Origin of the sequence: Flavobacterium sp. WC2421 (genome assembly GCF_040822115.1) — a bacterium.
Classification (GTDB): domain Bacteria; phylum Bacteroidota; class Bacteroidia; order Flavobacteriales; family Flavobacteriaceae; genus Flavobacterium.
Window position 1 is genome coordinate 1,211,099 of record NZ_CP162004.1, and the last position, 115,343, is coordinate 1,326,441.

Sequence of the window (115,343 nt, forward strand, 5' to 3'; positions counted from 1 at the left end):
CCAGGAACCATTTTCTCATTTGAACCCAAATCAGGAAAATCAGCGGTGTATGCCAAGCCAAAAGTAGATTTCAACAGCGACGATTACGAGTCAAAACAAGTATTTTATTCGTCGAAAGATGGAACCCAAATCCCCATGATTATCACTTACAAAAAAGGATTAAAACAAAACGGACAAAACCCAACCATGCTTTACGGTTACGGAGGATTCAATGTGAGTTTAACGCCTAGTTTTAGTATTGCCAATGCCGTTTGGATGGAAAACGGAGGTGTTTTTGCTGTTCCTAACTTGCGTGGAGGAGGAGAATACGGTAAAAAATGGCACGATGCCGGAACCAAAATGCATAAACAAAACGTCTTTGATGACTTCATCGCTGCAGCTGAATATCTAATTGACCAACAGTACACCTCTCCAAACTTTCTTGCCGTTCGTGGTGGGTCAAATGGAGGTTTGCTAGTAGGAGCCACCATGACCCAGCGTCCTGATTTGATGAAAGTCGCTTTGCCGGCCGTGGGCGTTATGGACATGTTGCGCTACCATACCTTTACGGCAGGAGCGGGCTGGGCTTACGATTACGGAACCGCGCAGGACAGCAAAGAAATGTTCGAATACATCAAAGGGTACTCACCAGTGCACAACGTAAAAGCAGGCACACACTATCCCGCGACGATGGTCACTACGGGCGATCATGATGACCGAGTGGTGCCAGCACACAGCTTTAAGTTTGCTGCCGAGTTGCAAGAAAAACAAGCGGGAAGCAACCCAACCTTAATTCGCATTGATGTCAAAGCGGGTCACGGCGCAGGAAAATCGGTGGCGGCAACCATTCAGGAAAACGTCGATATCCAAGCCTTTACCTTATACAACATGGGCATCACCCAATTGCAAAAAGAAGACAACTAAGATTTGCATTTCATTTATTTTTAGGAGCTTTTTCCTGCTGTCCGCTGTATTCCCGATAAATAAAAACTACGGCTTGAAAAAAGCCTTGTTTTTCTAAATCGGGAGATGCCGCTCCCATCAGGGCTAGGGACAAAGAGGAATTAACAACTTTATTTTCATAAAACGCTATTCGAAAGAGTAGCGTTTTTTTGTTACTAGTCATCAAGTTCTCTTTGTCATCTCGAAGCAAGAGAGATCACATAAAGAAAATAGAAAAGGATAATAAGATTGATTCTTTCCTTGCAATGGCGAGAAACGGAGTCGCTTTACGTTTTGACAAAAATAACTCTGACAAACTACAACCACCAAATCCCTGCCCGTTATTTAATTACTTGAACTACAATAGATAACAGTCTGTAAATAGGGCTTGTTTTAAACTTTTTTAGTATCTTTAATATCCTAATAATGAAAGTTTAGTTGCTATAATAAGGCAAATAACACACTGTATTTAAAAGACTTTTTACCACGATATTTAAAAGCCTCACTTATTTTTATTTTAAAAATGAAGCTATGAGAGTTGCTGTTACCCGAAAAAATGTAAAATTCACCCCAGATTCCAGTAGAGTGGTGGCTCGCTATTTTATGAATGGCGAGCAGCGAACCCGCGATATGGTAAGTCATATCATGGTGTTAGACGAAAAACAAGTCATTCATACACTGGAACACACACTGCGTGAGTTTGCTAGACGACACCGTAATATTTCACGTATATTCTTCAAGCATTGTGAAAACATTCGTGGCATCATTGAAGAAATGCAAATCAACTATGACGGCATTTCTGAGGAACGAAAAATGCTCATTGGTTCGTACTGCACTATGGAATACGCCATCGAATCGGCTGCTTTTTTCAATCCTTCCATGATGGAGGATTTCGATCAGTCTTTTCTGGGAAAACAGGAAAAGCGGGTTATTATTTCTTTTAGGGCCACAGGTGAAGGCCATATTTCTTCGGTCGTTTTTAGGAGAGGAATTCTCGATAAAAACAACGACCTCCAAATGATGAAGATAGGTGCTAATATCGATAAGGCCGAGATTGTACACAAATCCTTGTTTGACAAAAATAGATTTGTCAAGAAATTAGCCGAGATGAATACGCCCGATAAATACACGGCCATGATATTGCAAGACATGCCCGAGAAATTTGGATATGAAATCATAAAAAACGCCATCAATAAGGTACTAGATGATCCATCTATAAGCCAAGATCAGCGCAGCGCATTGGAAGAAATCATCTGGTTGGCAGATTCTTTTTATGACATACAATTCAAGCACGACTCTGATATCACGGAACGGGTTATATTTCCCATTTCAGACTCTGAAAGCCGGGGTATTGAAGATGCCCGTTTTGTACGATTCTTTGACGATGGCACATCCCACAAGATTTTTGGAACCTATACAGCCTACAATGGCCACGTGATTATGCCAAAACTCATTTCAACCGAAGACTTTTATTCCTTTCATATCATGCCTTTGTATGGAGAAGGGGCAAAAAATAAAAATCTGGCGATGTTCCCTAGAAAAATAAAAGGCAAGTACGCCATGCTTTCTAGAATCGATGGGGTCAATAATTACCTCATGTATTCAGACAGACCTACGGAATGGAATAATCCTTTGCTCATCCAGCAACCCCGATATCCTTGGGAATTCACACAAATAGGAAACTGTGGTTCTCCCATCTGGACCGCCGAAGGTTGGCTAATAATCACTCACGGAGTAGGCGCCATGAGACGCTATTGTCTGGGCGCTTCCTTGTTTGATCTTGACGATCCTTCAAAGGAAATTGGCCGACTGGCCGAGCCCTTACTTGCCCCACTAGAAGACGAGCGAGAAGGTTATGTGCCAAATGTGGTTTATTCCTGCGGTTCCATTATCCATAACAACAACCTCATATTGCCTTATGCCGTATCTGACTATTCCTCCACTTATGGAGTGGTTGACATGGTAGAATTACTCGATGCCCTAAAAAAGAGTAAATAATAAAACCAAGAAACCCCTTTTTTGTTTGGAACTATTTAGTGCCTTCCATCACAAGCCTTCACAAAAACAAAAATTAATCCGTAAACAACAATTCAGCAAGTTTTTCATCATGAGCATAGATGTCGTCATAAAAATGTACCAGCCCTTCCCGATCCACCCAAGCGGTAAAATAGCCTATGTAAACAGGGATTTTGGTCTTGAGGTTGTAGGTTTTTTCGACCCCTCGATTCATGGCTTCGTCAATTTTTTCTATAGGCCAGTTGGTATCTCCTTCGAGTACCATAATCGCCAAATCACGAGGTCGTGCCACACGAATGCATCCGTGACTAAAAGCCCTTGTGTCTTGTTCAAACAAACTTTTGGACGGCGTATCGTGCATATAAATAATATGTGAATTAGGGAATACAAACTTCACCTTCCCCAAGGCGTTTTGCTCTCCGGGTCGCTGCCTTACGCGGTTGCCAACCCATTCCATATCGTTTTTAGCGAGATAGTTGGAATTCTTGGCAATAGCGGGTAAAATCTCTTTTCTTAAAATACTAGGTGGCACGTTCCAATACGGACTAAAAATAATTTGACTCATCTGTCCACTAAAAACCGCGGTTTTATTCATGGACTTTCCCACCACTACTTTGGAGAGCAATGCAAGCTTGCCGTCCTTGAAAAAAGTAAGGGTAAAAGCAGGAATATTCACGATAATGTAGCGGTTGTTTTGAGTTAAGCTAGGGGAAATCCATCGGCAGCGCTCCATATTAATCATAATGGTTTTAATGCGTTCACTCACGGTAACATTCATTTCTTTGATGTGTTTGGGCAGTAGGACAGAGTCAGTGGTAAAAACATTGCGTTCTTTGTATTTCAAAATACCAGTTAGGAGCTCATTGTCAAACACGTTTTTTTGAGAATCTGTTTTTAAATCCCCACTTATAAAAAGCCGTTTCCTAATTTGGAGCACCACAGCCGAGGTGTCGCCTAGTTGCAATGATTTCATTTTTTTGGGAATTTCAATGGGATTCCATCCTCCTTTTTTTTCAATGTTTCGGTAGTTTTGGAGCGCTTCTTTTAATAAATAATATTGCCCTAAAACCCCTTTGTTTGGTTTGTTGATCAGTGCAGGATCTTGTAATAATGAATCCAAGCGGTTCACATAGGATTGTTTTTTTCGAGGCAAGTACCAACCCAGTTCCGTACTTTTCTGGATGTCCAATCCTTTGAATACATTGTCAGCATAAAAAAAATATAGTGTGGACAGTAAGAGCTCTACCTCTAAGTTTGATTTGTTCATTTTCTCTTCATCCTGAAAAATGTCGCGCAACTCTTGTTGATACGGAACCTTTATGCGCACCCCTTCTTGATCCAAGTTGTTGATTTTGTTATACAATAAATCAGCAAACTCGTTGATGCCTTTGCTGTCGTACCATAAATAGTGAAACTGGTGTTTACTATAGAGTTCCATCACCTCTGGCTTGAGGAAATTGAATTTGGAATATTTTTTAAAAAAAGGAGCAATCAGCGTACTATCAAATGGGGTAAGTGGAAAAGCAGGGATTCTTTGGTATTTGACAGCTAGGTTTAGTAACAACACTTTTTTAGTGGTGGCCTTTGACTCATTGGTCATACCCAACAAAAAAAAGAACCCAGCAAAAAAAAAGAATGAAATAGGGAAGCGTTTCATGTTGTTACTATTTGATAATCAGTTATAAAGATACAAAAAAGGGAGATGAATATAGGGTTCTGATTCCTTATTAACAGTAGGTGTTTTAGTCTAAATTAGAGTCAAATAGCAGTTCGGCTAGTTGATTGTCTTTGAAATAAATATCAAAATAAAAATTAATTTCTCCCGCTTCGTTTACCCAAGCAGTAAAATAGCCAATATGAATGGGAATTGGTTTTTTTAGAACACAGGTGGTTTCAACTCCACTATTCATGGCTTCATTTATTTTTTCTAACGGCCAGTCCGGATAATCTGCCAAAATCAAATAGGCTAATTCTTTGGCTTTTTGCATATTAATGCAACCGTGACTGAATCGAGGAAAATCATAATTAAAATTGAGTTTGTAAGGAGTGTCATGTAGATAGATGCTATAGGTATTAGGAAAAACAAACTTGACGACTCCCAATGCATTGTCAGGTCCTGGTCTTTGTCTGAGACTTTTTTTGTTCCATTCAAAATGGTGCCTGGTCATATAAGTTGAATCTTTTTCCATAGCAGGTTTTATCTCGTTGTCGAGAATGCTTTGGGGAACATTCCAATAGGGACTAAAAACCACACGGCTTATACTAGAACTGAAAAGTACCGTTTCCATTAGGTTGAAGCCCACGAAGACTTTAGAAACTAAAATATTTTGACCGTTTTTTTTATAGATTAAAGTAAACGACGGAATGTTTATAATAATAAATTCGTCCGCTTTTGCTAATTTGGGAGGAATCCATCGACAGCGTTCCATATTAACCATAATGGTTTTTATGTAGTGTTCGATGGGGAGGTTCATGCGGTTGAGGTGTTGGGAACCTATGGGATAATCGGGTTTGTAACCATTTCTTTTTTTGAAATTCAGTATTCCTGCCATCAGTTCGGCATCATAGATATTGCTTTTAGAATCGGTATTCAAATCTCCCATAACAAGCAATCGATGCCTGATTTGAGCAATAGTTTTTGAACTGTCGCCCGGCTGGAATTCTTTAACTCCAGATTCGGTTTCAATGGGTGTCCATTCGCTATTTTTTTCAATTTGGCGGTACTGCTTCAAGGCATCTCGCAGTTTGTAATATTGCCCAAAAAGTTGTTTTTCATTTTTATCTAACAATTGCGGACGGGTTAATAACGAATCCAGTAGCGTTTTATAGGAAACATTTTTTTGGGGTAAAAACCAGCCCGTTTCATGAATTTTTTGGCTGTCGATACCATGAAATACTTTTTTAGCATAATAGATATATAGTGTGGACAGTAGCAGCTCTTTTTCGGTCTTTGTAATTTCAATTGCTGATTCCGTATTAAAAATAGAATGAATTTTATCTTTGTAAGCCAAGTTGAACTTCAATCCCTCATTCTCAAGTTGGTTGACTTTCGAATATAATACATTCGCAAATTCAATAAGCTGCTTATCATCATACCAAATGGATTTGTAGTTTCGGTTTTTGTACAAAAGAATCACATCTGATCGGTATTTTTTTAAATTGGAATAGGTATTAAAAAAACGGTTGAGAGTAATCAAGTCAATAGTAACGAGGGAATTGTTGGTAGTAATTTCCTTAGAGTTAGAAATGCAATACAAAGCTTTGTCCGTGACATTTTTTGTTGTATCACGGTGAATTGCGGCATCAGCATAGTCCGATAATAAAACGATAAGGAACCAAAAAAAAGGTCTCATGGCAAAAACGTTTCTTAAAGTTAAGAAAAGTATTGGGAATTTGAAAGTGTATTAGGATGGAATTAACGGTAGGATTGTTTTTTGGTTTTTTATTCGAAAATCTTGCTTTCTTTTCATAATGTTTTATTAATTGCTTCGTTTTTTGAGGGAATTAACCTTAGTTTTGAAAGACAATCTTAAAATATTTAATACTATGAAAATACAGATTAACACAGACAAAAATGTAGAAGGACACGATAGACAAGAAGCTTATTTTTCTACTGAATTAGCAAAATCACTATCTCGTTTTGATGATAAAATTACACGTATAGAAGTTCATTTTACGGATGAAAATGGAGAAAAAGTGGGAACTCATGATAAAAAATGTCTTATAGAAGCACGTCCTGCAGGAATGCAACCTTTAGTAGTTTCAGATTATGCTGATGTTACTGAGAAAGCATTTCATGGTGCTCTAGACAAAATGAAAAAGATCCTAACTACTGCTTTTGAAAAACAAAAGGCACACTAAAAAAAATTAAGGGTTAAAATATATATTCAAAAAAAATGACACTTCCTTTTCAATAAGGAGTGTCATTTTTTTTTTTTTTTTTTTGACTCTAAAAAAGTAAAGGTTTTATTTTACAAATAACAAAGAAGCTAAGGCTTCGTCTCTTTTATACACATCGTCATAAAAGTGAACCGTATTGTCCTCATCTACCCAAGCGGTAAAATAACCAATGTAAACAGGAATTTTATTTTTTAGTGTGTACCAAGATTCTACTCCGCTGTTCATTGCCTCTTCAATTTTTGCAGCATCCCATTTTGTATCGTTTCTAAGAATCGTTTCGGCTAGTAAATTAGGGTTTTGTATGCGAATACATCCATGGCTAAAGGCTCTATCCTCACGATTAAACAAACTTTTTGAAGGCGTATCATGCAGGTAGATGTCATTAGAATTAGGGAATAAAAACTTGATGAGTCCCAATGAGTTTTTTGGACCTGGTTTTTGTCGGACACTATTGTTGTGCCATTCCATATTGTGTTCTGTAAGGTAGTTTTCGTTTTTCTCAATCCCAGGAAGGATTTCTTTATCAAGAATACTTTTGGGAACATTCCAGTACGGACTAAAGACGATGTATTTCATAGGTGCACTAAAAATGACCGTTTTATTCAGTGCTTTCCCTACAACAGCCTTTAATCGTAGCGCCGGTTTTCCATCAATAAAATAACTTAGTTGATAGGAAGGAATATTGATGGCAATAAATTCTTTGGCTTTAAAGATGTCATTCGAAATCCAACGGCAACGCTCCATATTGATAGTAAGGGTCTTTATGCGTTCTGCTACAGAAATATTCAGTTCTTTAATGTGTTTTTGTAAAATAATGGTGCTGGCAAAAGTGCCCATTCTTTTTTTATATTTTAAGACGGCTTTAGATAATTCTTTATCGTAAACAGCACTTTTAGAATCAGTTGTGATATCGCCAGAAATAAATAGACGCTGCCTTATTTGGGCGATGACTTTGGCGCTGTCGCCTACTTTATAAGAAGTAACGGTAGAATCTATTGAAATCGTTTTCCAGCCTCCCTTTTTTTCCATTTCGCGGTATTTTTTTAATACCTTTTTTAATAGAAAATATTGGGCAATTAGCCCTTTTTCATTCTTGTTGATTAATCCAGGATTGGTTAATAGGGAATCTAAATAATTGACATACGATTGTTTTTTTCGAGGTAGATGCCATTCCATTTCTGTAGATTTTGTGGCGTCGAGTCCATGGTAAACAGTGTTGGTGTAATAGAAATACAAGGCGGAGTTTAATAACTCGGTTTCTAAATTTGGCTTTTTCGAGTTCGTGGGATTGACGTAAATTAAATCTACTTCTTCTTTATATGGAACTGAATTTTCAATTCCTTCCTCTTCGAGAGTGTTGATTTTATTATGCAACAGATTACCAAATTCATTGACGCCACTTTTGTCATACCAAATATAATGGTACTGGTGTTTGCGATATAGTTGTAGTACTTCGGCTTGGTAGTCTTTCAGTTTAGGGTGTTTCTCAAAAAAAGTTTGTACTAATGTGCTGTCAAAAGGAGAGGCAAGGTCATCCGTAATAATAGCAATGGATTTGTATTCTTTTTTCTTGCAGGATAGGATTGTAAGGAAAAGAATAGAAACCATAAGGGCAAATGAAAAGAATAACTTTCTCATACTTGGGGACTTTCTTGATAATAGGATGCCGTAAAAATAAGTAAAATTGTATTCATTTGAAGTTGCTATTAGCGCATTAAGGACTAATATCCAAAAATTATATAAGAATGGTCACTTATGTCAGTTTTGATTAATAGCTATTATTTTTTCCACAGTTAAATTAGATATTCCTATTTTTGATAAAAATCAAATTTGTTATGAAAAATACAATGGTACTATTTTTAAGTTTTTTATTGTTTGCGTCTTTTACAACAAACAGTCCAAGTCAAAATAAAGAGAAAGACAAAATTAATTGGATGCTGAATTCATGGCATAAAGCTGCTGCTGATGCAAAATATGACTCTTATTTTAGTATGATGACTGCTGACGCCATTTTTATTGGCACAGATGCTACCGAGAATTGGAATAAAGCTGATTTTAAAGTGTGGGCAAAACCTTTTTTTGATTCAAGGAAGACGTGGAATTTTACGATGTTGGAACGCCATATTTATTTTGATGAAACGGGTAAAACAGCTTGGTTTGATGAATTACTGAATACACAAATGAGAATTTGCCGCGGTTCAGGTGTTTTAGTCAAAATAGGAACGGAATGGAAAATAAAACAGTATGTTTTGTCTATGACTATTCCAAATGATGATGTTGATGCTGTAATTAAAATAAAAGCACCTATTGAAGATGGATTAATTAAAAAGATATTGGAAAAAGGAAGTAAATAGACTCTTTTAAATTGGATGTGAATTTAATTTAAACATAATTCTCAAAAAAGGGCTCAAATTACGGTCGTAAAATCAAGTACTCGTATTGAACGGTACTATAAATTATTAATTTGACTTAAATCAATTCTTGCTCCCCTCTTTAGCTCCGTTTTTTTAATAAAATTCAATTTTTTTTTACCTTTGCCCCCTATTTTGAAAGGGTAAATTAAATTAAAATGAAAATTGAGAAACGCTGGGTTATTTCGTTTATAATTATAAGTATTGTTTGTATTTCTGGAGTTTTATGGCCAGCAGTAACCGAAAAGAATCCTGTTCTATTGCAATTTGGAACTATGGATCAAATTGTTCCAGCTGATGTTGCTTGGATGTTAACGTCCTGTTGTTTGGTTTTAATCATGACTCCTGGATTGTCTTTTTTTTATGGAGGAATGGTAGGAAAGAAGAATGTAATATCGACCATGTTGCAAAGTTTTATTTGTTTGGGAGTTGTTACGTTGTTATGGGTTGTTGTGGGATTTAGCTTGGCTTTTGGTGAACCTATGGGAATACATATAGGGACTGGTTTTTATAGTTTTGTAGGGAATCCTACTACTTTTGCCTTTATGGATTATGTGGGTATTTTACCTCATAAAGAAATAGCTACTACGGTCCCTTTTATGTTGTATGCTTTGTTTCAAATGAAGTTTGCAGTAATTGCACCTGCAATTATTACAGGTTCGTTTGCGGAGCGGGTTCGTTTTATCTCGTATCTACTTTTCATATGTTTGTTTACGCTGTTTATTTATGCTCCATTGTGTCATGCGGTTTGGTATCCTACTGGAATTTTGGGTTCGTTTTTTGGAGTTAAAGATTTTGCGGGAGGAACGGTTGTACATATGAGTGCAGGGTTTGCTGCACTAGCAGGAGTAATTGTTTTAGGTAAAAGAAACAATAGCAATCATGTACCTACCAATATTCCTTTTGTATTATTAGGAACGGGAATGCTGTGGTTTGGTTGGATTGGTTTTAATGCAGGTTCTTCCTTAGAAGCCAATGGAGTTGCAGCAATGGCTTTTGCAACGACTACCACAGCCTCTGCAGCAGCCATGCTAACTTGGATTTTCTTTGATCGAATTAATGGTAGAAAAGTTTCGGCATTGGGTGCTTGCATTGGTGCGGTCGTTGGTTTGGTTTCCATTACGCCAGCAGCTGGTTATGTATCAGTTCCAGAGAGTATGTTTTTTGGATTTATTGCAGCGATAGTTTCTAATTTTGTGGTGCATGCTAAATTTCTAAATAGAATTGATGATACCTTAGATGTATTTGCTTGTCATGGTGTTGGGGGAATTATGGGAATGATTCTTACTGCTATTTTTGCTCATGGTGAAGAGGCTAGTTTACTTCATGGCGGTTGGGGTGTTTTTGGGCATCACATGGTGGCTTTAGTACTGGTGTCAATTTTTACTTTTTTTGGTGCGTATATTTTATTCAAAATTACCAATAGAATTATTCCGATGCGTGTTTCTGAGGAATCAGAAATTATAGGTTTGGATTTATCGCAACATGACGAAACCTTGTTTCCAATTGAATGCACTGAATAACTGATTAATTTTTTGCAAATAGTAGTCTAAGAAGTCAAAAACGTATCGAAGAGTTTTATTAAGAAATCCGAGTTAGTCAAATTAAAAAATTTGCTATCATGTCCTTCGGTCTTATATATTTCCTTAATTTTGCGCAAATATTCAAAAAATCGTGGGAAGCAAAAATAAGTTAAAGAGATTCAAGGAAAACGAAACATTTACAAATGTTTTTCAACCAACAAGGGAAGAGGTAGTAGGAGATTTGTTTCCTTTAAAGGGGAACTGGAATACTGAATTCTTCAAGAATGACAATCCTTTAGTGCTGGAATTAGGTTGTGGTAAAGGAGAATATTCCGTTGGACTAGCAGAAAGATATCCAAATAAAAATTTCGTTGGAATTGATATTAAAGGAGCTCGTTTTTGGCGTGGTGCTAAAACGGCTGTAGAAACTGGGTTGCATAATGTGGCGTTCATTCGTACACAAATAGAACTAATCAATCATATTTTTGCCGAAAATGAAGTAGATGAAATTTGGATTACTTTTCCAGATCCACAAATAAAATACAAGAGAACAAAACACCGTATGACGAATTCGGAGTTTTTGCAATTGTATAAAAAAATACTTAAAAAAGACGGTGTTGTCAACTTGAAAACGGATAGTGAATTTATGCATGGATACACACTCGGTTTGCTACATGGAGAAGGGCACGAAGTATTGTATGCCAATCATAATGTGTATGTAAATGAGGGAAGTCCAGAGGAAGTTACTGCTTTTCAGACCTTTTACGAAAAACAATATTTGGAAGTTAACAAAGCAATTACGTATATTCGATTTAAAATTAAAGAATAATAATACGTTTTTTGCCGGAATAGGTAACCCATTTTGAATGTTTGACAACCAATAAATGAATTTTATTTTACCCTTATTTTTAGGATTTATTACAGCAGTTATAGGGATTATTCCGCCTGGATTAATCAATATGACGGCTGCCAAAGTGAATCTAAAAGAGGGAAGAAGAAATGCCTATTGGTTTGTTCTTGGGGCTATAATTATCATTTTTTTTCAAGCCTATCTAGCGATTCTATTTGCTACTATTATAAATATACGCCCAGATATTGTCATTTTGTTCCGAGAAATTGGGTTTGGTATATTTGGCGCTTTAACGGTTTATTTTTTATGGATAGCCAAAAAACCAAAAATCAAGAAAGCTAAAATTGACAAGAAAAGTAAAAAGAAACGTTTCTTTTTAGGGATGTTATTATCTGCTTTGAACTTTTTTCCCATTCCTTATTACGTTTTTATCAGTATTACATTGGCATCTTACGGTCTTTTTACCTTTGATACGCTTACTATTTTTACCTTTGTCAGTGGTGTAGTTTTGGGCTCTGCTTTTGTTTTTTACTGTTATATTCGTTTCTTTCAAAACATTGAAAATAAGGCGGATTATCTGTTAAAAAATATGAACACGATCATTGGTAGTATTACTGGTGTTATTTCTATCATTACCTTGTTTAATATTATACGATTTTATTTAGAAAAATAAAGAAAGAACCTAAAAGTACCTTTCTTATTACCCCATAAAGTCATGTCAAACGATAATTTTTTTGAACGTGTTTATGCTGTTGCTAGACTTATTCCTTATGGGAGAGTAACCTCTTATGGTGCTATCGCAAAAGCATTGGGCACAGCTCGTTCAGCAAGAATGGTGGGATGGGCCATGAATGCGTCGCACAATATAGAGGATGTACCTGCGCATAGAGTGGTGAATAGAAAAGGATTGCTTACCGGGAAATTCCATTTTGACGGTACTAATCTCATGCAGCAGTTGTTAGAAAGCGAAGGGATTCAAGTAATCGACAATCAAATCATCGAGTTCGAAAAACATTTTTGGGAGCCCGAGGTCCTAAAATAGTTAGGATTGTTTCATTTTTCTTTCGAGAAATGGTGTTTTTTAAATCCATAACTACAGTTAATCTGCGCATCAATAAATGCAATACAAAAACCTTTAGAATAAGAACTTAATCTGTTATCTTTGTAATCTGAAATCAGTTTAAATAAAGATAATATTCGGGTGCTAAAACGCCTTTGGAAAACAATAAACTAAAAATGAAATTAGACAGGAAAGATATTCTGAAAGCTTTAGAAACAATTACTATAGCTGGAGAAGGAAAAAACATGGTGGAAAGTGGAGCAATAGCAAATGTAATCACTTTTGGCGATGAGGTAGTAGTGGATTTAGTTTTACATACACCTGCAATGCATATAAAAAAACGTGCTGAAGACGACATCAAAAAAGCAATTCTTGAATTGGTATCTGCTGAAGCAAAAATAAAAATCAACAGTAAAGTAGAGGTTCCAGACAAACCTGAGATAAAAGGAAAAATGATTCCTGGAATAAAAAATATTATTGGAGTAGCTTCTGGTAAAGGGGGAGTAGGAAAATCTACTGTTACGGCAAATTTGGCTGTTTCTTTGGCCAAAATGGGGTTCTCTGTTGGTATCCTTGATGCTGATATTTACGGACCGTCTATGCCAATCATGTTTGATGTAGAAAACGAAAAACCAATTTCGGTTACCATTGACGGGAAATCAAAAATGAAACCAGTAGAAAGTTACGAAGTAAAAATACTTTCTATAGGATTTTTTACGGCACCAAGTCAAGCAGTAATCTGGAGAGGTCCTATGGCTTCAAAAGCATTAAACCAAATGATCTTTGATGCTGATTGGGGAGAATTGGATTTCATGTTAATCGATTTACCTCCAGGAACAGGAGATGTACACCTTTCTATTGTGCAATCATTGCCTATTACAGGAGTGGTGATCGTAAGTACACCACAAGCTGTAGCTTTGGCTGATGCTAAAAAAGGAGTTTCCATGTTCATGTCTGAAGCAATAAATGTCCCAGTATTGGGTATCGTGGAGAACATGGCGTATTTCACACCTGAAGAACTTCCTGAAAATAAATACTATATCTTTGGTAAAGAAGGAGCTAAAAACCTTGCTGCCGATTTAGAAGTGCCTTTCCTTGGAGAAGTGCCTATCGTACAATCGATTCGCGAAGCGGGTGATTACGGTCGTCCTGCTGCCATGCAAACAGGATCGTTAATTGAGTCTGTTTTTCAAGAAATAACACGTAATGTAGTTCAAGAAGTAGTGAGTAGAAATGAAAATTTACCAGCTACTGAAGCAGTTAAAATTACGACTATGGCAGGTTGTTCTGCAGTAAAAAAATAAAAAATTAGACTATTTGAAATGATTTCTAATCTTTCAATCTTTAAATAAAGAAAATGACAACAGAAGAATTAACAATAGAAGTTCAAAAAGCACTCGAAGAAATTAGACCTTTTTTGAATTCAGATGGTGGCGACATAACATTGATTTCCATAGAGGAAGACAAACATGTCAAAGTTAGACTGGAAGGAGCTTGCACCAGCTGTAGTGTAAACCAAATGACGCTTAGAGCAGGAGTGGAAACGACCATCAAGAAGTTTGCGCCCCAAATTGAAACTGTTGTCAATATCCTATAATTTTGTTGGGCATGTCCCTTTTCATAAAAAAGGCTAATCCACTTTGTGTTGATAGGCCTTTTTTATGAAAACGGTCGGGCTATACGCACTACTTTGGTAGCTTGCTTCTATCCCTCATGCAAACCCTATAACACACAACTAACTAACTAACTTATAACTCATAATTTGTTTATGGATGTATTAATAAAAATCAAAGATAGAGAAGGAGTAGTGCATGACCTGCAAGCTCCTACTGATATGGCCATGAATATCATGGAACTGTGTAAAGCATACGAACTTCCAGTAGAAGGAACTTGTGGCGGAATGGCCATGTGTGCCTCATGTCAATGTTATGTTCTTAATGACGTTGCCTTGCCAGAAATGGGAGATGATGAAGAAGCGATGTTATCTGAAGCGTTCTATGTAAAACCAAACAGCCGTTTGGGTTGTCAAATCCCAATCACTGAAAGTCTTGAAGGTTTAGAACTGGAGTTGGCTCCAGAAAGTTAATATAAAGTCCCGATAGCATCGGGACTTTTTTATTTTTTAATGGCAGTAATTGCTTTAGGTAAAATACGTTCTACAAATTTAGAATAAGCGAGCTGAGATGGATGTAGTCCGTCTTGTGCTACAAGATTGGGATCGGTTAATCCTTCTCGAGTGATGTCAGTAATGTTGATGAACTCAATCCCATTGTCGATGCAATACTTTTTTGCAAAAGCATTGTAGGCGTCGATTTCAGTTGAAATCCGACCTTGATTGCCTGTTTGTTGACCAAACGGAGTGTAAGCATAATCCGGTATAGAAACCACGATCACCTTTCCTTTGTCACCTTTTGCGAAAGCAATAGCTTTAGTTACTAATTCGGGAAACTCCTTTTCATACAAAGCAAAAGACCTGTTTTGATATTGATTGTTTACGCCAATTAATAGTGTAACTAAATCATACGTTGAAGGAGGATTCTGAGAATCAATTGCCGAAAGTAAATTGGAAGTAGTCCAGCCCGTTTGTGCGATAATCGTTAATGGGTAAGTATTAGTTGGATTTGTATTGCCCAAGCTTTTCTTGAGTTGTTCTGGAAATCGACAACTTTCACATACGCTTTGCCCTATTGTGTAACTGTCGCCAAGGGCTAAATAGCTATAGGATTTTCCTTCTGTTTGTGAGGAAGGGGTTGCTATTGGTGTTGTTTCTGTGATAACAGCTTCGGTGCTGCAACTTGCTGCGAAAAGAAGGGGTAGAAACAGAACTAGTATTAGAATTTTGTTTTTCATTAGTTTGAAAATTGGGATTAAATCAATTCTAATACTAGTTACGTTGTTCTGCTTTTATTGGTTTTAAATTTTAAGCCATTTCTACTTTCATCGTAATTGTTTCTTCTATGGCATCCCATAGACCGATTCTCTTTTCTAAAGCCAGTATTGATACTTCTTCTACATCGGCCCATTTTTGAGGATCGTCACCACAAAGTTCGGTAATCATTTTCATCGCCATTGGTCCGTGCTCATCGGCGTCTAATTCGATATGTCTTTCAAAATAATAAATCAATTTGCTTAGATCAGTGTCTGGGAAATTAGTTTGAAAGTTTTTTAAGATTACGGTAAACATATTTGGAATCAAATCTTCTCTACCAAAAGTAAAAGCGGCAGCAATTTCATGTGGTTTTCCTTCTTCAATAACACGAAATGTAAAGTCGAGAAATGCTTTGATATTAGGATGTAAGTTGCTTGTTTTTATCGCGACAAAAATGTTTTGTAAGGAATTTAACTCAGTTAAAAAATTGTCAATTTCCATTGTATTGGCGCCACAATCTTTCATGGCTTCTATGTACATTTCGTAATGACTTTGTCTGCGACCATCTAACGTCAAATCAGATTCTTCGGCAAGTACAATTTCATTAATTAAATATCTTGTTTCAGGATTTGGTGTGGCAAACCAAGGCGTAGTAGTACAGGTTAACTTGGATTGTAATGCTTTTAATAAGGACATAAAATCCCAAACAGCAAAGACATGGTTTTCTAAGAAACAATGTAAGTCAGTAATTGTTTTTACTTTCTCGTATAACGGGTGTTGTAATAATATTTTTTTTTGAGGTGTAATTGTGTCCTCGATATGCTGAATATTCATAAAATTTATTTTGGGTGTAAATATAAAAAAGCTTCTTGTTTCCAAGAAGCTTTTGCTATCAATTTTATAAATACTTTAATAGTTTTTCACATTATTTAAATGCTGGAATTCCAGTAATATCCATTCCTGTTATCAATAAATGAATGTCATGTGTTCCTTCGTAAGTAATTACTGATTCTAAGTTCATCATGTGTCGCATGATGGAATATTCTCCAGTAATTCCCATTCCGCCAAGAATTTGTCTAGCTTCACGAGCTATGTGAATAGCCATGTCTACATTGTTTCTTTTAGCCATTGAGATTTGAGCTGTAGTTGCTCTTCCTTCATTTCTTAAAACACCCAATCTCCAAGTCAATAATTGCGCTTTTGTGATTTCAGTAATCATCTCGGCCAATTTTTTTTGTTGCAATTGAGTTCCAGCAATTGGTTTGTCAAATTGTATTCTTTCTTTGGCATAACGCAAAGCCGTATCATAACAATCCATTGCAGCACCAATAGCACCCCAGGCAATACCATAGCGAGCAGAATCTAAACAACCAAGTGGGGCTCCCAATCCAGATTTGTTGGGTAATAAATTAGCTTTAGGAACTTTTACATTATCAAATATTAATTCACCAGTAGCTGATGCACGTAGTGACCATTTGTTATGTGTTTCAGGAGTAGTAAATCCTTCCATTCCGCGTTCAACTATTAATCCATGTATTCTTCCTTCTTCACTTTTTGCCCAAACAATGGCAATGTCTGCAAAAGGGGCATTAGAAATCCACATTTTGGCACCATTTAATAAATAATGGTCTCCCATATCTTTAAAGTTGGTGATCATGCTTCCGGGGTCAGATCCATAATTAGGTTCTGTCAATCCAAAACACCCAATGAATTCACCAGTAGCTAATTTTGGAAGGTATTTCATTCTTTGTTCTTCGTTTCCGTATTTCCAAATAGGGTACATAACTAAAGAGGATTGAACTGATGAAGTAGAGCGTACTCCTGAATCACCTCGTTCTATTTCTTGCATGATTAATCCGTATGATATTTGGTCTAAACCTGCTCCACCATATTCCACAGGGATGTAAGGGCCAAAACCACCAATTTCACCTAAACCTTTTACGATTTGTTTTGGAAATTCCGCTCTTTGCGCATATTCTTCAATAATAGGAGAAACTTCTTTTTTTACCCATGCACGTGCAGAATCACGGACTAGTTTATGTTCTTCTGTCAATAAATCGTCTAATAAGTAATAATCTGGCGCTTGAAATAAATCTGGTTTCATAGGTAGCTTTTATTTGTTTAGTAATTAAATAGCGTTTGGGTACCTTTTGTAATTCTTTTTTAGAATGGATCAAATGGTAATTTTAAAAAACAAATTTACGCAAAGAAATATAACAAAACCATTATAAATTGTTATATTTTTATATTTGAATAAAAAAACTATCCTATATAACATTTTATAGTATTGGAATGGTAAGAATTTGAAAAAACAACAAGTTAAAAGCATTTTATGAATAAGAAAAACTAACTTTTGTAATGGAGAAAAACGAGGTTTTGAATCACATCTTCAAATAAAACTCCTTTGTTAATTCAATGTATTCAGGTGTATATATATGTCTGGCTGTTTCAATGATTAATTCATCGATAGGAAAATCAGAAATTTCGTTTCGTGTAAAAGCCATCAAACTGCGTTTAACTTCTGTAGTAGGTGTTCCTTTGACACGGGTGATTTTCATAGGATACAATTCGCTTTCTTTGGCTAAAGCCAAAAAATGAGCTTCTTCTTTAAAAGGAATGATGATAGATAAAATTCCGTTTTCAGAAAGTAATAAGTCGGCTGCTTCTATTAAATCTTCAAAAGGCATCGCATCTTGAAAGCGTGCTTTATCTCTTTGGTCAGTTTCGGTTTTATAATCTTCACTATAAAAGGGAGGATTGGAAACGATTAAATCATATTCGTCTTCCGGTTCTTCTATGAATTCATCTAAGCCAGCATGAAAACAGAATAAGCGATCGCTCCAAGGGGAGTTTTCAAAATTATCAACCGATTGTTCATAGGCTTCTTCGTCAATTTCCAAAGCGTCAATCTGTTCTGCTTGACTTCTTTGTGCCAGCATTAAGGCAATTACACCTGTTCCTGTTCCAATGTCTAAAATGCTAAAGGGATTGTTTTCAATTGAAGTCCAGGCGCCCAGTAAAACTCCATCGGTGCCAATTTTCATGGCGCAACGGTCTTGTTCAAGAGAGAATTGTTTGAATTGGAATGTAGACATAAAGAGTTTAGTTTTTTTTGATTAAACGATTAAACAACTAACCGATTGAATCTGTCTATAAATACATTTCGATCAAACCTTCAGGAAGGTCCATGATGACTTTTTTATTCTCACGATCAATTTTTACAAGAAAATGATCAATCATAGGAATGAGAATTTCTACATCACCTTTGAGAACTTCAAATAAAGGTTGAGCAGTAGTATCGTTTATGGATTGGATGTCTCCAACATAGCCTAAGCGTTTGTCTTCCACTTCAAAACCAATTACTTCATGGAAATAGAATTTATTACCGGTAAGTTTTGGCAACATTTTCAAAGGAAGGTATAGGTCATTTCCTAATAAGGCTTCCGCTTCTTCTTCTGTATTTACATCTTCAAAACGAATTCTAAGAAAATCGTTTTTGTGTAGTGAGCTATTTTCAATAAAAAAAGGAACCAAGTGTTTGTTGCATTCAACAAACACTGATTCCAAGTTTTCGTATAACTCAGGTTCATCCGTGTCTAAATAGGCAAGAACTTCCCCTTTGAAACTAAATTTTTTAGCGATTTTACCTAAGTAGAAACAATCTTCTTTACGCATCGTCGCTTATAAAATTATGCTTGAGTTTCTTCGTTGTTTTCTTCAGCAGCAGGAGCTTCTTCTTCAGTTGAAGCTTCAACTTCTTCAGCAACTGGATTTGCAGCAGCAATTGCGTCAGCTTCTGCTTGTGCAGCTGCAGCTAAACGTTTTGCATTTACATCTTGTTCTGCTTTGAAAGCTTTTGCTTTAACATCAGCTTGTGCTTTAGTTAAACCATCTTTCTTAGCATCAACAGTTCCGTTTTTTGCTTCTAACCAAGTAGCTAATTTTGCATCAGCTTGTTCTTGAGTTAAGGCACCTTTACGAATACCACCATCAAGGTGATGTTTCAATAAAGCTCCTTTGTAAGAAAGAATTGCTTTAGCAGTATCAGTTGGTTGTGCACCATTGTGCAACCATTTCACTGCGCTATCAAGGTTTAAGTCGATAGTTGCTGGGTTTGTGTTTGGATTGTAAGTACCGATTTTCTCTAAGTATTTACCATCTCTTTTTGAGCGTGCATCTGCAGCTACAACCCAGTAAAAAGGTTTTCCTTTTTTACCGTGTCTTTGTAATCTAATTTTTACTGACATAATCTTGTATGATTAAATTTTGAGGTACTCGACCTCTGTTAATTAAGGGTGCAAAGATATTAAATTTATTTGAAATAACTAATAGGTTGTTATTATTATGAAAGAGAATGCTTTAGGTCTTTTTTAATGGTTTTTTTGGCTCCTAATTCTGTTTTTTAATGTATAATGTTATACTTTTGTTTGTTTAAAGACGCATTTTATGAAAAAACATTTTCTGTTTATTATCGTGCTATTTTCCGTTATATCTTGTCAAGAAGATATAAGGTTTAATAATCCTTCTTTTCAAGGAGTAAAAGACAACGTTTTTTGGCGTGCTATCCAAACGAAAGCATCGTTAGGCGCTAATGGGTCTTTGATTATTGAAGCTTACTCTGGAAATGAAGTTGTTACTTTTAAAACAACATCTAAGTTGCCTCAAACTTACCTTTTAGGAACTAGTTCTTCTAAAACGGCTACTTATGTCTTAACAGATAGTAATGGGTCTATTACGTTTGCCACTGGTTCTGGAATTGGTGACGGTCAAATTAAGATTACCGAATATGATGCTGTAAGTAATACCGTTTCGGGGACTTTTAAATTCAATGCGGAAAATATATACAATAATCCGTTGGCTGGACCAGTTTTAAATTTCCAACAAGGAGTTTTTTATAAGATACCTATAACTACAACAGTCCAGTAGGAGTAGTGGGAGGTTAATTTTAACATACACTTTAGGGTTTAGTTTTAGTAGTTTGTTTCTTTTTTAAATCAAAATAAAAACATAAATAAGCTAATTTATAGTTGTTTAGAAAAAAATTAGACTACATTTGTTGCAATTATTATAAATAAGTACATATGAATATTTTTGTTGGAAGCCTTCCATTCAGTATTGAGGAAGCAGATTTAAGAGAGTCTTTCGAGGCTTACGGAGCAGTTGATTCAGTTAAAATCATTACTGATAAATTTACTGGAAGAAGTAAAGGATTTGGTTTTGTTGAAATGACAAATGATGATGAAGCTCAAAAAGCGATTGACGAATTGAACGGAGCTACTGTTCAAGGACGTGCTATTGTGGTTAACAAATCTGAGCCAAAACCAGAAGGAGAAAGAAGAAGTTTTAATAACAACCGTGGTGGAGGTGACTCTCGTGGTGGTTATGGTGGAAACAGCCGTGGTGGAGATAACCGTGGTGGTGGAAACAGAGGAGGATATTAATATTCTTTTTAACAACTATAAAAAAAGGGGACAATTTACATTGTCCCCTTTTTTGTTTGATATATTCCTTTTAGAGATGCACTACAGTGTATCTCTAAAAGGAATTATTATTTTTATAGATTAGCGACTAACCAATCTCCAACATCACTTGTTTTATATGCTGTAGCTCCTTTTGGTGCTAAATCTTCGGTAACGATTCCTTGTTCCAATGATTTATTAACTACAGCTCTAATCGCTTCCGCTTCTTCTTTTAAACCAAAAGCATCTTCAAACATCATTGCTGCCGATAATATGGTTGCTAATGGATTTGCTATATTTAATCCAGTAGCTTGCGGGTAAGACCCGTGAATTGGTTCGTATAGCGAAGTATGTTCTCCTACTGATGCAGATGGCATTAATCCCATAGATCCTGAAATTACAGATGCTTCATCAGTTAAAATATCTCCAAATAAATTCTCAGTAATCAATACGTCATACGAATTTGGCCATTGTACCAAACGCATTGCAACAGCATCAACAAATTCATAGCTAACAGTTACTTCAGGATAATCTTTTTCCATAGCTTGCACTGTTTCTCTCCATAAACGAGAAGTCTCTAGAACATTAGCTTTGTCAACGCAACACAATTTTTTTGTGCGTGTCATTGCTAATTCAAAACCTTTTTTTGCCAAACGTTGTACTTCTGCTCTTGTGTAAACACAGTTATCAAAAGCGGTTTCTCCACCGTCTCTTCTTCCTTTTTCTCCAAAGTAGATTCCTCCGGTTAATTCTCTTAAGAAAACCAAATCAGTTCCTTCAATACGTTCTCTTTTTAAAGGAGAATTGTCAATTAGAGAAGGGAAAGTGAAAGTAGGGCGAACATTAGCAAATAAACCTAGTTTTTTACGCATCAACAATAATCCTTGTTCTGGTCTAACTGGTGCAGAAGGATCATTATCGTATTTTGGGTGACCAATAGCTCCAAATAAAACGGCATCAGCAGCCATACATATTTCATGTGTTTCATCTGGATAAGGAACTCCAACAGCATCAATTGCACAGGCTCCAGTAAGAGCTGGTGTCCAAGTGATTTCATGGTTGAATTTTTTTGCAATGGCATCCGAAACTTTTACAGCTTCATTGATTACTTCAGGTCCAATTCCGTCTCCTGCCAAAAGTGCGATAGTATATTTCATTATGATATTTTTTTATTACTGATTCTTTCTTTTTTTTTTGTAAAAATAGTGCTTTAGTTGGTAACTACGTTAAGCATTTTTTGAGTTGCTATAATTGCAGCAACAGTTTGATCGGAGTCTAGTCCTCTCGTTTTAAACTCTTTTCCATTGTTGGTCCAAGTGATAATGGTTTCACACAAAGCATCTGAGCTACTACCAGGAGGGATACGTACTGCATAATCAATCAGCTTTGGTAAAACCAATTTTTTGCTAGTATATATTTTCGCTAATGCATTCATAAAAGCGTCAAACTGTCCGTCACCTTGTGCATGTTCTTCGATTATTTCGCCATCAATTTTCAAGCACAATGTAGTTGAGGGGCGCATACCTTTGGCGTGTGACAGTAAATAAGATTCTACCGAAATTTTTTCTTCATAGGAATGACTGTCCAGTACATCCGAAATGATATAAGGCAAATCTTCTTTGGTTACCGTTTCTTTTTTATCACCTAGTTCAATGATTCGTTGTGTAACTAGTTTTAAATCTTCTTGGTTTAATTTCAGTCCTAATTCTTGAAGGTTTTTTTCAATATTGGCTTTTCCAGAAGTTTTTCCTAGCGCATATTGCCTTTTTCTCCCGAAACGTTCAGGAAGTAAATCATTAAAATAGAGATTGTTTTTATTGTCTCCATCGGCATGGATGCCCGCGGTTTGTGTAAAAACATTATCTCCTACAATAGGTTTGTTAGCAGGAATTCGATATCCAGTGAAGGTCTCTACTAATTTACTCACAGAGTATAAAGAAGATTCTTTTACGCCAATTTCTATTTGAGGTAAAAAGTCATTAATAACTGCAACGGTACTTTCAAGCGGTGCATTTCCAGCACGTTCTCCCATTCCGTTTACCGTTACGTGTAGCCCTTGAATTCCAGCTTTTACCGCTTCCATAACATTGGCAATACTTAAATCATAATCGTTATGAGCGTGAAAATCAAAATGGGTATTTGGGTATCTTGCTATGATTTTTGAAATAAATTCAAAAGTTTCTGAAGGAATTAAAACTCCTAAAGTATCGGGTAATAAGACTCTTTTGATAGGTTGTTTAGTCAAAAAGTCTAAATATTGAAATACATATTCGGGTGAATTACGCATTCCATTACTCCAGTCTTCTAAATAAACATTTGTTTCAATATTATTTGCTGAGGCTAAAGTTATTGCTGTTGCAATTTCGGAAAAATGTTGTTCGGGAGTTTTTTTTAATTGATGTGTCAAATGATTCAATGAGCCTTTGGTCAATAAATTTTGAACTTTGGCTCCTGCTTTTTTCATCCATTCAATTGATAATCCGCCGTCTACAAAAGTCAAAACTTCTATGCGGTCCGTATACCCTTTTTCTTTGGACCAAGCCATAATGCCTTTTACGCCTTGAAATTCTCCTTCGCTTACTCGAGCAGAAGCAATTTCTATTCGATCAATATTTAATTCTTCCAGTAATAATTGGGCAATGGTTAGTTTTTCTGCGGCAGAAAAAGATACTCCTGAGGTTTGTTCACCATCGCGGAGTGTCGTATCCATTATTTCAATTTTTCTTTTTTCCATATTCCTGTTCTAAATTCCTTTTAAAGGAAAATTATTGTTGTGGTGATTGGTTTTTTCCTCTCACCTCATTTAATTTCATTGTCATCGAAATCGCTTCTGTTTCTATCCAATTATTATATTCTTCAATGGCTTTCAATCGCAAATTATTGTCTAAATAACCTTCTTCTACCATTTGTGTTGAGCCTGCCACTTTTGACCAAATACTTATTTTCGATTTAAAATTGGAATCTTCTTTATTGTAAAACTCATCTGAGTTAATTTTTTCAATCGAATGAAAACCCACTTCTTTAAATAAATTAGGTAAATCTTCTGCAATTCTGTTATTCATTCCAGCATCTGCTCTCCATTTTAAGAACGTATTGTAAAATGTTTGCATACTTTCTGGTGGGGATGGATTCCATATCATATTTATGTGGTCATAATCAAGAATCGAAATTTGTCCGTTTGACTTTAATAATGATTTCATTTTTATCAAAGCTTCTTTTGGATTGCTCAACCATTGTAATGTTCTGGCTGAAACAATTAAATCAAATTTTTCATTTGGATGGAAATCAAATAAATCAACATGAATAAGTTCTAGATTTACGCTATTACCATACGATTTTTTGCCACTTAAAATAAAATTTTCTGTATTGTCGATTCCTGTTATTTTTCCTTTTGGTCCTATAATATTGGCAATATCCTTCGAAATTGTACCTGTCCCGCAACCTACATCTAAAACCTTCATCCCAGGTTTCAAAATTTGAATCAAGTGCCTGTAATCTTTTTTTAGACTTCTATTATCAAATATTTTATTAGCTTCTTCGTCTCTTTGTATGTGTTTGTTAGCTTTCATTTATAATTGAATTATTTAAATTTATTTTTTGTCGAATAATTTTAAACAATTATACTGATTTGCTTAATTTAGAAAGACCCGACAGCTTTTAAAAATCTGTCAGGTCTAAATATACTGAACTCGATTTTTTAGTATGGCAGTTTATCTGCAAAACCTACTATTTCTGGTTTGATATTTTGTAAATAATCAATATCATCAAAACCATTGATCATATTGTTCTTTTTGTATCCATTAATATCAAAAGATTCTTTTTCTCCAGTAGCTTTCAAAGTAATCGTTTGCTCCTGCAAGTTGATTTCTAATTCTGTTTTTGGATCCGCTTCAATTGCTTTGAAGATTGCATCAGCAAATTGAGGGCTCACTTGAACAGGTAAAACACCAATATTCAAACAGTTTCCTTTGAAGATATCTGCAAAGAACGAAGAAACTACTGCGCGAAATCCATAATCGTAAACCGCCCAAGCAGCGTGCTCACGTGATGAACCTGAACCAAAGTTTTTCCCTCCTACCAAGATTTTTCCTGAGTAAGTTGAGTCGTTCAAAACGAAATCTGCTTTTGGAGTATCGTCTCCGTTGTATCTCCAGTCTCTGAAGAGATTGTCTCCAAAGGCTTCACGTTTAGTAGCTTTCAAGAAACGAGCAGGGATGATTTGATCTGTATCTACGTTTTCTATAGGTAGTGGCACTGCACTACTGGTAAGGATGTTAAATTTATCGTATGCCATTTTTTGTAATTTTAGATTTTAGAATTCATATTTTAGATTCTCTTTTGAAAGACTAAATTGATATTCCAAAATGTTTTTTATTAATCATGTAAATCATTTTTCGATTGAAGATTTTAGGTCGTAATTCAGTAAAAGCTATTCGTTAGCGAAATCTAAAATCTAAAATCTGCATTCTGAAATTTTTAAAACAAATCTCTAGGATCTGTTAATTTTCCAGTAACTGCCGCTGCTGCTGCCATGATTGGTGAAGCTAACAGAGTTCTTGAACCTGGACCTTGACGCCCTTCGAAGTTTCTGTTTGAAGTACTTACCGCGTATTTTCCTGCGGGTACTTTGTCATCATTCATTGCTAAACAAGCAGAACATCCTGGTTGACGCAGTACAAAACCAGCTTCAGTAAGAATGTCTAATAATCCTTCTTCTTTGATTTGTGCTTCGACAACGTGAGATCCTGGAACCAACCAAGCTGTTACGTTATCTGCTTTTTTACGTCCTTTTACAATTTCTGTAAAAGCTCTAAAATCTTCAATACGACCATTTGTACAACTACCTAAGAAAACAAAGTCAATAGGTTTTCCTATCATTACATCATCCTCTTCAAAGCCCATGTAGGCTAATGATTTTTTATAGGTTTCAGCTCCACCTTGAACTTGACTAGCATTTGGGATACTTTTAGAAATACCAATTCCCATACCTGGATTAGTTCCATAAGTAATCATTGGTTCGATATCTGCTGCGTCGATGTTTAATTCGGCGTCAAAAATAGCATCCGCATCTGTTTTTAATGTTTTCCAGTATTCAACTGCTTTTGTCCAAGCTTCTCCTTTTGGCGCATATAATCTACCTTCAAGGAAATCGAATGTTTTTTGGTCTGGAGCAATCATACCACCACGAGCACCCATTTCGATACTTAAATTACAAACTGTCATACGACCTTCCATAGACATGTCTTCGAAAACGTTTCCGGCATATTCAGCAAAATAACCTGTTCCTCCAGAAGTTGTCAATTGAGAAATGATATAAAGTGCTACGTCTTTTGGACCTACACCTTTACTCAAAGTTCCGTTTACGTTGATACGCATTTTCTTTGGTTTTGGCTGCATAATACATTGAGTAGCCATAACCATTTCTACCTCAGAAGTTCCGATTCCAAAAGCAATCGCTCCAAAAGCTCCATGAGTAGAAGTGTGTGAATCTCCACAAACAATGGTAGCACCAGGTAAAGTAATTCCGTTTTCAGGACCAACTACGTGAACGATTCCGTTTTTTTGATGACCTAGTCCCCAGTGTGAAATTCCATATTCAGCAGCGTTATCCTCTAATGCTTTCAACTGATTTGCTGATAAAGCATCTTCAACTGGTAAATGTTGGTTTATTGTTGGTGTATTGTGATCGGCAGTAGCAAAAGTGCGCTCTGGATATAAAACTTTAATTCCTCTTTCTTTTAAACCTAAAAAAGCAACAGGACTAGTCACTTCATGAATGAAATGACGGTCAATAAAAAACACGTCTGGTCCATCCTCAATTTTACGCACCACGTGCGAATCCCATACTTTGTCAAATAATGTAGTACTCATTTTTAATATTTTTTAAGTGTATTTCTTTAGTTCCAATCAAGTTAACTTTCTAAAATTGTAAACATGGAGAGCAAATTTAATAAAACAATTAAAGTTGTCAATTTCGATTCTTCATTATATACGATACCCAAACTGTTTTTACGGTTGCTTACCACTTCCTTTTATCTATTTGGTGTTTTGTAAACTGTTTTTATTTTTATTTTAATTTTCTTTCGCAGATGGTTTAAAAAAGAGGTAACGGGATTTTAAAGTTTTGATGATTTAATGCCTAAAACACTAAAAGCAAACTTTTTTATGATTAAAAAACTAATATTTAGGTATTTTTGTATCGAATAATCAATGATTGTTTGTTTTTTATTTTTGGAGTAGACCTCTTTTTATTTGATTTTTAGTAGAATTAAAATTGCTTTTTCGACTGGATTGTATTTGTTTTTTTTAAGTAAATACTACGACATCCAAAAAAATGGCAGTGCAATTTTTTGTGACTTTGCCCTTCCTTTTTTGAGTTTAGCAGTATTGAAATTGAATTTAATTTACGAATTGTGAAGAGCAATAAGATTTTTATAGTAGCGTTCTTTTGTTGATAACTTGCGTTAGTTTTTACTTAAAAAAACAACTAAATTTGACATTCATTTTTTGTAATTCACACAAATTGCAATCACCTCATTTACAGCTATGTATTTAATATTCGATACGGAGACCACAGGATTACCAAAGCGTTGGGATGCCCCTATAACCGATACAAACAACTGGCCTCGATGTATACAAATCGCTTGGCAGCTGCATGACGATATGGGAAAACTCATCGAGCATCAAGATTATTTGGTCAAGCCCGAAGGTTTTAATATTCCGTATGATGCAGAACGAATTCATGGAATTTCTACCGAATTGGCTCAGGAAAACGGGATTTCTTTAGCTGAAGTTTTAGAGAAGTTCAATGAAGCGTTAGGTAAAGCTAAATTTATTGTAGGTCAGAACTTAGGTTTTGACGTCAACATTATGGGTTGTGAGTTCCATCGTTTAGGAGTTGAAAGTCCAATGGCTTCCATGCCTGTCCTTGATACTTGTACGGAAGTGACTGCAAAATTACTGGAACTCCCAGGAGGTCGTGGGGGACGTTTCAAGTTGCCAACGCTAACCGAATTACATCAGTATTTATTCAATAGGCCTTTCTCTGAAGCGCACAACGCTACTGCCGATGTAGAGGCAACTACCCGATGTTTCTTTGAATTGATTAGAAGAGAAAGTTTTACTAAGGAAAAACTAGATGTTCCAGCTGGTTATTTTCAGGATTTTCAATCAAAGAATCCAAGGGAAATTCAGCTTATTGGGTTAAAACATATTAATTTAAAAGAAGCTTCAGATAAAATTCGCCAACAGTTTGGTGAAAAAGAAGTAGCTACTCTTTCTAAACAAGAACTTACTGAGAATAAAAAAGTACTTGTAGATACTGACTTTGTACATTTGCACAATCACACCCAGTTTTCGGTTTTACAATCAACTATTAGTATTGCCCAACTAGTTAAAGCGGCTGCGCAACAAAAAATGCCAGCTGTCGCGATGACGGATCATGCGAATTTAATGGGAGCTTTTCACTTTGTTAGAGATGTTTTAAATCATAATAAAGCAGCTGAAGCTAAGAATGCAACTTTAATTGCTGATGGTGAAGAACCAACTGAGGTTCCTATGAAACCAATTGTGGGTTGCGAGTTTTTTGTATGTGAAGATCACAAAGATAAGTCTCGAAAAGACAATGGATACCAAATAGTACTTTTGGCGAAGACAAAAAAAGGGTATCATAACTTGGCTAAAATGTCTTCAATCGCGTATACTGAAGGTTTTTATTATGTTCCCAGAATTGATAAAAAAGTCATTCAGCAGTACAAAGAAGATGTCATAGTCTTGTCGGGAAATTTGTATGGAGAGATACCAAATAAAGTTTTAAATCTTGGTGAAAACCAAGCTGAAGAAGCCTTATTGTGGTGGAAAGAAGAATTCAAAGATGATTTCTATATTGAGGTAATGCGTCACAATCAAGAAGATGAAAATAGGGTGAATACCACTTTAATTTCTTTGGCCAGAAAACATGATGTGAAAATTGTAGCGACAAATAATACCTTTTATATTGATAAGGCCAATGCTAATGCGCACGATATTTTACTTTGTGTGCGAGATGGTGAAAAACAAACTACACCTATAGGTCGTGGTCGGGGTTATCGTTTTGGGTTACCCAACCAAGAATACTATTTCAAGACCGGTGAGGAGATGAAAAAACTCTTTACCGACTTGCCAGAATCGATTTCGAATCTAACTGAAATTGTTGATAAAATCGAAATTTACAATCTGGCACGGGAAGTTTTGCTGCCTAAGTTTGAAATCCCAGTAGAATTTAATGTTCCTGAAGATGCAGTAGATGGTGGAGTTCGAGGGGAAAATGCGTATTTAAGACATCTTACTTACGAAGGAGCTAATAGACGATACCCAGAAATCACGGAAGAGGTAAGGGAGCGTTTGGATTTTGAATTATTAACTATTTCAAATTCAGGTTATCCAGGTTATTTCTTGATTGTACAAGATTTAATTGCCGAAGCGAGAAGAATGGGGGTTTCTGTAGGTCCTGGACGTGGATCTGCAGCGGGATCAGTGGTGGCGTATTGTTTAAAAATCACCAATATTGACCCTTTAAAATACAACCTGCTTTTTGAGCGTTTCTTGAATCCCGATCGTGTGTCATTACCCGATATTGATATCGATTTTGATGATGAAGGACGTAGCAGTGTGATGGATTATGTGATTCGAAAATACGGGTCAAAACAGGTAGCGCAAATTATTACTTACGGAAAAATGGCAACCAAATCAGCGATACGTGATACGGCTCGTGTATTGGATTTGCCTTTGTTTGAAGCGGATAAAATTGCAAAACTAATTCCTGGGATGATGCCATCCAAATGGAATTTAGCACGATTCCTGAATGAGGATGAGGCGCTTATTAAAAAAGCGGTTCGCCCTGAAGAATATGATAAAATAAAAGAACTAATTGAGCTGGCTGGGGAAGATGGATTAGGTGGTGAGACGATTCAGCAAGCCAAAGTGTTAGAAGGAAATCTTAGAAATACAGGGATTCACGCCTGTGGTGTAATTATTACGCCTAGTGATATTACCGATTTTGTGCCTGTAGCTACGGCCAAAGATTCCGATTTATATGTAACCCAATTTGACAACTCCGTTGTTGAAACTGCTGGTTTGTTAAAGATGGACTTCTTGGGTTTGAAAACCCTGACCTTAATAAAAGACACGGTTAAACTAGTTAAATATAGAAGTAATATCGATTTGAATCCGGACGAGTTTCCAATTGATGATTTGAAAACGTACGAGCTTTTTCAACGTGGAGAAACGGTAGGGATATTTCAATATGAGAGTCCTGGAATGCAGAAATACATGAAGGAATTGAAACCGACAGTTTTCCCCGATTTGATTGCCATGAATGCACTCTATCGTCCTGGACCAATTGCTTATATTCCAAGTTTTGTTAAAAGGAAAAATGGAGAAGAAGAGATTATTTATGATCTTGATGCTTGTGAGGAACTGTTGAAAGATACTTACGGGATTACAGTTTACCAAGAGCAGGTAATGCTTTTGTCTCAAAAATTAGCCGACTTCTCCAAGGGTGATGCTGACGTTTTACGTAAAGCAATGGGAAAAAAGCAAAAGGATGTATTGGATAAAATGAAGCCTAAATTTATTAATCAGGCTGCAGCCAAAGGGCATGCCGAAGATAAATTAGAAAAAATATGGAAAGACTGGGAAGCCTTTGCGGAATATGCCTTTAATAAATCACACTCCACTTGTTATGCATGGATTGCGTATCAAACGGCCTATTTAAAAGCGAATTATCCGGCTGAATACATGGCAGCAGTACTCTCGAATAACATGAGTGATATCAAGCAAGTTTCGTTTTTTATGGAGGAATGTAAACGTATGGGCTTAGAAGTTTTAGGTCCAGATGTCAATGAATCGTACTATAAATTTACTGTAAATGACAATTATGCAGTTCGTTTTGGGATGGGAGCCATAAAAGGAGTGGGACAAGGAGCCGTGAATACTATTGTTGAAAATAGAAAAGACGGTCGATATAAATCGGTGTTTGATTTAACCAAACGTATTGATTTGCGTGCTGCCAATAAAAAGGCCTTAGAAAATCTGATACTGGCAGGCGGTTTTGACTCTTTTGAAGGGACTTTACGCTCTCAATATTTTCATGATGATGGCGATGGAATTACTTTTTATGAAAAAGCCATTCGTTATGGTGCCAAGTTTCAAGAGAACGAAAACTCCTCACAGGTAAGTTTGTTTGGCGAAAGCAGTGATGTTCAAATTGATGAGCCTATTGTGCCGCCTTGTGAAGATTGGAGCACTATGGAAAAACTGGCTAAAGAAAAAGAAGTAGTTGGAATTTATATTTCGGGACATCCATTGGATGATTATAAATTTGAGATGAAATATTTTTGCAATGCTAAGTTAGAAGCGCTTAAAAACTTAGAACTTCATGTAGGTAAAAATTTGACCTTTGGAGGAATTATAAATAATGTGCAACATCGAGTTGCCAAAAACGGGAAAGGCTGGGGGATATTCAATTTGGAAGGATATGACGAAAGTTACGAGTTCAAGATTTTTGGAGAAGAATATTTAAAATTCAGGCATTTCTTCATTCAAAATAATTTTACTTATATGAAAGTGTTAGTAAAAGAAGGCTGGGTAAATCAAGATACGGGTAAAAGGAGTGAGCCAAGAATTCAATTTATGTTGGTTCAATATTTACAAGATGTATTGGATACGTTTGCTAAAAAATTGGTTGTTTTATTGAATATCACCGATTTACAAGCAGAGTTTATCCATAAATTAAGTCATCTTTTTCAGGAAAATAAGGGAGACGGTCAAGTTTCTTTTGAAATTATGGAATTGGAAAAGATTAAAAAAATTGTAGAAACTGTTGCTGAACTGCCAGAAGGAGAAGATTTTGTAGAAGAAAACGAAGATGTTGAGGTGTCAGATGAAGTAGGAAATAAGGCGATTAGCGTTACTGAAGTGGAAGAAATTAAAGTTGTGACTAAGTTGACCATGCCTAGTAGAAGGCTTAAAATTAAGATTTCAAATGAATTGTTATTTGAATTAGAAAAATTACAAATTAATTTCAAGTTGAATTAGTAACTTAATAAATAAGGATTTTTTTTAACGGTTAAATTTTTGGTTTTTTAATGTTTTAATATGTTAAATCGTACTCAAATAGGGATTAATTTATCTAATAACTTGGGGTATTTGTATTAATAGTTTATGTTTTAAAATGACTTTAATTTACTACAAATTTAATTTAAATTTGTAGTAAATTAAATATAGAAAACATGAAAAAGAACCTATTTTTATTAGGATTTATAGCTTTTACAATGTCTGTTTTTGGTCAAACTGAAAAGAAGGAAAGTTGGTATTTTAAATTAGGAGGATCGTATTTTGTACAAGCCGCTGCGACTGAGTTTCCAAGTGTTAACGGTAGAGAACCATTAAAACAAGTGTATGAAAATGGAGTGCTCGTTTCGAAAGAAAGTATAACAGGATCGTTTGGAGAAGGATTTAGAACTGGTTTGTCAATTGGATACCGTTTTACGGATCGTTTAGGTGCTGAAATGGGGGTTAATTATTATGCGAGCAATAGTAAAACTATGGTGGAGACCATTTCTCAGGATGTAACGGTTTTGCAAGCTAAAGGTCAGGTAAAAGCACTAGATTTAGCTCCTGCATTAGTATTGTATTTAGGTAAAGTAAAAGGATTTGAACCGTATACAAAAGTGGGGGTAATTGTGCCAGTTAATGGTAAACTAGATATTAAAACCAATGCAATATCTAATGGAGCTGTGATTTATCGTGAAGATGTAATTAAGCCAAATCCGACCGTAGGGTTCCTTGCTGCATTGGGGACTTCCTATAAAATTTCCGGAAAACTAGCCGCTTTTGGAGAAATTGAATACCGTAATTTTACAGTTCATGGTAAAGATAAGGAAGTAACAGCCTATACTTATAATGGTACGGACCGTTTGACTTTGTCAGAGGGGCATCCGCTATATGTAACTACTGCTGAGCGATATACTAATTATTCGGATCATTTAGATCGTAACTCAAACAATCAAGAGACTAACGCATCTGGTTTTGATAGTTCGAAGCCAACAGATGATTTAAGTTCTTATATTAGTATTAGTGGTGTTGGTTTAACTTTAGGGTTAAGATATAGTCTATAAGCAGTGAGTTGATTTTATAAAAAGGAGTGGTAGGTTATCTCTTTTTTAGCCCTGATGGTAGCGGCATCCTTTTATGGACTGTTTTGACGAGGGACGAGGCAATCAGGTCATAAAAGATATAGCGGACAGCAGGAATAGCTTCATAAAAACAAGAAAACAATTCATTTGCAGGTTTTTTAAGATTAAAGATTTCACAATAAATCTAAGATTTAGGAGGTATAACGAATTACAATGCTTTTATAATCAAAACTAATTTACGAATAGTGTTTGGTTTGTTTTTAATTTCTAAATTTGTACTCTAGTTTTGAAATCGATTAAAACTTTAAACTTTAAATAAAGATAATATGGCTTTAGCAATAACAGACGCTACTTTTGAAGAAGTAGTTTTGAAATCAGACAAACCAGTGATGGTGGATTTTTGGGCAGCATGGTGCGGACCTTGTAGAATGGTTGGACCAATCATTGACGAATTGAGTACTGAATACGACGGGAAAGTGGTAATTGGGAAAGTTGATGTTGACGCAAACCAAGAATTTGCTGCAAAATACGGAGTGAGAAACATCCCAACAGTTTTGGTTTTTCATAACGGAGAAGTAGTAGGAAAGCAAGTAGGAGTAGCTCCTAAGCAAACTTACGCAGATAGTTTGGACGCTTTGTTGTAATCGGTAGATTATGATTTATTATAGAATTTTTAAATAAATTCAGATTAAAGGTTTGGCGCAAGTCAAGCCTTTTTTTTGTATCCGATAAATATGTTTTGAGCCTCTGTGGTTCTATTTATTGTGCGTTTGCGTTTTGTAATCTTTTAATTTTTAATTCATTCAATCTTTTAATAACTTTGGAATATGAAGATCGAATCGCAAATAGAGAAAATTTCCAGTTTTCAACATCTAGAATTGTTGGCAAACCAAGTGGTCGAAGGATTTATATCGGGCATGCATAAAAGTCCGTTTCATGGTTTTTCGGCTGAATTTGCAGAACACAAGGTGTATAATGTGGGCGAGAGCACCAAACACATTGACTGGAAGTTGTTTGCCAAAACGGATCGATTGTATACAAAACGGTTTGAAGAAGAAACTAATTTGCGTTGTCATATTATTATTGATAACTCTTCGTCCATGCATTATCCCAAATTAAAAGCAGATCAAAATTTCTACGAAAATAAGGTGGGCTTTTCTGTTTTGGCCTCAGCGGTCTTAATGAATCTTTTAAAGAAGCAAAGAGACGCGGTGGGCTTGAGTGTGTTTTCGGATAGTTATGAGTACTATGCTCCCGAAAAAGGGAGTGATCGTCACCATAGAATGATTTTGAATACATTGGAGAATTTGTTGGTTACCCCTACAATTAAAAAAAGTACGGATACGGTTACTTTTTTACATCAAATAGCGGAGAAAATGCATCGCCGTTCGATGATTATTCTATTTACGGATATGTTTCAAATGGGTGAGGAAGAAGTGTTGTTAAATGCTTTGCAACATTTGAAGCATAATAAACACAAAGTAGTCTTGTTTCATGTGGTGGATAATAAAACCGAATTGAATTTTGACTTTGACAATGGACCAAGAAAGTTTATTGATGTAGAGACTGGGGAAGAAATTTCGGTTTTTGCCGATAATGTGAAGCAGGAATATGAAAAACAGATGCAATCGTACTTTAAAAAACTAGCGTTAACTTGTGCTCAAAATAGAATTAAATACGTTCCTGTAAGTGTAAGTGACGATTTTGAAAAAATACTAATGACATACTTGGCTGAGAAACAAAACTTTGGATAATACTTCGAAAAAAAAGCTATTTTTTAAGTAAAAACGTTTGTGTAACTCGAAATCTATTGTATCTTTGCCACCGCAATACGCAGCTGGTCTGGTAGTTCAGTTGGTTAGAATACCTGCCTGTCACGCAGGGGGTCGCGGGTTCGAGTCCCGTCCAGACCGCATATTGGGGAGAGCCTTTCTTAACGGAAAGGCTTTTTTGCCCCTAAAAGGTTTTTAAGATTAGTTGTGTTGTTTGGTCGAGTTGGTAGCAACGAGACCGGGTTTAGTAGTTAGACCAATGAAAAGCTTTCCCGTTTCTCGGGATGGCTTTTTTGATTTAAGGGCATTTTTAATTAACAGCTATTGGATAGGAATCCAATTTAAAGCTTGTTTTTGAAGTAATTTTACTTTTATTTGGTTTTAAAACAATAGTAATCAGAAGGTTGTGTTTTTTCTTTATTATTTTATTTAAAAAAGGCATAAACTATTGTATTATTCGAGTTCTATTGTATCTTTGCAACCGCAATAATGAGTGGGTCTGGTAGTTCAGTTGGTTAGAATACCTGCCTGTCACGCAGGGGGTCGCGGGTTCGAGTCCCGTCCAGACCGCATATTGGGGAGAGCCTTTCTTAACGGAAAGGCTTTTTTGCCCCTAAAAGGTTTTTAAGATTAGTTGTGTTGTTTGGTCGAGTTGGTAGCAACGAGACCGGGTTTAGTAGTTAGACCAATGAAAAGCTTTCCCGTTTCTCGGGATGGCTTTTTTGATTTTAAACTGTTTTGGAAATTAAAACAAGGCCGATTTGTATTGCCAAACAATCGAAATAAACAATCCCAAATAAAGGATTGCAACTAAAAACTGCATAAAACTAGAAACCAGAAAACCTATCAATGATCCTGTCGCAGCTTTTAGTGCGCGCGTATGGTTTTTTGAATCATATAGTAATTCGCCAAGGAAGGCTCCAAGAAAAGCACCTATTATAAACCCAAAAGGGATTGGAATAAGGAGTCCGATAAATAAGCCAATATTTGTTCCCCAAATTCCATAAGAACTTCCCCCGAATTTTTTAGCGCCTTTGGCAGGAATGAAATAATCTAAAACAGAAAGAAGGAGTGTAATTAGTAATGTAATTCCCAAAACCCAGTAATTTACGGGAATAGTATTTGTAAAATAAAGTAATAATAAGCCAAACCAACTTACACTTAATCCAGGAATTACAGGCATAAAACTGCCAAAAACACCTATAATCATGCAAATAAAACCAATGATTAAAAGTAGTATGTCCATAATTTAATTTTTTAGTAATTTTGCATTAATATAATAGCTTTTAATTTAGAAACGAATATGAGAAAAATTAAATTAATAATAGGGTTAATGTTGTTTTTCAATATTTTTTCAGGAACGCTTTATGCTCAAACGAAAGCCATTAATACCGAAGATAGCTTGTTGAAAGATTCTATTTATATTGCGAATAAAAAGAAAGTTTCTAATTTTTCATTGAAACAATTTGATCAACTTTTTTTTGAATTTTCTAGTAAAAAAGGAATGCCTGATTTCATATTAACAAAGAAAGAGTTTTATAATTATACCATTCAAATTGGAGCATTCTCCGATAGATTGGCAGTTTTATATCCAGCGGAAAAAGAAGCTGCTGAGGCAAGTAAAAGGAAATGGTTCGCCGAAAGCTATCAAGATTATTTGCTTTCGAAAGCATCACATAAATAATAATTGTATTTTTATAAAATATTAGCCCAATTCAAAACCAAAACATTGAAGCACTATTACTTTTTTTTAGTATTCTTACTTTTTTCTTCCTGCCAATATTTCGAAAAGCAAGTGCCTTCGGAAAAAGAATTGTTGCAAAAAGAGTTGAAAGCCATCAATTGGAAAGAAGTCGATGAATTTCCTTCTTTTGTTGATTGTGATAAATTGGAGAATAAGGAGCGCAGACAACAGTGTTTCTTTACCTTTTTAACTCAACTAATACAGGAAAAATTAAGCAGTGATACCCTTTCAATCTTGTATCCTGAATTAGACACTATCGAAGTAAAAGTCACGATATTTCCAAATGCAAAAATGAAATTTGAGCCACTATTTCCTAAAGATTCAGTTGCTTATGACACCATAAAAATTGATAGTATATTGCATGTTAGACTCGTTGATTTTCCTAAAGTGAATCCAGCTATAAAACGAGGAATACCTGTGACAACACAATTTATTCTTCCAGTAATTCTTAAAGTAGAATAAATAATGCCTTTTACCTTATCACATCCAGCTATTATTTTACCGTTTTTAAAAAACAAAAAATTGTCAGCTACCGCTTTGATAGTAGGTTCTATGTCACCTGATTTTGAGTATTTCTTCCGAATGAGAATGCAAAGCGAGATCAGTCATACTTTGCTTGGTATATTTCTAATTGATTTTCCCTTGGGCTTTATAGTGATGTTTACTTTTCATGAAATTATAAAAAGACCATTTATAGAGAATACTCCAGTTTTTTTTCAAAAAAGAATGCAAGAATTAAAAGAATCAAATTGGGTTAATTATTTTAAAAATAATATTTTCACCGTTTTAATTTGTTTCTTTTTAGGAGCTGTATCTCATATTTTATGGGATTCTATGACACATTGGGATGGCTTTATGGTTCAAAATTTTTCTTTTTTTAATATAGAAATTTACGGGGTCCCTGTATATAAGATTGCACAGCATGTTAGCTCAATAATTGGTTTGATATGGATTGCATATTATATTTATAATTTGCCCGAAGAAAATAAAGATATCAAAAGAATTAACTTGAGTTACTGGTCGATAGCTGTACTTTTTGCTATGGTTTTGATTGCGATGCGATTTTATTTTGGGACAGAATTGGAAAAAATCGGGAATGCCGTTGTGAGTATTATTTCTCCAATGGTGATTGCCATTACTTTGACAGGTTTAATTTTTAGAAATAAAAAAACTATTTAGAAAATGGTCGTCCTTTCCATTCGTATTTTCCAAATAGAGAATATAAGGCCACATTAACACTAAAAAAAGGATAGAATAAACTACTCAGTAGAAGATAAGATGTTTTTTTTGAATTTAAAAAGTGATTGGATTGCAAGATTAAAATGGCATCGACAATAATTTTAAATGCAAGCAAATTTAAAAAAAGAAGACTACTGCTAAAGTGTAAAAGCCCATATCCAAGAGTCCAAATGCAAGCTAAATTACCAGTAAATACAATTATACCTAGTGTTTTTCCAAAAACACTTTGATACGAACTTGTCTTTGAAGCCCAACGCACTCTTTGATAAAATAAGGATTTCCAATCGTCCAAAGGTTTTGTAACTACAATATTATTTTTTGATTTTAGATAATGCACTTGCTTTGGGAATGCAACAATCGCTTTTTGCAATAAAAAGACATCATCACCGCTGGCAATTTTATCATTTCCTTCAAAACCATTTAATTTTTGAAAAAGGGATTTGGTGTAGGCCAAGTTAGCGCCATTGCACATGAACCCTTTTTTTATTCCAAAACTTCCTATTGTGGCGCCTTGTAAACTGGCGATGTCTAGTTGTTGAAACTGATGTAAAAAAGTGTTTTGACAATCGTAAGTCACAGCACCAGCAATCATAGTAACCTTATGCGTTTGAATGTAATTATCGAGAATTAATAACCAGTTTTTATCAACTACACAATCAGCATCAGTGGTAATAATCCAATCCGTTGTTACGGTATTCATTGCCGTTACGATAGCATCTTTTTTTGGCGATTTTGAAATTCTGATGTTGTTTAGTACCGAAACCTGAAAGGTGAAAGTTGGAACCAGAAATTTTTCTTTAGAATCATCATCTACCAGAATTACTTTGAATAAGTTTGTTGGATAATTGAGTTTGGATAAGCTAGCCAGAAGAAGGGGTAAGTTATCGGTTTCATCTCGAAACGGAACAATAATAGTGAATTCCGTCTTTGGTTCTAAGCCAATAGCATCATACTTTTTTATTTTTGTAAAGCCATAAATTAAAGCACCAATGGTTATGAAATAAATGGATAATATGATGATTAAAATAAGCATTATGCAATTTTTTGGGATTTAAAACTCAGTACATAGTAACTACCTATGAATACTGGCAAAACTACATTTAGAAACCACATCAGTGTAGATACAAATATGACAATCCATTCATTTACACCTAATATTCCAAAGAAAAAGATGGCGACACTCCCTTTTACTGCAAAGTCCAAAAACTGAAAAGTAGGTAGCGAGGAAGCTAAGAAATAAACACTAGTTACGGCAGCCATCAAAGTCAAGTAAGGTAAGTCGACATCAAAAGCCAAGAATAGAAAATAATATTGATGCGAAAAAACGAGGTAACGGGAAAAGCCTAATACTATGTTTTTCTGGTGAATTCGTTTTGGTATTTCATTGATTTTATGAATCAGTTTTTCGATAGAATAGCCTTTAATCGCAATTTTTTTCACTGAAAATAACACTATAAATGTTAGTAAAAATGCTCCAAAAATAATGGCAACCGTTTTTGTAGTAATCACATTGTATTTAGCATTAAAATACAACAAGCCAAAGATTCCTATGATTACTGTCAATACCATTTGGATACCATTGCAAATCAGGTTAAGGAATACTACTTGCTTCGTATCTTGTTTTTCATAGTACAATGCTTTTCCTGCATATTCACCTACACCATTTGGCGTAAAAATTCCCGCTGTTAACGCGGCCAAAACTTGTTTAGTAGCTTCAGATAGGGAAATAGGTTTAATATAGGAAGCCAGGTTTTGCCATTTTAAAATCTCAAAATAGCGATTCAAAACACTCAAAAGTAATATAAAACCAATTCCAAGTACAGATTGGTTCTTTTTGAATTTAACTATAAACTGAACCCAGTCTAGTTTGTCATTATTGGCGAGTTGATTGTAAATGAAATAAAATGCGCCACCCACAATCAAAACTTTGATTAGAAGTACGAGGAATTGCTTAGTTTTGTGAGGAATTGAAATCATGAGTGCAAAGAAACAAAACTTTAAACTTTGAACTTTAAACTTTAAACAAATCTTTTGGCAAACGAACGCATCATATTAGGAATTGATCCAGGAACCACCATAATGGGGTTTGGTTTAATACGTGTTATCAATAAAAAAATGGAATTTGTACAATTGAACGAATTGCAATTGTCTAAATACGATAACCATTATCAGAAGCTAAAAATCATTTTTGAGCGCACTATTGAATTAATCGATACACATCACCCTGATGAAATTGCCATTGAAGCGCCTTTTTTTGGTAAAAATGTGCAGTCAATGTTAAAGCTAGGTCGTGCGCAAGGAGTGGCGATGGCCGCGGGATTGTCAAGAGATATTCCTATTACCGAATACGAACCTAAGAAAATAAAAATGGCTATTACCGGAAACGGAAACGCCAGTAAAGAGCAAGTGGCCAAAATGCTACAGCAATTATTAGGCTTGAAAGAATTACCCAAGAATCTAGATTCAACCGATGGATTAGCTGCAGCCGTTTGTCATTTTTTTAATTCTGGAAAAGTAGTTGGAGAAAAGAGTTATACGGGTTGGGATGCTTTTGTAAAACAAAATGAAGAACGAGTTAAAAAATAGTGTTCAGTGTTCAGTTTTCAAAACTGCGACTGATCACTGACCACCATTATATGTCAGGAATCTACATACACATACCCTTCTGTAAGCAAGCCTGTCATTACTGCGACTTCCATTTTTCGACTTCCATGAAGAAAAAAGAGGAAATGGTTTTGACTTTGGCCAAAGAAATTCGCTTACGCAAAAGTGAATCAAGTAACGAGAATGTGGAGACTATTTATTTTGGAGGTGGTACGCCAAGTGTTTTGAGTTCGGATGAAATTGATTTTTTGATTGCGGCAGTTTATGAAAATTATGCAGTAATAGAAGATCCTGAAATCACATTGGAAGCCAATCCAGATGATTTATCAAGCGAACGAATTTTGGAACTTTCGAAAAGTAAAATCAATAGGTTGAGCATTGGAATTCAGTCTTTTTTTGAAGATGATTTACAAATGATGAACCGCGCGCACAATTCGGTGGAAGCCCGAAAATGTTTGACAGAAGCCACGCAATGTTTTGATAATATTTCGATTGATCTCATCTATGGAGTTCCGGGAATGAGTAATGAAAAATGGCAGCAAAATATTGAAACGGCCTTGTCTTTTGGTATTCCTCATATTTCTAGTTACGCTTTGACGGTAGAGCCCAAAACAGCTTTGAAAAAGTTAATTCAAACTGGAAAAATAGCAGAGCCAAATGACGAAGTCGCTCAAGAACATTTTATGATTCTGGTGGAAACACTTCAAGCAAATGGTTTTATTCATTATGAACTATCCAATTTTGGTAAAGAAGATTACTTTTCAAAGAATAATTCGGCTTACTGGCTAGGTAAAAAGTACATTGGTATAGGACCTTCAGCTCACAGTTATGATGGGATTTCTCGTAGTTGGAATATTGCAAATAATCCTTTGTATATAAAGTCAATTGATTTGGATCAATTGCCAAATGAGATTGAAATTTTATCCCTTTCTGATCGATATAATGAGTATATTATGACAGGATTGCGAACGATTTGGGGCGTTTCTTTAGACAGAATTGAATCAGAATTTGGACCAACTTATTTGGATTATTTAAAGAAACAAGGACAAAAATATTTGGATGATGATTTGCTTTCGGTAGAAAATAATATTTTGAAACCTACTAAGAAAGGAAAGTTTCTTACAGATGGAATTGCAAGTGATTTGTTTTACTTAAATTTGGAGTAAATGAATTAACCGCAAGGTTCGCAAAGGTATACGCAAGGTTCACAAAGTTTTCTTATATGACTGAAAATGAATTATCAAAAATTGTCTTTGACTGCGCTCTCAAAGTGCATAAAACGCTTGGCCCTGGATTACTAGAAAGTGCTTATGAAGAATGCTTGTATTATGAACTCAAGAAAACGGGTTTAAACGTAGTAAAGCAAAAAGCATTGCCTTTGGTTTACGAGGATGTTCAATTAGATATTGGATATAGACTTGATATTATTATTGAGGAAAAATTGATTTTGGAAATAAAATCAGTTGATGCTTTAAATGATATTCATTTTGCTCAATTACTGACTTATCTTAAATTGACCAATTGCAAACTAGGTTTATTGATTAATTTTAATGTTGTTTTGATAAAGGACGGCATAAAACGAATTGCAAATAATCTTTAAGTAAACCTTTGCGAACCTTGCGTATACCTTTGCGCTCTTTGCGGTAAAAACAAAACTATGAAAACTACCATTCAACACAACAATACAACATTTCAAGTCGATTTGTCAAAACCCATTGATATTTCGATTCCACTAACTAATACTGATGAAAATCCAATTGCGTGGTATATTAGTAAACCCGTAATGGAACCCGTGAAATTTGATGAATGGATAGGGAAAGTTGCATCAGGAATGTCTTCAACTAATTTCAATAACATTCAATTCAATCCGCATGGTCACGGTACGCATACGGAATGCTTGGGTCATATTACCCATGATTTTTATAGTGTAAACCAATCTTTGAAAAAATTCTTTTATATAGCAGAATTGATTTCAGTAGAGCCGGAATTGATTAATGGCGATTTGGTAGTCACTAAAAATCAGATTGAAAATGCCTTAAATGGGAAAACACCTGAAGCTGTTGTAATTAGAACTTTACCTAATAACGTAAACAAACTTTCCAAAAAATACTCCCATACGAATCCGCCCTATTTGGCTGAAGATGCGGCAGGTTTCATTTGCGAAAGCGGCATTCAACATTTATTGATTGATTTACCAAGTGTAGATAAAGAAAAAGATGAGGGGAAACTTTTGGCTCACAAAGCCTTTTGGAATGTAACGGATGTTAAAAATTTGAATGCAGATGCAAGATTGGATTGCACAATAACCGAAATGATTTTTGTTGCTGATGAAGTGCAGGATGGAAGTTATTTGTTGAACTTACAAATTGCCTCTTTTGAAAATGATGCCAGTCCCAGTAAACCCGTTTTGTATAAAATATGATAACCATTTCTACAGTAAAAAGTAAATTAGATGTTCCTTTCATTCAGCACTTTTTGAAAGACATTTATTGGGCCGCCGGACGTACAATCGAAGAAGTTCAAACAACGATTGACCATTCGTTTTGTTTTGGTATTTATTTAAATGACCAGCAAATTGGTTTTGCCAGGGTAATTACGGATTATGTTGTTTTTGCTTATGTGATGGATGTTTTTATCACTGAGGAACATCGTGGCAAAGGGTATTCTTCTCTTTTAATCGAAGAGATGATGAAAGAACCAAAACTGCAAGAGGTAAAGATTTGGCGTTTGGCCACATCTGACGCCCATTTTTTATATAAAAAATTTGGATTCAATGCATTAGCATATCCAGAAAAGATGATGGAAAAAACAATCAAATGAAAACAATACTCAAACTAGAAGAATTAGGCTTATTCGTTTTTGGAATCTTTCTTTTCAGCCAACTGGATTATGCTTGGTGGTGGTTTTTGGTTCTGATTTTGGTTCCTGATTTCTCTATGATTGGTTATGCTTTTGGTAATAAATCTGGAGCTGTGGCCTATGATTTATTTCATCATAGAGGTATTGCTGTACTTGTTTATTTAATTGGAATTTACAGTTCGAATCAAGTTGTTCAGCTTATTGGGATTATTTTATTTGCCCATTCTTCCATGGATAGAATGTTTGGATATGGGTTAAAATATGATACTGGATTTAAATTTACACATTTAGGTGAAATAGGTAAAAAATAGAATTATGAATTTAGAAAGTTATTATCAATATTGCTTGTCTAAAAAAGGTGTGACGGACCATTTTCCTTTTGATGAAGACACTTTAGTTTTTAAAGTTGGGGGGAAAGTATTTGCTTTAAGCTCTTTAAAAAAGTGGGAAATTGGCGAGCCGTCTGTCAATTTAAAATGTAATCCGGATTATGCACAGGAATTACGTGCGCAGTACGAAGCTATTGAGCCAGGGTTTCATATGAATAAGAAACATTGGAATACCATTGCTATAAATCAAGAAGTTCCAGATACGCTTGTTAAAGAGTTAATAGATCACTCGTATGATTTGGTTTTTAAGAGTTTGACTAAGAAAATTCAAGAAGAGATTTAAAAAAGAGTAAAACCATTCGTCGACACTTTATTACGATTGAACTATAGTATTTTTTTAATTAACGAAAATTAAATTCATTGTTTTTATAATTATAGTACTTTTAAAGTCCACGAATTATATATAAAACAAATGAACAGATCCCTAAATATTTTATTAATTGAAGATGACGCAATTGAAGTAATGAAATTCAATAGAGTTTTAAGTACGATGGATTTAAAACATAAAATAATTGAAGCAAATAACGGTGAAGAAGCACTAACCATTTTAAAGGTTAAAGAGATCATACCAGATATCATTATATTAGATTTGAATATGCCTAAAATTAATGGGATTGAATTTTTAGAGATTTTAAAAGGAGATGATCATTTAAAATATATTCCATCTGTAATTTTAACAACTTCTAATAATCGGAAGGATGTTATGGAATGTTATCGAATAGGAATTGCAGGTTATCTATTGAAACCTCTTAAGTATGATGATTATGTGGATCGAATAAAAAAATTAATCGAGTATTGGAGTTGTAATGAATTAATATCTCAGTAAAATATGTACGGAATTGTAAATAAAGCAATTGAAGAGTTGGTTGTTGCTAATTTTGGAGAAGATAAATGGGATGCTATTAAAATTCGTAGCGGTATAGATATTGATTATTTTATAAGTAGCGAACCTTATGATGACGACATTACTTTTAAGTTAGCTCAAGCCGTTTCTGAAGAAATGGGAATGACATTAAGTGCCGTTTTAATTGCATTTGGTGAATGGTGGGTTATAAAAACGACTAAAGAAAAATATGGTGGTTTAATGGAAGCCGGCGGAGATGATTTAAGAGAGTTTTTAATAAATTTACCACTCTTCCATAATCGGGTCATGCTTATTTACCCTAAATTGACACCTCCGGAATTTAAAGTAAGCGATATTACTAAAAACAGTATTAATTTACATTATTTGTCAAAAAGAGAAGGGCTTCAAGATTTTGTTAGAGGTTTAATTCAAGGATTAGGGATAATGTATAATACGCCAGTTACTATTAATTTAATCCAAAGTCGTGACGAAGGTAGCCCACATGAAATTTTTAATGTAATTTGGTAAAAAAAGGATGGAAAAGGTAGAATTTAATTTTGATGAAGATAGTTTCAATAAACTATTCCCTTTTTATATTCTAATTAGTTCAGATTTAAAAATAAAAGGGTTTGGTAAAAGTTTAGCAAAGACTTTACCATTGATTAGACTGAATGATGATTTTGCGACCTCTTTTAGAGTTAAAAGACCCCAGATTGACACTCCTACTTTTGAAAACTTAGTAGCTATTTTTAATCAATTAGTAGTAATAGAAGCAACGGCTGAATCTATTGATTTGAGAGGCCAATTTCAGGAACATAACGGAGCTATCTTATTTGTTGGATCTCCGTGGTTTGTTTCTATGAATCAAGTGAGGGAAAGAAAATTAACACTACACGATTTTGCTTTCCATGATCCTTTATTGGATTTATTACATGTGCTAAAGACGCAAGAAATTACTACCCAAGAATTAAAAGAATTATTAATTAAAATTAATAATCAAAAAAAAGCATTAAAAAGCGATCAAGAGGAGTTAAATCGACTATCACTTGTGGCAAGTGCTAATGAGAATGGAGTTGTTTTTACTAAACCTAATGGTGAAATTTTTTGGTGTAATGAATCCTATTTAAAATTGACTGGTTTTTCAAGAGAGGAAGTAATTGGGAAAACACCTATTCAACTTGGTAAATGTGATGAAACTAGTGAAGAAGAGTTACTTAAAATGGTAGTTCCGTTCATAAATGGGGATCTGTTTAATGTTGAACACCTTCATCGCCGAAAAAACGGTGATAACTTTTGGGTTAAAACTAAGGGGCAACCTATATTAGACTCCGATGGAAAAGTATTAGAATACTTTGCCATGATTGAAGATATAACCGAAAAAAAGAATGCTGATTTTAAATTAATTGAATCAGAGGATCGACTTTCATTTTTAATACGGAATCTACAAACGGGTATTATTTTAGAAGATGAAAACAGAAAGCTTTTATTGACGAATAAAAAATTTTGCTCCATGTTTGATTTTGAAGAAGATCCAGATGTTTTAATAGGGATGGACTGTTCAAATTCAGTAGAAGATTCTAAACGATTTTTCAAAAACCCAGATTTGTATACGGAGCGACTTAGAAATGTTTTTAAAAGTAAAAAATCTACTTTTAATGAAGTGTTGGAACTTGTTGATGGTCGGTTTTTTGAGCGAAGCTATATTCCTATTTTTAGAGATGGTATTTATAAAGGAAACCTTAGGGCGTACGTAGATATTACTTTAAAAAAGAAACACGAAGAGATATTACGAAACGAAAAAGAGAAATACAGTAACATTATTGCCAACATGAACTTAGGTTTGATTGAAGTTGATCAAGATGAAAGGATTGTTTTAGCCAATAATAGTTTTTGCGATTTTAGTGGATATAGCTTAAAAGAGTTAATTGGTAAAGAAGCATCAAGTTTACTTTTTACAAATGAAAGTAAGGAATTAATTAAGGCTAAAAATGCATTAAGGATTAAAGGGGTTACGGATTCTTATGAAATACAGGTAAAGAATAAAAGTGGAGAACTAAGACATTGGTTAGTCAGTGGTGCACCAAATTATGATATAAAGGGCAAAGCGACAGGGTCTATAGGGATTCATTTAGATATAACGGAACAGAAAGAACAGGAAGAAAAGCTTTATTTGTTATCCTTGATAGCTGAGAAAAATATAAATGCAGTTATCATCTCAGATATAGAGGGTAAAATTGAATGGGTTAACTCCAGTTTTGAAAAAATGTCTGGATATTCTAAAGAGGAATTGGTTGGAATAAAACCAGGCCATTTATTACAAGGGGAAGAAACAAATCTAGAAACAGTTCATTATTTGAAAAATCAAATAAGAAAAGGACAACCTTTTACATGTGAAATTATAAATTATTCCAAAGCTGGAGAGAAATATTGGGTAAAAATTCAAGGTCAAGCTTTGTATAATAAAAAAGGAGAAATAGTTCGGTTTTTTGCAATTGAAGAGAACATAACCAATAAGAAATTATTAGAAAATCAAAGAGAAGAATTAGTAGCCAGTTTAGCAAAATCAAATAAAGAACTAGAGGATTATGCACAAATAGTATCACATGATTTAAAATCACCTATGCGTAGTATACATTCTTTAATCTCATGGATTAAAGAAGATAATGACAAAGCCTTTAGTGAGCAAACCTTACAGTATTTTTCAATGATTGAAAATAAAGTAGAAAAAATGGATCATTTAATTGAAGGAATCTTGACTTATTCTAAAATTGATAAAGAAGAGATGGCCATTGAAAAGGTAAATACACAACAAATTATTCAAAGTATAATTGATATTATCCATATTCCCCAGCACATTACGATCACTATAAAAAACACCTTGCCAGTAATTAATGCTGATCGGTATAGGGTCCAGCAATTGTTTCAAAACATAATAGGGAATGCTGTAAATTATATTGAGAGAACAGTAGGTTTAGTTGAGATTTCTTCGGAAGAATTTGATTCTTACTATGTTTTTTCTATTAAAGATAATGGGGTTGGAATTGCAAAAAAACACCACGATAAAATATTTAATACTTTCCAGTCGTATTCCACAAATGAACATTCAACAGGACTAGGTTTATCTATAGTTAAAAAAATTATAGAAACGTATAATGGAGAAATTTGGATTGAAAGTGAAGAAGGAGTAGGTTCAACTTTTTTCATAAAACTTAATAAATAAATCATGAAAATCATTCAAGCTTCTAAAATTGAAAATCAAGAATGGAACTATTTTCAGCCGAAAAAAGTATTAAACAACCCTTTAGTATTGGTTTTTGGGAATCGAATTCTTTTAGAAAAGGAAGAAATCATAAATAATATTAGGCAAGAATTCCCGTATGAACATATTGTTTTTGGGTCAACATCGGGAGAAATATTATGTTGTAATGTAAACGACAATTCGATCTCTGTAACTGCAATTGAATTTGAAAAAGGTTCCTTTATTGTTGAAAGAGAAAATATTCTAGACTATGATAAAAACGCAAAAAAACTAGGTGAAACACTCTATCATAAAATTCCAAAAAAGAATTTAAAACACTTATTTGTTTTATCAGAAGGGAGTTTTGTAAATGGAAGTTCTTTAATAAACGGTTTAGAAAGTGATGTTGATTTAGCAGTGTCTATAACAGGTGGTATGTGTGGTGATGATGCCCGTTTTGAAAAAACTCTAGCTTCCTATAAAGAGAATCCAAAAGAAGGTGAAGTTATTTTAATTGGGTTTTATGGCGAAACTTTGGAAGTCTCTTATGCTAGCTTTGGCGGATGGATTCCGTTTGGACCTGAACGCATAATAACAAAATCAGAAGCGAATATTCTTTATGAAATTGATGGACAGCCTGCGCTAGATTTATATAAAAAATACTTAGGTGATAAAGCGGAAGAGTTACCGCAAGCTTCTCTATTATATCCTTTAAATGTAACTCCTGAAGGAAAAAAAGAACCTGTAGTGCGTACGATTTTGAATATTGATAACGAGAATCATTCCATGACTTTAGCGGGAGATGTTCCAATGAATTCAAAAGTTCAATTAATGATGGCTTCCGTTGATGGTATTGCAAATGGAGCACATATTGCAGCTGAATTTGCTATGAAAAACAGAAGGAACGCTCCAGAAATTGCAATATTGGTTAGTTGTATAGGCCGAAAATTAGTGATGAATCAAAGGGTAGAAGAGGAAGTTGAGCAAGTTAGAGAGTCAATTGGAGAGAAAATACCAATGACGGGGTTTTACTCCTATGGAGAAATGGCCCCTTTTAATGGAAGTGCCTCCTGTGAACTGCACAATCAAACAATGACATTAACCTTAATAAGTGAATAATGAACCCATTACTAAAAAGGCAAATTGATAAAAAACTAAAAGGAGGATTGAATGATCTGGATCTTTTTCTAGATGCAATTGATGATTCATACAAAAATTTTGAAGATCAGATCGCATTATTGCAAAGAGCTATGAAAATTAGTTCTGATGAGCTTTTTGAAGCCAATCAAAAATTACGAGATGAGGCAGAGAGTCTAAAAGAAGTGAATAAAAACCTTGAATTTATTCTTAATTCAATGAGCCTTGACGAAGGAATTGTTTCAAAAACAGCCGTTTTTAATTCGTCGGATTACATTAAACAACAATCTATAGAAATTGTAAAAATCAATAAACAAAGAGAGGAATTGTTAATGAATCTTGAAAAACAAAATCAGGAATTAAATGAGTATGCTCATATGGTTTCACATGATTTGAAAGCACCTTTGCGAAGTATTGACACGCTAATCAATTGGTTTATGGAGGATAACCCAGAAATGATGAATGAAGTTAATATTAAATCGTTAAATCTAATACTCTCTAATGTGGAGAAGATGGATTTATTGATTAAAGGAATTTTAGATTATTCATCAATAGAAAAACAAGAGGCAGAGAATAGAGTAATAGATTTGAATAATTTGGTAGACGAGATTTTAAGAACAATTTATATTCCGGATCATGCTGATGTTACTGTAAAAAATCAATTACCTAAGGTGTATGGTAATGACTTTAGATTCAAACAGTTATTTCAAAATCTAATTCAAAATGCCTTAAAATATAATGATAAAGAAAAGATTTTGATTGACATTGGTCATTCAGAAAAGGATAATGAGTTCTGTTTTTTCATTAAAGACAATGGAATAGGAATACCAAAACAATATCAAACTAAAATTTTCGATATTTTTTCTAAATTGGAAAACAATGATCCTTCATCAGGAATTGGACTTTCTATTGTGAAAAAAATCATAGATTTATATAAAGGGAAAATTTGGCTTGAAAGCCAAGAAAATAGTGGAACAATTTTTTATTTTACAATAGCTAAAGAAAATGGAACAGCCTAATTTGAATTATATAAACGAGCTCTCAGGAGACAATTTGGAATTTAAGAATAAAATAATAGGGATTCTCAAAAAAGAGCTACCACAGGAAATTATAGTTTATGATGGAGAATTTAAAAAGGGCAATTATTTATTAGTGGCACAATCTGTACATAAATTAAAACATAAAATATCTATACTTGGTTTAGAAAAAAGTTATTATATTGCTGAAGAATATGAAAATAACTTAAAAAAGAACTCAACAGATTTGAATGCTGATTTTGAAAATATTTTAAAAAGCATGGAAGAATTTGTAGATCATTTGTAACACTCTTTGACTTATGAATTGCATTATAATTGACGATGAAGAAATGGCAAGAGCAATTATTGCACAATTCATTTCAAAGAATACAGAGCTAACAATTGAAAGTGAATTTTCAAATGCTTTGCAGGCTATCAAATATTTAAATCAAAATGATGTTGATTTAATATTTTTGGACATTCATATGCCTGATTTTACTGGTTTTGATTTTATTCAAACGATCAAAAATCCACCCAAAGTAATTTTAGTTACTTCAGATAAAAACTTTGCCATAGAAGCATTCGAATATGAATGTATAGTAGATTATTTAGTAAAACCTATTACTGAAGAGCGTTTTCAAAAAGCAATTCAAAAAGCAAGCGCATATAAAATAAATTCAAACTCAAAAGAAACTACCGTTGTTGCTGAGGACAACGTAAATGAATTTTATATCAATATTGACCGAAGGTTGATTAAAATTGAAATGGCTTCTGTTAATATTGTTGAAGCCAAAGGAGACTATATTCATATAAAAACGGAGGGTAAAAATTATATTGTGCACTCTACGCTTAAAAAGATTGAAGATAAATTACCTAAAGATTTATTTTTAAAAGTGCACCGTTCTTTTATAATCAACACTAAAAAAATCATTGATATTGAAGATAATAGTGTCTTAATTGCCAAAGATGTAATTCCTGTAAGCCGGGCCAATAGACCTGAATTAATGAAAAGGTTAAATCTGCTATAATCGATTCATCGTCATTAAACCGCATTTCAACTATAGTAAATACGGACTAAACTAATAGTTAATTTTAGAACACATTGATTTCATAATTTCGAGTAATAAATTTAGATAATTTAAACTTGAAATCTATGATCAACTCTACTCAATATAAAAACGGAAATTCTTTTTTAGGTATTTTTACTTTTATTTCTTTCTTGTTGCTTTTTGGATTTGTAAGTAAATTAAGTGCTCAAACCGCACCAAATTTTGGATCGGTAGCTAAATTTGTACTTTTTTCTGGAAATGGTGCAGTATCAAATACGGGAAGCTCTACTTTAAAAGGAAATGTTGGAGCAAATATTGGAGCAGTAACTGGATTTCAATCCCCTACAACAATAGATGGAACTATAGAAAATGTAAATGCGCTTACAGCACAAGCTGCTTTAGACTTGAAAGCAGTTTGTATTCAATTGCAAAATACTATAGCAACAAACACAACCCACAGCACAATTTACGGAAATGGAGAAACGCTAGTTCCAGGTGTATATTCTGCTGGAGCAGCAGCATCCATCGCTGGTACTCTTACGTTAGATGCTCAAGGAAATCCAAATGCTTTGTTTATTTTTAAAATTGGAGGAGCGCTTACGACAGCTGCTGGCGCTACCGTTACTTTGAGGAATGGTGCTGTAGCAGCCAATGTTATTTGGATTGCAAACGGGGCAATTGCTATGGCTGCGGGTACTACTATGAATGGTACTTTAATTGGATATGATGGCGCGGTTTCTATGGGTGCGGGTGGTATTCTTAACGGAAGGATGTTTTCTAATGTTGGAGCTGTTTCTGTATATGGAACAATAGCAACAATTCCTCCAGTACATTTATCTTATAGCTTTTTAGGTCCCTATACTTCAGATGGAACACCACAATATTTTGCAACGAGTGACGTAGTAAATTCATCAACGATAGATCTAGTTAAAAATTCATTACCAGAAAGTTTTCCAGTTCCAGTCTATAACCCACAATACATTTCTTCGGGTTATGATACGGATTTAGTTTTGGAAAAAGCAGCTGATGTATGGGTTACCTTTATTAGTGAGGGGGCAGGATATAGAAATGTGCTTGGTTTTTATACATACGATATAAATAATCCACCAACCACTGTACCAACAGTTGATCAAATAACGATAGTTTTTCCTAACGTATCTGGAGCAGGAAGTGGCGGGAGTTTAATTGCGGGAAATAAAGTAAAGATTGGAACTTTTACTGCTGGTACAGGGATTGGTTGGGTTTTATTAGCCAATGGATGGGATGGAACTAAAGTAACTCCAGGATTATGGCAGTTATTCTCTAATCCTAATTTTAATCCAGAAGCAACGGCTGCTTTAAGACAGCACAACGTGCTTTTAAGCGATCCTGCTAATGAGAGAATTATTCTTGGTTTTGAAGATATTAGAAGAGATTATTCTTCTTGTGATAATGATTTTAATGATGCGGTTTTTTACGTTTCGGCAAATCCTTTTGATGCGATAAGAATTAATAATGTTGCTGATGTGAGTATTGCGGCAAAGGTGACGTCGGGTAATAACGGTGGTTTGGAGAGTAATGGTGATTTGGCTACATTAATTGCTAAAAGAAATTTTAACAGAATCAAGGCTAACAGTTTTGCTGATAAAAAAACAACACAAAAAAAGTTCATTTCTTCTTCCATCACTGCTAAAACATCAGGTTCAAGTGTTGATTTTTCAACCATTATCCCAAATACAGGTATGTTTGGTACAGAAACAACTTATGTTTCCAGTCCTACTGATTTAATTGGAATTACAAATGCTAGTCAAGTATATTCAGTTGATTATTATGAAGGTGATAACCGGTTGGCAGCTGTATTAGCAACTGCAACTACGGGATCTATTTATGGACATTCAAAAGCAATTTGTGATCGTTTGAATAATTCTTCTTTGGAAGATATTAGAACCATTAATTTAAATGGGTACGAAATAATTATGGCCAAATTAAAAAGAGCCAATGGGGAGATGGAATATGCTTTGAATTTTTCGATCCAAGACTTAGGTGCCGAAAATAAACTACATAGTTATTGGAATATTGACCAATATCCGAAAGGAGATTACCTTAATTTTCAAGTTTGGGGTTCATCAATGGGACAAATTTGTAGCATTACAAATGCTATTCTAACTAAATTTCAACAACAAGGAACCTTGTCTTCAGATGCAGTTGATAATAGAATTCCAACTGTTTTTGTAAAAAAAGGGTTGTATAGTAACGGTAAACTGTATTTGACATTAATTAATAAATCTAAAAATACCAATGTGTCTTTTCAAGGCAATAAAAAAACAACCGAATTGACTACTTCTGATTTTGTGGATCAAAATATATCTTTAACTGGTGCTTACGAAGAGCATGTTGAAGTAGAATTAGGAAGGTTATTTGACATTGGATTTTCAATAATTGGGGATACATCAAAACAGCTAGACGCCTTATATTTAGCAGATGGCCCTTGGGGTTTAGATTATTCTAAAACGGAGACTACAATTACATCTTATGGGATTGACAATGATGCTAATGACGCTATTGCAACAGATGAATATGGTATTGAAAGAAATACATCTGTTACTGGAGAGCTATATGGTACATTGAATGTGTTTAGAAACATTCTTCCTGGTGAATTAGTATTTGATGCTAGTTTGTATTCTACTGTAGGTTTTGCGGTTCATAATTCATTGCCTATTGAGGTTGTTTTGGTAACGGAAAATACAACAGACTGGAATAACAGATTGCGTTTTCAAATACCTGTAAATACTTCTACTGCCGAAATGAATATTCTATTAGATCAGTTTACAAATCCTCAAGGGCAGAAATACACTAATGAAAAAATCAAAGGGATTGTGTTTTCTGTTCAAGGAGATTACAAGGTTTTTCAACCGTTTGCAGTTAACGTTTCCCAGTTAACATTTAAAAATGCAAGCACCTTAAGCGTACCTAGTTTTGTTACTTCTAATGCTAAAAATATTTACAACTACCCTAATCCTTGTGTGCAATCTACGACAATTGTATTGCCTAAGGTTACCGAAAGTGCTCATGTACAAATTGTAGATATGACAGGAAGAATCGTAAGTAGTAAAAATGTTATTCCTTATAATAATGAGATTACAATGGGATTAGACAACTTGAGTAAAGGAGTTTATTTATTTATTGTAACTACTGAAGAAAAAGAACAATTCCAAAACAAATTTTTAATCAATTAGTTAATTAAGATTTTTGTTTAAAAGGCTGCCAACCACGGGCAGCCTTTTTTATTGACCTAATTGCTATACATTTCATTACGCTACTATCTAAATATTTGATTGTTACTGGTGTTTTAATTTTTTGTAGCTAAAAAATTACATTTAAATCGTATTAGTGTATTTAATCGTTTTAATTATGTATTTTAGCTGATTTTTATTATTTTAGGTAAAGAAATTTAATAAGAAAAAGGATGAAAATATTAGAACCTAAAGTAAATAAAGATACGGCGTCTAAGTTTTCGGATAGTGATAATGGGTGTTTTTTAGTCTCCATAAAATGGTCTATTTTAAATGATGAGTACATTACTTTTGTGAGAAAAAGTGCTATAGGCTACTGTTATAATGTAGATTGGGCTGGACCTAAAAGTAAGTTTGAATTAGAGCAGTATGTGAAAAAGGAAGAAACAATTATAGTACAACTTTTTCAAATTCAACCATTTTTAATTCAATGCCGTGTTGAAAACAACGATTGTTTTATGTTGCCTAATACTGATGAAGTAAGAGAATCGATAGGGTTTAAAAGTACGGACTTTCAACTTGTAATTTAAAATCAACTACTTAGTATAGTGTTAATTACTGTTAAATTATAGAATATTAAATACAGTTTAACCTTAGCTGTATAACTCCTCAAATGTTTGGTTTAAACAAAAAATTACCCCCAAATAGTACGTTACTTTTTGGGGGTAATTAGGGAGTAAATCTTTTTATTATGTGGCTCTGTTTTAATTTAATTTAAAAATAGGCTTGTCAAACAAACTCCATTTTAATCGCAATCCAATTTCATTAAAGGTAAATCCAGCGGCTGTAGTGGAGGCAATATTACTTCGGGTTCCATAAATGTTAGTCAATAATCGATCTGAGAATTTATAACCAAATTTTGCTTGTACTCTGTATGTCCATTGCTTACTATTGTCTTCAATAAATTGAAAACCTGTAGCCACATTGGCATTATAGAACCACGACTTTGCTTCTACAATTTTTTCGTCTTTTAGTATTTCTAAAAAAAGTTCTACAGCATTGAATTTCTTTGGACTAAAATAATCCGTTGGAACTTGGTTTTTGAAAGCAATATATTGATAGTTAAGTCCCCCTTTCAACACAGGTTTAGACATGAAATTATAATAGAAAGAAGTAAACAAAAGGTTTCTTGTATTGTTATCCGTTTGTGAAGTATAGAAATATTGGGTAAACCAACCAAAATTAAAATTGGTCCCCATGTTATAGTTAAAATAATAGTTATTGGCAGCAATTTGTTTGTCAATCAAATCCGAGTTGAAATTTTGAACTTCTCTTTTATACCCAATTTCTAAATCTTGTAATTTAAAAGGTTTGATTTTAAAATAAGTATTGATCAATAATTGATTGTATTTAGTCGTATTTGAGTTGGCTGAGGTTACCCCAGCATCCAAAGTATAACTGATTTTAGGTAGGAATTTATAATCAATTCCCAATAGAAAATCGTTGGTTTTTGCGCTTACCTTAGTTGTTGTATTTTCCGTTTCGCGATATTGGTATGTTGTATTTATGGTAAGTTTTGTAGATAATGGAAGTGAAATTAATGTTCTGGTTGCTTTTGCTGTATTGTCGCCGTTATCAAATGAGTAACTTAATTTTTCTTCAAGATAGGGTGTGAATTCTTGGTTGATTTTCTTCATGAAATTCATGGCGTCATTTTGGTTTTTAAAAATCTCCAATGTTGTATTTGCGGCAGCAACTGCATTTGAAACTTCTCCTGAAGCATAATAAGCATTAGCAATTCCTAGATTTCCATCAAATGATTTGGAGTCGTTTTCTAAAATTGTTGAATAGTATTTTATACTGTCTTTAAAGTCACTGCGGTATATTGCTAAAGTTGCTGAAAGTGCTAATAACCAATTTTCATTGGCATACTTGGTGTTCAGTTCGTTTATTTTGGCTTCGGCCAAAGTGTATTTTTTATTCCATATTAACGCTTGTACATAACGCTCTTGTGTTTGTTTTTTTATGCTTTCGTCATTTGTATTTTGTGCTTTTTGAATTGCTTCTTGAGCCAGTGTCAACGCTTGCTTGTCTTTCCCATCAATATGTTCAATTAAAGACAATCCATTTAATGCAATAATAGGGTCGTTTTTAGCAATTATATTATACGTTTCTTTTCCCTTTGTGATGTTTTTGGTGATTAAATATAAGTTGGCTTTATTTAACAAGGTTTCTTTATCATTAGGAAAGTCCACTAAGATTTCATCGTAAAATGCATCGGCCTCTGTGTAGCTTTTTTCATTTACTTTTTGATTGGCATATCCTAATTTAATGTATTTTCTTGAAATCAAAGCGCCAGGATTGGCAGGAGATAATTCTAATGCTTTATTAACATTGATTAAAGCTTCTTTGAATTCTTTTAGATTCGATAATGTATTTGCAAACCCAAGGTGAGCTACAAAACTAGTTGAGTTTTTTGCTACAAGAGCAGTGTAAAAGACTTTAGCTTCATCAAATTTTTTGTTCCAAAGTAAGGCTTCAGCATAATTGAGTTCAATTTCCAGATCGCCAGGATTTTCTTTTTTTAAATCTATAAATAGATCTAAGGCTTTTTCGGCTTGTTTATTAAGACCAATTGCTCTAGCATAACACAAGCGAGCGGTTTTGTTTTGAGGATAGTCTTTTAAAATGTTTTTGAAGAATACTTCCGCTTGAGCAAATTCTCCTTTTTCCAGATTACTGAACCCTTTACTCATATCTTGAGCGTTTGTTACATTACTTAAAATAAGGAGCAGAAAAAAGATTGTTTGTTTTAATATTTTCATTCGTTTTGATTCTTGATTTATATAGATGCAAGTTAAGTATAAAGCTGTGATATTTCACCTACAGCAACTTGCCATTCATCGAAGAATTAAATGCTTTCATGTGAATTCGAAAGATATTTGCGTCAGTATTAACAAATAAACACAAATAAGATGGCAATTCAAATCACATACAATGCAGGAGTTTATGAAATCAATGGGACGTTAGTTTCGCAAAATGGTAATGCTCTAAAAAGCCATATTGAGACTTTGTTGAACTTCTCGAAGGGGATTGTTATTTCTTTAAATAAAGTTTTAGAAATTGATAGTGAGGCTGTAAAAAGCATAGAATCATTATATAATAAAGCTTGGGGAAATGACAAGATGTTTTATATCGTAGGGATGGAAAACAAAAAGGTAAGTGACCTCTTTACTTCATTAAATTTAAATGATATTTTGCTTTAATATTTTTTGTAATTTTTAAAAAATTAATAGAAATGAAAATAGCTTCTTTTACAATTCCTGCTATCCCAAGAAAATTAAGTCCAGAACAACTCTTTATGGTTACAATTCTTTTTGTAAACGGGGGGAATTATCTATATAATTTATTGTTAGGCCGTATACTAGGACCAGCCGCTTTCTCAGATGCAGCTATTTTAATCACTTTTTTATTGATTTTATCCTTTGTGGGAATGACTTTTCAAATCGTTTCGGCCAAGTATGCCGTTTTATATAAAGATAAAAAACTATCCTTATTTACACAGAGCATTACAAAATATGCAGCTTTGACAGGGGTATGTATAGGTGTTTTAATATTTGTTTTTAATAAAGAACTGCAAGAATTATTTCATACTAAAACAGCAACAATGTTCGTGATTTTTAGTTTTGGAATTCCTCTTTATTTTTTAATGAGTATCAATAGGGGATTGTATCAAGGCCAAAATGTAATGAACAAACTAGCTTTTACCTATCAAACCGAAATGGCTAGCCGATTATTGCTTACCATCGCGGCTATTTTATTATTTCCTGATTTTCCACCTTCTATCATAGTAGCAACAGGAATTACGGTATCATTTGTTTTTGGGCTTTATCCTTTTCAAAAAAATATTGTAGGAGATTTAAAAATTAAGAAAGAATTGGTTTCTGCAGATGATTTAATTGATAGTAAAGGGGTTTTTACTTTTTTCATGTTAACTGCTTTTTATGAACTAACACAAATCATTATCAACAACAGTGACATCATACTTGTAAAACACTATTTTGATAATGAGCAGGCAGGATATTATGCTTCATTGGCATTAATAGGTAGGGTCGTTTACTTTGTCGCTTGGATGTTTGTGATGTTGTTATTGCCCAAAGTAATTCAACTAAAAAAGGACGGAAAGGAAACCCAACCTCTCTTAATGAAATATGTATCTTATATTGCTGTTTTATCTACTGTAATTGTTTTGGTCACTTTTCTTTTTCCAGAAACGGTAGTGAACTTAATGTTTGGAAAAGAATACCTTTCTATAGCCTTCTTATTATGGAAATACGCTTTGGCTACTTCAATTTTTGCCATAGCTAATATTTTTGCCTATTATTTTTTATCTATAAATCAATACATTCCAGTTGTAGTTTCGGCAATAATAGGATTAACTCAAATTGGGTTGATTGTATTTTTCCATGATTCACTAGAACAAGTGGTTCATGTACAAATCATTGCTATGGTTATCCTGTTGTTTTCCCAATTATCGTTTTTCTTTTATCAGAACAAAAAGAATGTTCGTCTACGCTAAGTTTCCATTCACCGAAAATTAAAAAATAGCCCTTGTAAAATAAAGATATTCGTACTGTAATTAAAAACAGAACAAATATGAAAGTAGCTATTATAACGTCGTTTCCACCAAGTAAAGTAACCTTAAATGAATATGGATATCACTTAGTGAAGAATTTTGTACAGAATGAAGATGTATCGGAATTGGTTTTAATAACAGATAAAACAAAAGAACCAAAACAATTGGATTTTGAAAATAGTAATAAAGTTAATGTTAAAGACTGTTGGTCTTTTAATAGTTATTTTAACTTCTTTACCATTATCAAAACGGTATTAAAAGAAAAACCAGATGCTGTTTTATTCAATTTGCAGTTTGTAAAATTTGGTGATAAAAAAATCCCTGCAGCAATGGGATTGTTAATTCCTATGTTTTTAAAATTATTAGGATGTAATACAGTTGTTTTATTACATAACATATTAGAACAAGTAGATTTAGAAAGTGCTGGTTTTACCAAGAATAAATTAGCTTCAAAAATCTACAACTTCATTGGGACTAACCTAACAAAATGCATCCTTAAAGCAGATATTGTTGCCGTTACGATCAGTAAATACGTTGATGTGTTAGGAGATAAATATAAAAGTGAAAACGTATCATTGATTCCTCATGGTTCTTTTGAAAAACCACAAACACCTAATTTTAAATTACCAGCTGGACCTAAAAAAGTTATGGCTTTTGGAAAATTTGGAACGTATAAAAAAGTAGAAATTTTAATTGAAGCCATTGAAATCATCCGAAAAAAATCAACTGAAGCGATCGAAATTGTGATTGCGGGGACAAATAGTCCTAACACTCCAGGTTATTTAGAACAAGTACAGGAAAAATATGCACATGTTCCTGGGATTACATTTACAGGGTATGTAGAAGAAAATGAGGTTCAAAATATTTTTAATGACAGTACGATGGTAGTATTTCCTTATACTTCAACTACAGGAAGTTCTGGAGTATTGCACCAAGCAGGAAGTTATGGTAAAGCGGTTGTAATGCCAGATCTAGGGGATTTAAGCCTATTAGTTAAAGAAGAAGGGTATAATGGTGAGTTTTTTAATCCAGAGTGCGCAGAGTCATTAGCAAAAGCCATTTCAGCCATTCTTAATAATGATGAGTACAGAGTGCAACTGGCCAAAACCAATTATAGAGCCGCAAGTGCCTTATCAATGGATAAAATTGTTGGAATGTACATGGAAAGCTTCAGACAAATTGAATACAGTAAATTAGAAGGACAATTAGTAAGTAATATATAAAAAGGATGGTTTTTTATTTCCTTTACTATCTAAGAAACCAAATTTTTTCTGTCTGATTTTTTGCCAAGGCCATTTCCCAGCCACTTGACTTGGAACTTGAGGAAAATCATATAAAGTCCACGACATAAATGCAAGCTTGTTCTTTTTGAATAAGGCTTGCATTTTTTTATGGTATTGCGCTTGATCTGCTTCACTATATCCTCTTAAATTCCATATGCCATTATAAGAAGGAACACCAAACTCTTGAATTACTACTGGTTTTTTTACTGCTTTTTCTAAGGTAGTATTTTCTTTTTCAAAATCCTCGATTGCATTATAAAAGTGGTAGGATACAAAATCTACTTTATTGGATAAATGTGTTGCTTCATAGGCATTAGACCAACCAATAGTTACTAAATGATTAGGGTCAAATTTTTTAATGACAGCAACCATATGGTTCAACCAGTTGAGTACATTATCCTTGTCTCTGTTTTCAAAATCCAGATTGGGTTCGTTTTTTAAATCCCAGGCCAAAATAGCTTTGTGATTCTTGAATGTGGAAACTATTTTTTCGGCATGACGGTGGGTTAACGTCCAGTTTTCTAACGTGTAATCGCTATAAAAGTCAAAAAGAGTAACGATTACAGCCAAATTTTTGGATTCAGCCAAATCTAATATCTTTTTTAGCTTGTCTAATTTTTCTTGTTTTACATCGGCTTTGCCAAAGTCATCATACTGTATGAAAATCCGAATGGAATTAAGTTTTGCTTTCTTGATAATGTCAAAATCTTTAGCAATGGTATCGATGTTAAATAGTGGTCCAAAAGTATCCCAAGCCGAATTTTTTGGGTAATAATTAATTCCTTTAATCGTATAATTGACTTTGTCTTTGAGCATGTTTTTGCCTTGAATTGTATAAGTAGGATGCGATTTTATAGTATCTGCAGCTAAAGTTTCTTTCTCCATTTTTTGCATATGCCTCACTCTCCAAAACCCATCTTCAAGAAGCATCATTACCTTATAAGTCGCTGTATCTTCAACAGTAGTAATTAGTTTATCTTGTTGGTAAATTTTTTGAAATTCGACTACATTTTTATCCGTAAAAACGACTAGCTGCCCGTCTGCACTATAAAATTCTAATGTGGGATGATGCTCTAATGTAGTGCTCTCAATAGTAATTTTATTTTTTTTATTGTAATTGATGGTGTTGTATAGATTGGCACGGGTATTTTGGGTATAATAATCTTCAATGCCTTCTTTAGTGTTGTCTTTAAAAGATTTGTTTTTAACAACCCATGAAAAAAGATAATCTTTTTCTACCTCTTTAAGTGTGTTGGCCTCCATTGCTCTACCCACATTTGTAACAGTTTCCCATATTGTTTTTGGTAAATACGTATTAATGGTTTCTTTTTCTAAATGGAGCATTGAAATTCTCTCGGCACCTGTATTTAAAAATATCAAGGTCTTATTGATTCCTAGTAATAATAAAAGGTTCAATAAAATAAAGGAGACAATTAGAATAGTCCTATAAACGCTTCGGTTATTTATTATAGACATAATTTTTAGTTTCAGTTTTTTTAATAATACCTAGAGTTTGAATTTCAAAGCGATATTTTTTTTCTTTATAAAAGTCCGAAGGAATATAAAATTGTACCATTCCTTTTGAGCTGTCTTCTTGTAAACTGCTGATTAATTGATTATCATGGAATATTTTTAGAACTACTTTAATTCCATCGGGTACTAATTGTCCCATAAAGCTGTTTAATGGCCCGACTGTAAGTTTTCGATTATAATCAGAAAAAGAATATGTAAAGTCAGAAAGTATGGGTTTGTAATCAATTTCCAAAAAGTTACTTTTTGCAATTCCTGTGATATATCCTTTTACGGTATAATGGTCTGGATGGTCTGGATGAAGGATTTGTCCTGAAGCAATTCCGTTTATAGTGGTGCCAAAGGTTTTTAACGCCATATTGTTTTTGGTAGTAATGTGAAAAACGACCATAGTTCCATCACTTACAGTATTGTTGTACGCATCTTTAATCAGTGAAGTAGTTAGAGTTGTAATTTGATTGCCATCTGCATAATCGTGATTTCTGGTATAATAAATTGAAAAATCAGTGGCTATATTTGGATAGACTTCGGTTTCTATTTCTTTAGTGACCGTTTTTTCACAGGCTGTAGAAGCCAGAATTTGTCCTGATTGAGTATTCGAATATATATTTTCCCAAATTATAAAGTCTTTTGTATTTTTTGAAATGGTAGTTACATTGTTTAAAAATTGATGTTTTATAACCACGGGCGTATTTTCTAATTTTGGATTGTCAAATCCGTCAGTAGGAACTGCAACCATCATTGTAAATTCCTTTCCACCAGCCAAGATACTTCTTGGGCCCAGATAATTTTCCATCTGAGTTTTGGTTTTTTCATTTGGAATTATTTCAAATGTACCGTTTGTAACTGTTTTTTCGTTGTCTATTAAAAACCAAGAAACAGTTCCTGTTTTTTTTGTGTAAACTGTAGGAATTGTAAAGGTGATTTTCCCATTAGATTTTTTTCCATCTATAATAGTTTTTCCATACGAATGAATGATGAAAAGTTGTGGTATAGTCGTTTTTGATTTTGAAGAAAAGGTTAGTTTCATATTGTCTCCAGCAACAAATACTTTATTTGTTGAGCTCAAATAAGTAGTATTTTCTTTTGCAATAAAAGCAGCCGTCTCAAATGCGAATAAAAGCAAAAGAGCAAAGGAAAGTACGATGTATATTGTTTTCTTCATTATTTTGGATTTCCAATATAATTATTGATTTCTACTTTTATATAGCTAAATCCTTTTCCATTTACTTTTTGGAGTTGTTCTCCTTCTTGATCCATTTGTCTATTAGGAACAACTTCTTTCGCAATAATATCATTTGGTAATCCATTGACAAAACAGTTCTTTAAAGAAGACTGAATAAGAGTTAATCTCTCTAAATTTAATAAATTATATTCAAAATATTGTTTGCGTTGCACTCTAACTCCTTCACGAATAAAAAAATGATCTACATAAATCAATTTTTTGTCACTGTTGTAATAGGAGATTAATAATCCGGGAATGGTTACTTCTTGAATGCCATAATTAAACAATGTCCCTTTGATTTTGTTGTTACTTATTTCAAAATCAGATAAGGCTACTTGAGTGTATAAATCAGTAATGGCAACATTTCCAGCACATTGAATATTGAAGTTTACAGGGTTTCGTTTTATTTCTAATGGAGTAAACTCATTTGGATTAAAAGTGGTAGGTTTTACATCGGTCATTTTTAACCAAGCTGTTTCTTCAAAATTAACTTTAAAGCTGGTTATTTCTTTAGGCATCAATTTGTGTTTGATTACAAATTTGGCATTAAAAGAGGCTAGCTTTTTATCTAATTTATCATATAAAGTTGCTTTCAAAACAACATCTGCGGGTACGTTGTCTACGTTTTGGACTTCGCCAATTACGATATATTGTTTGTCAAGCTGGATTAAATTTGCCGAAAGGATTTCAAGTACAGGTTGTTTTAAAACATCATCATGATAGGTTTGCTGAGTAGATATAACTCTTCGACCGTGCTTAAAGAATTCAGTAGTATTAGAGGATAAAAACTGGTTTGGTGGGATATCTAAATCTAGTTTTTTAGGTTTTATGTACCATTTCCCATTTATTTTTACGACATCATGGCGGTACTCTTTATTTATAATCTCTAGTGGAGTAATCCATTTTGTTTTGGCAAGCAGGATGGCTTCGTTTTCGGTTTGTGCCATTATTTTTACTTCTATGGCGTCCAGTTTTGCATAGGAGTTTAGGATTCCATCGGCTACTGATGTTTCTAACATAAATTGAGATACTGTCAATTTACTTTCAGGACTGATAAAGGAATAGGCCTTTTCGAATTCTTTAAAATCAATGGCATCATAATAGGAGCGTACTACGTTTTTTGGGCTTATTTGGTAAGCCGTATTGATATAGAACTGGTAGATAAAATAACCGATAATCAACAATAAAAGGGCTGCCCATACATGTAAATAAGATATTAATCGATTGGAGAATTTGGTGTATGAAATGCCTAGTGATAAAAACTGAGGTTTCTCAATAACTTTTAGTTTAAGGGTTTTGTAAAACATCATTTGTATGTTTAACACAAATGCTATCACAACAGTTAACATTGGGATAATTCCCCACATTAATTTTTGATATAATGGAACATCCTCATATGGAAGTATTTTTGATAAGGGAGGGACATTCAATTTTTCCCAAACCATAATCCCATTTTCCAACTGTGACAAACGATGCCAACCACAGAAATACAATATGGGGTCGTAAAACTTATCATTCGAAAAGACATATTTTAAATTGTATTTTTCAGGAACGGTCAAGAATTGTTGTAGGGAACCTAGCCCTTCCAGTCCTCTAAATTTTGAATTTTCTAGGCGTTCTACAGCTCTAGATGTCAATTCAGGAAGTCTCCTTGCCGAGTGGTAATTACCGTCAACGGTTAACGCTTTGGTTTGATAAGATAAAGTGGCCATTTGATCTCCAAAACCCAATGGTAAATACCGCCATTGATCATGCTGGTCTTGATTTAGGAAATTGATAATGGGTAATGTATTTATCTTTTGGGGCTGAAACGGTCTAAAGTATCCTAATGTAATTGTAAAAACAGCCATGGTTAGAAAGGTACCTGCAATAAACCCACCAATGATTCTATGGTAAACGAGTCCAAAGCGCGCTTGCATTGCATCTTTCAAGTCCCCTTCAACAAAACGATATATGAATTCACCAAACAAGGGTAAACACATAATAGATGCCCATAACGTAAAGCGGTCAAGAGTAAGTATGTTAAATGCATTTTTACCTAATACCATTAATGGAATTGGTGTTGTACCACCCGTCCCTAATATTAATAATAAAGTTAATGACAAGCCAAAAAACAAATACCGTTTACTATAAAAGCGATAAAAAAGATACGGTAAAAAGAATAATAAAATTCCCCAAGGAATTAAAAAAAACATCAAACCGGAAGAAGTTACCTCTAGAAAATTATCCCTGCTTCCATGAGGAATAGGAACTTGGGTTATTGGGTTTTTCTTTGAATTAATCCAATAGGGTAAAATACATACTATAATTAAAATCAAAGAAGCACCGCCAAAAGAGACTATTCTTTTAAATAAACGGAGGAAAGATTGGAAAAATATTTTAAAAGTGATGTCTTTATAATTGGCTGTTTTTTCTCTAGAAACATCCATAATTACCATACCTATTAATGGGAAAATAAAAAATACCATTCCAAAAATAGGGGTAACATGATGGGAACATATGGTTACTGCAAGAAGCGACAATGAAGTAAAAAAGTATTTTAATCTACCTGTTTTTAACCAAAGATATATTTCGGGGAAAGAGTGCATTAATAGCGACATGGCTATCACACTAGGTAATTGACCGAATATATGTAATGTTTCTACAAATGAAGATGAAAACACAGCTACTAGTGCCGTATATCCGGCAACGTTTCTATTTCCAGTGAGGAGCAAAGAAAAACGGTACGCACCAGTTATAAATAGGATTACGCCAATTATTGCAACGGCAAACATCCCAAATTTCAAACCACCTATTAAAGATAATAATGCAATAGCTTGGTGAACTAATGGGGGATAACCCATAACTGTAAAGCCAGTGTACCAACTGTAATTCCAAGGTTCAAACCAACTATGAGCATAATGGTTAGCAAAAAACAGATGTATTAAAGCATCGTATGTATTTTCTAAAGTAAAGAAAATAGCACTGGAGTGAAATACGACTCCTATCAATAGCGCAACGATTAAATATTTGTTAGTTTTTTCCTCCACTTAAAGCTGACTTAGTATCATAATTGTAAATATAGGAAATAAACAATACACAGTAGAATTTATAATATCTACATCATTTATCCATTCGTCGTACCATTCACCTCCACTGGTCTAATTTATAAAAATAAACAAGGGTTTCGAAATATATTTGTATAGAAATAACAATGAAAAACACAACACCATGAAAATATTAGTAATCGACGATCAAGAATTAGTTATCCTTTCTTTAAGCAAATGTCTAACAGATTTAGGATATGAAGTTAAAAGTGCTAATAACGTTTTTAATGCAATCATTGCCTATGATGAATTTCAACCGAATCTTGTAATTGCAGATATTAACATGCCTGTTTTAACTAATTCAATAGATACGAATCAGCCTTTTAGTGTGAACGATAAAGCATCAGGATTGGAAATTGTGAAATACATTAAACAAGTAAAAAAACACGACACACCAGTTATGATTTTATCTGGAAATAATGATGAAGAGGTTATTTTAAAAGGGTTTGAATTGGGAGTTTCAGATTATATGAAAAAACCATTAAGCTTAAATGAAATTGGAGCAAGAGTAAAAAGATTAATTGGATCAAATAATGTTGTAGCTGTTGATAATAGCAATAGGTTGATTCAAAACAACTGTATAGGTGTTGTAATTCCATGTTACAATGAAGAAGAAAGATTATCAAGTGAAGAATTTAAGAAATTTGTTCATTCTAATTTAGGATACCATTTGTGTTTTGTAAATGATGGAAGTAAGGACAATACGCTTGGAGTGTTACAAGAATTATGTAAAGGGAATGAGGACAGAATAAGTATTTATAATTGTGAAAAAAATGGTGGAAAAGCCGAAGCAGTTAGATTGGGGATGTTGCATTTGGCAAAAGACAGTCAATACAACTACATTGGATTTCTTGATGCAGATTTGTCGACAAATTTTGATGATTTCCAAGAGTTAGTGAATACAATTTCAAATTCTAAATATAAAATAGTTAGTGGTTCTCGTATCAACAGAATGGGAGCTGATATCGCAAAAGAATCGGCTAGAAAAATTATTAGTCAGGGGATTAATTTTATTATTAGAAAAACGTTAGGAATGGATTTTAAAGACACACAATGTGGTGCTAAAATCATGCACAAAGAGATTGTTGAAAAAACATTCCAAAAAAAGTTCTTGACTAAATGGTTGTTTGATGTAGAAATTTTCATGAGAATGAAAAAGATTTACGGGAAACAAGGAGCAATAGATTTAATATGTGAACAGCCTTTAAATAGATGGGTACATATGGACGGTTCTAAACTTTCGTTTAAAGATTCGTTTAAAATTGTAGGTCAAATTGGTCAAATTGCTTTTTATTATAATTAAAAATTAGATTACATATATTTTAGGGTTATTTCAAAGAGGTTGTGCTTTAAATAGTACAACCTTTCTTTTTTTATTTAAAATGTTTGGTTTACATAACTTTAACGAAGAAATTCCTGAATGAAATTACGGAAATATAGAATTAGGTATTACTTTTGCATTGGATTTTCTGGATGATGAAATACATTCAATATCCAAGAACAAATTGGAAATAAATTCAGCTTAAAATGAAAGAACAAATCAAGAAATTTTTAAACGAGGAACAAGATCCTAAAGCTATCGAAAAAATCACTTCAAAGCTGAATGACTTATTGATGAAAAATGAAGAAATAGGGTATATAGGTGTTCAAAAAAAACCAGCTATTACGGTGTTTCCAGATAGTATCGTTTTAACCAATAAGCGAATTATTTTATGCAAACCTAAAAATCTAGGATTGTCAATGGATTTTATTGATTATGACTGGGAAGATGTCGCTGCCGCTTTTGTGAAAGAAAATATTTTAGGTTCTGAATTTTCATTTTCGACCAAGAGTGAATTGACTATTTCAATCGATTATATCCCAAAAACACAGGCTAGAAAATTATATACTTTTGCCAAAGAGCAAATGGACCTTATAAAAACAGGGAATACTATAAATACTAGTGGTGTTGCGGAAGAAATTCTTGAAGCGCAACCTGTTGAAGTAGTGGAAGAAATTGAAGAAATGGAAACAGAAGAGGTGACTAATTATGCTGAAATAATTCCCGTTTCTCAACCTGATTTCAGTACCGACAATCAACATTATAATGAAACTTCAAAAGACAAAACCCTAAGTGAGTTGTCACAAGATGAGTTGTTTGAAAAACTACAGAATTACAAAAAACTTTTAGATAATGGTTTGATTCTTCAAGGCGAATATGATAACTATAAAAAAGAAATTTTAAGTCATATGTAATGTTCTTAAAATGGAAATAAAAACGAAACCCGACAACTTTTAAATTGTCGGGTTTTGTTTTGTTATAAAGTGCGTTTTTGCTTTTCTACAAAGTTATTAGATTGTAATTCTAATAAATCAGTTGTGTTTTTTCGCTGTAAATTATAGAGATTTTTATCCTGAGCAATATCTTCATATACTTTGTCATGCATGGATGCGCTTGTTTTAACCAACAGACTGCGTTGGTATTTGTCTTGTTCTAAGGTAGCTTTTAGCGCCGTTTCTAAATCTTCTAGTTTAAAATCATATTCTCCTTTTGGTGACAGTAGTTTAGCAATAATAGGAGAGGTCTCGATAGCTAGAAATAATAACATGATAAAGAAAGAAGGAATCCAAGGTAGTTTATCCAAAGCATTAATTCGGGCCATTAAACCATCAAATCCATCAATAATGGGTTGGGTTTCGGTAACTTTTTTATCTAAATCAGTTTGAAGCGTTTTGGTAGTTTTATCTAATACAGCAATTTTGGCCATATTTTTTTTTTGTAAAGTATCTAATTCTTTTTTTGCTAGATCGTGTTTGGCAATCTTCTCTTTAAAAACGGGGCCTTTACCTAGTTTTTTAGTTCCAGCAGTTCCTTCGGCTTCTGCAATGTAAGTTTCGTAATAGCTGTTAACTTCTTTTTCTTTGTTGGTTATTTCTAATTTTAAACGTTGGATTTCTGATTTGTTTTTGTCTAAATCCGATTTAAAGTAATTAGCTACTTCTTTTTTATTTTCAAGTGCCATAGCATTTTTCTCTTTCAATAAAACGGTATTGATTTCTTTTTCAAATATTTTAATTTCTAAAGGTTTAGATATTACAATCGCAATGATAATCGCCAGAATAATTCGAGGTGTCGCTTGAAGAAATTCACTGCCTATTTTGTCTCTTTTTCGAATAGTAGAAACAATAAAACGATCCAGGTTGAAGATTAGTAAGCTCCAGACTAATCCAAAAATTAGTGCAGGATATACATTGTCAAAAACAGTAAATAAAGCATAAGTACTTGCAATAAATGCCATTACGGCTGTAAAGAAAACAGTAGCACCAATACCTACATATTTGGTTTGTTCTCCTTCTGAGCATCCTTCTAGGATGTTTTTGTCTGCCCCAGAGCAAACAATAAAAAATTGTTTTAACATGATTGATTAATTTGATTGATTGATGACTGCAAATGTAACGCCAAAAAAACTATTTTGGTATAATTCACTGATTAGTTTTTGGTTAGGGACTTTTGTAAAACAAAAAAGAGCCGTTCCTAAGAACAGCTCTTTTTAATTTTGAATTAAAAATTAACTTATATTTGGGGTGCGCCAGCCATAATTTCGGCATTGGCAAATTCTTCAAATTTGGCAAAATTAGCTTTGAATTTTTGTCCCAATTCAATTGCTTTTTTATCGTATAAATCTTTGTCTTCCCATGTGTTTCTAGGGTTTAATATTTCGCTAGGCACATTAGGGCAAGATTGAGGAATTGCAATTCCAAAAACAACATGATTTCTATAATCGACTGCGTCTAGTTCTCCATTAAGAGCGGCAGTAATCATCTCGCGAGTATATTTCAGTTTCATGCGGCTACCAGTTCCGTATGCGCCACCTGTCCAGCCAGTATTGATTAACCATACTTTCACATTAGCATCTTGTATTTTCTTACTTAACATTTCTGCATATTTAGTAGGATGCAAAGGCATAAAAGGCGCTCCAAAACAAGCCGAAAAATTAGGCTGAGGTTCCGTTACACCAGCTTCGGTTCCAGCTACTTTAGCAGTATATCCAGAGATAAAATGGTATGCAGCCTGTCCTGGTGTTAATCTTGAAATAGGAGGTAAGATTCCAAAAGAATCCGCTGTTAAGAAGAAGATGTTTTTAGGATTTTTACCTATTGATCCTGGTTGGATATTATCAATATGATAAATAGGGTAACTTACTCTTGTATTAGGAGTGATGGAAACATCTTTGTAATCAACTTCATTTGTTCCTTCTTTGAAAACCACATTTTCTAAGATAGCCCCTTTACGAATGGCTCTAAAAATATCAGGTTCATTTTCTTCGGATAAGTTGACTACTTTGGCATAGCAACCTCCTTCAAAATTGAAAACTGTGTTTTCGCTAGTCCAACCGTGTTCATCATCCCCAATTAATTTTCTTTTTGGATCTGCAGATAACGTAGTTTTACCTGTCCCAGATAAACCAAAGAAAATAGCGGTGTCGCCATTATCACCTACGTTAGCACTACAGTGCATAGGTAATGTGTTTTTATCTACAGGGAGAATGAAATTCAATGCGGAGAAAATACCTTTTTTCATTTCTCCAGTATATCCAGTTCCTCCTATAAGTACTATTTTTTTTGTGAAATTTAAAATCGCAAAATTACTTTGACGAGTTCCATCAGTAGCTGGATCAGCCATAAATTCAGGAACACATATTACGGTCCATTCTAGTTTAAAATTTTCTAACTCTTGCTCTTCAGGTCTTAAAAACATGTTGTAGCAAAATAAATTGGCCCAAGGTGTTTCAGTAACTACTCTTACATTTAAACGGTAATTGGGGTCTGCACATACATAAGAATCTCTTACAAAAACTTCCTTGTTAGATAAATACGTTGTGACCTTTTTATACAAAGCATCAAACGCAGTTGGCTCAAAAGGGATGTTGACTTTTCCCCACCAAACTTGATTCTCAGTGATGCTGTCTTTTACAATAAATCGGTCTTCAGGAGAGCGTCCTGTAAATTCTCCAGTGTTAATGGCTAAAGCTCCTGTTGAATTTTCAATTCCTTGGCCTAAAGCTAAGGTCATTTCATGTAATTCGTTGGCTGATAATTGATAATGAATCTTTGCGTTTTCGATTCCTAAGTTTTTTAGCGAAATCGATTGCGTAAACGGTGTGTTATTATTCATAAAATTATGTATTGTGTAGTTTAATTTATTATTTGCAAAAGTAGAACATATATTTAAGATACGATTTGATTATCTTAATTTTATGATTTTTTATTGATAATATTCATTAATAAGACACCCCAGCCCAGTATTAATAGGAGTCCGCCGATGGGAGTTATGAAACCAATACTTTTAAAATCAAAAGGAGTAAGTTCGTTTGTAGCTAATAAATAAATGGATCCTGAGAATAAAACAACGCCAGAAATCACCAAATTGTAAATTATTCTTTTGGTTTTTTCGCTTAGTTCAATTAGGGTCCCAATTAAGATTAAAAATAGGGCGTGGTACATTTGATAGCGTACACCGGTTTCAAAAGTGATAAGATGATCTGCTGATAGTATTTTTTTTAGGGCATGAGCGCCAAAAGCACCTAATATAATTGCTATCATACCCAAAAGGGCTCCCGTTGAAATTATTTTTTTATTCATTATTTTTAAATTTTATGTAAAAGTATTTCATAAATCGCCAAACTAAAAGAAATTTTCGGATACTTTTTTATGTATTTTATTTTAATTTTTTACGCAATAAGTGTTTGTTATAAATACAACATTTTCGTATGTTTGTGTTATATTTTTATAATCATGAGACAAATTTTAATTATTGGTGCAGGTAGATCGGCATCTTCATTGATACAATATCTTTTAAATAAATCCGAGAAAGAAAACTTGCATCTTGTCATTGGTGATATAGCGTTGGATTTAGCACAAAAGAAAACGAATAATCATCCTAATGCTACGGCAATTGCTTTGGACATTTTTAATGCTAGTCAAAGGAAAGAGGCCATAGAAAAAGCAGATATAGTAATTTCGATGTTACCTGCTCATTTACATATAGAAGTGGCTAGAGATTGTATTCTATGTAAAAAGAGTTTGGTTACCGCTTCTTATGTTAGTGATGCCATGCAGGAATTGGATGCTGCAGCCAAAGAAAATAATCTTATTTTTATGAATGAAATTGGTCTTGACCCTGGGATAGACCACATGAGCGCCATGAAAGTGATTGATGAAATTAAAGAACGTGGTGGTAAAATGTTATTGTTTGAGTCTTTTTGTGGTGGCTTAGTAGCACCAGAATCAGATACGAATCGTTGGAATTATAAATTTACTTGGGCACCTCGTAATGTGGTTTTGGCTGGACAAGGTGGTGCGGCTAAATTTATTCAAGAAGGTGCTTATAAATATATACCGTATTGTAATTTATTTCGAAGAACGGAGTTTTTGGAAGTAGAAGGCTACGGTCGGTTTGAAGCGTATTCAAATAGAGACTCCTTAAAATACCGATCTGTTTATGGACTAGATGATGTACTTACATTGTATAGAGGAACGATACGTAAAGTAGGTTTTTCAAAAGCATGGAATATGTTTGTGCAGCTGGGAATGACGGATGATAGTTATGTTTTGGAAAATTCAGAAACAATGAGCTATCGTCAATTTGTCAATGCATTTTTGCCTTATCATCCCACGGATTCTGTTGAAATTAAAACCCGTTTAATTTTAAAAATAGATCAAGATGATATTATGTGGGATAAATTATTGGAGTTGGATTTATTCAATGACAAAAAAATTGTAGGTCTTAAAAATGCTACTCCTGCCCAGATTTTGGAAAAAATATTAAGTGATAGCTGGACGCTTCAACCTCAAGATAAAGACATGATTGTGATGTACCATAAATTTGGGTATGAATTGAATGGAGTAAAACAACAAATTGACTCCAAAATGGTATGTATTGGAGATGATCAAACGTATACTGCCATGTCTAAAACAGTAGGTTTGCCTGTGGCTATGGCAACTTTACAGATATTGAATGGAAAAATAACTACTCCAGGTGTGCAGTTACCTATAAATAAAGAAGTGTATTTACCTATTTTAAAAGAATTAGAAGAATATGGTGTTGTTTTCAAAGAGCAAACCATGCCTTATTTTGGGTATAAACCCGATGCCGTTTTTTAGTTTTTAGTTTTTTAGATTTTTAGTTAGATAAATCCGTTTCGAATAGAAACGGATTTATTGTTTATATGATAGATTTTTTTATCTAAAATATAAAGTTTTATTTTTGCGTTAAGGATTGAAGAGAAAATCCTTTTTATTTTATTTTTCATAAAATAAAAAGATTGCAGCGGAAAGCCTGACCCGCTTTTTTTCGGCGGGGAACGCCCAAAAAAAAATCCGCTCATTTCTGAACGGATTGTGTGTTTATTGAAATATAATTTATTTGCTAAGCTCCACGAAATATTTGTAAAATAACGGAATAGTTTCAATCCCTTTTAAGTAATTGAAAATCCCAAAATGCTCGTTAGGAGAGTGAATGGCATCGCTGTCTAAACCAAATCCCATCAAGATGGTTTTGCTTTTTAATTCTTTCTCAAATAAGGCAACGATAGGAATACTTCCTCCTGAACGAACGGGAATCGCAGGAATTCCAAAAGTTTCCGTGTATGCCATATTAGCAGCTTTATAACCTATGCTGTCAATAGGTGTTACGTATCCTTGACCTCCATGATGCGGTTTTACCTTTACGGTAACGCCAGCAGGAGCAATGCTAATAAAATGCTTGGTAAACAATTCTGTGATTTGTTCCCAGTCTTGGTTAGGAACTAATCGCATAGAGATTTTGGCAAAAGCCTTGCTTGCGATAACGGTTTTTGCACCTTCTCCAGTGTAACCACCCCAGATTCCGTTTACGTCAAGCGTAGGACGAATGGAATTTCTTTCATTTGTTGTGTATCCTTTTTCACCATAAACGTCATTTAGGTCTAGTGCTTTTTTATAATCTTCTAAGCTAAAAGGCGCTTTGGCCATCTCAGCTCTTTCTTCTAGTGACAACCCTTCTACATTGTCATAAAATCCTGGAATAGTAATGTGATTGTTTTCGTCATGAAGGGACGCAATCATTTTGGCCAAAATATTAATTGGATTTGCAACGGCACCTCCATAAAGTCCAGAATGTAAATCGCGGTTTGGCCCTGTAATTTCTACTTCGACATAGCTTAAACCACGAAGTCCAGTGGTGATAGAAGGTTGTTGATTAGAAATCATTCCTGTATCAGAAATAAGAATGACGTCGTTTTTTAGTTTCTCGGTATTGTTTTCTACAAATGTTTTTAGGTTTACACTACCTACTTCTTCTTCGCCTTCAATCATGAATTTCACGTTACATGGCAAGTTGTTGTTTTGAATCATGTATTCAAAAGCTTTTACGTGCATGTACATTTGACCTTTATCATCACAAGCACCACGTGCAAAAATGGCTCCTTCAGGATGAATATCGGTCGTTTTTATAACGGGCTCGAATGGAGGCGAGGTCCATAATTCAATTGGATCTGCTGGTTGAACATCGTAATGTCCGTACACTAAGATAGTTGGCAATGCAGGGTCAATTGTTTTTTCACCATATACAATTGGATAGCCATCTGTTTCACAAATTTCGACTTTATCGCAACCTGCTTTTTCCAAACTTAGTTTTACTGCTTCTGAAGTGTCTATTACATCTTGCGAGTAGGCGGAGTCAGCACTTACAGATGGTATTTTTAGCAATTCAATTAATTCGTTGATAAAACGATCTTTATTTTCTTGAACGTATGCCTTTATATTTTCCATTTATGTGTTTTTTATTGAGTCTCAAAAGTACAAAAAATTGAATAAAAAATTTTTTTAAAAAATTACTTTGAATGTTGGAAGATATGATTATATTTGCACCCACAATTACGCGGATATGGTGAAATTGGTAGACATGCCAGACTTAGGATCTGGTGCCGCAAGGCGTGTAGGTTCGAGTCCTATTATCCGCACCAAAAAAGCTTCTCAATCGAGAAGCTTTTTTTTGTTAAATACTTTTGAATAAAGGGGTTGATATTTGAGTTTTTGACTCTTTATGATGAATGCATCCTCGTTTACCCCATAAACAATAATAAATATCCCGCTAGTGCGCCATAAATTACAATAAAGGCACTATTGACTTTCGGAAAGCCAAATGTTACTATAACGCTGGTTATGGCGATAAGTAAGGTGCGCCAGTCTAAAATGGAATCGCTGCCCATTTGCCAACAGATTGCTACAATAATAGCAACAGAAGCAACATTAACTGCATCAAGAAAAATAGAAATGGAAGGTGAAGCCCGAAGTTTTTTAACCAATGGGTTTAACAAAGCTACAAATAAGAAGGAGGGAATAAAGATGGCTATTGTTGCTATAGCAGCGCCTACAAAACCATTAATTTGATATCCAATGAAAGTAACTGATGAAAAAACGGGTCCAGGCGTAAATTGACCAATTGCTATGGCGTCTACTAAGATTGCTCTTGATATAATGCCAGTTGAAACTAATTCGGTATCTAGAAAAGCAAAAAGAACATAGCCACTTCCGTATAAGATAGCCCCAATTTTTAAAAATATCAAAAATAGATTCCAGTTGGTTGCTGTTACTATAGTCGTTTTTGTAACTTGAAATAATGTAAGCGGAATTATGTTGAATGTTTGTGGACTTTTGATTTTAGAATACAACAAAGCTACTAATCCAGCTCCAAAAAGTAAGTAGATTTCATTAATTTTCAATAGCGATAAAACCAATGTTAGGATTCCAATGAGAGCCAGTTCTTTCGTTTTTACTGATTTCTTAGCTAAAGGATAGATAGCTGCTAGAATTATAGCAATAATCGCTGGTTTGATTCCATATAAAAAGGCTTGGGCTTCGGGTTGTTGCCCGTATTCTTTGTAGAAATAGGCAAAAACTCCAGTGATTAGCACTGCGGGCAAAATAAAGCATACGCCAGCAATAATTAATCCTTTTACACCTCCTCTTTCACGACCAATATGAATAGCCATTTCGGTACTATTGGGAACAGGAATTAAACTGGTAGCTCCTATAAGGTCTAAGAAGTGTTGTTCAGTCAGCCACTGTTTTTTTATTACCACTTCTTGTCGCATCATGGCAATATGAGCTGCAGGACCTCCAAAGCCAATTACGCCTAATTTTAAAAATAATTTACCAATTTCTTTTAAAGAGTTTTTTTCACTCATAAAGACTTTTTTTCGATTGTCTAGAATGGCTAAAATAAATATAAAATTAGCCTCTGGTCTTTTTTTATATTACTATTTCATGAAGTTTTTAATGCGTGTTTTAAAAGTCGTGTATTTAAGATAATTTTTAAAATTGAAGTCTCATTTTTATCCGTGATAGACTCTTGAAGCTACAATTTTATCGTTTCTAATATCAAGTACTTCCGCAATAAGCATTTCCTCTTCGTTATCTACTGTTCGTATGTATTCCATAAAAACACGATCGCCATTGGCAGTAAGTGAGGTTACTTTATAGTTTAAACTAGGCAATCGGTCAAATGCTCCTTGCCACCATTGGCGCAAAGCCTCTTTCCCTGATACAAAACCATTAGTCTCTGGTTGTTGTATTTTTAGTTTTGGGCTAAAATGAACCGCATCATCATCATATAGTGCCAACAGTTTTTCTAATTCTTTATTATTAAAAGTCTCAAACCATTTAAAGGCGATTGATTGTAGTTTTTCGGGTGTCATAGTGGTCTATTATTAAAAAATCCCATTTCGATAAACACGAATGGGATTTTTATGAGTGAAAAAAAATAAAGAATTAAACGTTCTTTAAATTGATTATTTCTTGTTCCGTAAGTAATCTCCAGTTTCCTCTTGGTAAGTTTTTCTTTGTCAAACCTGCAAATGAAACACGGTCAATTCTTAAAACATCATAACTAAAATGTTCAAATATAGAACGAACTACTTTTACATTTGATGATCTCAGTTTTAAACCTATTTCGCTTTTTGCTTCTCCTTCAATATAACTTACGTCTTCTACAAAAACACGGTGTCCATCCAGTACTAGTCCTTTGTTGATTTTTTCTAAATCTTCAAATTTTAAGTTTTTGTCAAGAGAAACTTGATAAATTTTTGATGATTTTTGACTAGGTAAAGTAAATTTACGAATCATGTCTGTGTCATTGGTAAACAATAATAGACCAGTCGTATTTTTATCCATTCTCCCTACAGCTCCAATTTTTGAAGTTGTAGAACCTTTTACCAGTTCCAAAACATTACGAAATTCTTGACCTTCGTCAAGAGCTGTCGTGAAGTTTTTAGGCTTGTTCAATAAGATGTATACTTTTTTCTCTGGAGTTAATTTTACCCCGTCAAAGTTAACAACGTCACCTGGTTTTACCATATATCCCATTTCGGTAACGGCAATTCCATTTACTTTCACAGTACCTGATTGAATGTAAATATCAGCATCACGACGTGAGCAAGCACCAGAATTGGCGATATATTTATTCAAACGAATTTCATCTTTTACCTTAGGTCTCTTTGGAGCCTGATTCGGTTTTTTCTCTACTTTATCCGAAACGACTTCAGCAACCTTAGTATTTACCTTTACTTTTTTAGGACCTTGTGCCCTTTTTTGCATCGCAGGTTTTGGCTTATTAGAGCTAGGTCTAGAACTCGTAGGTCTAGCACCGCTTTTTTTATTATTGCCTTCCTTATTATTCATAATATTCTATAATTTGTGCAAAGATAGTATTTATATAGTTGACAATCGATATATGGTAATTATAAAACGCTAACGATCTATCTAATAGGTTTTTGTTTCGTTTTTTTGGAGCTTTTTCCCGCTTTTCACTCTATCTTTTACTTTTTAAAGGAAAAAGTAAAAGAATGCCGTTGTAAACAATGTTCACTGAACTCCAATTTAAATAAATATTATGTGAAGTAATCGGGGCTAAGTGTACGAGTTAATTAGGGATTCCTGAATTGTATTTTTTAAATAAGTAATAATAACTTTTTACCATTCCATAATACAGATGGATTAATCAATACAATACAAAAAACACCGGCAACAATTAGGAATTTCAAAACATTATGAAGTAATAAATACTGTTCTTTTTTATTAGATTTCCACAGGTATAGTATGAAGAAAATTAGAATAATAAAACAACAATAAAAGTAAATATCCATATAACCAACGTCGTAGATGTCTACTAAAACGTAAACTGGAAAAATAGTTAAAAGTGTCAAAACAGTAATTATCTTTTTAGAAACCGTTTCTCCAAAACGAATTGGGATGGTTTGGTAATCATTAGCCAAATCTCCTTTTAAATTTTCTAAATCCTTAATCATTTCTCGAATAAGTAATAGTAAAAATAAAAAGCAAGCATGTGCAAAAATTACAGCAAAATGGCCTTTGTAATTTTCAATCTCTTCAAAACTGAGGTTGTAATAATAATGCAGTAAAATGGCAAAAAATGGAATGACAGCCATTACTGTAGCAGTTAGATTGCCTACAACCGCATATTTTTTAATTTTATGAGAGTAAAACCAAATTAGAAAAATGTATCCTGAAAAGAATATAAATGCTTGCCAAGAAGCAAATATGGCTAACAATACAGCTAAAAAGTTTAATGCAAAATAAACTTTTAGTTTTGTGGATTGACTAACTAATCTGTCTAGCATTGATTTGTTAGGACGGTTGATTAGATCTTTTTGGCTGTCATAAAAATTATTGATAATATAGCCGGAAGCAATGGTAATAGCAGATGCAAATACGAGTAAAAACAAATTAAAATCCAATAGAATAGCAATGGCTCTTTTCTCTGGTGCCAGAATAAAAATTGCCGAAAGATACTGCGCTAGTATAATGATAGGGATATTATATCCTCTTACTACTGAGAATAAACTGACTATCTTCATTAATAAAAGCTTATACTTTCTGCTTAATGCCATACTTTTTTAAAATAATAAAGCTTAAAACCACAAAGAATTTTAAGCTTTAAATTTATTTTTCAGGTTCTATTAGAATTGATAGACCACTTCTAATTTATAATCTTGTAAAGATGCTTTGGCGCGTTCTAAATCTTCGGTAAAACCTAGAATATAACCGCCTCCACCAGAACCACATAATTTTAAATAATAATCATTGGTGTCAATTCCTTTTTGCCAAATGGCATGAAATTGCTCTGGAATCATAGGTTTGAAGTTATTCAAAACTACTTTTGATAATTTTTTAGTATTCATGAACAAAGATTTCATGTCACCACCCAAGAAATTCTCTACACAAGCGTCAGTATATTTTACAAACTGATTTTTCAACATCGTACGGAATCCTTTGTCTTTTAGGTTCTCCATAAAGATATTAACCATAGGTGCCGTTTCTCCTACAATTCCTGAGTCCAGCAGAAATACAGCTCCTTTCCCGTCAAAACTTTGATTTGGGATTCCAGTTGCTTCAATGTTGTCTTTGGAGTTTATTAAAATAGGAATACTCAAATAGCTGTTTAAAGGATCTAAACCAGAACTTTTTCCGTGGAAAAAACTCTCCATTTGAGAAAATATATTTTTTAATTGCAAAAGTTTTTCACGTGTCAAATTTTCAAGAACAGTGATTTTATCTTGCGCATATTTATCGTAAATAGCTGCTACAAGCGCTCCACTACTTCCTACACCGTATCCTTGCGGGATACTAGAGTCAAAGTACATTCCTGTTTCGATATCTTGCTTCAAAGTAGCTAGGTCAAATGTTACAAGAGTAGGTTGTTCTTGTTGTAAAGCTTCAAGATACACAGCAAAACGGTTTAAGCTGGCATTTGATGCAATTGCTTCTGCCGAAGGATTTTCATTTCTTTTCAATGCTCCATTATAAAAATTATAAGGAATAGACAAACCCTTAGAGTCACGAATAATTCCGTATTCTCCAAAGAGTAATATTTTTGAGTAAAATAATGGTCCTTTCATATTTATTTAAGAATTAACAATTTGGGGTTGGTAATTATTTCTTGTTTTTTTTTATAAATCTACTTGATCTCCTCGATTCTCTTCTAGAATTTTAGAGTCAATTTTTTCTTGTTGCTCAGGTGTTAATTCGTTCCAAACAACTCTCTTTTGTAATTCGAAAATGTTTTTTATTGCCTCAATTATAGTCTTGTCATTAGTATCTAATAACAATTTAATTATTTCTAATTTTTCAGACTCAATATCCATAATTTCAAATCTTTAAAAAAATAAAGATAAACAAAAAAATAGACTAATTCAATACAGCCCCAATTCCAATTTCGTCACAAAGGTACTGCCCATTTTGGCAAAAGCCAACTAATTCGTCCTTAATAAATTGTAAAACTGTTTCGCTAACGTTTTCGGGATATAATACATGAACATTTGCTCCTGCATCTAGAGTAAAACAAACAGGAATATTGGTTTCATTTCTAAATTTCCAAATCGCATTGATAATTTGCAAGGTATTGGGTTTCATTAAAATGAAATACGGCATTGAAGTCATCATCATAGCATGTAAAGTTAAGGCTTCACTCTCCACCACTTTAATGAATTCGTTCAAATCACCACTTTCAAAAACAGCAATTAGTTTGTCTAAGTTTTCATGTGCCTGTTCGAAACGTCTTTCGGCATATGGATGGTTGTGCATTAAATCATGACCTACGGTGCTCGAAACTTGTTTTTCGCCTTTATCTACTAGTAAAATTGTGTCTTGGTGATTCTTGAAGTTATCGTGTATCTTATTTGGAAATTCAACTCCAAATAAATCAGAACTCCCTTGAATATTGGCTTGATTTCCCCAAACAACTACTTTTCCTTTTACACTTCGACAAGCACTTCCTGATCCCAATCTGGCAAGGAATGACGCTTTTTGATAAAAGTATTCTTCAGTCATTGCTGGATTTAGTACTTTTTCTAAACTCATTAAATTCATTGCCAAAGCTGCCATTCCAGATGCCGACGAAGCGATTCCAGAACTATGCGGAAACGTATTTTGAGTGTCAATTGTAAAATGATACGATTTCAAAAATGGAAGGTAAACTTCTATTCGTTCCAAGAACTTTTGAATTTTTGGTTTGAAATCTTCTTTTGGTTTTCCTTCAAATAGCAAATCGAAAGAAAAGGTGTCTTGGTTTTCTTTTTTGGCGAAAGCTAATTTGGTAATCGTTTTACAGTTGTTCAAAGTAAAACTCACCGATGGATTAGCCGGAATCTGATTGTCCTTTTTTCCCCAATATTTTACTAGCGCAATGTTACTGGGTGCACTCCATTGAAAATTACCGCTTTCTATAGTATGAGAATATTTTGTAGGTATAAAATCGTTTGTTGTCAACATGAATTGTAAAATTTTGACAAAGATACTTTTTTTGCTTTATAGGTTTATTCGTTTAATTGATTTAATCATTAGAAAGTTTTAAGTAAATTTGGCTCACATTAGAAAAACGTAAAAATGAATAAACTTACTAAAATACTTACTATAGTTGTCACCTGTCTTGCTATTGGTTATTTGTCTGGAACTGTCACTCGTGCTAGTATTTTGACTTGGTATCCTACATTAGTAAAACCCAGTTTTAATCCGCCCAATTGGATTTTTGCTCCGGTGTGGAGTATGCTTTATATTATGATGGGTATTGCCGCAGGGCTAGTTTGGGATCGAATTGATTTTGAAAAAGAGTTAGTAAAAAAGGCTTTAGTTCTTTTTGCAATTCAGTTGGGATTAAATGCTTTGTGGTCGTATTTATTCTTTGGTCTACACAACCCAATGTTAGCAGGGATTGAGATTATTTTGTTATGGTTAATGATATTTGAAACCTATACTCAATTTGCTAAAATCAATAAAATAGCGGGTTATTTATTTATACCGTATTTGGCTTGGGTCAGTTTTGCAATGGTGTTGAATGCAAGTATTTGGTGGTTGAATAGATAAGTTAGTCGAAAGATAAAAGTCGTAAAGTCAAAAAGTCTCAGTATTGAAGACTTTAGTTGGAAATTAAACGATTCCGTTGCCAATAAATATTAACTATAGTTTTTTGAATTCGATATTTTTGGTAAATAAAAAATCCATTACGCTTAATGCATTATTAGTTTCTGCAATTGTTTTAGATTTTGGGTCTGCTTCACAGAATTGAAGGAACAGTTCTATTTCATTGGGTTGTAGTTTTAAGGTTTCTAGAAAATAGTTCTGATCACAAGTTGTATTAACTAAGTCTTTGAATTTTATTTTTGGCACCTCTTTTTTTTGAGGTTCTTTTTCTTTTGCCAAAAGACCAAAAAGCATACCTCCAATTCGCATGAAATTAGCCTCGTTTTCAATTGTTCCAGTGTTCACTCCAATTACTTTAATGGAGCTGGTAGCTTTTTCTAAAGCGTATTCATCTAATTTTTTTTGCTCGTAATTGGCATCTGAACTTAAATGAATTGAAGGCATATTTGTAATTACCACTTCATTTAGCTCTTCTGCTTTTAAAAGCAAATCAATAATTAATTCGCCATTTGTAAATAGTTTAGGGTTTATGGTAAGTTTTTTTAATTGATGTTCTTTCGATATAAATACAAGAACATCATTCGTTTTTGCGACAATTGAAAATTCACCGTTTGGATCAGAAACAGTAATAATTTTTGAATTTGCATTAATTACTTCCACTTTTGGAACAGCATAATTATTAAATACGACTTTGCCTTTGATTGTTTGTGAGAAGCTAAATTGAGAAGTGAATAAAATTAGGGTACTGAGTAGCTTTACTTTCATAGGTTTCGAATGGAATAACTTGATAGTAAAATTATTAGATTCGTCTTAATGAAAACTTAGCAAAGGTGTAATTTCTTGTTAATTAATGGTTTGTAAAATGTTTTTTATATGGCATTTGCCAATATAAACCCACTTGTCCATGCATTTTGGAAGTTAAATCCTCCTGTAATGGCATCAATATTTACAATTTCTCCAGCAAAATAAAGATTTTCATGTAATTTGCTTTCCATAGTTTTGAAGTTGATTTCTTTTAAGTCAATTCCGCCAGCAGTTACAAACTCTTCTTTAAAAGTGCTTTTTCCATTGACTTGAAAAGTTCCATTGGTCAATTGATTGGCTAAGTTTTGCAATTGAGTTTTTGATAAATCAGCCCATTTTGTAGTACCGAGCGTAGTCGAGGTATCAATTCCTGAGGAAAGAACTAAACTTTCCCATAAACGGTTGGGGAAGTCAAATGGTGATTTCTTAGAGACCGCTTTTTTTGCGTGTTCTTGTTTTAATTCCTTTAATTTTTTCTCTGCATCAGTAGCGTCAACATCATTCAGCCAATTCACGAATATGGTGAACTGGTAATTTTTGTCATGTAGTATTCGGGCACCCCAAGCGGATAGTTTTAAAACTGCTGGTCCACTCATTCCCCAGTGCGTAATCAATAGAGGACCTGTCGATTCGAGTTTGCTGTCTTTTACTTTTACTGTTGCTAATGCAGCAACTCCGGGTAATTCCTTGATTCGTGAATCCTTGATGTTAAAAGTGAATAGGGAAGGGACTGGGCTTACAATGGCGTGACCATACGTTTGTAGCATTTCCCATATTTTAGGATTGCTTCCGGTGGCAAGAATTAATTTCTCCGCAATGTAATTCTCGCTTTGCGTTTCTATTTTCCAAATATTTTCTTTTTTGAAAATAGATTGTACACTTTGTCCTGTCAAGACTTTTATGCCTAGTTTTTGTGTTGCGGTTAAAAAACAATCAATTATGGATTGTGAGGAGTTAGAAACGGGAAACATTCTTCCATCATCTTCCATTTTTAATTCTACGCCATGTTTTTCAAACCATTCAATTGTATCTCCAGAACAAAACTGATGGAAGGGACCGCGCAGTTCCTTTTCTCCACGAGGGTAAAATTTCACCAATTCATTAGGTTCAAAACAAGCATGCGTTACATTACATCTTCCTCCGCCCGAAATGCGTACTTTTTGCAATACTTCTGCTCCACGTTCTAGGATGGCGACTTTGAGTTTTGGGTTTTTCTCAACGATGTTAATGGCAGTAAAAAAGCCTGCTGCACCACCACCTACTATTATTATATCAAAATCTTGATTCATATTTTTGTTGTTTTTGCTTAAAGCAAAATTTATAATCTATCGGGAAAATCAGATATGATTCCGTCTACTTGATATGTTTTTATTCTTTTTATGTCTTCAGTTTCATTTACCGTCCAAGGGAATACTTGAAATCCTTTTTCTTGTAATTGGGCCGTATTTTCTTTGTTTAACAAATGAAAATAAGGATGAATGGATTTTGCTTGGATAACTTTGGCGAAAGCCAATGCCAGATCCAAATCCGTTTCTGTTATAACCCCAATAGGAATTAGTGCGTTTGCAGCAGCCACTTTTTGTAAAGCGTTCCAATCAAAACTAGAAACCAAAAATTGACTGTATATCCAGTTTTTTTCTGAAACGTATTTTTCAATTAGATCCACTACTTTATCTGCAGTTTCAAAACTTTTTAACTCAATATTGATGTCACATTTTTGATCAATCAAGTTTAGAACTTCTGATAAAGTTGGAATATGATGTTCTTTTTCTATGAGAAAACGTTTTAATTCAAGCAATGAAAACTGTTTTACAAAACCTTTACCATTGGTTGTTCTATCGATTGTTTCATCGTGAATAACCATTAATTCATTATCTACACTTAAATGAACGTCAAGCTCAATTCGATTAGCATGAAGGTCGATGGCTTTTTGAAAACCTATTAAGGTATTCTCGGGTTTATGCCCTTTTGCACCTCGATGCCCAATTTTTAACATGGTATAGATTTTTTACAAAGGTAGCTAAAATAAAAAAGCACAAACCGTGTTTGGATTGTGCTTTTCATATTTTATGGGACTGTTTATTTTTCTAATAGAATAATATCAAATGGAGAATCGATGGTCACCTTACCATTTGTTACTGTAGTTTCTTTTCCAGAATAGGCATCTTTTAATTTTGTTCCATTAGCAAAAATAGTTCCTACTGAAAGTTCTTTTTTGCCTATTGGTAAATCCAGTCCAATAACTACTTTATCAGTGTAATTCCCTTTAGAATACGTTCTTGAAAAAGTATAAGGTTGCGCAGAAATTTCTTGGTGAACTCCAGCTCCAATTGCGGGATGATTTTTTCTAAACTGTCCTAGTTTTTGCCAGTGTAAAAGTGCTTTTTGCGTATCAGAATTTGTTGTTATATCGTCCCAATTCATCATGGATCGCAAGGTGGCATCGCCTTCTGTACCTTCGACAATTAAAGAACGCGCTGACTCGTCTCCGTAATACACTTGTGCAAGTCCTGGAGAAAGCAATAATTTTGTTGCAGTTTCTTTGTTTTTGGTTCTTGCCGCATCAAAAGGGCCTCCATCATCATGTGAAGACAAATAGTTTAAAACACTATATCCTTTTAATTCTCCGTTTAAGATTTTAGAATATTTAGAGAATATAAATTCATAGTCTTTTTGTGCATCCCATTTGAATTCGAAATTGATCATGTTGTTAAATCCGTTTTCGTAATAGTTTACTTTTTTATCTCCAAAATCAAAATATTTACCTGCACTAATGTTGTAATTGTAGACTTCGGCAATGGTGTAAAAAGAGTTGTTATCTAGTACTTTCGTAGGATTGTTTTTTTTCCAAGTTGCAAATGCATAATTACATTGTGTTTTAAAATCGGACCAAACACTTTCATTAGTATGTTTAACCGTATCTGCTCTATAACCATCAATTCCGTATTCAGCGATATAATCGGTTAGCCATTTTATGATATAATTTTTTGGGGTTCTAGGGTATCCCGTTCTTTTGAAAAATGCATCCAATGAAGTGACTTCTTTTTCATAACGCCCTTCTTTTTTCCATTTTTCGATTAAAAAAGGAGGAAGTGTAACTTCTTGATTGCTTTCGGTTTTTACATCGGGAAGGTTTTTTACTAAGGTACAAACGGTTGTAGTTTCAAAGGATTTATAATCACATTGTGGTCCTGTTCGCACCCAATCCGAAGGCCAAATAGTGTCATCATTTGTTACTGGTCCAGTGTGGTTTATCACGCCATCTAGAATAATACGAATGCCATGTGCATGTGCTTTTTGAACCAAAGCGGCCAAATCTTTTTTAGTTCCAAAGTTAGGATCTAAAGCAGTCCAATCCCTAGCCCAATAGCCATGAAAGCCATAGCTTAAGCCAGTTCCTTCGTCAACGGCATCATGTATTTGTTCTACAATAGGTGTAAACCAAATGGCATTTATTCCTAATTTATCAAAATAACCTTCGTCAATTTTTTTAGAAATACCTAGAATATCTCCCCCTTTAAAACCACGAAGTTTTCCAGCAGTTTTATTTCGGTTAAAGTTTAAATCATTGGATTTATCTCCATTGTTAAAACGATCAGTCAATAAAAAATAAACACTTGCTGACTCCCAAACAAATGGGGTTTCACTTATTGAATTATTTTTCTTAATTGTTTTTGTACTGGAACAACTAGCAAAGAATGCCGTTGTAAAAAGTAAAATGAGGGCTGTGTTTTTTTTCATATTTTTATTCGAAAAGTAAATTAAAGAGATGTATCAAGTATCTAAAACTATTCTAATTCTAATATCAAAACAGATTTACTGTTTATATTAATTTCATTAGATAAGTCATAAGAATGATCAGTTAAGATATCTTTTCCTGTTTTATGGGTTTTGATGTTTTCTTGAAAACGATCTGTTTTTATAGTATGATCTTCCTTACTATTGTTCATAACAATCATTACCGTTTTGTTTTCGGTATATCTAAAATAAACATAGACATTGTGTTCAGGGATATAGTGGGTCATTTTTCCGAAATGAACCGCTTCATTGGTTTTCCTCCAATTAAAAAGTTTCGAAGTAAAGTCGAAGTATTGATTTTGCCAGTCTGTTCTTCCTTCTTTTATGAATGCATTATTTTCATCATTTTTCCAACCTCCAGGAAAATCTTGTCTAATATCAGCATCTCCTTTGTTTTTATCTCCTCTCATTCCTATTTCACTACCGTAATATAATTGAGGAATTCCTCGTACAGTAGCGATCAAGGCCATTGCCATTTTATACTTGTTGAAATCATTATTGTAGAGTTCGTTAAATCGACTGGTGTCATGATTTTCAGCAAAAACCATAATGTTATTTGGATTTGGATATAAAAAATCTTCTGTAAAATTATCATACATTTTCACCATCCCTTTGTTCCAATTTCCATCATCTTCGTTAAAAACAGTCTCAATAGCATCATGTAACGTAAAATCCATTACACTTGGTAAGTTTGAATTGAAGTTTTGGATGGCTCCAATTTTACTATCTTTTTGCCAATACGCCATTTGAGCTTGACTTTGCATCCAAATTTCCCCTACAATATTAAAATTTGGGTATTCATCAGTAATTGCTTTTGTCCAAGAGGCAATTCCTTTAGGGTCAGAATAGTTGTAGGTGTCTACTCTAAAGCCATCTACATTTGCATATTCAATCCACCAAATTGCATTTTGTTTCAAATAATTTAACACCAAAGGATTTGATTGGTTCAAGTCGGGCATTGAGGGAACAAACCAGCCATCTAAACATACTTTTTTATCAAATTCAGAGGCGTTGATGTCGGTGATTGTTGATCTTTTATGATTGGTTTGCGTATAATTATCAAATTGATGTACCCAGTCTTTTGTTGGCAAGTCTTTCATCATCCAATGTTCAATTCCCCAATGATTGGTTACATAGTCCATGACTAATTTCAAATCTTTTTTATGCATTTCTGATGACAGACGAACATAATCTTCATTGGTTCCATAACGAGGGTCAATTTTATAAACATCAGATTGCGCATAAGTATGATAAGAGAAAGCGGGGTCATTATCCTCACAAAGTGGTGTACTCCATATTGCTGTTGCTCCCAGCGATGAAATGTAGTCTAAATTGTTTATAATACCTTGTATGTCTCCTCCATGTCTTCCACCAGGTAAATCACGATTGTATTTTTCGACAGTGTTGTCGTTACTGTCATTGTCCGGATTTCCATTAGCAAAACGATCGGGCATTAATAAATATAACATATCAGAGGCATCAAAACTTTTGCGTTGAGCAGAGTTTTCACGTCTTTTTTTGATGGAATATTTTTGAGTAAATAGTTCTTTGTTGTTGCTTTTAAAGCTAAAAACTAAATCGGTAGAAAGTGTTTTTTGTGTGTCAATAGTCACAAAAATATAGTTGGGATTTTCTGTTCTTTTGACATTGATTATTTTGGTTTCATTTGAAACGGTGACTTGATATTTAGCTATGTCTTTGCCATAAAACATAATCTGTAAATTTGGATTATGCATTCCCGCATACCAAAATGGAGGTTCGATTTTATCGATTTGAGCATTTATGGATAGGGACATAAAAAAAAGGAATAGGGTTATTTTTTTTATAAAAGCTTTGTTTTTTGACTGCGTGTAACCAAATTTATTCATATTTAAGGATATTTTGAACATTATTGAAATTATTTTATGGTAGATGGTTAGAAAAGTAGGATTACTAAAGAAGTATTAGTTTAAATTAAACAATCCCAATAAAATTGGGATTGTTTGTAGGCAAATTAGCCTTTTCTAAGAGAAAGAATTATCTACAAGTTCTTTACAATTAAATTGTTATAGAGTAGGGGAAACAACAACTGGTTTGCCATTTACGATTATTGTCAATTCCTTTGTTCCATCTACTGAAAAAGTGGTTTGATTGTGATTGATAGCCACTTTTAGAATTTGATTTCTGAAATTTATTTTAAAGGAGTACCCTTTCCATTCTTTTGGAATTTTTGGAGAAAAGTGCAGCGTGTCATTTTTTACTCGCATTCCGCCAAATCCTTCTACGATACTCATCCAGGTACCGGCCATTGATGTAATATGACACCCTTCTTCTACTTCTTTGTTGTAATCATCTAGATCTAGTCGCGATGTTCTTAAGTAGAATGTATATGCCATTTCCATTTTGTCAAGGGAAGCCGCTTGAATGGAATGAACACAAGGCGAAAGAGAGCTTTCATGTACTGTGAACGATTCGTAAAACTCAAAATTACGTTTCAGTTCCTCTTTAGAGAAATGCTCTTCAAAGAAATAGAAACATTGTAATACATCGGCTTGTTTGATATAAGGAGAACGCAATACTCTGTCCCAAGACCATTTTTGATTGATGGGGCGTTGCGATTTGTCTAAGTCTTTTACAGGAACAAGATCTTTATCTAAAAAGCAATCTTGTTGCAAGTAGATTCCTAGTTCTTCTGATTTTGGGAAATACATATTTCCTGCTACTTTCTTCCATTCTTGCAATTCAGCATCAGATAATTTTACTTTCTCAATAATACGTTTATGATCTGATGGGTATTCTAAAGAAACTTTTTGAATTTGTTCTTGCGCATAATCAATACACCATTTAGCAATATAATTGGTGTAGAAATTATTGTTGATGTTGTTTTCATATTCATTAGGACCTGTAACTCCTAGAATAACATATTGATTTTTGTCTTTGGAGAAATTTGCTCTTTGATGCCAAAAACGAGCGATACCTATTAATACCTCTAATCCTTTTTCTGGGATGTAAGAATAATCGCCAGTAAAACGGTAGTAATTGAAGATTGCAAAAGCGATAGCCCCATTTCTATGTATTTCCTCATGCGTAATTTCCCATTCATTATGGCACTCTTCACCATTCATGGTAACCATCGGGTATAATGCTGCACCATCTTTGAATCCAAGGTTTTTCTCGGCATTCTCAATTGCTTTATCCAGTTGATTGTAACGGTACGTCAATAAGTTTCGAGCTACTTGTTGGTCTTTGGTCGCCATATAAAATGGAATACAATACGCTTCAGTATCCCAATAGGTTGATCCTCCGTATTTTTCTCCAGTAAATCCTTTTGGACCGATGTTTAATCGGCTGTCTTTACCTAAATAAGTTTGGTTCAATTGGAAAATATTAAATCGGATACCTTGTTGCGCTTTCACGTCACCGTCAATAGTAATATCTGACATTTCCCAAATTTTTGCCCAAGCATCAATTTGATCTTGTAACAATTGATCGTACCCTTTTGTTAAAGCAAGTTGGATTGTTTTTTCGGCTGCTGTAAAAGTATTTGTATGATTTAAAGAAACGGTATATCCCCCTATTTTTTGAATAGATGATTTTTTGCCTTGAGCGACAATAACAGCATAACTACTTTGAATTTTGTCTGTACCTGTTTCAAAGTTGCTAGGTGAAATATTTAAGTTTCGACCATTTTCTAAGATGCTGTTTTGCATAAAAGTGGTCACTTTGAAATGTGTTTTGAAGGTTTGTGCTGTAACAAAAGCTTCGTTGCCTACATGTTTTACTTCAAGTGGCTCCCAGAATTTTTCATCCCAGTTGGCGTCCTCATTTGTTACACCTGCATCGATGTACGGTTTGTAAACTATTTTTGCGTCTTTATTTAATGGCGTAATTTCATAATTTATGATACCTACTTCGTCCAAATCCAATGAAAGTAAGCGACGTACGTTTACGGCGATTTCAGTACCATTTTTTAGCTTGGCTTCAAATGAACGGTTGTACCATCCTTCTTTCATGTTTAATTCACGACGAAAATGGTTTACTTCAACACAGGTGTTTAAATCTAAATTCTCGCCATTGATTTCAATATCAATTCCAATCCAGTTGGGTGCATTCAATACTTTCGCAAAATATTCAGGGTAGCCATTTTTCCACCAACCCACTTTAGTTTTATCTGGATAATAAATCCCAGCAATATAACTTCCTTGAAAAGTAGGGCCAGTATAATTTTCTTCAAAATTAGCACGTTGTCCCATAGCACCATTTCCAATACTAAAAAGGCTTTCTGATGATTTTACGCTTTCTGAATCAAATCCTTCTTCAATGATGGACCAATTGTCTGGTTTTATATAATCTTGGTTCATTTTTTTAATTTTATTTAAATACTGAAAATTAGCTTTCCAATAATTTCAATTCTTTATTTATTAATCAATTTTTCGATGAAAGCAAATTCAATATGAGTGAAATCCTCAAAAATATACTTAGCTTCATGAAGTGTTTTTTCTTCGCCAATTCCTATGCTTGTCATTTTACCAATATTGGCTGCTTGAACACCAGCAACAGAGTCTTCAAAAACAATAGCATCTTCCGGTTTTGATCCTAATAATTTTGCTGCTATCAAGAAAACTTCTGGATCAGGTTTGGCATTGGTAACATCATTCCCGTCAACAATAGCATCAAAATAATGTATGATTCCTGTTTTTTCAAGAATAGGTCTTGCATTCTTACTTGCTGATCCTAATGCTATGGGTTGGTTTTTATCTTTTAAAAACTGTAGAATAGGCATTACTCCGGGTAAGATTTCACTTTGATCCATATCAACAAGATAGGTGAGATATTCTTCATTTTTTTGAATCAACCATTTGTTTTTATCTTCTTGTGACGCTTCAACTTTTCCTAATTCTAATATAATATCAAGAGAACGTACACGACTTACTCCTTTTAATAGTTCATTGTGTTCTAGTGTGAAATCAATATTTAATTCTTGTGCAATTTTTTGCCATGCTAAATAATGGTACTTCGCGGTATCTACTATAACTCCGTCAAGGTCGAATATGAATGCTTTTTTATTCATTGATTGTAATTTTGGATTCGTCATTAATAATAAGAGCAATAATTCCGGCAAGAATCATGGAAGCTCCACCAATTAATAATGCGTATATGGGTTCATTGTTAAAAATTTGGGATACTAAAAATCCTAGAATGGATGCAGCAACTAGTTGCGGAATTACGATAAAGAAGTTAAAAACTCCCATGTAATACCCCATTTTGGCAGAAGGTAAAGAGCCAGATAACATAGCATAGGGTATTGATAAAATACTTGCCCATGCAATTCCAACTCCTATCATTGGAAGCCATTCCATAGTAAATGTGGTAGGTTCTTTTATGAAATAGATAGATATAAGACCAATTCCACCGCAAACTAATGCAGCAAAGTGGGTGAATTTTCTACTCGTGTATTTTGCTAATAAGGGCAATAAAAAAGAAGCGATTGCGGCAATTAAATTGTAGTTAGCAAACATTTCTCCCACTTGATTTGCTCCTGTATTGTAGGCAACTGATGTGGTATCAGTCGTTCCGTAAATATGTTGTGTTACGGCAAGAGTGGTGTAAATCCACATGGAGAAAAGGGCAAACCAAGAAAAGAATTGTACCCAAGCCAACTGTTTCATGATTTTTGGCATAAACTGGAAATCATTCATAATGGTAACAAAACCATTTTTGGTGTTATTGGTTTTTTGCATTAATCCTGAAGCAACCATTGCGAGACCACCTAAGCCAATAAGCCCAAGAGATAAAACGTATAAATCTTTCTTTAAATCAAAATGATAAATTACAAATGAAAATAGGATACTTACAATTAAAAATAGAGTTCCCTTAGTTAAATGAGATTTTCCGTTGGAGGTAAACCATTCTGCTGAATGATCTTCTTTTACAAACGTGATTTCTTTGTGTTTTTCAAAAGCGGCTAATTCTTCTGGCGAATATTCTTTGGACGTAATTACAGTCCATAGAACAGTAACTATAAATATAATACCACCAAAATAAAAGGAATATTTTACAGAGTCTGGAATAATACCTAAAGGAGCAGTGTTTTGAACACCCAAATGAGTAAAAATTAAAGGCAATTTTGACGCAAAATAGGCACCAATTCCAATGAAGAAACTTTGCATAGCAAACCCCATGGTACGTTGCTTTTCAGGAAGATTATCTCCTACAAATGCACGGAATGGCTCCATAGAGACATTGATCGAAGCGTCCATAATCCAAAGCATTCCTGCCGCAATCCATAACACTGGAGAGTTTGGCATAACAAATAGAGCTGCCGAAGCTAAAATTGCTCCTGCTAAAAAATAAGGTTTTCTTCGTCCTAATTTGGTCCAAGTTCGATCAGAGAAATAACCAATAATTGGTTGAATAATTAATCCAGTTAAAGGAGCAGCAACCCATAAAATAGGGATGTCATCAATGTTTGCACCTAAAGTCTGAAATATTCTACTAACATTAGAGTTTTGCAATGCAAATCCCATTTGTATTCCTAGAAATCCAAAACTCATGTTCCAAATTTGCCAGAAACTTAACTTACGCTTTTCCATTATCGTAATTTATATTAATAATACGATAAGCGCGATGCTTATCAAAACTTGTTCTTATTTTCGAAGTAAAAGTAAAAGCTTTGAGGTGGGTGTAAATATAAAATTTTTTTCCAAACTTCTATTTTTAACTTTTAAAAAATAGGAAAATATTTTACTACAAGGTTGTAGTAATGAATTATATAGAATTAAAAAGCTAATTTGTGGATTCTCTCTCTATAAGATGTGTTTCTATCACTTCAGTTTTATAATTTTCCTCTTCGTCTTCTTCTAATTCCAATCGGTCAATAAGCATTTTTGCCGCTTTATTGCCCATTTTTATTCCATTTTGACTTACAGTTGTAATAGTTGGCGTAGAATATTTTGAAATAATCCCATCCGTAAAAGCAATTACTGCAAAATCTTCAGGAACGCTTAAACCAATTTTACTGGCTGTCTTTATACAAGTTACGGCAAAAAGTTCATTTACGGCGAAAACTGCATCAATGGCCTTGTCTTCCAATAATTTTCCAATAATGATTTCGCATGTATCAATATCTTCAATTTTGATAATTAGGTTTTCGTCGAAAGGGATGTTATTGTCTAATAATGCTTTGGTATACCCATCGGTCCTTAGTTTACCTACACTTACATAATCTACGGTGGTGACTAATGCTATTTTTCTCTTGCCTTTGTCTATTAAACTTTGAACGGCTTCGTAAGCTGCAGATTTGTCATCAATAATAACTTTGTCACAAAGAATATCGTTAGTGACACGATCAAACATTACAACGGGCATTCCTTGATTTATCACCTCGGTAATATGATGAAAGTCTCCTTTTAATTGGGTTTCTTTAGAAAGAGACATAATAAATCCATCGATACTTCCATTAGCTAATAGTTCCATATTAAGGACCTCTTTATCAAAAGAGTCGTCAGAGAGACATATAATTACACTGTACCCATATTCATTGGCAACTTGTTCGATCCCATTGATAACGGTCGAGAAGAAATGATGTACTATTTCAGGGATAATGATCCCGATTGTTTTTGTCTTTCTGTTTTTTAGGCTTAGTGCAATGTTATTAGGTTTGTAATTGTAAAATTTAGCAAAAGCTTGCACTTTTAACCTAGTCTCTTCTCCAATTTCCAAGCTATTTCTAAGTGACTTTGAAACGGTTGAAATGGAGACGTCCAGTTCTTTTGCAATTTGTTTAAGTGTTACTTTTCTTTTCATGGATCAATTAAGGAATTATTTGGTATTCATAATAAAAATCTGTTTTAATATAATTTATGGCAATTTAACCCTTATAAAATTAAATAAAGTAGAAACTTTTCAACACTATCACGTTTTCGTAACCCAATATAAAAGTGACTTTGTCGAGCACGTTAAAATTTACATAAATTTAACGCTCGAAGTATAAGTAAAGTTCAATAAAAACAAATTAATTTAAACAAAAAGTATGAAAACAATTTATAAAAAGTTGTTATTTTTAGTACTGCTATTGCCTTTTAGTATTCTGGCTCAGAATACTCTTAATGGGACAGTTCTTGATAAAATATCAGGACAACCAATTCCTGGGGTAAATGTAAATGTACAAGGCGCTATTAATGGCGTTTCCACTGATTTCGACGGTAAATTTCAATTAGTAAATGTGAAGAAAGGCGATAAAATCGTTTTTTCTTTTATTGGATATAAAAATATCGTTGTTAGTTATGCTGCTCAAAAAGCACTGACAGTTTCTTTAGAAGAAGATGAAAATCAATTGAAAGAAGTTGTTATCCAAGTAGGTTATGGTACTGTTAAGAAAAAAGATGCAACTGGAGCCGTAACTGTTTTATCAGCAAAAGATTTTAACAAGGGGCCTGTAACTTCTGCAGATCAAATGATTCAAGGAAAAGTAGCTGGTTTACAAATTATTAATGGTGGTGGTTCACCTGGAGTTGACCCGGTTATTAGAATTAGAAGTGGGTCTTCACTATCAGCAAGTAATGATCCATTATATGTAATTGATGGTGTGCCAGTTGCAAATGGTGGTGTAGAGGGTGGTAGAAATCCATTATCTACTATTAATCAAAATAATATTGAATCTATTTCAGTATTAAAAGATGCTTCTGCTACAGCAATTTATGGATCACGTGCTTCTAATGGTGTAATCATTATTACTACTAAAAAAGGAAAAGCAGGAGAATTGCAAGTTTCTTATAATGGTAATCTTCAGGTTTCTGAAATTACTAAAAAAGTAGATGCATTATCAAGTACTCAATTTAAAGAGTTTGTTGCAGCAAATGGAAATGCAGCTCAACAAGCACTTGTAGGTACTGCAAATACAGATTGGCAAGATGAAATTTATAGAACAGCAATTGGAACGGATCATAATGTTGCCTTAAGTGGTGGTGTTGATAATGTAGTGTACAGAGCTTCTGTAGGATATGCTAATTTGAATGGAATTTTAAAAAGAGATAATATGCAAAGAACTTCTCTTGGGGCTAATGTTACTGGAAATTTCTTTGATAAACATTTGAAAATTGAAATAAATAATAATACATCTGTTATAAAAAGTAATTACAGTACTACAGGTGCTGTTGGTGGAGCGGTTAGCTTTGATCCTTCACAACCAGTTAGAAATGCTGATGGTACTTATTTTCAATGGCAAACTTCTCCTACTGAAATCAATCAATTAGCGGGAGTTAATCCACTTTCTCAAATCGAACAACAAAACAACTATGGTAGTTTCTATAGAAGTATTGGAAACGTTCAGTTGGATTATAAATTGCATTTTTTTCCAGACTTAAAAGCCGTAGCTAATTTTGGATATGATCAAATGACTGGAACTGGATATGGTAATACAGCGGCAGATTACCGTAATGGGTTTTCAGGTTCAGGATATAACAATACGTATAAAAATTTAGAGTCTCGTGATAATAAATTAATGGACTTGTACTTGAACTACAATAAGAAGGTTGAGTCTATTGATACACAATTTGATGTGACAGGGGGATATACGTACCAAGATTTTAAAGAATCAAAAAACAAGTCTTCTTATAATTTTGAAAGAGGAGTGACTAATAATGAGTTGTTTACGCCAACACGTATCAACTTGCAATCGTTTTTTGCAAGAACAAACATTACCATTGCAGATAAATATTTATTGACAATGTCTTTGAGACGAGATGGTACATCTAGATTTACAGAGAATTACCGTTGGTCAAACTTCCCAGCAGTTGCTGTGGGATGGAAATTAAACCAAGAGAACTTCTTGAAAGATGTGGAAGCTATTTCTAGTCTTAAATTAAGAGGAGGTTGGGGTATAACGGGACAACAAAATATTGGTAAATCGTATCCTTCAATTCCGTTGTATTTAGCGTCTAATAATGCTGCTCAATATCAAATAGGGGATACTTTTTATACTACTTATAGACCAGAGCCGTACAATAGCAATTTGAAATGGGAACAAACAACAACAGTAAACGTTGGTCTTGATTTTGGATTGTTCAATAATAGAATAACAGGTAGTGCTGATGCTTATCAAAGAATTACTAAAGATCTATTATTGTTTACTTACAATCCGGCTTTCTTTGGTTTCTCAAATCAAGACAACTATAATATTGGGACAATCGACAACAAGGGAATCGAGTTAGCTGCTGAAGTTATTCCAGTGAGAAATGATAATTTTCAATGGACTATTGGTGGGAATGTAACTTTTCAAGATTCTAAAATCACTAAATTAACTACGACTCAAGACAACACTCCTGGTATAACTGATGTGGGGTCAATTGACGGAGGTACAGGAAACTACATTCAAAGTCATCAAGTTGGTTATGCGCCAAATTCATTCTTTGTTTATGAGCAAGCGTATGGAGCCGATGGTAAACCACTTGAAGGCGTTTTTATCGATAGAAATAAAGATGGTATCGTTAATGAAAGTGATAAATACCGTTTTCATAAACCAGCAGCTGATGTCTTTTATGCTTTTAATACAAGTGTAACTTATAAAAACTGGGATATGGGAATGAACTGGAGAGGTTCATGGGGTAATTATAATTATAACAACGTAGATTCTAATAAAGGGGTTTATAATAATGTTTTAACGAGAAATACCGATTTAAATAACGGAGTTGCTAACCTTTTAGAAACCGGTTTTACTAAATCAAATGATTTTCAATTGCATTCAGATTATTACATCCAAAATGCTTCATTTATCAGATTGGATAATGTGAGTGTTGGATATACTTTTAATCAAAAAGAAAATGCTACATCATTAGTTAAATTAACATTATCTGCACAAAACATTTTAACAATCACTAAGTATGATGGTTTAGATCCAGAGATTTCTGGAGGTATTGATAAAAATTTATATCCTAGACCAATCACATTTACGTTAGGTTTAAACGTTAATTTCTAATACAAATAATAAGAAAAATGAAAAATATATATAAACAACTATTGGGTATTTCTTTGTTACTGTTGGTCCTTACATTTCCATCATGTACCAATGATTTAATCCAATCTCCAGACAACGGAGATTCGGTTTCTGGTGATGAGTTTTTCAGCACGCCGGAATCGTATAAGCAAAATTTGGCCAAACTATATGCAGGTTTTGCCACTTCAGGGCAGCAAGGTCCTGCAGGAAAACCTGATATTTCAGGAATCGACGAGGGAACAAGTCAATACATTAGAGGGTATTGGATGATGCAGGAATTAACAACTGATGAGGCAGTTATAGGATGGAATGATGGAACTATTAAAGATTTTCATTCACAATCATGGACATCTTCGGATAGTTTTATTAACGCTACTTTTGCTCGTTTCTCTTTTCAAATTGTGAACTGTAACGAATTTTTGCGCCAAACTACTGATGAGAAATTGGCAGCTAGAGGTGTGGATGCAACTTTAAAAAGCGAGATTGCTACTTACAGAGCTGAAGCCCGTTTTTTGAGAGCAATGACGTATTGGCATTTGATTGATACATTTGGTGCTGGGTCATTAGTTACCGAAGATTCTCCAACTAATTTTTACTATCCAGATTATGCTACTAGAGCAGAATTATACAAATTTGTTGACGAAGAATTAACTGCAATAGCAGGGCAATTAAAAGCGCCAAAAACAAATGAGAAGTATCGTGTAGATCAAGCTGCTGATTGGATGTTACAGGCTAAATTGTATATGAATGCAAAAGTATATATTGGTGTAGATCATTATGCTGAAGCAGTGCCGTTAATTACTAAAATAAATGGATCAGCATATAGTCTACATGCAAATTACAACCAATTGTTTTTTGCTGATAATGATAAAAATGGAGCTCAAAACGAATTCATTTTTGCCATTGCATTTGATGGTATTCATACCCAAACGTATGGGGGAACAACTTTCTTAACTCACGCTGCAGTAGGCGGTTCAATGAATGCTGCACAATTTGGTATTAACGGTGGTTGGGCAGGAATAAGAACTACAGCTGCTTTTGTAGATAAATTTGACGCAAATACGACTGATACACGTGGACAATTTTATACAGACGGTCAAACTAAAGAAATAAAAGATTTAGGAACTTTTACGGATGGATATGCAATTCAAAAATTTAGAAATGTTGATGTCAACGGAGTACAAGGTTCTGATAAATCTGGAGATTTTTCAGATTCAGATTTTCCTATTTTCCGTTTAGCAGATGCATATTTAATGTATGCTGAATGCGCCGTTAGAGGTGCAGCAGGTGCTAATATGGTTACTGCAACAACATACGTTAACGCTTTACGTACAAGAGCAAAAGGAGCAACAATTTCTGAAGGTGATTTAAACCTGAATTTTATTCTTGATGAAAGAGCAAGAGAATTGCACTGGGAAGGACATAGACGAACGGATTTAATTCGCTTTGGTAAATTTACTGGTGGAGCTTATTTATGGCCTTTTAAAGGTGGAGCCGCTAGTGGATCTCCAACACAATCGTATAGAAATTTATTCCCGATTCCTGCAACTGCATTGGCATCAAATCAAAAGTTACAACAAAATCCTGGATACTAATAATTTAAAAAATATATAAAATGAAAAATATAACTAGATCAATAATTGCTTTATTTGCGGTAGTTGCTTTGTCATGTAGCGTTGAAGACGTTCAAGATAGACCAGTTATCGAAGGTGTTGATTCACCTGTTTTAACAGCTCCAACAGACGGGGTGGCTTACATATTGACTCCAGAAAATGCAGCTGCACAAGCGGAACGTTTTACTTGGAAATCAGCTAATTTTGGAGGAGATGTTCAAGTGAACTATGTAGTCGAAATGGACACTAAGGGGAATGAATTTAAAACTCCTAAAGAAATAGGGAGTGCTTTGCCTTCTGATAATCAAGTTTCGGTATCAGTAGAATCAATGAACGGTGCTGCATTGGCACTTAATGCTACTCCATTTTCTCCTTCTGAAATGGAAGTTAGAATTAAAGCAACTGTAGGAACAACAAATATGTTTTCTAATGTAATTGGAATTGTTGTAACTCCTTATACTACCGAAAGCCCTAAATTATGGGTTCCAGGAGGATATGCAGAAGCTTCTGGTTACGCTAAAGATTGGGATCCTGCTTCATCTCCTAAATTAGCTGCTTCGGGTTATGGAAAGGTTGATTTTGAAGGGTACATTAATTTTAATGATGCTAATGCTGAATATAAATTTACTAGCGCTCCTGCATGGTCACAACCAGGAGAATATGCTGCTGGAGCTACACCAGGAACATTATTGTTATCTGGACCTGATAATCTTAAAATTCCTGCTGCAGGATTTTATAAAATGGAAGTTGATACTGAAAAATTAACTTACAAAGCCACTAAACAAGTTTGGGGAATTGTAGGTAATGCTACACCAGGAGGTTGGGATGCTGATACGCCAATGACTTATGATAAAGTTACAAAAAAATGGACTTTGATAGCTACTTTAACTACTCAATCAGCTCCAGATAATGGAATGAAATTTAGAGCTAATAACAATTGGGATTATAACTTTGGTGATACTGGAGCCGATGGAACTCTTGAAGGTGGAGGTACAAATATTGGAACTACTGCTGGGACTTATTTGATTACTTTAGATTTAAGTAACCCTAGAGCTTATACTTATACTATGGTTAAACAATAATATTTTTTAATATTTGAAAAGGCTATCTTTACGGTAGCCTTTTCTATTAAAACCAAAAAACCATGAAGAAATTTTTACTTTTATTATTACTTTTTTTAATCTCCTCATTAAGTTTTGCGCAATTTACTAGTAACCCATCACCTGCAATCGCAAATGGAATCGTTACTCTTAATTTTAATAAAACAGGAACTACTTTAGCTACTTATTCAGGGACAATCTATGCGCATATTGGATTGACGGTGAATGGAACAAGATGGCAAAACGTGAAAGGTACTTGGGGAAATAATACTACACAACCCAAATTAATTTTGGTTTCTGGAACTACTTATAAATTAGATTTAACACCTGATTTATATACCTATTTCGGTGTTCCAACGACAAGCTCTATTACTGAGATATGTGTGGTTTTAAGGAATGATGCTGGAAATATGCAAACCGCTGATACTTTTTTTAATGTGGGAGCCTTTCAAGCGACATTGACCTCTCCAACTGAAAATAGCTCAACAATAATTTCATCAGGTGGAAGTTTGAGTATTACCGCGAATAATACAGGTGGGAATGCAAGTTATAATTTGAAATCAAACGGTTCAAGTATTAATACCAATATAAGTACCTCTAATTATACTTTCAATCATAATAATATAACTGCAAACCAGAATTATGTATTGGAAATTACGCAAGGAGCCACTTCAGTTTTAAAAAAGTTTTCGGTTATTGTAAATCCAGGAGCAGCATCTGTGGAAATGCCTTCGGGATTATTAGATGGAATTAATTATAATTCAACAGATCCTACAAAAGCGACATTAGTTTTAGATGCTCCATTGAAGGATTTTATATATGTTGCGGGGACCTTTAACGATTGGCAACCTAATTCTAATTATGCAATGAAAAAGGATCCAGTATTAGGAAAATTCTGGTTGGAATTGACCGGATTAGTTTCTGGAACGAATTATAGTTACCAATATTGGGTGGGTGAAACAACCCCAATTGCCAATTCTCCAGCATTAGTAAAAACAGCTGATCCTTATTCGACATTAGTTCTTTCTCCTTATGACGATCCTTATATTCCTTCTTCAACTTATCCTAATCTTCCTGCTTATCCAGTAGGCCAGGAGAGAGAGGTAACTGTTTTACAAACGGGTCAAGCTCCCTACGCATGGAGTACGGCAACTACAAATTTTGTAAAGCCAGAGAAAGAAAAATTAGTTGTTTATGAAGTTTTAGTAAGGGATTTTGATGCAAATAGAAATTTTCAAGATTTGATTAATAAAATTGATTATTTCAAGAATTTAAAAATAAATGCAATTGAATTATTACCCGTAATGGAATTTGAAGGTAATGAGAGTTGGGGTTACAATACCTCTTTTCACATGGCTTTGGATAAGTTTTACGGACCTTCAAATAAATTAAAAGAATTTATTGATTTGTGTCATCAAAACGGAATTGCTGTTATTCTTGATGTAGCTTTAAATCATGCTTTTGGAAGAAATCCAATGGTAAGGATGTGGATGAATGATCCAGATGGGGATGGCTTTGGAAGCGCAACTGCCGAAAATCCTTATTTTAATACAGTAGCTAAACACAGTTATAGTGTTGGTGAGGATTTTAATCATACTTCTTTATTGACAAAAAATTATGTAAAAAGAGTGGTGAAGCAATGGATTGAAGAGTACAAAATTGATGGTTTTCGTTGGGATTTAACCAAAGGGTTTACGCAAAATTGTACTGCAAATGATGAGTCTTGCACAAATGCGTATCAAGCGGACAGAGTTGCGATTTTGAAAGATTATGCGGATTATTCGTGGAGTTTGGATCCAACACATTATACTATTTTTGAACACTTAGGAACAGATACTGAGGAAAAGGAATGGGCAAATTATAGAATTACTGAATCACCTAGTAAAGGGATAATGATGTGGGGAAAGATGACTGATCCTTACAATCAATTGACTATGGGATACAATTCTAATAATGATATTTCTAGAATGAACAGTACGGCTCATGGATTTACTAAAAATAGATTGATGGGTTATGCTGAAAGTCACGATGAAGAACGATTGATGTATAAAAACATACAATATGGGGCTAATCTAAATGGTTATAATGTAAAAACACCAAGTACTGCTCTTACTAGAATGTCAGCTTTAGGTGCGGTTACATTATTAGTTCCAGGACCAAAGATGATTTGGCATTTCGGAGAATTGGGTTGGGATTTGTCCATTTTTTCTTGTAACAATGGAACAGTAAACACTTCTTCTGATGCAACGGCTGGAGATTGTAAACTAGATACTAAACCACAACCACAATGGGTTAATAATTGGTTAGGGGATGCTGGCAGAGGTAAAATCTATACAGATTGGGCTAAAATGATTGCTTTAAAAATAAATGAACCCGTTTTCGTAGGTACTGCAACTATGGCTAGTGGGACTTCGCTGACTCCAAATATTAAGATTACCAACAGTGCTTTGGCATCGACTCAACTTAAAGATGTGTTAATTTTGGCTAATTTTGACCTGTCAGCTCAAAATGTAGCAACGGGCTTTCCATATACTGGAACTTGGTATAACTTGATGGATAATACTTCTATTAATGTTACAAACGTTAGCGCTACAATTAATATTCCAGCTGGAGAATTTAGAATATACGGAAATAAAGTGGCTGCTTTGGCAATTGCTAATTTCGAACATAAGGATAATTCAATTTATTTGTATCCTAATCCAGTCGAAAATTACTTTACACTCAACAGTGATGTAACTAAAGTAGAAATTTTTTCTATTACAGGACAATTGATGAAGAGTTTCAAAACGAATAAAAATGCTACTTTTCAATATGGGGTAAGCGATTTAGGTCAGGGAATATATGTTGTTAAAGCGCATACCGAAGAGAATCAAGTGAAAGTAATGAAGTTTATTAAAAAATAATTAAGTTGTTTTGGTTTGTTTGAAAAGCTGTTCTGAAAAGACAGCTTTTCTTATTTATAAAAAAAGCGACTTCATGAATGAAGTCGCTTTTTGCTATAATAAAAATTATAAAATTAAATTTTGCCGTTTTTTATTTCATCCACAATTTCAGGATTTAATAATGTAGAGGTATCCCCAAAATTAGAATAATCTCCTTCGGCTATTTTACGAAGAATCCTTCTCATAATTTTTCCTGAACGTGTTTTGGGTAGACCAGAAACAAATTGTATTTTATCTAACTTGGCAATTGGACCAATTTGATTTGAGATTTGTTGGTTGATTTCTTTCATCAAATTTTCTCTGTCGCGAGATTCCCCTGATTCTTTTAGAATAACATAACCATATAATGCATTTCCTTTTATGTCGTGTGGGAAACCTACAATAGCGGACTCAGCAACTGCTGGGTGCTCATTGATGGCGTCTTCAATAGGAGCTGTTCCTAAGTTATGACCAGATACAATAACTACATCATCTACACGACCCGTAATTCGGTAATACCCTACTTCATCACGTAAAGCACCATCCCCGGTAAAATATTTGCCTGGAAAGGCTGAAAAATAAGTTTCTTTATAGCGTTGATGATCGCCCCAGATCGTTCTGGCAATTCCTGGCCAAGGAAATTTAATACATAAAGATCCTACTACTTGATTGTCTTCAATTTCATTTCTTTTTTCATCCATTAATACCGGTTGAATTCCGGGTAATGGTAACGTGGCATAAGTTGGTTTTGTTGGGGTAACAAATGGGATTGGTGAAATCATGATTCCTCCCGTTTCTGTTTGCCACCAAGTATCTACCACGGGACATCTTTTATCTCCTACATGATCATTATACCAGTGCCAAGCTTCTTCATTGATTGGTTCTCCAACTGAGCCAATTACTTTTAAAGATTTAAGTGGGAATCGTTGTACATAATCTAAGCTTTCTTTTGCCAAAGCACGAATTGCGGTAGGAGCTGTGTAAAATTGATTTACTTGATGTTTTTCGATAATTTCCCAAAAACGACTAAAGTCAGGATAGGATGGTACGCCTTCAAATATAACTGTAGTTGCGCCATTTAGTAATGGTCCGTATAGAATGTAAGAGTGTCCGGTTATCCAACCAATATCTGCGGTACACCAAAAAACATCGTTCTCTTCATAATTAAATACATTTTTGAATGTGTAAGCAGTATAGACCATATAACCTGCGGTAGTATGTACCATTCCTTTTGGTCTTCCAGTTGAGCCAGAAGTATAAAGAATGAATAAAGGATCTTCGGCATCCATTATTTCAGCAGTATTGTTATCTGATGCTTGATCTAAAAGGGGTTGTAACCATTGGTCGCGACCTTCTTTCATTTTTATATCCGTTTTGGTTCTTTTTACCACTAACACTTTTTCGACACAAGTAGTGTTTATTAAAGCCTCGTCAATAATCCCCTTTAAGTCAATTGTTTTGTTACCACGATATCCACCATCTGACGTAATTACCATTTTGCAATCACTGTCATTTATTCTAGTTGTTACAGCTGAAGCCGAAAACCCTGCGAAAACAACAGAATGAATGGCTCCAATTCTAGCACAAGCCAGAGTGGTAATAGCTAGTTCAGGAATCATGGGTAAATAAATACACACGCGATCCCCTTTTTGAATGCCTTGATCTCTCAACACATTTGCCATTTTACAAACACGTTGATGCAATTCAGTATAAGAAATATGTAATGCTTCTTCTTTTGGATCATTAGGTTCAAAAATGATAGCCGTTTTATCACCCTTTTTTGCAAGATGTCTGTCGATACAGTTTTTAGTAATGTTTACTTTTGCATCTTCAAACCATTTTATTTCGGCTTCAGCCATATTAAAATCGACAACTTTACTCCATTCTTGGTACCAAGTGAAGTTTTCTGATGCGATTTTGTCCCAGAATTTTTTAGGTTCACGAACTGATTTTTTATATTCTTTAAAGTATTCTTCTAGGTTATTTATTTTGTAACGACTCATTTTTGTAATTTTTAATATAGTTAGTGTTATTTTTTATTATAAATGCCAATCTCATATTTTATTAAAATAGCATCGATTTCCTCAACTATAGCCTCGTCGTCTATAGTAGATGGAATTTGGAAAGAATCACCGTCTGCAATACTACGCATTAATTTTCTTAAAATTTTCCCCGAACGTGTTTTGGGTAATCGTTCTACAATCACTACGTTTCTTAATGATGCTACTGCTCCAATTTGTTTTCGGACTAATTTTATAATTTCCTGCTCTAATTGAAAATGTTCAATATCTTCATTTGACTTTGTAACTACAAGAGCTAGAGGTATTTGTCCTTTTAGTGCGTCATTTATTCCTATTACTGCACACTCAGCGACGGATTGATGGGATGAAACAATTTCTTCCATTTCAGAAGTGGATAGGCGATGCCCTGCTACATTTATAACATCATCGACTCTTCCAGTGATAAAAATGTAACCATCATTATCTTTGTAACCACCATCTCCAGAGAAGTAATATCCAGGAAATTGGGTTAAATAACCCACTTTAAATCTAGGGTTGTCATTCCATAAATCAAGTAAGGTTCCAGGAGGTAAGGGTAATTGTATAACTACATATCCTTGTTCATTTGGGCCAACTTCAATTCCTTCCTCATTAAATATTTTAATGTCATACCCGCACACTGCTTTACCTACCGAACCCGGTTTAACTGGTAATTGTTCTATTCCCATCATGTTAGCTATCATAGGCCAACCCGATTCTGTTTGCCACCAATGATCAATCGCGGGAACAGATATGTGTTTTGAATACCATTCTAAAGTAGCAATATCACAACGTTCACCAGCTAAAAATTGTGTTTTTAAAGAACTTAAATCGTATTTTTTTATAAAATCGCCATTAGGATCTTCTTTTTTGATAGCTCGAATTGCAGTAGGAGCGGTAAACATGGCATTCACTTTGTGCTCTGCAATAATTCTCCAAAAAGTGCTTGCATCTGGCGTTTTTATAGGCTTTCCTTCGAAAATGACAGTAGCATTTCTATTGATTAAGGGGCCATAAACAATAAAACTGTGACCCACAACCCAACCCACATCTGAGGCCGCCCAAAACACTTCATCTTTTTTTACATTATAAATGTATTGCATTGAAAATTGCAGTGCTACAGCATAACCACCAGTATCTCTTACCACTCCTTTCGGTTTTCCCGTTGTTCCAGATGTGTATAAAATATATAATGGGTGTAAAGTATTTACAGGAATACAAGGGGTCTCTTCTGAGCCATACACTAAGGCATCATAATCAACATCGTATTTTTTAAACGGAACTTTAGCGCCTAATTTTCGATTGAATACAATTACTTTTTTAGGTCTATGTGATGCTAATTCAATTGCTTCGTCTACTAATGGTTTGTAGGTTATGAGACGGTCGATTTCAATTCCTGAAGAAGCAGTAATAATTAGTCTAGGTTTACAATCATCAATTCTAATTGCCAATTCGTGCGGAGCAAATCCGCCGAAAACAACCGAATGTGTTACTCCAATTCTGGCACATGCTAGCATTGCAAAAGCGGCCTGAGGAATCATAGGCATATAAATTATAGCCGTGTCTCCTTTTTTTAATCCTAATGATTGCATGCCTCCAGCAAGTTTGGCAACTTCTGTTTTGACTTCTTCAAAAGTATATTTTTTGACTGTTTGAGTTACAGGAGAGTCATAAATTATTGCCGTTTGATCTCCATAGCCATCCTGTATGTGTTTGTCTAATGCCAAATAACAAATGTTCAGTTCCCCATCTTTATACCAAAGCGGGTAGCCCTTTTCATCTTTTGATAAAATTATTTGTGGTTTATTGTACCACTCAATAGTATCTGCTTGTGCTGCCCAAAATTCTTCGGGCCGCTTAATGCTTTTATTATAAAAATCGTTGTAATTCATGATTTGGTTACTTCTAAATTATTGCAATAAATCGTGTACTTGTTCTACTAATTTTTTTAATGAAAAGGGCTTGACTACATATAAATTAGCACCTAATGAGAGGCCTTTTTCTATGTCTTTTTCTTTGTTTTTTGCAGAAAGGAATATCACTTTGCAATTTTGTAATCGATCATCTTTTTTTATTTGTTCTAATGTGGCAAAACCGTCAACCAGTGGCATCATTACATCGAGAATGATTATGTCTGGTAGTTGGTTTTGTAAAATGTCTAAGGCTTCTTGACCGTCACGTGCTATGAAAACTTCAAAATTATTTTTTTTGAAAGTATACTCCAAAGACATAACAATATTAGGTTCGTCATCTACAATTAAAATTTTCTTCATGGCAGTGTAGTTTCAGTAGTATTGTAATTAGGTAATGTGAAAATAAAAGTGGCCCCATCGGTCTTTGTCTTTTTGGCCCAAATTTTCCCTTTGTGATGTTCAATTATTTGTTTGCAAATGGCTAGGCCTAAACCACTTCCAATGGGTTTTTTGACATTTTGGTTTCTAGATTGATAGAATTTATCAAAAATAGCTTCAAAATCTTCTTCTTTAATTCCTTTGCCATTATTGTGAATTTGGACTTCAATAACATCTTTATTTTCGACTATAGTAATGGTAATTTCCCCTTCTTTTTCAGGGCAAAATTTTATAGCATTCGATAATAAATTGTGAATTACTTGAACAATCCGTTCTTCATCATAAAAGGCTTTTATTTCTTTTTGAGCTTGATGAAATTCTACCTCAATATTCTTATTTTTTATCAATTGTTTTACCGATTCTATAGTATTTTTTATTGTTTTAGAAATGTTGTTTTTTGATAAATACAGTTTTTGTTTCCCAGTTTCAAATTTCTCTAAATCCAGAATTTTATCGATTAAACGATTCAATCGATCGGACTCGGAAATAATATTTTGCAAAAATCGTTTTTTCAATTCTTCTGGAATGTCTTCGTCATCATGAAGGATTTCACTTGCAGCTCGAATGGCTGTAATTGGTGTTCTTAATTCATGTGTGACTGTATCAAGAAATTCATCTTTTTGAATGTCTTTATTTATTAATTCTTGATTGGCATTTTTTAACTGCTGGGATATTTTTTTTAATTCATTCGAAGTATCCGTTAGTTTTTTATTGATGATAATATTTTCTTTTGACTCTTCTAGAATTCGAAGTACTTCTGGCAAACTGATTTTGTCTTCTTTAATTACACTTGATATTAAAATTTTGGCGGAAGCCGTACCAATATGACCCGTTAATAAGTTTTCAGCAAATTTTATAAATCGAGCATCGGCTGTTGTAATGTTTTTATCGATATTGTATTTTAAATTAAAAATAGTAAGTGCACGTTTGGTTCTTTCTTCACCCAGGAAACGTTGCAACACTTTTTGAATGTCTGATATGTATGCCGTTCCTTTCCATACAAAAGCATTCTCATGATTGGTGATGTATTTGTCAATATCGACAAACATTTCGGCATAATTGCGTTCTCTGTAATTTCCTTTAAAACTTACAGAAATGGCAGCATAGCTCATTAAGTTGAATAATAAACTCCAAAAAACTGCATGCGGAATGGGGTCTAAATAATTTAATCCAAAAAGCTGGAATGGTCTCAGTAGTCCAATGCCCCAAGGTCCTTCTTGAATAAATAAGCTGGTCGATTTTGTAATTCCAATAGCATATGGAGCAAGAAGTGTATAACAACAAATAGTGAAACCAAGTATAATTCCAGTTACAGCACCATTTTTAGAACCTCTTTTCCAGAATAGAGCACCAAAAAAAGAAGGGGCTAATTGTGCAATAATCACAAAAGATACTAATCCAATAGATACCAATGTGTAATCCAGAATAAAAATTTTATAGATAGCATATGCCAAAAGGATAAGTAAAAAAATACCTATTTTTCTACTGTTTAGGATTCGTTTACTGTTTTTTTCTTGTAAAGAATTTTCTAAGGAACCTATGAATCCATAAGGAATTAAAAGATTGTTGCTGAGCATCGTAGCTAAGGCGATAGATGAAACAACAATCATTGATATTGCCGCCGAAAACCCACCAAGAAATACTAATACAGTAAGCGTACTATTATTGAAAAATTGAGGGATTAATAAGGAATACGTATCTGAATTTAACCCTTGTCCTTCAAATAAAATATTTCCTCCCCAAGCAATTGGGAATACAAAAATATTGAAAAGTAATAAGTACAATGGAAATAACCAAATCGCTGTTCGAATATGAGTTTCTTTATTGTTTTCAATAATTGCGGTATGAAACTGTCGAGGTAATAGAAAAATAGCAAACATGGATAATACACAAAGAAAAAACCAATTAATGCTTTCACTCAACCCGCCGATAGAATTTTTTTGCTCAAAATTTTCAAGAATAGCTGCTTTAGTGTAAATGTCCCCAAAACCATCATAAACAAAATAGGTTACGTAAATCCCGATGATCAAAAAGAAAACTAATTTTAATATGGATTCGATAGCTACTGCCGTTACTATTCCACGTCTTTTTTCAGAGGCATCTACATAGCGCGTCCCATAATAAGAAGCAAATAATGCCAAAGCAAGACAAACATAGGTAGTGGTATCATTGAAAATATTAGAATTTGATTGTGTTTTAGTGACAATATGAAAAGTATCTGAAATCGATTTTAGTTGTAAAGCGATATAGGGAACAATCCCAAAAATGCAAATCAAGGTAACTAATGCTCCTAGAAATCTACTATTCCCATAACGAAGGGAAATAAAATCGGCAATACTGGATATTTTATTCACTCTTGAAATTCGGATAATTCTCTTGAGGATAATCATCCAAGTGGGTATAATTATGATTGGACCTACATAAATTGGTAAATAACTTAATCCTGAATTTGCAGCAAGACCTATACTGCCATAATAAGTCCAAGCAGTACAATAGACAGCTAGTGAAAAGGAATAGATGTAGGGATTGTTTGTCCATTTAGAGTGGCTTCTTTTTTCTGCCCAATAGGCAATATAAAAGAGTATGGACACATAAAGTGCTAAAATAAATAAAAGACCTATACTACTCATAATATTTTTTTATGATTAGAAAGGTTATAGCAATTGAAAAAAGCCAAGCCGAAAAAATATAGATATACACGATTGGAAAGCCAAAAAGGGGTTTTGAACTGTCAAATAAAAGTAAAAGAGGAATGTTCAATACTAATAACATTAGTATTGAAAGGATAACCAACTTTTGTTCGTGTCTTTTTTTCATATTAAAGAACTTTTTGCTCTACAACAGAATTAGTGTATCACCATCTTTATGCCTTGTTTAATATATGAATCAAGGGATTTTAATGGAAATTAAAATAAGCAATCTCTACATGTAAATGTAGAGACTGCGTATTAAAAAAATGGTTTGGTTGTTATTTTTTTTCGTCGTAGTCACCCATTAAAGCATAATAGCCAAATGTGCCTAATCCTAAAACTATTAATGGTGTAAGTATGAAAAGGATAATAATTCCAAATACTAAATCGTCTTGTTTACCTGACATAAATTTGGGCAACCCAAAAGTGAAGATGCAAAAATAAGCAGCGGCTAATGCTAAGGCAATCCAAACTAATCCTAAAACTCTTTTTATTTGATTCATAGCTTTTTTTTTTAAATGTGAGTGTTTTTTGTGTCTTTGTTTTTAATGTAAACCATTCCTACTACAAAGCATACAGAGGCAATGATAATTGGATACCAAAGTCCTTCTAAATAAAACTCAGCATCGCCAGCGTTTTTGCCGTTAATAACTAAGTAAGTGGATATAGCCGGAAGTAATCCTCCAAAAATTCCATTTCCTACATGATATGGTAATGACATAGAGGTATATCTAATTTTTGCAGGGAACATTTCTACTAAGAATGCAGCAATTGGTCCATAAACCATGGTGACAAATATAACCTGTACAAATATTAAGAATATCAATACCCACTTGTCATCCCAATTGATGTTGATTGTTGTTTTTGTCTCTATCTTAGGTTTTCCATCAATTATCATTGCTTTACCGTTCTCTAAAGATACGGTTTTTATTTCCAGCAAAGTGGTGCCATCAGAATACTCTTTATTAGTTGTATAAATAGAATCCATGGTTTGTTTTTTGTTCTCTTTCAGTTCAGAAACTATTTTTGTGCTAGCAACTAATTCTGTTTTATTTTTCACATTTGTTGTTTCAAACATTTGTTTATAAATAGGTCTGTATAGTAAAATAGCCAAAAGCATTCCTCCCATCATAATGTATTTTCGGCCTATTTTATCACTTAGCCAACCAAATACAATAAAAAATGGAGTTCCTAATATCAATGCAATTCCTAATAAAGTATCTACTTGAGAAGAGTCGATTGACATTACCGTTTTCATGAAACTCATGGCGTAAAATTGTCCGGTGTACCAAATAACTCCTTGACCCATAGTAGCTCCAAATAAAGCTAATAAAACAAATTTTAAATTGTAACGATTTCCAAAACTTTCTTTTAATGGATTTGTACTTGTTTTTCCTTCTGATTTTGCTTTTGCAAAAACGGGAGACTCATCCATGTTTTTTCTAATTAGATAAGAAACCCCTACCATGATTATAGAAACCCAGAATGGAACTCTCCATCCCCATTCGTCAAATTGTTCAGGAGTAAGGACGTTTCTTGTAGCTAAAATCACCATTAAAGAAATAAATAAACCAACTGTTGCTGTGGTTTGAATCCATGAAGTCCAATACCCTCTTTGGCCTACAGGTGCATGTTCGGCTACATATGTCGCAGCTCCACCATATTCTCCACCAAGTGCAAGACCTTGAAGCATTCTTAATATTAAGACTAAAACTGGTGCCATGAATCCTATTGTTTCATAACTAGGGATACAACCTATAAGAAATGTTGCTCCACCCATTAGTAATAAAGTAACCATGAAAGTGTATTTTCTTCCAATTAAATCCCCTAATCTTCCAAAGAAAAGTGCTCCAAATGGGCGCACTACAAAACCAACTGCAAATGTTGCTAATGTTGCTAAGAAGGCTGCGGTTGGGTTATCGGCTGGGAAAAATTTAGTTGAAATGACAACGGCTAAACTTCCAAAAATATAGAAGTCATACCATTCTATCATTGTTCCCATTGAGGATGCGGAAATTACTTTCCAAATTCCTTTTGTTGATTTAGTACTCATAAATTATTGGTTTTTTTGGTTTGTTAATTATAGATAAATCATTGCTTGAAGCGTGATTGTGTTTACAGCTTTGTCTGTGGCGTATTTTAAAGATTGGTATTCTAGTGTTAATTTAGAATTATGGCCACTAAAAAAAGCATTAGCACCAATGCCTATTTGAGAAGCGTTATCATTTAAAGCGTCAATTTGTCTTTCGTCAATTGATAAATAAGGCTGAAAACGTGTTTTTGATTTTCCTGGAAGCACATATCCTAGGTGTGCGTGAATCATTGATCCCGTTTCGTAAGTTGTTCCAAGTCTATAATTTTTTCCGTAATCTGTATTTTGATATAAAGCGTAAGCGGTAACTGCAGCGCCATTTTTTCCAACAGGTACATCGTAAAATGCGTCTAAGCCAAAAATAGTTACATTTTCACCACTTAGATTTCCGCTAAGGTCTGCAATCACAGATCCATTTGGATGAGAAAAGAATCCTGCTCCAATGTTGAATACTTTTTTAGTCCCTAGATAAGTTCCTACTTTGTATGGTAAAAAGTTACTCTCTGAATCTAAAAATCCGTATTCAAAATAACCTGCATAAGTTCTTCCTGCTTCTTTGGATCCAAGTAATCGAGCGCCGGTATAAGTTGCTGCACCTCCATTTGTAGGTACTGTTGTTGCTTGTAAGTTATTTGTTGCGGCGCCATTTACTGCAACGCGATATTGAAATTTACCTAATACCCCTTTTGCAAATACCCCTATATGTCTAGCAAACTGGTCGGATAGCCCTAGGGTAGCCCATGCTTGACGCTGATTATCTAAGGTCATTATGTTTAAAGTACTTTGGTTGTTTAATCGAGAAATTCCATTCCAGTAATGCAAACCTGCTCCAATCGCATTGTTTTTGCCAAGGCTATATTGCGTCCAAACATCATGTAAGAATAGCTGAGAGCTTTCTCCTTTTCCAGTAGGAGTTATGTTAGAAGCGTTAAGACTGTTTAGGCCAAAATGTGTTACGATTAAAAAATCTTTGTTTATTTGTGCATACATTAAAACACGAGCTCTTCTTACGCTGAAATCTAAATCAGCTTGTTTATTCCCGTTTCCGTCCAATGGGCGGTCAGAATTGTATTGTCCCCATATTTGTGCCCAAGAGATTACCCTAAGGTACTTTGAGCCCTCTTCGTTTAAGTTAAATTTCATTCCGGCTCCGTAATCGGGAGATCCTTGCGAAAATCCTTTTAAACTGATTAACAGTATAACTGTAATCAAATATATTTTTTTCATAATTAATTAGGTTTGGTTGGTAAGGTGGTTGGTTATAACGGTGCCAAATTCTAATTTTTTGTTAATAAAAAAAATTATGATATATATACTTGTTAAGTACTATAGTTAATCTTTAAAACGTTCCCACTTGATAAGCATAAATTTGTCTCCTAACTCGGTTATTATCATACCGGCTCCAGATAATAATTCCTTTTTTTTGATGTATTCTACTAGTTCTAAATGATTAAATATCTTATAAGTAGGATGGTAATTAGCATGGGATGGTTTTTTAATGTTAAAACTTTTTACCCAATTACTTACAGTTACATGTGAAACCCCAATAATACGCTCGATTTCTCTATAACTCAGTCCTTCTAAATACAATTGTAATGCCTTTGTAACATAATAATCATCTATCTTTTTGCCCATTTTAGCTACAGTGAAAAAGTAATTGCATTTTTTGCATAAATACCTTTGTTTACTGTTGATTACGCCACTTTTTATAATTTGATTGCCTTGACATTTTGGACAGGTTAAAATCTCCATGTATATAAATTTTGCATAAATATATTAAATTAGCAAGTATTATTTTCTGAATTTATCATTAATAATAAAAAATAAATGCGAACCTTTCATTTTTTTCAGCAAATAGAAGGATTATTAGCAAAAAAAAGGAATTTATTAGAGTGTGGGTTAATTATGGAATTAGTTTAGGTCAGATAAATAAATGGAGGCTTGTAGATATTTAAGACGCTTTTTGCAAGAAGTAAAAAGAGGAAGGGTATTTAAATAGATTTAAAAACAAAAAACCCAAACATTGCTGTTTGGGTTTTGTGGTACCTCCAGGGATCGAACCAGGGACACATGGATTTTCAGTCCATTGCTCTACCATCTGAGCTAAGGTACCGTGCTTATTGCGGGTGCAAATATAGAATGATTTTTAGTATATCCAAAACATTTTTTTAAAAAAATCAATTCGTACCTTCGCCAAACAAAGATTTAAATTATGATTTTAACCATTGACGTAGGGAATACGAGAATAAAAGGTGCTGTTTTTGAGGGTAATACTGCTTTGGAGTATTTTGTTTTTGATGCTATTGAACTTGAAAAAAGTATTAAAAATATTTTAAATACTTATAAAAAAGTGACCCATTTAGTGGTTGCGTCTGTTGGAAATGTTAAAAAAGAGGCTTTTTTGATATTTGAAAAACAGATTTGCATCCATTTTGTTTCTCATACGGATTCTTTTCCTTTTGTCAATGCATACGAAACGCCTCAAACGTTGGGAATTGATAGGATGGTGCTTGCTTCGGGAGCGACTTTGCAGTTTTCTAAGCAAAATCGGTTGGTTATCGACGCAGGAACTTGTGTAACTTATGATTTTATTGATCAGGATGATAATTATAGAGGTGGTGCAATAACGCCAGGATTGCGATTGCGATATGAAGCCTTACATAATTATACTTCCAAATTACCGTTGCTAGAATTGGAAAGGCCTAAAGATTTTATTGGAAACTCAACTTCTCAGTCGATTCATTCAGGGGTAGTAAACGGACTGGTCTATGAGATTGACGGTTTTATCGATGAATATAAAGGACTAAGTCTAAATTTTATAATAATTTTAACGGGTGGAGACACAGAATTTTTGGCTAAACGATTAAAAAATACCATATTTGCCAATTCAAATTTTCTTTTAGAAAGTTTGAATCAAACATTTCAATATAAAATCAAAAATGATTAAAAAAATTATAA

At 33.9% G+C, this 115,343-nt stretch carries 98 protein-coding genes and 4 tRNA genes (2 of these 102 running past the window's edge); 52 read left to right on the top strand and 50 right to left on the bottom strand.

Annotation, left to right across the window (positions count from 1 at the left end):
- Both AB3G33_RS05105 and AB3G33_RS05110 read left to right on the top strand, forming a co-directional pair.
- Positions 1-903, top strand: the 3' end of a protein-coding gene (locus AB3G33_RS05105) for a prolyl oligopeptidase family protein (RefSeq protein ID WP_367774096.1). 1,197 nt of this gene lie to the left of the window's left edge; 903 of the gene's 2,100 nt are visible here — the last part of the coding sequence; its start codon lies beyond the left edge, outside the window; its stop codon occupies positions 901-903.
- Between the two features lie 549 nt (positions 904-1,452).
- Positions 1,453-2,919: a glycoside hydrolase family 130 protein gene (locus AB3G33_RS05110; protein ID WP_367773104.1), complete on the top strand. Its 1,467-nt coding sequence runs from the start codon at positions 1,453-1,455 to the stop codon at positions 2,917-2,919.
- A gap of 73 nt (positions 2,920-2,992) precedes the next feature.
- Here the strand turns inward: AB3G33_RS05110 and AB3G33_RS05115 are convergent, their stop codons facing one another.
- The gene (locus tag AB3G33_RS05115) at positions 2,993-4,594 is read right to left on the bottom strand and encodes a murein L,D-transpeptidase (protein ID WP_367773107.1); all 1,602 of its coding nucleotides are present in this window, start codon (positions 4,592-4,594) and stop codon (positions 2,993-2,995) included.
- 85 nt (positions 4,595-4,679) lie between these two features.
- Positions 4,680-6,290 (bottom strand): murein L,D-transpeptidase, encoded by a 1,611-nt coding sequence (locus tag AB3G33_RS05120; protein ID WP_367773109.1) that lies wholly within the window; start codon positions 6,288-6,290, stop codon positions 4,680-4,682.
- Between the two features lie 193 nt (positions 6,291-6,483).
- Here AB3G33_RS05120 and AB3G33_RS05125 point away from each other — a divergent pair, with 193 nt between their 5' ends.
- On the top strand, positions 6,484-6,798 hold the full coding sequence (locus AB3G33_RS05125; RefSeq protein WP_367773111.1) for an HPF/RaiA family ribosome-associated protein: 315 nt from the start codon (positions 6,484-6,486) through the stop codon (positions 6,796-6,798).
- Between the two features lie 105 nt (positions 6,799-6,903).
- Here AB3G33_RS05125 and AB3G33_RS05130 read toward each other — a convergent pair whose 3' ends face one another.
- A complete protein-coding gene (locus AB3G33_RS05130) occupies positions 6,904-8,475 on the bottom strand; it encodes a murein L,D-transpeptidase (protein ID WP_367773114.1) in 1,572 nt (523 codons plus the stop codon).
- Positions 8,476-8,672: 197 nt separating this feature from the next.
- On the opposite strand from AB3G33_RS05130, the gene AB3G33_RS05135 reads away from it, so the two are divergent.
- From AB3G33_RS05135 to AB3G33_RS05170, 8 genes are all read left to right on the top strand, one after another.
- Positions 8,673-9,191, top strand: coding sequence for a nuclear transport factor 2 family protein (locus AB3G33_RS05135; protein ID WP_367756681.1), 519 nt, complete (start codon positions 8,673-8,675; stop codon positions 9,189-9,191).
- A 215-nt stretch (positions 9,192-9,406) separates the two neighbouring features.
- Positions 9,407-10,771, top strand: coding sequence for an ammonium transporter (locus AB3G33_RS05140; RefSeq protein WP_367773116.1), 1,365 nt, complete (start codon positions 9,407-9,409; stop codon positions 10,769-10,771).
- A gap of 151 nt (positions 10,772-10,922) precedes the next feature.
- A complete protein-coding gene (gene trmB, locus AB3G33_RS05145) occupies positions 10,923-11,600 on the top strand; it encodes a tRNA (guanosine(46)-N7)-methyltransferase TrmB (protein ID WP_367773118.1) in 678 nt (225 codons plus the stop codon).
- A gap of 55 nt (positions 11,601-11,655) precedes the next feature.
- Entirely contained in the window at positions 11,656-12,294 is a 639-nt protein-coding gene (locus AB3G33_RS05150; protein ID WP_367756687.1) for a LysE family transporter, read from the top strand.
- Between the two features lie 42 nt (positions 12,295-12,336).
- Positions 12,337-12,663, top strand: a complete 327-nt coding sequence (locus AB3G33_RS05155) for an MGMT family protein (protein ID WP_367773120.1) — start codon at positions 12,337-12,339, stop codon at positions 12,661-12,663.
- Between the two features lie 194 nt (positions 12,664-12,857).
- Entirely contained in the window at positions 12,858-13,985 is a 1,128-nt protein-coding gene (locus tag AB3G33_RS05160; RefSeq protein WP_367756691.1) for a P-loop NTPase, read from the top strand.
- Between the two features lie 53 nt (positions 13,986-14,038).
- On the top strand, positions 14,039-14,278 hold the full coding sequence (locus AB3G33_RS05165) for a NifU family protein (RefSeq protein ID WP_007137123.1): 240 nt from the start codon (positions 14,039-14,041) through the stop codon (positions 14,276-14,278).
- Between the two features lie 171 nt (positions 14,279-14,449).
- Positions 14,450-14,767, top strand: coding sequence for a ferredoxin (locus tag AB3G33_RS05170; protein WP_367756694.1), 318 nt, complete (start codon positions 14,450-14,452; stop codon positions 14,765-14,767).
- 29 nt (positions 14,768-14,796) lie between these two features.
- Here AB3G33_RS05170 and AB3G33_RS05175 read toward each other — a convergent pair whose 3' ends face one another.
- The 6 genes from AB3G33_RS05175 to AB3G33_RS05200 all read right to left on the bottom strand — a co-directional run bounded on the left by AB3G33_RS05175 (position 14,797) and on the right by AB3G33_RS05200 (position 19,797).
- Positions 14,797-15,531, bottom strand: coding sequence for an SGNH/GDSL hydrolase family protein (locus AB3G33_RS05175; protein ID WP_367773122.1), 735 nt, complete (start codon positions 15,529-15,531; stop codon positions 14,797-14,799).
- Positions 15,532-15,601: 70 nt separating this feature from the next.
- Positions 15,602-16,384 (bottom strand): DUF3050 domain-containing protein, encoded by a 783-nt coding sequence (locus tag AB3G33_RS05180; RefSeq protein ID WP_367773124.1) that lies wholly within the window; start codon positions 16,382-16,384, stop codon positions 15,602-15,604.
- Positions 16,385-16,475: 91 nt separating this feature from the next.
- Entirely contained in the window at positions 16,476-17,654 is a 1,179-nt protein-coding gene (locus AB3G33_RS05185; RefSeq protein ID WP_367756700.1) for an acyl-CoA dehydrogenase family protein, read from the bottom strand.
- A gap of 277 nt (positions 17,655-17,931) precedes the next feature.
- Positions 17,932-18,645, bottom strand: a complete 714-nt coding sequence (locus AB3G33_RS05190) for a tRNA1(Val) (adenine(37)-N6)-methyltransferase (RefSeq protein ID WP_367773126.1) — start codon at positions 18,643-18,645, stop codon at positions 17,932-17,934.
- 55 nt (positions 18,646-18,700) lie between these two features.
- Positions 18,701-19,225 (bottom strand): ribosome maturation factor RimM, encoded by a 525-nt coding sequence (gene rimM / locus AB3G33_RS05195; protein WP_367756702.1) that lies wholly within the window; start codon positions 19,223-19,225, stop codon positions 18,701-18,703.
- 14 nt (positions 19,226-19,239) lie between these two features.
- A complete protein-coding gene (locus AB3G33_RS05200; protein ID WP_367773128.1) occupies positions 19,240-19,797 on the bottom strand; it encodes a 30S ribosomal protein S16 in 558 nt (185 codons plus the stop codon).
- A gap of 199 nt (positions 19,798-19,996) precedes the next feature.
- Between AB3G33_RS05200 and AB3G33_RS05205 the strand changes: the two genes are divergently transcribed.
- Together AB3G33_RS05205 and AB3G33_RS05210 are read left to right on the top strand one after the other, a co-directional pair.
- Entirely contained in the window at positions 19,997-20,476 is a 480-nt protein-coding gene (locus AB3G33_RS05205; protein WP_367756706.1) for a DUF6252 family protein, read from the top strand.
- A 155-nt stretch (positions 20,477-20,631) separates the two neighbouring features.
- Positions 20,632-20,991 carry an RNA recognition motif domain-containing protein gene (locus tag AB3G33_RS05210; RefSeq protein WP_367756708.1) on the top strand — a complete coding sequence of 120 codons (360 nt, stop codon included), beginning with the start codon at positions 20,632-20,634 and terminating at the stop codon, positions 20,989-20,991.
- 113 nt (positions 20,992-21,104) lie between these two features.
- Here AB3G33_RS05210 and leuB read toward each other — a convergent pair whose 3' ends face one another.
- The 5 genes from leuB to leuC all read right to left on the bottom strand — a co-directional run bounded on the left by leuB (position 21,105) and on the right by leuC (position 26,880).
- Positions 21,105-22,166, bottom strand: a complete 1,062-nt coding sequence (gene leuB, locus AB3G33_RS05215; protein ID WP_367773130.1) for a 3-isopropylmalate dehydrogenase — start codon at positions 22,164-22,166, stop codon at positions 21,105-21,107.
- A gap of 53 nt (positions 22,167-22,219) precedes the next feature.
- On the bottom strand, positions 22,220-23,743 hold the full coding sequence (locus tag AB3G33_RS05220) for an alpha-isopropylmalate synthase regulatory domain-containing protein (RefSeq protein WP_367773132.1): 1,524 nt from the start codon (positions 23,741-23,743) through the stop codon (positions 22,220-22,222).
- Positions 23,744-23,774: 31 nt separating this feature from the next.
- Positions 23,775-24,578: a methyltransferase domain-containing protein gene (locus AB3G33_RS05225; RefSeq protein WP_367773134.1), complete on the bottom strand. Its 804-nt coding sequence runs from the start codon at positions 24,576-24,578 to the stop codon at positions 23,775-23,777.
- 128 nt (positions 24,579-24,706) lie between these two features.
- The gene (leuD, locus tag AB3G33_RS05230) at positions 24,707-25,303 is read right to left on the bottom strand and encodes a 3-isopropylmalate dehydratase small subunit (protein ID WP_367773136.1); all 597 of its coding nucleotides are present in this window, start codon (positions 25,301-25,303) and stop codon (positions 24,707-24,709) included.
- A 182-nt stretch (positions 25,304-25,485) separates the two neighbouring features.
- Positions 25,486-26,880 (bottom strand): 3-isopropylmalate dehydratase large subunit, encoded by a 1,395-nt coding sequence (gene leuC / locus AB3G33_RS05235; RefSeq protein WP_367773138.1) that lies wholly within the window; start codon positions 26,878-26,880, stop codon positions 25,486-25,488.
- Between the two features lie 675 nt (positions 26,881-27,555).
- Here leuC and dnaE point away from each other — a divergent pair.
- The 6 genes from dnaE (at position 27,556) to AB3G33_RS05265 (ending at position 35,527) form a co-directional block, all read left to right on the top strand.
- On the top strand, positions 27,556-32,085 hold the full coding sequence (gene dnaE, locus AB3G33_RS05240; protein ID WP_367773140.1) for a DNA polymerase III subunit alpha: 4,530 nt from the start codon (positions 27,556-27,558) through the stop codon (positions 32,083-32,085).
- A gap of 194 nt (positions 32,086-32,279) precedes the next feature.
- Positions 32,280-33,167: an outer membrane beta-barrel protein gene (locus AB3G33_RS05245; protein ID WP_367773142.1), complete on the top strand. Its 888-nt coding sequence runs from the start codon at positions 32,280-32,282 to the stop codon at positions 33,165-33,167.
- Between the two features lie 344 nt (positions 33,168-33,511).
- Positions 33,512-33,829, top strand: coding sequence for a thioredoxin (gene trxA / locus AB3G33_RS05250; protein ID WP_073244015.1), 318 nt, complete (start codon positions 33,512-33,514; stop codon positions 33,827-33,829).
- Positions 33,830-34,012: 183 nt separating this feature from the next.
- A complete protein-coding gene (locus AB3G33_RS05255; RefSeq protein WP_367773143.1) occupies positions 34,013-34,939 on the top strand; it encodes a DUF58 domain-containing protein in 927 nt (308 codons plus the stop codon).
- Positions 34,940-35,024: 85 nt separating this feature from the next.
- A tRNA-Asp gene (locus tag AB3G33_RS05260) sits at positions 35,025-35,098 on the top strand.
- Between the two features lie 355 nt (positions 35,099-35,453).
- A tRNA-Asp gene (locus AB3G33_RS05265) sits at positions 35,454-35,527 on the top strand.
- A gap of 175 nt (positions 35,528-35,702) precedes the next feature.
- Here the strand turns inward: AB3G33_RS05265 and AB3G33_RS05270 are convergent.
- Positions 35,703-36,203 (bottom strand): DUF456 domain-containing protein, encoded by a 501-nt coding sequence (locus tag AB3G33_RS05270; protein WP_367756728.1) that lies wholly within the window; start codon positions 36,201-36,203, stop codon positions 35,703-35,705.
- Between the two features lie 57 nt (positions 36,204-36,260).
- Here AB3G33_RS05270 and AB3G33_RS05275 point away from each other — a divergent pair, with 57 nt between their 5' ends.
- Genes AB3G33_RS05275 through AB3G33_RS05285 form a run of 3 tightly spaced genes read left to right on the top strand, consistent with a single transcriptional unit; the run spans position 36,261 to position 37,880 of the window.
- A complete protein-coding gene (locus AB3G33_RS05275; protein ID WP_367773145.1) occupies positions 36,261-36,641 on the top strand; it encodes a hypothetical protein in 381 nt (126 codons plus the stop codon).
- A gap of 45 nt (positions 36,642-36,686) precedes the next feature.
- Complete coding sequence (locus tag AB3G33_RS05280) at positions 36,687-37,163, top strand: hypothetical protein (protein ID WP_367773147.1); 477 nt, start codon at positions 36,687-36,689, stop codon at positions 37,161-37,163.
- 3 nt (positions 37,164-37,166) lie between these two features.
- Positions 37,167-37,880 carry a DUF4184 family protein gene (locus tag AB3G33_RS05285; RefSeq protein WP_367773149.1) on the top strand — a complete coding sequence of 238 codons (714 nt, stop codon included), beginning with the start codon at positions 37,167-37,169 and terminating at the stop codon, positions 37,878-37,880.
- Here AB3G33_RS05285 and AB3G33_RS05290 read toward each other — a convergent pair.
- Both AB3G33_RS05290 and AB3G33_RS05295 read right to left on the bottom strand, forming a co-directional pair.
- The gene (locus AB3G33_RS05290) at positions 37,873-38,973 is read right to left on the bottom strand and encodes a glycosyltransferase (protein ID WP_367773151.1); all 1,101 of its coding nucleotides are present in this window, start codon (positions 38,971-38,973) and stop codon (positions 37,873-37,875) included. The genes AB3G33_RS05285 and AB3G33_RS05290 overlap by 8 nt on opposite strands.
- Positions 38,973-39,917 (bottom strand): hypothetical protein, encoded by a 945-nt coding sequence (locus AB3G33_RS05295; RefSeq protein WP_367756738.1) that lies wholly within the window; start codon positions 39,915-39,917, stop codon positions 38,973-38,975. The genes AB3G33_RS05290 and AB3G33_RS05295 overlap by 1 nt, the downstream gene beginning before the upstream one ends.
- Before the next feature lie 54 nt (positions 39,918-39,971).
- On the opposite strand from AB3G33_RS05295, the gene ruvC reads away from it, so the two are divergent.
- From ruvC to AB3G33_RS05375, 16 genes are all read left to right on the top strand, one after another.
- A complete protein-coding gene (ruvC, locus tag AB3G33_RS05300; RefSeq protein ID WP_367773153.1) occupies positions 39,972-40,526 on the top strand; it encodes a crossover junction endodeoxyribonuclease RuvC in 555 nt (184 codons plus the stop codon).
- A 50-nt stretch (positions 40,527-40,576) separates the two neighbouring features.
- Complete coding sequence (gene hemW / locus AB3G33_RS05305; protein WP_367773155.1) at positions 40,577-41,710, top strand: radical SAM family heme chaperone HemW; 1,134 nt, start codon at positions 40,577-40,579, stop codon at positions 41,708-41,710.
- 56 nt (positions 41,711-41,766) lie between these two features.
- Positions 41,767-42,144, top strand: coding sequence for a GxxExxY protein (locus AB3G33_RS05310; protein ID WP_367773157.1), 378 nt, complete (start codon positions 41,767-41,769; stop codon positions 42,142-42,144).
- Between the two features lie 57 nt (positions 42,145-42,201).
- Positions 42,202-42,966, top strand: a complete 765-nt coding sequence (locus AB3G33_RS05315; RefSeq protein WP_367773159.1) for a cyclase family protein — start codon at positions 42,202-42,204, stop codon at positions 42,964-42,966.
- Complete coding sequence (locus AB3G33_RS05320) at positions 42,963-43,364, top strand: GNAT family N-acetyltransferase (protein WP_367773161.1); 402 nt, start codon at positions 42,963-42,965, stop codon at positions 43,362-43,364. The genes AB3G33_RS05315 and AB3G33_RS05320 overlap by 4 nt, the downstream gene beginning before the upstream one ends.
- Positions 43,361-43,714 carry a DUF4260 domain-containing protein gene (locus tag AB3G33_RS05325; protein WP_367773163.1) on the top strand — a complete coding sequence of 118 codons (354 nt, stop codon included), beginning with the start codon at positions 43,361-43,363 and terminating at the stop codon, positions 43,712-43,714. The genes AB3G33_RS05320 and AB3G33_RS05325 overlap by 4 nt, the downstream gene beginning before the upstream one ends.
- A gap of 4 nt (positions 43,715-43,718) precedes the next feature.
- Positions 43,719-44,075 carry an MmcQ/YjbR family DNA-binding protein gene (locus tag AB3G33_RS05330; protein WP_367773165.1) on the top strand — a complete coding sequence of 119 codons (357 nt, stop codon included), beginning with the start codon at positions 43,719-43,721 and terminating at the stop codon, positions 44,073-44,075.
- A gap of 129 nt (positions 44,076-44,204) precedes the next feature.
- The gene (locus AB3G33_RS05335) at positions 44,205-44,618 is read left to right on the top strand and encodes a response regulator (protein WP_367773167.1); all 414 of its coding nucleotides are present in this window, start codon (positions 44,205-44,207) and stop codon (positions 44,616-44,618) included.
- Positions 44,619-44,621: 3 nt separating this feature from the next.
- Positions 44,622-45,164, top strand: a complete 543-nt coding sequence (locus AB3G33_RS05340) for a heme NO-binding domain-containing protein (RefSeq protein WP_367773169.1) — start codon at positions 44,622-44,624, stop codon at positions 45,162-45,164.
- A gap of 7 nt (positions 45,165-45,171) precedes the next feature.
- A complete protein-coding gene (locus AB3G33_RS05345; protein ID WP_367773171.1) occupies positions 45,172-47,856 on the top strand; it encodes a PAS domain S-box protein in 2,685 nt (894 codons plus the stop codon).
- 3 nt (positions 47,857-47,859) lie between these two features.
- Positions 47,860-48,993 (top strand): FIST signal transduction protein, encoded by a 1,134-nt coding sequence (locus AB3G33_RS05350; protein ID WP_367773173.1) that lies wholly within the window; start codon positions 47,860-47,862, stop codon positions 48,991-48,993.
- Entirely contained in the window at positions 48,993-50,030 is a 1,038-nt protein-coding gene (locus tag AB3G33_RS05355; protein ID WP_367773175.1) for an ATP-binding protein, read from the top strand. Before AB3G33_RS05350 ends, AB3G33_RS05355 begins: the two co-directional genes overlap by 1 nt.
- On the top strand, positions 50,017-50,334 hold the full coding sequence (locus tag AB3G33_RS05360) for an Hpt domain-containing protein (RefSeq protein ID WP_367773177.1): 318 nt from the start codon (positions 50,017-50,019) through the stop codon (positions 50,332-50,334). The genes AB3G33_RS05355 and AB3G33_RS05360 overlap by 14 nt, the downstream gene beginning before the upstream one ends.
- Before the next feature lie 13 nt (positions 50,335-50,347).
- Positions 50,348-51,055 carry a LytR/AlgR family response regulator transcription factor gene (locus AB3G33_RS05365; RefSeq protein ID WP_367773179.1) on the top strand — a complete coding sequence of 236 codons (708 nt, stop codon included), beginning with the start codon at positions 50,348-50,350 and terminating at the stop codon, positions 51,053-51,055.
- 125 nt (positions 51,056-51,180) lie between these two features.
- Positions 51,181-54,291: an ice-binding family protein gene (locus tag AB3G33_RS05370; protein ID WP_367773181.1), complete on the top strand. Its 3,111-nt coding sequence runs from the start codon at positions 51,181-51,183 to the stop codon at positions 54,289-54,291.
- Between the two features lie 230 nt (positions 54,292-54,521).
- Positions 54,522-54,878: a hypothetical protein gene (locus AB3G33_RS05375; RefSeq protein WP_367773183.1), complete on the top strand. Its 357-nt coding sequence runs from the start codon at positions 54,522-54,524 to the stop codon at positions 54,876-54,878.
- A 174-nt stretch (positions 54,879-55,052) separates the two neighbouring features.
- On the opposite strand, the gene AB3G33_RS05380 is transcribed toward AB3G33_RS05375, so the two are convergent.
- Complete coding sequence (locus AB3G33_RS05380) at positions 55,053-57,113, bottom strand: tetratricopeptide repeat protein (protein WP_367773185.1); 2,061 nt, start codon at positions 57,111-57,113, stop codon at positions 55,053-55,055.
- A 150-nt stretch (positions 57,114-57,263) separates the two neighbouring features.
- On the opposite strand from AB3G33_RS05380, the gene AB3G33_RS05385 reads away from it, so the two are divergent.
- From AB3G33_RS05385 to AB3G33_RS05395, 3 genes are all read left to right on the top strand, one after another.
- Complete coding sequence (locus tag AB3G33_RS05385) at positions 57,264-57,554, top strand: STAS domain-containing protein (protein WP_367773187.1); 291 nt, start codon at positions 57,264-57,266, stop codon at positions 57,552-57,554.
- A 32-nt stretch (positions 57,555-57,586) separates the two neighbouring features.
- Complete coding sequence (locus AB3G33_RS05390; protein WP_367773189.1) at positions 57,587-58,867, top strand: oligosaccharide flippase family protein; 1,281 nt, start codon at positions 57,587-57,589, stop codon at positions 58,865-58,867.
- A 77-nt stretch (positions 58,868-58,944) separates the two neighbouring features.
- On the top strand, positions 58,945-60,147 hold the full coding sequence (locus AB3G33_RS05395; protein ID WP_367773191.1) for a glycosyltransferase: 1,203 nt from the start codon (positions 58,945-58,947) through the stop codon (positions 60,145-60,147).
- Here AB3G33_RS05395 and AB3G33_RS05400 read toward each other — a convergent pair.
- Genes AB3G33_RS05400 through AB3G33_RS05410 form a run of 3 tightly spaced genes read right to left on the bottom strand, consistent with a single transcriptional unit; the run spans position 60,130 to position 65,991 of the window.
- Positions 60,130-61,683: a glycoside hydrolase family 2 TIM barrel-domain containing protein gene (locus AB3G33_RS05400; RefSeq protein WP_367773193.1), complete on the bottom strand. Its 1,554-nt coding sequence runs from the start codon at positions 61,681-61,683 to the stop codon at positions 60,130-60,132. The genes AB3G33_RS05395 and AB3G33_RS05400 overlap by 18 nt on opposite strands.
- Positions 61,667-62,902 (bottom strand): hypothetical protein, encoded by a 1,236-nt coding sequence (locus AB3G33_RS05405; RefSeq protein ID WP_367773195.1) that lies wholly within the window; start codon positions 62,900-62,902, stop codon positions 61,667-61,669. Before AB3G33_RS05405 ends, AB3G33_RS05400 begins: the two co-directional genes overlap by 17 nt.
- On the bottom strand, positions 62,902-65,991 hold the full coding sequence (locus tag AB3G33_RS05410) for a hypothetical protein (RefSeq protein WP_367773197.1): 3,090 nt from the start codon (positions 65,989-65,991) through the stop codon (positions 62,902-62,904). Before AB3G33_RS05410 ends, AB3G33_RS05405 begins: the two co-directional genes overlap by 1 nt.
- Before the next feature lie 181 nt (positions 65,992-66,172).
- Between AB3G33_RS05410 and AB3G33_RS05415 the strand changes: the two genes are divergently transcribed.
- Complete coding sequence (locus tag AB3G33_RS05415) at positions 66,173-67,351, top strand: glycosyltransferase (protein ID WP_367773199.1); 1,179 nt, start codon at positions 66,173-66,175, stop codon at positions 67,349-67,351.
- A 224-nt stretch (positions 67,352-67,575) separates the two neighbouring features.
- The gene (locus tag AB3G33_RS05420) at positions 67,576-68,283 is read left to right on the top strand and encodes a PH domain-containing protein (protein ID WP_367773200.1); all 708 of its coding nucleotides are present in this window, start codon (positions 67,576-67,578) and stop codon (positions 68,281-68,283) included.
- A gap of 62 nt (positions 68,284-68,345) precedes the next feature.
- On the opposite strand, the gene AB3G33_RS05425 is transcribed toward AB3G33_RS05420, so the two are convergent.
- The 3 genes from AB3G33_RS05425 to AB3G33_RS05435 all read right to left on the bottom strand — a co-directional run bounded on the left by AB3G33_RS05425 (position 68,346) and on the right by AB3G33_RS05435 (position 71,670).
- Positions 68,346-69,446 (bottom strand): DUF4407 domain-containing protein, encoded by a 1,101-nt coding sequence (locus tag AB3G33_RS05425; protein ID WP_367773202.1) that lies wholly within the window; start codon positions 69,444-69,446, stop codon positions 68,346-68,348.
- Positions 69,447-69,601: 155 nt separating this feature from the next.
- Positions 69,602-71,203, bottom strand: coding sequence for a phosphoenolpyruvate carboxykinase (ATP) (gene pckA, locus AB3G33_RS05430; RefSeq protein WP_367773204.1), 1,602 nt, complete (start codon positions 71,201-71,203; stop codon positions 69,602-69,604).
- Between the two features lie 80 nt (positions 71,204-71,283).
- Positions 71,284-71,670 (bottom strand): DUF423 domain-containing protein, encoded by a 387-nt coding sequence (locus AB3G33_RS05435; protein WP_367773206.1) that lies wholly within the window; start codon positions 71,668-71,670, stop codon positions 71,284-71,286.
- Between the two features lie 153 nt (positions 71,671-71,823).
- Between AB3G33_RS05435 and AB3G33_RS05440 the strand changes: the two genes are divergently transcribed.
- On the top strand, positions 71,824-73,191 hold the full coding sequence (locus AB3G33_RS05440) for a saccharopine dehydrogenase family protein (protein WP_367773208.1): 1,368 nt from the start codon (positions 71,824-71,826) through the stop codon (positions 73,189-73,191).
- A 258-nt stretch (positions 73,192-73,449) separates the two neighbouring features.
- Here AB3G33_RS05440 and AB3G33_RS05445 read toward each other — a convergent pair whose 3' ends face one another.
- On the bottom strand, positions 73,450-74,838 hold the full coding sequence (locus AB3G33_RS05445) for a dipeptidase (protein ID WP_367773211.1): 1,389 nt from the start codon (positions 74,836-74,838) through the stop codon (positions 73,450-73,452).
- 109 nt (positions 74,839-74,947) lie between these two features.
- Here AB3G33_RS05445 and AB3G33_RS05450 point away from each other — a divergent pair.
- Positions 74,948-75,032: transfer RNA gene (locus AB3G33_RS05450), tRNA-Leu, on the top strand.
- A gap of 99 nt (positions 75,033-75,131) precedes the next feature.
- Here AB3G33_RS05450 and chrA read toward each other — a convergent pair.
- The 7 genes from chrA to AB3G33_RS05485 all read right to left on the bottom strand — a co-directional run bounded on the left by chrA (position 75,132) and on the right by AB3G33_RS05485 (position 81,357).
- Entirely contained in the window at positions 75,132-76,256 is a 1,125-nt protein-coding gene (gene chrA / locus AB3G33_RS05455; protein WP_367773213.1) for a chromate efflux transporter, read from the bottom strand.
- Positions 76,257-76,403: 147 nt separating this feature from the next.
- Entirely contained in the window at positions 76,404-76,766 is a 363-nt protein-coding gene (locus AB3G33_RS05460) for a nuclear transport factor 2 family protein (protein WP_367773215.1), read from the bottom strand.
- A gap of 73 nt (positions 76,767-76,839) precedes the next feature.
- Positions 76,840-77,748 (bottom strand): pseudouridine synthase, encoded by a 909-nt coding sequence (locus tag AB3G33_RS05465; RefSeq protein ID WP_367756768.1) that lies wholly within the window; start codon positions 77,746-77,748, stop codon positions 76,840-76,842.
- Between the two features lie 269 nt (positions 77,749-78,017).
- On the bottom strand, positions 78,018-78,977 hold the full coding sequence (locus AB3G33_RS05470) for a geranylgeranylglycerol-phosphate geranylgeranyltransferase (protein WP_367773217.1): 960 nt from the start codon (positions 78,975-78,977) through the stop codon (positions 78,018-78,020).
- Positions 78,978-79,046: 69 nt separating this feature from the next.
- Positions 79,047-79,985, bottom strand: a complete 939-nt coding sequence (locus tag AB3G33_RS05475; RefSeq protein WP_367773219.1) for a mevalonate kinase — start codon at positions 79,983-79,985, stop codon at positions 79,047-79,049.
- A 51-nt stretch (positions 79,986-80,036) separates the two neighbouring features.
- Entirely contained in the window at positions 80,037-80,231 is a 195-nt protein-coding gene (locus AB3G33_RS05480) for a hypothetical protein (RefSeq protein WP_367756774.1), read from the bottom strand.
- A 43-nt stretch (positions 80,232-80,274) separates the two neighbouring features.
- Positions 80,275-81,357, bottom strand: coding sequence for a diphosphomevalonate/mevalonate 3,5-bisphosphate decarboxylase family protein (locus tag AB3G33_RS05485; protein ID WP_367773222.1), 1,083 nt, complete (start codon positions 81,355-81,357; stop codon positions 80,275-80,277).
- A gap of 114 nt (positions 81,358-81,471) precedes the next feature.
- Here AB3G33_RS05485 and AB3G33_RS05490 point away from each other — a divergent pair, with 114 nt between their 5' ends.
- Entirely contained in the window at positions 81,472-81,948 is a 477-nt protein-coding gene (locus AB3G33_RS05490) for a TspO/MBR family protein (RefSeq protein WP_367773224.1), read from the top strand.
- Positions 81,949-82,041: 93 nt separating this feature from the next.
- Here AB3G33_RS05490 and AB3G33_RS05495 read toward each other — a convergent pair whose 3' ends face one another.
- The 9 genes from AB3G33_RS05495 to AB3G33_RS05535 form a co-directional block, all read right to left on the bottom strand.
- Positions 82,042-82,770: a hypothetical protein gene (locus AB3G33_RS05495; RefSeq protein ID WP_367773226.1), complete on the bottom strand. Its 729-nt coding sequence runs from the start codon at positions 82,768-82,770 to the stop codon at positions 82,042-82,044.
- 104 nt (positions 82,771-82,874) lie between these two features.
- Positions 82,875-84,098, bottom strand: coding sequence for an NAD(P)/FAD-dependent oxidoreductase (locus AB3G33_RS05500; protein ID WP_367773228.1), 1,224 nt, complete (start codon positions 84,096-84,098; stop codon positions 82,875-82,877).
- A 29-nt stretch (positions 84,099-84,127) separates the two neighbouring features.
- Positions 84,128-84,805 carry a glycerophosphodiester phosphodiesterase gene (locus AB3G33_RS05505; protein WP_367773230.1) on the bottom strand — a complete coding sequence of 226 codons (678 nt, stop codon included), beginning with the start codon at positions 84,803-84,805 and terminating at the stop codon, positions 84,128-84,130.
- Between the two features lie 83 nt (positions 84,806-84,888).
- Positions 84,889-86,550 (bottom strand): alpha-amylase family glycosyl hydrolase, encoded by a 1,662-nt coding sequence (locus AB3G33_RS05510; protein WP_367773232.1) that lies wholly within the window; start codon positions 86,548-86,550, stop codon positions 84,889-84,891.
- A 47-nt stretch (positions 86,551-86,597) separates the two neighbouring features.
- Complete coding sequence (locus tag AB3G33_RS05515; RefSeq protein ID WP_367773234.1) at positions 86,598-88,475, bottom strand: glycoside hydrolase family 13 protein; 1,878 nt, start codon at positions 88,473-88,475, stop codon at positions 86,598-86,600.
- A 177-nt stretch (positions 88,476-88,652) separates the two neighbouring features.
- Positions 88,653-90,947 (bottom strand): glycoside hydrolase family 65 protein, encoded by a 2,295-nt coding sequence (locus tag AB3G33_RS05520; protein ID WP_367773236.1) that lies wholly within the window; start codon positions 90,945-90,947, stop codon positions 88,653-88,655.
- 53 nt (positions 90,948-91,000) lie between these two features.
- Entirely contained in the window at positions 91,001-91,657 is a 657-nt protein-coding gene (pgmB, locus tag AB3G33_RS05525) for a beta-phosphoglucomutase (RefSeq protein WP_367756796.1), read from the bottom strand.
- The gene (locus AB3G33_RS05530) at positions 91,650-93,179 is read right to left on the bottom strand and encodes an MFS transporter (RefSeq protein ID WP_367773238.1); all 1,530 of its coding nucleotides are present in this window, start codon (positions 93,177-93,179) and stop codon (positions 91,650-91,652) included. Before AB3G33_RS05530 ends, pgmB begins: the two co-directional genes overlap by 8 nt.
- Before the next feature lie 193 nt (positions 93,180-93,372).
- Positions 93,373-94,392 carry a LacI family DNA-binding transcriptional regulator gene (locus AB3G33_RS05535; protein ID WP_367773241.1) on the bottom strand — a complete coding sequence of 340 codons (1,020 nt, stop codon included), beginning with the start codon at positions 94,390-94,392 and terminating at the stop codon, positions 93,373-93,375.
- Positions 94,393-94,618: 226 nt separating this feature from the next.
- Here AB3G33_RS05535 and AB3G33_RS05540 point away from each other — a divergent pair, with 226 nt between their 5' ends.
- The 4 genes from AB3G33_RS05540 (at position 94,619) to AB3G33_RS05555 (ending at position 103,195) form a co-directional block, all read left to right on the top strand.
- Positions 94,619-97,561 (top strand): SusC/RagA family TonB-linked outer membrane protein, encoded by a 2,943-nt coding sequence (locus AB3G33_RS05540; protein ID WP_367773243.1) that lies wholly within the window; start codon positions 94,619-94,621, stop codon positions 97,559-97,561.
- A 17-nt stretch (positions 97,562-97,578) separates the two neighbouring features.
- On the top strand, positions 97,579-99,174 hold the full coding sequence (locus AB3G33_RS05545; protein WP_367773245.1) for a RagB/SusD family nutrient uptake outer membrane protein: 1,596 nt from the start codon (positions 97,579-97,581) through the stop codon (positions 99,172-99,174).
- Positions 99,175-99,194: 20 nt separating this feature from the next.
- Complete coding sequence (locus AB3G33_RS05550) at positions 99,195-100,274, top strand: SusE domain-containing protein (RefSeq protein WP_367773247.1); 1,080 nt, start codon at positions 99,195-99,197, stop codon at positions 100,272-100,274.
- A 62-nt stretch (positions 100,275-100,336) separates the two neighbouring features.
- Entirely contained in the window at positions 100,337-103,195 is a 2,859-nt protein-coding gene (locus tag AB3G33_RS05555) for an alpha-amylase family glycosyl hydrolase (protein WP_367773249.1), read from the top strand.
- Between the two features lie 113 nt (positions 103,196-103,308).
- Here the strand turns inward: AB3G33_RS05555 and acs are convergent, their stop codons facing one another.
- From acs to AB3G33_RS05600, 9 genes are all read right to left on the bottom strand, one after another.
- On the bottom strand, positions 103,309-105,216 hold the full coding sequence (gene acs, locus AB3G33_RS05560; protein ID WP_367756809.1) for an acetate--CoA ligase: 1,908 nt from the start codon (positions 105,214-105,216) through the stop codon (positions 103,309-103,311).
- A 26-nt stretch (positions 105,217-105,242) separates the two neighbouring features.
- Positions 105,243-107,144 carry an acetate--CoA ligase gene (locus AB3G33_RS05565; protein WP_367773251.1) on the bottom strand — a complete coding sequence of 634 codons (1,902 nt, stop codon included), beginning with the start codon at positions 107,142-107,144 and terminating at the stop codon, positions 105,243-105,245.
- Between the two features lie 18 nt (positions 107,145-107,162).
- The gene (locus tag AB3G33_RS05570) at positions 107,163-107,525 is read right to left on the bottom strand and encodes a response regulator transcription factor (RefSeq protein WP_367756813.1); all 363 of its coding nucleotides are present in this window, start codon (positions 107,523-107,525) and stop codon (positions 107,163-107,165) included.
- Positions 107,522-110,233: an ATP-binding protein gene (locus AB3G33_RS05575; RefSeq protein WP_367773253.1), complete on the bottom strand. Its 2,712-nt coding sequence runs from the start codon at positions 110,231-110,233 to the stop codon at positions 107,522-107,524. The genes AB3G33_RS05570 and AB3G33_RS05575 overlap by 4 nt, the downstream gene beginning before the upstream one ends.
- Before the next feature lie 338 nt (positions 110,234-110,571).
- Positions 110,572-110,796, bottom strand: a complete 225-nt coding sequence (locus AB3G33_RS05580) for a DUF6814 family protein (RefSeq protein WP_367756817.1) — start codon at positions 110,794-110,796, stop codon at positions 110,572-110,574.
- 11 nt (positions 110,797-110,807) lie between these two features.
- Positions 110,808-112,346 carry an MFS transporter gene (locus AB3G33_RS05585; protein ID WP_367773255.1) on the bottom strand — a complete coding sequence of 513 codons (1,539 nt, stop codon included), beginning with the start codon at positions 112,344-112,346 and terminating at the stop codon, positions 110,808-110,810.
- 27 nt (positions 112,347-112,373) lie between these two features.
- Positions 112,374-113,612, bottom strand: a complete 1,239-nt coding sequence (locus AB3G33_RS05590; RefSeq protein WP_367773257.1) for a hypothetical protein — start codon at positions 113,610-113,612, stop codon at positions 112,374-112,376.
- A 105-nt stretch (positions 113,613-113,717) separates the two neighbouring features.
- On the bottom strand, positions 113,718-114,020 hold the full coding sequence (locus tag AB3G33_RS05595) for a helix-turn-helix domain-containing protein (RefSeq protein WP_367756822.1): 303 nt from the start codon (positions 114,018-114,020) through the stop codon (positions 113,718-113,720).
- 405 nt (positions 114,021-114,425) lie between these two features.
- Positions 114,426-114,498, bottom strand: a tRNA-Phe gene (locus AB3G33_RS05600).
- A gap of 99 nt (positions 114,499-114,597) precedes the next feature.
- Here AB3G33_RS05600 and AB3G33_RS05605 point away from each other — a divergent pair.
- A complete protein-coding gene (locus AB3G33_RS05605) occupies positions 114,598-115,332 on the top strand; it encodes a type III pantothenate kinase (RefSeq protein WP_367773260.1) in 735 nt (244 codons plus the stop codon).
- A protein-coding gene (locus tag AB3G33_RS05610; protein WP_367756826.1) for a hypothetical protein crosses the window boundary here: on the top strand, positions 115,325-115,343 show its 5' portion. The gene runs 1,232 nt beyond the window's last position; the window shows 19 of its 1,251 coding nt (coding positions 1-19); its start codon is at positions 115,325-115,327; the stop codon falls past the right edge of the window. The genes AB3G33_RS05605 and AB3G33_RS05610 overlap by 8 nt, the downstream gene beginning before the upstream one ends.

Excerpts from the sequence above, each read along its gene's own strand:
- AB3G33_RS05570 (WP_367756813.1), bottom strand. The coding sequence starts at position 107,525 with ATGAAGAAAATTTTAATTGTAGATGACGAACCTAATATTGTTATGTCT.
- AB3G33_RS05140 (WP_367773116.1), top strand. The coding sequence starts at position 9,407 with ATGAAAATTGAGAAACGCTGGGTTATTTCGTTTATAATTATAAGTATT.
- AB3G33_RS05545 (WP_367773245.1), top strand. The coding sequence starts at position 97,579 with ATGAAAAATATATATAAACAACTATTGGGTATTTCTTTGTTACTGTTG.
- AB3G33_RS05480 (WP_367756774.1), bottom strand. The coding sequence starts at position 80,231 with ATGGATATTGAGTCTGAAAAATTAGAAATAATTAAATTGTTATTAGAT.
- AB3G33_RS05605 (WP_367773260.1), top strand. The coding sequence starts at position 114,598 with ATGATTTTAACCATTGACGTAGGGAATACGAGAATAAAAGGTGCTGTT.
- AB3G33_RS05495 (WP_367773226.1), bottom strand. The coding sequence starts at position 82,770 with ATGAAAGTAAAGCTACTCAGTACCCTAATTTTATTCACTTCTCAATTT.
- AB3G33_RS05180 (WP_367773124.1), bottom strand. The coding sequence starts at position 16,384 with ATGAATATTCAGCATATCGAGGACACAATTACACCTCAAAAAAAAATA.
- AB3G33_RS05165 (WP_007137123.1), top strand. The coding sequence starts at position 14,039 with ATGACAACAGAAGAATTAACAATAGAAGTTCAAAAAGCACTCGAAGAA.
- AB3G33_RS05460 (WP_367773215.1), bottom strand. The coding sequence starts at position 76,766 with ATGACACCCGAAAAACTACAATCAATCGCCTTTAAATGGTTTGAGACT.
- AB3G33_RS05120 (WP_367773109.1), bottom strand. The coding sequence starts at position 6,290 with ATGAGACCTTTTTTTTGGTTCCTTATCGTTTTATTATCGGACTATGCT.
- leuD (WP_367773136.1), bottom strand. The coding sequence starts at position 25,303 with ATGGCATACGATAAATTTAACATCCTTACCAGTAGTGCAGTGCCACTA.
- AB3G33_RS05425 (WP_367773202.1), bottom strand. The coding sequence starts at position 69,446 with ATGTTAAAACAATTTTTTATTGTTTGCTCTGGGGCAGACAAAAACATC.
- AB3G33_RS05175 (WP_367773122.1), bottom strand. The coding sequence starts at position 15,531 with ATGAAAAACAAAATTCTAATACTAGTTCTGTTTCTACCCCTTCTTTTC.
- AB3G33_RS05110 (WP_367773104.1), top strand. The coding sequence starts at position 1,453 with ATGAGAGTTGCTGTTACCCGAAAAAATGTAAAATTCACCCCAGATTCC.
- AB3G33_RS05395 (WP_367773191.1), top strand. The coding sequence starts at position 58,945 with ATGAAAGTAGCTATTATAACGTCGTTTCCACCAAGTAAAGTAACCTTA.
- AB3G33_RS05380 (WP_367773185.1), bottom strand. The coding sequence starts at position 57,113 with ATGAAAATATTAAAACAAACAATCTTTTTTCTGCTCCTTATTTTAAGT.
- AB3G33_RS05590 (WP_367773257.1), bottom strand. The coding sequence starts at position 113,612 with ATGAAAAAAATATATTTGATTACAGTTATACTGTTAATCAGTTTAAAA.
- AB3G33_RS05580 (WP_367756817.1), bottom strand. The coding sequence starts at position 110,796 with ATGAATCAAATAAAAAGAGTTTTAGGATTAGTTTGGATTGCCTTAGCA.
- AB3G33_RS05205 (WP_367756706.1), top strand. The coding sequence starts at position 19,997 with ATGAAAAAACATTTTCTGTTTATTATCGTGCTATTTTCCGTTATATCT.
- AB3G33_RS05390 (WP_367773189.1), top strand. The coding sequence starts at position 57,587 with ATGAAAATAGCTTCTTTTACAATTCCTGCTATCCCAAGAAAATTAAGT.
- trxA (WP_073244015.1), top strand. The coding sequence starts at position 33,512 with ATGGCTTTAGCAATAACAGACGCTACTTTTGAAGAAGTAGTTTTGAAA.
- AB3G33_RS05520 (WP_367773236.1), bottom strand. The coding sequence starts at position 90,947 with ATGAACCAAGATTATATAAAACCAGACAATTGGTCCATCATTGAAGAA.
- leuB (WP_367773130.1), bottom strand. The coding sequence starts at position 22,166 with ATGAAATATACTATCGCACTTTTGGCAGGAGACGGAATTGGACCTGAA.
- AB3G33_RS05530 (WP_367773238.1), bottom strand. The coding sequence starts at position 93,179 with ATGGAAAAGCGTAAGTTAAGTTTCTGGCAAATTTGGAACATGAGTTTT.
- AB3G33_RS05440 (WP_367773208.1), top strand. The coding sequence starts at position 71,824 with ATGAGACAAATTTTAATTATTGGTGCAGGTAGATCGGCATCTTCATTG.
- AB3G33_RS05275 (WP_367773145.1), top strand. The coding sequence starts at position 36,261 with ATGAGAAAAATTAAATTAATAATAGGGTTAATGTTGTTTTTCAATATT.
- AB3G33_RS05290 (WP_367773151.1), bottom strand. The coding sequence starts at position 38,973 with ATGCTTATTTTAATCATCATATTATCCATTTATTTCATAACCATTGGT.
- AB3G33_RS05500 (WP_367773228.1), bottom strand. The coding sequence starts at position 84,098 with ATGAATCAAGATTTTGATATAATAATAGTAGGTGGTGGTGCAGCAGGC.
- AB3G33_RS05160 (WP_367756691.1), top strand. The coding sequence starts at position 12,858 with ATGAAATTAGACAGGAAAGATATTCTGAAAGCTTTAGAAACAATTACT.
- AB3G33_RS05340 (WP_367773169.1), top strand. The coding sequence starts at position 44,622 with ATGTACGGAATTGTAAATAAAGCAATTGAAGAGTTGGTTGTTGCTAAT.
- AB3G33_RS05225 (WP_367773134.1), bottom strand. The coding sequence starts at position 24,578 with ATGAAAGCTAACAAACACATACAAAGAGACGAAGAAGCTAATAAAATA.
- AB3G33_RS05405 (WP_367773195.1), bottom strand. The coding sequence starts at position 62,902 with ATGAAGAAAACAATATACATCGTACTTTCCTTTGCTCTTTTGCTTTTA.
- pckA (WP_367773204.1), bottom strand. The coding sequence starts at position 71,203 with ATGAATAATAACACACCGTTTACGCAATCGATTTCGCTAAAAAACTTA.
- AB3G33_RS05415 (WP_367773199.1), top strand. The coding sequence starts at position 66,173 with ATGAAAATATTAGTAATCGACGATCAAGAATTAGTTATCCTTTCTTTA.
- AB3G33_RS05220 (WP_367773132.1), bottom strand. The coding sequence starts at position 23,743 with ATGGAAAAAAGAAAAATTGAAATAATGGATACGACACTCCGCGATGGT.
- AB3G33_RS05190 (WP_367773126.1), bottom strand. The coding sequence starts at position 18,645 with ATGTCTACATTCCAATTCAAACAATTCTCTCTTGAACAAGACCGTTGC.
- AB3G33_RS05210 (WP_367756708.1), top strand. The coding sequence starts at position 20,632 with ATGAATATTTTTGTTGGAAGCCTTCCATTCAGTATTGAGGAAGCAGAT.
- AB3G33_RS05465 (WP_367756768.1), bottom strand. The coding sequence starts at position 77,748 with ATGAATAATAAGGAAGGCAATAATAAAAAAAGCGGTGCTAGACCTACG.
- leuC (WP_367773138.1), bottom strand. The coding sequence starts at position 26,880 with ATGAGTACTACATTATTTGACAAAGTATGGGATTCGCACGTGGTGCGT.
- AB3G33_RS05135 (WP_367756681.1), top strand. The coding sequence starts at position 8,673 with ATGAAAAATACAATGGTACTATTTTTAAGTTTTTTATTGTTTGCGTCT.
- AB3G33_RS05540 (WP_367773243.1), top strand. The coding sequence starts at position 94,619 with ATGAAAACAATTTATAAAAAGTTGTTATTTTTAGTACTGCTATTGCCT.
- AB3G33_RS05365 (WP_367773179.1), top strand. The coding sequence starts at position 50,348 with ATGAATTGCATTATAATTGACGATGAAGAAATGGCAAGAGCAATTATT.
- AB3G33_RS05330 (WP_367773165.1), top strand. The coding sequence starts at position 43,719 with ATGAATTTAGAAAGTTATTATCAATATTGCTTGTCTAAAAAAGGTGTG.
- rimM (WP_367756702.1), bottom strand. The coding sequence starts at position 19,225 with ATGCGTAAAGAAGATTGTTTCTACTTAGGTAAAATCGCTAAAAAATTT.
- AB3G33_RS05155 (WP_367773120.1), top strand. The coding sequence starts at position 12,337 with ATGTCAAACGATAATTTTTTTGAACGTGTTTATGCTGTTGCTAGACTT.
- AB3G33_RS05490 (WP_367773224.1), top strand. The coding sequence starts at position 81,472 with ATGAATAAACTTACTAAAATACTTACTATAGTTGTCACCTGTCTTGCT.
- AB3G33_RS05350 (WP_367773173.1), top strand. The coding sequence starts at position 47,860 with ATGAAAATCATTCAAGCTTCTAAAATTGAAAATCAAGAATGGAACTAT.
- AB3G33_RS05485 (WP_367773222.1), bottom strand. The coding sequence starts at position 81,357 with ATGTTGACAACAAACGATTTTATACCTACAAAATATTCTCATACTATA.
- AB3G33_RS05285 (WP_367773149.1), top strand. The coding sequence starts at position 37,167 with ATGCCTTTTACCTTATCACATCCAGCTATTATTTTACCGTTTTTAAAA.
- AB3G33_RS05360 (WP_367773177.1), top strand. The coding sequence starts at position 50,017 with ATGGAACAGCCTAATTTGAATTATATAAACGAGCTCTCAGGAGACAAT.
- AB3G33_RS05115 (WP_367773107.1), bottom strand. The coding sequence starts at position 4,594 with ATGAAACGCTTCCCTATTTCATTCTTTTTTTTTGCTGGGTTCTTTTTT.
- AB3G33_RS05345 (WP_367773171.1), top strand. The coding sequence starts at position 45,172 with ATGGAAAAGGTAGAATTTAATTTTGATGAAGATAGTTTCAATAAACTA.
- AB3G33_RS05335 (WP_367773167.1), top strand. The coding sequence starts at position 44,205 with ATGAACAGATCCCTAAATATTTTATTAATTGAAGATGACGCAATTGAA.
- AB3G33_RS05315 (WP_367773159.1), top strand. The coding sequence starts at position 42,202 with ATGAAAACTACCATTCAACACAACAATACAACATTTCAAGTCGATTTG.
- AB3G33_RS05370 (WP_367773181.1), top strand. The coding sequence starts at position 51,181 with ATGATCAACTCTACTCAATATAAAAACGGAAATTCTTTTTTAGGTATT.
- AB3G33_RS05515 (WP_367773234.1), bottom strand. The coding sequence starts at position 88,475 with ATGAATAAATTTGGTTACACGCAGTCAAAAAACAAAGCTTTTATAAAA.
- AB3G33_RS05310 (WP_367773157.1), top strand. The coding sequence starts at position 41,767 with ATGACTGAAAATGAATTATCAAAAATTGTCTTTGACTGCGCTCTCAAA.
- pgmB (WP_367756796.1), bottom strand. The coding sequence starts at position 91,657 with ATGAATAAAAAAGCATTCATATTCGACCTTGACGGAGTTATAGTAGAT.
- AB3G33_RS05375 (WP_367773183.1), top strand. The coding sequence starts at position 54,522 with ATGAAAATATTAGAACCTAAAGTAAATAAAGATACGGCGTCTAAGTTT.
- AB3G33_RS05595 (WP_367756822.1), bottom strand. The coding sequence starts at position 114,020 with ATGGGCAAAAAGATAGATGATTATTATGTTACAAAGGCATTACAATTG.
- AB3G33_RS05535 (WP_367773241.1), bottom strand. The coding sequence starts at position 94,392 with ATGAAAAGAAAAGTAACACTTAAACAAATTGCAAAAGAACTGGACGTC.
- AB3G33_RS05470 (WP_367773217.1), bottom strand. The coding sequence starts at position 78,977 with ATGGCATTAAGCAGAAAGTATAAGCTTTTATTAATGAAGATAGTCAGT.
- AB3G33_RS05245 (WP_367773142.1), top strand. The coding sequence starts at position 32,280 with ATGAAAAAGAACCTATTTTTATTAGGATTTATAGCTTTTACAATGTCT.
- AB3G33_RS05170 (WP_367756694.1), top strand. The coding sequence starts at position 14,450 with ATGGATGTATTAATAAAAATCAAAGATAGAGAAGGAGTAGTGCATGAC.
- AB3G33_RS05575 (WP_367773253.1), bottom strand. The coding sequence starts at position 110,233 with ATGAGTAGTATAGGTCTTTTATTTATTTTAGCACTTTATGTGTCCATA.
- AB3G33_RS05295 (WP_367756738.1), bottom strand. The coding sequence starts at position 39,917 with ATGATTTCAATTCCTCACAAAACTAAGCAATTCCTCGTACTTCTAATC.
- AB3G33_RS05475 (WP_367773219.1), bottom strand. The coding sequence starts at position 79,985 with ATGAAAGGACCATTATTTTACTCAAAAATATTACTCTTTGGAGAATAC.
- AB3G33_RS05270 (WP_367756728.1), bottom strand. The coding sequence starts at position 36,203 with ATGGACATACTACTTTTAATCATTGGTTTTATTTGCATGATTATAGGT.
- AB3G33_RS05325 (WP_367773163.1), top strand. The coding sequence starts at position 43,361 with ATGAAAACAATACTCAAACTAGAAGAATTAGGCTTATTCGTTTTTGGA.
- AB3G33_RS05200 (WP_367773128.1), bottom strand. The coding sequence starts at position 19,797 with ATGTCAGTAAAAATTAGATTACAAAGACACGGTAAAAAAGGAAAACCT.
- AB3G33_RS05550 (WP_367773247.1), top strand. The coding sequence starts at position 99,195 with ATGAAAAATATAACTAGATCAATAATTGCTTTATTTGCGGTAGTTGCT.
- chrA (WP_367773213.1), bottom strand. The coding sequence starts at position 76,256 with ATGAGTGAAAAAAACTCTTTAAAAGAAATTGGTAAATTATTTTTAAAA.
- AB3G33_RS05445 (WP_367773211.1), bottom strand. The coding sequence starts at position 74,838 with ATGGAAAATATAAAGGCATACGTTCAAGAAAATAAAGATCGTTTTATC.
- dnaE (WP_367773140.1), top strand. The coding sequence starts at position 27,556 with ATGTATTTAATATTCGATACGGAGACCACAGGATTACCAAAGCGTTGG.
- AB3G33_RS05510 (WP_367773232.1), bottom strand. The coding sequence starts at position 86,550 with ATGAAAAAAAACACAGCCCTCATTTTACTTTTTACAACGGCATTCTTT.
- acs (WP_367756809.1), bottom strand. The coding sequence starts at position 105,216 with ATGAGTCGTTACAAAATAAATAACCTAGAAGAATACTTTAAAGAATAT.
- AB3G33_RS05150 (WP_367756687.1), top strand. The coding sequence starts at position 11,656 with ATGAATTTTATTTTACCCTTATTTTTAGGATTTATTACAGCAGTTATA.
- AB3G33_RS05355 (WP_367773175.1), top strand. The coding sequence starts at position 48,993 with ATGAACCCATTACTAAAAAGGCAAATTGATAAAAAACTAAAAGGAGGA.
- AB3G33_RS05385 (WP_367773187.1), top strand. The coding sequence starts at position 57,264 with ATGGCAATTCAAATCACATACAATGCAGGAGTTTATGAAATCAATGGG.
- AB3G33_RS05505 (WP_367773230.1), bottom strand. The coding sequence starts at position 84,805 with ATGTTAAAAATTGGGCATCGAGGTGCAAAAGGGCATAAACCCGAGAAT.
- AB3G33_RS05185 (WP_367756700.1), bottom strand. The coding sequence starts at position 17,654 with ATGAAACCAGATTTATTTCAAGCGCCAGATTATTACTTATTAGACGAT.
- AB3G33_RS05125 (WP_367773111.1), top strand. The coding sequence starts at position 6,484 with ATGAAAATACAGATTAACACAGACAAAAATGTAGAAGGACACGATAGA.
- AB3G33_RS05320 (WP_367773161.1), top strand. The coding sequence starts at position 42,963 with ATGATAACCATTTCTACAGTAAAAAGTAAATTAGATGTTCCTTTCATT.
- hemW (WP_367773155.1), top strand. The coding sequence starts at position 40,577 with ATGTCAGGAATCTACATACACATACCCTTCTGTAAGCAAGCCTGTCAT.
- AB3G33_RS05130 (WP_367773114.1), bottom strand. The coding sequence starts at position 8,475 with ATGAGAAAGTTATTCTTTTCATTTGCCCTTATGGTTTCTATTCTTTTC.
- AB3G33_RS05585 (WP_367773255.1), bottom strand. The coding sequence starts at position 112,346 with ATGAGTACTAAATCAACAAAAGGAATTTGGAAAGTAATTTCCGCATCC.
- AB3G33_RS05435 (WP_367773206.1), bottom strand. The coding sequence starts at position 71,670 with ATGAATAAAAAAATAATTTCAACGGGAGCCCTTTTGGGTATGATAGCA.
- AB3G33_RS05400 (WP_367773193.1), bottom strand. The coding sequence starts at position 61,683 with ATGTCTATAATAAATAACCGAAGCGTTTATAGGACTATTCTAATTGTC.
- AB3G33_RS05255 (WP_367773143.1), top strand. The coding sequence starts at position 34,013 with ATGAAGATCGAATCGCAAATAGAGAAAATTTCCAGTTTTCAACATCTA.
- AB3G33_RS05565 (WP_367773251.1), bottom strand. The coding sequence starts at position 107,144 with ATGAATTACAACGATTTTTATAATAAAAGCATTAAGCGGCCCGAAGAA.
- AB3G33_RS05420 (WP_367773200.1), top strand. The coding sequence starts at position 67,576 with ATGAAAGAACAAATCAAGAAATTTTTAAACGAGGAACAAGATCCTAAA.
- AB3G33_RS05555 (WP_367773249.1), top strand. The coding sequence starts at position 100,337 with ATGAAGAAATTTTTACTTTTATTATTACTTTTTTTAATCTCCTCATTA.